Source organism: Pseudoalteromonas obscura, from assembly GCF_030135505.1.
GTDB classification, from domain to species: domain Bacteria; phylum Pseudomonadota; class Gammaproteobacteria; order Enterobacterales; family Alteromonadaceae; genus Pseudoalteromonas; species Pseudoalteromonas obscura.
In genome coordinates this window covers 1-115343 of sequence record NZ_JASJUT010000013.1, presented here as the reverse complement: position 1 = coordinate 115343, position 115343 = coordinate 1, and the positions used below count along the sequence as shown (strand labels likewise).

The following is a 115343-nucleotide window of genomic DNA, read 5'->3' as shown; positions in this document are numbered from 1 at the left end:
TCCATTTTTTGCTCGATATGAAACCCTTCTTTAGCGGAAATTTGCTTGTGTCTACCATCGTGGTTGACCAATATTATTCGGTCTTTTTTATAAGTAATTAAAACACCTTGGGAGTAGTTTACTCCTTGGTTTAGTTCATTATTGCCTGAAACATTTCCGATCATAGTCTGTGCAGCCAGCTCTCTACAATTAAAGTGCTTATCAAGCAAAGTCACTAAAATATCGGTCCCTTGCATCAGGCCTTTATGATTTGCGAAATAAGGCAAGTTAGTATGCAGTGCTGTTTGTGTCACAATATCGCTACCGACAGGGTGCTCGACAATGATATACGCGTTTTTGTCGTCCAGTACTGGTACTTCGGAAGTAAAGTAAAAATTCACTTTAGCGTCGGTAGTATGCTCATCGAGGTACTTAAAAGGGTTACCTTGGGCGATGGCAAGTACATTTTGCGTATTCCAAATAGGTGACAAGTGATTTTCAGTTATGGTGTTTCGATAATATGCTGGTAGTCCGTACACTAAATTAAAGTAGTGGTCGCTCGTATTTGTGGGCACCAGTACCTGTGAATGAGTTAGAAAATCGCCGTTGAGGGTTTGCTGTTTATCAGACGCCAATGAACTATTGAGGACAATAATATCGACAGGCGCAGCATTGAACTCGCATTGTGGCAAGCTGCTGGGAATTTGGAAGTGAGTGGTGGCGTTTTCTAAACGTACCGTTCTCGCTTGTTGATATTCGTTTAAATCTAATAACTCATGTCTTGCAAGTAGAGTTTTAGCTGTAGTTGGGTATGACAGCGGTAAAACATTATCCTGCTTTGTAATATCAAAATAGTTATTCGCGTCGGCCCAAACATGCATTAAATGGCTAGTGGCAAAGCAGGTTACTAGCAATGCGGTTGCATATTTTGGAAATCGATACGATTTTAGCTTATCCAAATGACGCCAAGCATGATTACCGACAATTAGCTCAAAGCTTAATATTGCAATAAAGCCGAGTAGGATTATCGCCGTTGTAAGCACAGAGAGTCCATTGATCATGCCAATCAGAAGAGAAATGATCTCTGGTAAAGATTGAACGCTAAGGTGATAGCCATGTTGATAGTACACAAACGCATCAAGACACAGCACTGATATGCCGAATGTTGCAATGATTGCCGCCATCCCTCGTATATGACGGGGGTAAGGGAATATCAAACTGAGAGGAAAAACGGTTAAGACAAAAGCACAAAATGTTATAAAGCTGGTATGACTGATCCAAGTTACAAACATGTATACCCAGCCAATCATACTGCTTGGTGCTGCGTCTGCTGCCAAGTAAGCCAGTGCTATAACAAGCACTAGCCCAATATTGGCAAAGGTAAACCAGTGTCCCCAACTTAGCAGTTGACTCGCTTTTGAAGAAAAAGGACTATGTGGTGTTAAATTCATTCCGTTATTTTACCGATTGAGTAAGCGCCTTAGCAAAATTGTCAGCGACATCTTGTCTTTTACTCTCTGGCACATGCTCTTTTAGAATGTGCGTGATAGAATTTCCTAAACACATTAAACTTAAGTCGACAGGTGCTTTGTGCTCTTGGAGTACATTGATTAAACTATCAACAATTTGTTCTACTTGTTCATTGGAATATTTAGACTGAATTGGCATCGGTTGGTTCAAATTAATAGAGTTACAATTCTTCATATTCTAACACCAGAGGCGTTAAAAACAAAGATGAGCATTGAGGTGAAAAAGCTTGTTGTACATTATGTAGACAAGCAAGACGAAGAAACGCAAATCCATTTACGCGAAGATGAAATGATCATTAATGATCGGGTCAATGTTTTTATTGAACAGTTGCACCACGCATATAATGGAAAGCCAGGCAAAGGTTTCTGTGCATTTGATGGAGACAAAAACAGCACGGTAGCATCTGCCATGCAGAGCTATCGTAATAATGAGCTTGGTTTTTGGCACCTGACGCAACAGGCAACGGAAGTTTTAAAAGAAGAACTAAATAAATATGCGTTTCATGAAACGGGCTATTTAGTTTTTTGTCATTATCAATATGTCGGTTGTGATTATATGCTAATTGCACAAATTAGTATAAAAGAACATTATTCGATCACGTCTGAATTAGATTTGGCCAGTTCGAGGCACTTGGATATTGCTCGTATGCAATTGGCAGCTCGAATCGATCTAACAGCATGGGATACTCAGGCAGACGAAAATCGTTATATATCCTTTATTAAAGGACGGGCAGGCCGCAAGGTCGCTGACTTTTTCTTAGATTTCTTAGGGTGTGCAGAAGGAGTAGATCCCAAACAGCAATCTCAAACTATGCTGCATGCTGTAGAAGATTACTTGGCTGAACAGCAGTTTGAAAAGGCAGAAAAAGATGTGATCAGAAAGGAAGTGTTTGATTATTGTAATGACTGTATCAATAGTGGTGAAGATGCTGATATTGAAGGTTTATCAGATACTCTGTCGAAATCATCCGATGTGCAATTTGAAGACTTTTATAAAGAGCAAGGGTATGAATTAGAAGAATCATTCCCGCTTGATAAAAAAACCGTGACGGCCATGGTGAAGTTTTCAGGCATGGGTGGTGGTGTAAGCGTCGGTTTTGAACGAAAGCACCTAGGTGAGCGCGTGGTTTATGACCCAGTAAACGATACACTGACAATTAAAGGTGTGCCGCCAAACTTAAAAGATCAGTTAGAAAAGTATTCACAAGAAAATTAAAAAAGGCCTTTGGGCCTTTTTTAATTTTTGACAAGTATCACTGATGAACTTAAGACTTACCGGTAACAACAAACTTGGCCAGTTGCTGGCCTAATTTGTCTGCCAATTTGCCCATCGCGTTGCTTTTTGCCGTGTCTTCAAAACTTGAAGCTGCTTTTACTTTGGCATTAAAGTGGGCTTTTTCTTCGCCTTGTTCAGTTATTACCAAATAGCTCTCAGCTAGACTGTAATATGTACCAGCCTTTTTCATGTCTTGCCAATCGACCCTAAATTTCAAAGTAAAGTCGGCATTCTTATCGGTGACCTTGATACCTTGACTAGAAAGGGCTTGAGCAAGCATGTCTCTGACTTTTTGATGCTTTTGACTATCGGCACTTATACTGAAGCTGACGTTGTTAAGCAAAGCATCCGCTGCATTTAGCTTTGCACGTACCGCGCTGGGTATGGCTACGTGAGCAGCTTGTAGCATTTGCAAGTAATTATTGTACTTGTCACGTTTAACACCGAGCTGCTTTAAAGCCACGGCATTTTTTAGTGCAAGGCTCTTGCTCTGAGTGCGGGCAAACTGGAAGTGGCTAATCTCATCGTCAATTGCACTAATCGATAATTCAGTTTGCATTACGGCTTCGGTACGGTTAAATGCAGCTAGTGCGTAGGCCGTTTTACTGTCGACACTGATATATTCATCTTCAATCTTGACGCCTTGCAACTGTATGTTGGGCACTTTTGACTGAATGTATTCATCGATATGAAAAGTCATCGACTTATTATCAGCTTGCTGCTTTATCGTTGTATTTGCAGAAATCGTGACGTTTAATTGCTTGGCAAGCGCTAACCGAGCAGACTCCTGCGCAGCAAGCTTGGCTTGTTGCATATCACCTGTGTTCTGAGCGTTACCAACACCATATATCATATAACTTGAAGTCGGAGTCACAGTTATCCACTGTGGCGTTGTATTTTCCTTTACTTGCTTTGCCGAGTTGCTCTGACAGCCAGCAATCAGAGCGACACTAAACAGTGTCGCTACAAGGGGTTTAGAAGCCAAAACGCGAACGCTCCTGCAACTTTTGAATTTTCTTTTGTCCATTCCATACCTCACGGTTTGTAGTCATGTCTATCAATCGTAAGTCAACTTGATAGAAGGTCACGCGATCGCCGCCTTGCTCGTCAACAAATGAGTTGATAGTTCCTGAAAGAGCGTAATCAGCACCGTACTCTTGTCCCATTTCATTTTGAGTTTCTAAACTAGAGTTAAGCTCTTGATCTTTGCGTTCTTCACGTATTTCACGTCGAACGTCTTTATTGGCGACAAAGTCAGCCTGACCGCTACGCAATATTGACCGTTTTAGATCATTTAAAAAAGTATCAACAGCGATGTGTTGGTGTGATTTATTGCGTACCGATTGGATGATAATAGCAGGTTTAGATCCTTCTCTTTGTAAGTGATCGTTAACCCATGGGAAGCTCAGCATATCGTTTATCATGGCTTCAGCAACTAATTGAGAGTCCTTTGCATTCCATTTGTCAGATAATGCAACCTCTTGATTTGCATCTACTCTCTGTACTTTGGTTGATGAACAACCAGAAACAGCAAGTGTACAAGCCACGAAAAGCGGAGTGAGTTTTAGTAAGGTTTTATTACATTTCATAACAATTTTCCATTATAAAAAAGTTGATTCTGGTGTGGCTACACGCGTTTGCTCTAAAAAAGTGCGGGTATGCCAAAGCGTTATTTCATCCAAGACTTGGATCGTTTCTGACTGTTCGATCACCTGCCCAGATGTTAAATGTGTTTTTAATGTGATCACGTGCTTGCCCTTTGAAATTGGAAGTTGCACGTAATTAACTTGTGCTGGCAAAGATTGCCATTGTCTTAGATCAGCGGACGCAGTGACCGCATTGACAACGGATGTGGCAAATTTAGCAAAGCCGGAAAACTGAGAGTTTAATCCTGTTGCTGAAATCGCTTTTTGTGCAGTGAGTGCTTTGACCAGTTCTCTTGCAAGCGCAATTTGAATTTCAGAGTTCGCATTATTCAGTGCATCTTGCAGCGTCAGAAGGCTTACGGAGTAAATTTTATCCAAGTCGGCAATTTTTTTATTATTAACCCACACTTCTGAGCGCTTAATTTGTTGTTTCAGCGGTTCTAGGTAAGTTACAGAAATTCGGCTGCCGTATTCCAAAGCGCTGATTAAACCAATATCGACCGCATCATCCCAGATTGGTCCGAGTGGAATTCGTTTGGTTAAGGCACCCATTGCGACATCACCAATATCGCCAGTTGCATAGTTTTGCATTAAATCAAATAAGCTGGTGTCAGCATAGAGCATTTGAAACCATCGCATTTGCGCTTGTTGTTCGTGCTGCGTGCCCCACAGTATGGGCGTCATGACTAACGCTTTTGCTTCCTTATCTGCGCGTAAAAGCAAGTTAAACTGCTTTCTTTGAGGGCCAATTCCAATATTTTGAAATATGTTTAACACAGGTTGAGGTTGTGTGCTTTTGGTTATGTTTAGCGTTTTTCGCAATGCGAAAACTTCACTGTCGTAGCCACCTGCTTGCTCCATAACGCGCAGTAGATCGCGCTTAATTTGTAAGACGATACTATCGCTAATAGCATACTGTTTGGCGAATCCTCCTTCAAATGCCTGTATCGCTCTTTGATATTGAATTCTTGCCGAGTCTAGCTCTTCACTGCGCTCAAATAAAATGCCACTGACATAGTGGGCAAATGCGTCATCTTTATATTCAATATCTTTGAGTAAATCGTTTGGCGCGAACAGTGGTCTTGTGATGTTATTAATTTGCTCAGTTAAGCTGTCTAAACCGGATGGTTGATCTTGGTCATCATAACCACCAGTTCTATCTTTCAACCCACTTAAGTAAGTATCAAGTTGGCGCATTTCAACGAGTGCAGAGTCCAAATAGGCTTGCCGGTCAATGTCACTCTGGTTGGCAAGTGCATTGTAATTGAGCGCTTTGTAAAAGTTGATCAGTGGTCGATGATATATTTTACCTGCATATGTTGTATAAGTGGGACCACTCACAAGTGCTAAAGCTCTCTCAGATACGCTGATTGTGTACTGATCCTCTATGATTTGCTGGGCTTCATTTAGCAGCTCGTTGCTGCGTTGATAATTACCTTGTAAGTGATTTAACATGCCAAGCTCTAGGTAATGTAACAATTTACTTTTACCTACAGGTGAATAATCTGTTCGAATAGCTTGCTTCGCCGATTCAAACTCCCCTTGCTGAGCGAGTAGGATAGCGCTTTTGTTTGCTGGTGTACTTTGGCATCCACTTAGCAGAAGTACATAAACTACTGTTAAGAAAGAAAAGTGCGACTTGAAATAAGTATTAACTTGCACGTTGACATCCATGACTTGTAAAAAACATGACAGTGACTATACCAATTAATTCAGTTATATTGTCAGCAAGTTTAAGATTTTTTTAGATTTTTTAAAGAATAAAGTTGTAAAAAATCGTTCTTACAATTTATTACTGTAATTAGCCCAGCCTTTTGTTAAATTTAAATCATCGCTTTAGGCAATTAATCTTACGAAGGAAAATACCATGAAACTTAAATCGCTACTTACAACTGTGCTTGTTACAGGGATCTTGGCAGGTTGTAGCTCAACACAAGATAAGTCTGCTTCTCAGTCAAAAGTGAATATCCCTGATTGGGTATTAAACCCAACGATTGAAAATGGTATCGCTGCTGCTGATTGTGTTAAATTCTCTGGTAATATTTCAATTGACCAAAAACATTCTGTGGCGAATGCTCGCTTAGCGTTAGCACAGCAAATCGAAACTCGAATTGAAGGTTTAGATAAGACATTTGCAAATCGCACAGATGCGAATGATGATACGACAGTAGGTTCGACATTTAGTTCAGTATCAAAACAATTAACTAAGCAAACGCTCAATGGTTCTCGTGTAAATAAAGCTGACGTTGTGGAAATTGGCGGTAAAGACTATTACTGCTCACTCGTGGTTTTATCACCGCAGCTTACTCACTCTCTATTTAAAGACGTAATTAAAGAGAGCAAAAAAGAGATCAATCCACAAGACGAAAAATTCTTGTATCAAGAGTTCAAAGCATATAAAGCAGAAAAAGATTTAGAAAAAGAAATTGCTAGATTGACCAACTAATAAAACGCGCCCACGGCGCGTTTTTGGCTTGTAAGGATTTTAAAGTGAAGAAAGTACTAGCATTGACAATCGCTTCTCAGTTTGTAGTAAGTACTGCTTTTGCAAGTACAGCAACACTTTTTGGTGAATTGTCGAAAGAGATGCAGGACTATGATAGCAAGAAGCAGTCAGGTCCTGAAACAACCTCAGAACAGTCTGAGTTTGAACAATTTAAAGCTCAGCACTTAGGTGAATACGAAGAGTTTGTTGAACAGCACTTAGCTGAATATGATGCGTTTAGAGATACGTTGATCAAAGAGTGGGGTGAGGCTAAAATTGCGTCACAAAGTGAGTATGTTTCCTATTCTGAAGACAATCGTGCACGACTTGAAGTTGATTTTGAACGCAATGAAATTGTGTTGAGTATTCGTCATGAAGGAGAGGGCGCACCATCAAAGGCAGATGTAAAGCGTGAATTTGAACGCTTTAGGCAATCGGAAAATGCACTCATACAGAGCTTTTTTAGCGGAGAACAATCTTCTCTAGAAGAGGCAACTTATCAAGATTATGAAATTGATAGAAACTTGAAAGTAAGTGCCATTATCGACGCAAAAGCCAAGATAAAACAACAGACGGTTGAACAAAAGCAATTGCTGGAAAAGAAGGCTGATGAAAAGCTCGCTTTGCCACAAACGAGCACTTCAGAGGTTTCAGATAAGCTTGCTGAAGATAAAGCAAAATTAGAGCAATTAGAAGTTAAGCGCATTCAAAACTTGGCGCAGTCAGTCAGACAGATAGCTGGTCAAAATGATGAAAAGGTAACTAAAGTTACCATCAAGCTTCCTCAGGGGAGTTTAGCTAAAAAAAGAGCCTCATCATACACAGACAATATTGCCAAGCACAGTGAGCGCTTTGAAGTGGATGCTAGTTTGGTATTAGCGGTGATGCATACTGAAAGTCACTTCAATCCACTGGCAAAGTCACATATCCCGGCCTATGGCTTGATGCAAGTTGTACCGACAAGTGCAGGGGTCGATGTAAATCGTTTTTTGTTTAAAATTGATGAACCGATGAGCGCACCATATTTGTATGTCGTGAATAACAATATTGAAGCGGGTACAGCTTATCTTCATCTGTTAAACGATAGATATTTAAGTAATATCAAAGATCCGTTAAGCAGAAAGTACTGCATGATAGCCGCGTACAATACGGGAGCAGGAAATGTTGCTAGAGTGTTCAATTCAAATAAATCTAGGAATATTCGAGATGCAGCGAAGATCATTAACTCTATGTCTCCACAGCGCGTACTCGAAGCGTTGCAGACTGGCTTGCCTTACGATGAGACAAAGCACTATCTAAAAAAAGTACTAACGGCAGAAAAGCTTTATATATAGCAAATCTAAGAGTCGCATAGACTTTGCGACTCAACTCCACCTCTACCTCTACCTCTACCTCAGTTCCATCTCTATCTCAACGAGAAACAAGTTCTCTCATATCATAAGGGCGAATACGCTAATCACATAGATATCTAGCGTAAATGAGTAGCCATCAATTGTGACAACGGGCTGCATGTTGAAGTAGTAGATAACGATATGAATAACAAACGAATTGCGGCCAAATTTATATCGCTTTTGCGTATATACGTAATAGATTGCCAACAACATCATACTGCGGGCAAGCGGGCAAGCGGGCAAGCGGGCAAGCGGGCAAGCGGGCAAGCGGGCAAGCGGGCAAGCGGGCAATAAAAAACCAGTCAATCATGACTGGTTTTTTTGTGGTTATTACCAAATTAGATTAGTTATTCAACTGGCTGTGGAGAGGCCATTTGAGCACTTGCCCTAGCTGTAGGCGATTTTGAGCCTACACCTAATCCACTAGATTGGATAGTCGCTCTCAATTCATTTGGCATAGCACTAGGAACAACTGCATCAGATACTTCTTCTGAAGAGCTGGCTTTTGTCATTGGTGATGCTGATGTATTGGTATAGCGTACACGACCTGACTTTGTTGGCTTAGCAACAGGCGCTGATTCAACCACAGGTGCAGGTTCAGCCACAGGTGCAGGTTCAACAACAGGTGCAGGTTCAACAACAGGTGCAGGTTCAACAACAGGTGCTGATTCAACAACAGGTGCAGGTTCAGCGACAGGTGCAGGTTCAACAGCAGGTGCAAGTTCAACAGCAGGTGCAGGTTCAGCCTCAGGTGCTGGTTCAACAGCAGGTGCAGGTTCAACAACAGGTGCAGGTTCAGCCACAGGTGCTTGTTCAGCCACAGGTGCTGGTTCAGCCACAGGTGCTGGTTCAGCCACAGGTGCTGATTCAACAACAGTTGCAGGCTCAGCCACAGGTGCTTGTTCAGCGACAGGTGCTTGTTCAGCCTCAGGTGCTTGCTCAGCCACAGGTGCTGGTTCAACAGCAGGTGCAGGTTCAGCCACAGGTGCTTGTTCTGCGACAGGTGCTTGTTCTGCGACAGGTGCTTGTTCAACAACAGGTGCTTGTTCTGCAGCTGACGCCTCCTCAGCAGTAACGGCTTCTCCTGAGCGTAGCTGAGCTTCAAACTCTGCGGCAGCTTGGTCAGCAACAGGAACAAAAGCTGGAGCTGATTGACGGTTTGTTGACTCGCCACGTTTACGTCTTTGACCTGCTGCTCTTAAATGACGAGGTGAACGTCTTGAGCGCGTTTTTGCTTCGCGCTTTTCACCATCGGCTTCGTCATCTTGCTCATCACTGACTGCTGGTGTCTCAGTGTTCTCGGTCGTATCTAGTTCAACGATAGCTTCATTTTGAACACTTACTTCAGCGCTTTCTACCGTGTCCTCTACGGTATTTTTTTCCTCTGCAATGATTGGCTCTTCTACTGGAGCATGTACTTTTTCCTGCTTTTCTGGTTCGACAGGAACTGGTGACATATCAGTCTGTGAAGACTCTTGTGTTGCTTCAGTCTGCTTTTCAATACGTACTTTCTTACGCAGGTTTCTTCGTTGACGGCGCTGTTTTACAGGCTTTTCTCGCTGCTCTTGCTGAGATTCCTGTTTTTGATTTTCGTTGTCCGTATTGGTGTTCTTCGTTTTATCTGAATCAGTACGTTTACGATTGTTTTGACGACGACGCTTGTTACGGTTTTCCGAACGTTCCTGATTATCAGTGCGTTCTTTGTCTTCACCTTTAGCTACAGTATCGTTAGAAGTTGCTACATCTTTTTGTGCATCACCACGACCGCGGCCTTTACGTCGTTGATTACGGCGACGGTTGTCTTGTTTTCCTCGGCGTTTCGGCTGTTGCTTTTTCTCTTCTTCTTTCGGTTGTTCTTCCTCAGAAGAGAATAGGCTCTTAAGCCAATTGCCAACACGCGCTAATAGACCAGGTTTTTGTGCTTGGGTCTGCTCTGTCGCTGTTGTTGGCGCTTGTGGAGCGGTAGGTTGCGACGTAGGTGCTGGCGAAGAAGGCATTACCACACCTTTCAAGACAGGCTCTTCTTTTGGCGTAGCCTGAGTCATCTGCACTTCGACGATATCAGCTTCAGGCTCTGCAACTTGCTCATAACTTGCTAACTCTGGCACATCGTCTTTACGCAAACGAACTACTTCATAATGAGGCGTTTCAAGGTGCTGATTAGGAATAATGACAACGTGACAGTTATGTCTCTTTTCAATTCGTTGTACCGCACGGCGCTTTTCATTTAATAAGAAAGAGCCGACCTTTACAGGCACTTGAGCATTCACTTGAGCGGTGTTTTCTTTAATCGCTTCTTCTTCAATCAATCGTAAAATAGACAGTGCAATTGATTCATTTGAGCGGATTGTGCCTTGTCCGTTACAACGTGGGCAAGAATGCTGGCTCGCTTCGCCCAGAGAAGGACGTAAACGTTGACGAGACATTTCTAAAAGGCCAAACCTTGAAATTTTGCCAATTTGGACGCGAGCTCTATCTGCTCTCACAGCTTCTTTTAGGCGGTTTTCAACTTCACGCTGATGGCGTGGAGGAGTCATATCGATAAAGTCGATAACGATTAGACCACCTAAGTCGCGAAGTCTTAGCTGCCTTGCGATTTCATCAGCTGCTTCTAAATTGGTATTGAGTGCTGTCTCTTCAATATCGCCGCCTTTGGTTGCTTTAGACGAGTTGATATCAATAGAGGTAAGCGCTTCAGTCGGATCGATGACAATCGAGCCTCCAGATGGCAGTCTTACTTCGCGCTGGAAAGCAGATTCAATTTGGCTCTCAATCTGATAGTGAGTGAACAGAGGCACATCATTCTTGTATAGTTTCACACGATTGATAAAGTCAGGTCTGAAACGTTCAATATGAGCTCTTGCTTCATCAAAAACTTTTTGTTTATCAATCAATATCTCACCGATATCACGACGAAGATAGTCGCGGATCGCTCGGAAGATAACGTTACTTTCTTGATGGATCAAAAACGGTGCTTTGCGGCTATCGGCAGCTTCTTGAATTGCTTGCCAGTGCACAAGAAGAGCTTTCAAGTCATATTCAAGTTCTTCGAAAGATTTACCTACACCAGCCGTACGAACGATAAGCCCCATGCCTTTTGGCAATTTAAGACGGCTTAAGGCCTCTTTCAGCTCAATACGCTCATCGCCTTCGATACGACGTGAAATACCGCCAGCACGAGGGTTATTTGGCATTAAAACTAAATAGCTACCAGCAACACTGATAAAAGTTGTCAGTGCAGCGCCTTTTTGTCCACGCTCTTCTTTGTCAACCTGAACAATTACTTCCTGGCCTTCTTTGATAACATCTTTGATGTTAGGGCGGCCATTAAATGTATAGCCTTCAGGGAAGTATGTTTTGGCAATTTCTTTGAGAGGGAGGAAGCCGTGACGCTCTGCGCCATAATCGACAAATGCAGCTTCAAGTGAGGGTTCTATACGGGTTATTTTGCCTTTGTATATATTGGCTTTCTTTTGTTCGTGACCTGGGCTTTCTATATCTAAATCATATAGACGCTGGCCATCAACCAGTGCAACGCGCATTTCTTCTTGCTGCGTCGCATTGATTAGCATGCGTTTCATATTCTTATGTACTCTATTTACTTTTTTACCTTCCCGCATTTACTTTGCATCGGGTGGTAAAACTCTACTTATACTATTCTTGTGCGCCCTTGCAGGCAGTTTAAATGTTCCTGTTACTGATGCAGTCTCACGACTGGGGAGAAGGGAACTTAGTCTGTTTTAACACTTATGCCTGATTCATATTGTCGACGGGTTAAAAAATAGCTTTTACTTTTTGCTACAGAACTCGCTCGGGTTAAACACACCCACAAATTTACACAAGACACGATAATTTTGCTTTTATTTACTCGTATGTCATGTCTGGCGATAAAAAGATGAACTGTTACGCGCTTCATCTTATGCCAATTACACGTAATAATTGTCTTGGGTCGGAGATAAAAGCTTTGGAAATATTAGCTCTGATCTGTATGATCCTCCACCCAAGATGTGCATCACGACAGTTTATTTGCGATAAAAAGCAATGCTCGCAAAATTTGCGAGTCGATTATCCCACTAATAACTGTGTGATAGCAACTAAATTATTACTCAAATCAGTGATTAGGCAATGTCAGAAAAGAATGGTTTACAAGTTACCTTTGTAACTATCACCGAAGATCAGTTAGGGCAGCGTATTGATAACTTTTTAGTTACACATTTAAAAGGTGTACCAAAAAGTGCTGTTTATAAAATTTTGAGAAAGGGTGAAGTTCGCGTCAATAAAAAGCGTGTCAAGCCAGTATATAAGCTACAAATTGACGATGTAGTGCGGATCCCGCCAGTTAAAACAGCAGAAAAAACAGAATTTGTCCCTAAAAACTTGGACCGGGTAGCAAGTTTAGAAGATTGCATAATATATGAAGATAAGTATCTGATTGTTATAAATAAGCCTTCTGGAATGGCAGTGCATGGTGGCAGCGGTCTTAGTTATGGTTTGATAGAGGCGATCCGCGCCCTTAGACCGCAAGAAAAATCACTTGAGTTGGTTCATCGACTAGATAGAGATACTTCAGGTTGCTTGCTTATTTCTAAACGCCGAGCGGTTTTAAAAGGCTTGCACGAGCAACTAAGAGAGAAAACCATGGAGAAAAATTACTGGGCACTGGTTGCTGGTGAGTGGTCTTCGAAGCACAAAAATGTAACTGAGCCGCTGAGAAAGAACACGCTAAAATCAGGCGAGCGTGTAGTGCGAGTCGATCCGGAAGAGGGTAAAGCATCACATACGCGCTTTCGTGTGCTAGAGCGTTTCAATGGCGCGACTTTGGTGCAAGCATCTCCTGTTACAGGTCGTACACACCAAATTCGAGTGCATACTCAGTGTAAAGGGCACCCTATCGCGTGTGACGATAAATATGGCGACCAAGCTTTTGATGCGCAAATGCGTAAAAAAGGCCTAGGGCGTTTATTCTTGCATGCTAGAGAGCTTCGCTTTTTGCACCCTAAAACAGAAACCACTTTGCATGTAGAAGCACCTTTGGACGACGCTTTGACGGCATGTATAAAAACATTACGAGAAGATAATGGGCTATAAACTGGTCATATTTGATTGGGACGGCACGGTTATGGATACCGTCCCCAAGATTGTTAACACCATTAATTTGGTTGCCGATCAATACGGGATCCCTAGAGAGTCAGAACAAAAAACTAAAAGCATTATTGGTTTATCGCTTGAAAAGGCTTTAGCTACTTTGTTTCCTGCACAGGCCTATCGCAGTGCTGACTTGGCTGATGCTTATAAAGTTATATACCGAGATGTCGATACAACACCCACGGAATTATTTCGTGGTGTAGAGGCCGTTCTTAAACAACTGGCGGAACGAGGAACTAAAATAGCAATTGCAACGGGGAAGAGTCGCCAAGGTCTGAATAGGCTGTTGAGTGAATCAGGGTTGCACAAATATTTTCAAGCAACTAGAACTGCTGATGAGGCACACTCCAAGCCGCATCCAGATATGTTGCATCAACTGCTGGATGAATTAGACGTTATGGCTAAAGATGCGGTGATGATAGGAGACACAACAATCGATATGGAAATGGCATCTAAAGCCGGTATAGATGCCATCGGGGTGACTTTTGGCGTTGCCTCACGAGGAGAGCTTGAGCCATTCTCACCGGTTCATGTAGTAGATGAATTTGAACAGTTATTGACGTACTTGACCTAATACATCTAAACCAAAACTCGCGAATGTTTTTGTCAGCTCTATAAGCGGAAGGCCCACTAATGTATTTGGGTCTTCACCTTCAAGCTTGTCAAATAGGCATATACCTAGCCCTTCACTTTTAAAGCTGCCAGCGCAGTTGTATGGCTGTTCTATCTCTAAATAATTTGAAATTTGTGTTGAAGTTAGCGCTCTAAAATAAACGTTAAACGGTACAACTTTAGTGATACATTTATCTTCTTCAATAGAATAGACACTCAGTCCTGTATAAAAGGTAACACATTGACCGCTAAATAATGTGAGCTGTTTAATTGCATTTTCTTTGTTATGGGGTTTACCAAGAACTTGGCCATCGAACACCGCGACTTGGTCAGAGCCGATGACTAGCCCTTTTTGATAGTGTTGTATCGCTACTTTGGCTTTGTTTTCGCTTAAGCGCTGCACGAGATCTTGCGGTGTTTCACCGGATATTGGCGACTCATTAATCTCTGGAGAAAAAGTTGTAAAAGAAAGGCCAATTTTTTTCAAAATTTGCTGCCTAAATGGCGAGCTTGAGGCTAATATAATAGGTGTTTTCATGAGTCTATTGGTGTTTAAATTGAGGATTTGACACAAGGATAAGCGTTAGTAGGCGAAAAACAATAGGAAAGTTTATTTTTACTTTGACTAAACCACTAACAATCTATATGATGCAGCCCCTATGCAAAAGGTGAAAATTCCCATCACTCTTGATCCAGGCAGGGCAGCGCAACGTCGAGCTACTTATGACGGCATTGTGTCGCTTGAAGAACTTTCTCGACTGCAGCAAGTTGTGCAGGATCAGGTAGGTGAAATAGCGGTAACTATTCATTGCGATATTGATCAGCAAGGTTTAGTTGTGATTCGGGGCTCAGCTCGAGCACAAGTAACATTGTTGTGTCAGCGTTGTAATGATGAATTAGGGTTGGATTTGGCTCAAGACTTTGCGTATTCGCCAGTCGGATTAGGTGCAGAGTCGGATGATCTTCCTGAAAGCTACGATGTGGTGGAGTTAGATGAAGAAGGTGAAATCAATCTTCGACAAATTATCGAAGATGAATTGATTTTAGCGATTCCTATAGTTCCTATGCATGATGAAGCTTCATGTTCGTTTTCAAATAAGCCAGTGAGCTTTGGCGAAATCGAAGCAGAAGAAAGTAAACCAAATCCATTTGAAATTTTAAAACAACTTAAGAAAGATTCTTAGGAGAAGGCTAATGGCGGTACAAAAAAGCAAAGTGACTCGTTCACGTCGTGGCATGCGTCGTTCACACGATGCTATCAGCGGACCAGCTTTAACTGTAGACCAAGTTTCAGGTGAGACTCATCGTCGTCACCACGTAACTGCAGATGGTTACTACAAAGGCGTTAAAGTAATTTCTAAGTAAGAGATTACTTTATGCTGACTAATCTAACCATTGCGTTAGATATGATGGGGGGCGATTACGGCCCCCGTTCATCTATTCCAGCTGCTATCCTAGCAGTTGAAAAATATCCAAATTTAACTTTGTTACTTTGTGGTAATGAAGCAGTCTTGCGACAAGCTCTCAGTAAAGAAAACCAACTCGATCACCCCAGACTGGTTATAAAGCATAGCGAACAAGTTGTTACAAATAATTGTGAGCCAGCTCATGCGCTTAGAAATAAACGTAAATCTTCAATGCGTATTGCTCTTGATCTAGTTAAAACAGGTCAAGCTCAAGCATGTGTCAGTTCAGGCAATACTGGCGCTTTACTATCGATGGCCCACTACGTATTGAAAATGCTGCCAGGTATTAAGCGTCCAGCACTCATTACTTCGATGCCTACAGAAAAAAAACAGCCTGTCTATTTGCTCGATTTAGGTGCCAATGTGCTATGTGATCCGGAAACCTTGTTTCAATTTGCAATTATGGGATCAATCGTTGCCGGAGAGTCTCTAGATAAAGAAAGCCCCAAAGTGAGCCTTTTGAATATTGGTGCAGAAGACATCAAAGGGCATGAAGGAATAAAGCAAGCGGCCAAGTTGATGTGTGAGTGTGAGCATCTAAACTACCAAGGTTACTGTGAAGGTAGTGATATTTTTTCAGGAAAGTCGGATGTTATTGTGTGCGAAGGCTTTGTGGGTAATATAGCTTTGAAAACTTGTGAAGGAATTGCCAAGTTGATCATGCTAAAATTCACGAAAGCACTAAAAAAACACTTTTTTTACAAGGCTCTCGCATTTTTACTACGCCCGGTGATAAAAAAACTCTATAAAAAGGTGAACCCCGACCAGTATAACGGAGCAAGTCTGGTAGGATTGCGTGGTATTGTCGTAAAAAGTCACGGAAATGCATCGAATAAGGCATTTTTAGCAGCGATCGATGAAGCTGTTAGAGAGGTTAATCGACGCATTCCCGAAAAAATACAATCAGCTTTTGAAAAAATGACTGACGTGGAAGAAACCTCTATTAGTTAGCACAAACACCACTTTTCGTGCATACTTCGCGTCTGTTCAAGCAAAGTTGCTTGTATATAGATATTTTTAGTCATACTTCATCAGTTAGCGCTATAGAACAAGTTGGTCGCGCTAATTGTGGGTGTACGAATTTAAAGACGAGTAAAAGAGCATCTTATGTCACAAAAAATTGCTTTACTTTTCCCAGGCCAAGGCTCTCAGAGTGTTGGTATGTTGTCAGAGCTAATCGAATCATCTGACATTGTAAAAAAAACCTTTGCCGAAGCATCAGAAGCGCTTGGATATGATCTGCAAGCCTTGGTGTTAAATGGTCCTGAAGAAGAGCTAAATCAAACTCATAAAACTCAGCCAGCATTATTGACGTCTAGCGTAGCTATTTTTCGTCACTGGCAAGCAAAAAATGTTGATGCTGAACTTGTATTAGCCGGTCACAGCTTGGGTGAGTATTCAGCGCTTGTATGTGCAGGTGTTATCTCGTTGTCAGAAGCTGTAAAGCTAGTTGAAAAACGTGGTTTGTATATGCAAGAAGCCGTGCCAGCTGGAACAGGGTCTATGGCTGCAATTATCGGCTTAGAAGATGAGGCAATTGTCAAAGCATGTGCTGAGTCTGCGCAAGGGCAGGTTGTGTCTCCGGTAAATTACAATTCGCCTGGTCAAGTTGTAATTGCAGGGCATAAAGAAGCCGTAGATAGAGCGAGTGAAGCATGTAAAGAAGCAGGTGCAAAGCGCGCTCTTCCTTTATCAGTAAGCGTCCCTTCACATTGTGAGTTAATGAAACCAGCGGCAGAGCGCCTGGCAGCTGATCTTGAAGGCTTAACATTTGCAGAGCCTAAATATCCGGTTATCAACAACGTCGATGTTGCAGTAGCTAAAAGTGCTACAGAAATAAAAGATGCGCTTATAAGGCAGCTATTTAGTCCTGTACGCTGGACTGAAACAGTTCAACAGCTTGCCGCGCAAGAGATTACTCAGGCTTATGAGTTTGGCCCAGGAAAAGTTCTTACAGGCTTGGCAAAACGAATTGATAAATCAGTTAAATGTGCTGCTGCTAACGATGTAGCATCAATTGAAAGTGCAGAATAATAGAGAAGAAAAATGTCCAATATATTTGATCTTAAAGATAAAATCGTATTAGTCACAGGTGCAAGTCGCGGTATAGGTAAATCAGTCGCGCAGACATTGGTCGCACAGGGCGCAACGGTACTTGGTACAGCAACAAGTGACTCAGGCGCGGAAAAAATCAGCGAGTATTTAGGTGAAAACGGTAAAGGTTATAAACTTAATGTCACTGACGTTGAGTCTATTGATGCTGTTTTGAAGCAGATTAAAGCTGATTTTGGTGATGTTGACGTGTTGGTAAATAATGCGGGTATTACTCGCGATAATTTGCTTATGCGTATGAAAGATGACGAGTGGACAGATATTATTGACACTAACTTAAGTGCAATTTATCGTTTATCCAAAGCTGTACTTCGCCCGATGATGAAGAAAAAGTCAGGCCGTATTATTAACATTGGTTCTGTAGTTGGCACCATGGGTAATGCCGGTCAAGCAAACTATGCAGCAGCGAAAGCTGGTGTTATCGGTTTCTCTAAATCACTTGCACGTGAAGTCGCTTCTCGTGGTATTACAGTGAATGTAATTGCACCTGGTTTTATCAAAACTGATATGACTGATGAATTAACTGACGAGCAAAAAGCGGCAACACTGGCAAACGTACCTGCAGGTCGTTTAGGTCAGCCTGAAGAAATTGCTGCAGCTGTAGCGTACCTAGCTTCTGATGCAGCTGCATATATCTCCGGAGAAACGTTGCACGTGAACGGTGCGATGTATATGGTGTAAAGATTACAAAATAATTTAAATTTTTGTGATCTTGCCGCAAACTAGCTTGATATTGCCCTGAAAATAGGCGATAAAGAGTAAAAATATTTAGTAACAGGTTTGACCAGACAAAAAAGTCTAAGTCAATCCTTGAATCAATACATGATGCGCCGTAAACTACGCCGCAATCTGAAATTAACGCAAAAAGCGTTTTAATAAAGGAAAGAAGAATGAGCGACATCCAAGAACGCGTAAAAAAAATCATCGTTGAGCAACTAGGTGTTAAAGAGGAAGAAGTAAAATCAGAAGCTTCTTTCGTTGATGACCTAGGCGCGGACTCTCTTGACACTGTTGAGCTAGTAATGGCTCTAGAAGAAGAGTTTGACACTGAGATCCCTGATGAAGAAGCTGAGAAAATCACTACTGTTCAGGCTGCGATCGACTACGTTACTGCTCACGCTGAGTAATTAACGGATCTGAAGGGCAGCACTCGCTGCCCTCATTCATTCTACCCCCGCAAAATTTCAAATCCCTTTTTGGAGGAAACCGTGGCTAAACGTCGAGTCGTAGTAACTGGCTTAGGTATGTTGACGCCGCTAGGTAATGATGTTCAGTCAACCTGGCAAGGCCTATTAGAAGGTCGTAGTGGCATTTCAAATATCACGCATTTTGATACATCGAGTTTTGGAACTAAGTTTGCTGGCTTAGTTAACGACTTTGATGCGACAGAATACATGTCCAAAAAAGACACAAAAAAAATGGACTTGTTTATTCAGTATGGTATTGCAGCTGGTGTCCAAGCATTAAAGGATTCAGGATTAGAAATCACTGAACAAAATGCTGCACGTGTTGGTGTGGCAGTTGGTTCAGGGATTGGTGGATTGACTCTTATTGAAGAAAACCACCACAAGCTTATCGCGAGTGGTCCGCGAAAGTTATCACCTTTCTATGTACCTTCAACCATTATAAATATGATCTCAGGACATTTGTCTATCATGCATGGTTTGAGAGGTCCTAATATTTCGATTGTTACAGCTTGTACAACCGGTCTTCACAACATTGGTCATGCTGCACGTATGATTGCATATGGTGATGCAGACGCGATGGTTGCCGGTGGTGCTGAAAAGGCTTCTACACCTATTGGTATGGGTGGTTTTAGCGCTGCGCGTGCCTTGTCGACTCGAAATGATGATCCTCAAGCGGCCTCTCGTCCTTGGGATAAAGATAGAGACGGTTTTGTACTTGCAGATGGTGCCGGTGTTATCGTACTAGAAGAATACGAGCACGCAAAAGCACGTGGCGCTAAAATCTATGCTGAACTAGTTGGTTTCGGTATGAGTGGCGACGCATATCATATGACATCACCACCAGAAGACGGTTCGGGTGCTGCACTTGCTATGGAAAATGCACTAAACGATGCAGGTGTGAATGCGGAGCAAATTGGTTATATCAACGCACATGGTACATCAACTCCAGCAGGCGACATTGCTGAAACATCAGCAGTTAAGTCAATTTTTGGCAGCGCGGCGAATGATGTGATGGTGAGTTCTTCCAAATCAATGATGGGACATTTATTAGGTGCCGCGGGCTCTGTTGAGTCAATTATAAGCATCTTGTCTTTGGTCGACCAGAAAGTATCGCCTACTATCAATTTGGATAACCCTGATGAAGGGTGTGACCTAGACTATGTTCCGCACACAGCCCGTGATGCAAAGTTAGATTATGCGCTTTGTAACTCGTTTGGTTTTGGCGGTACTAACGGCTCGTTGCTGTTCAAAAAGATTTAAATTTATCTTTAGTTTGATAAAGCCTGGCAATGCCAGGCTTTTTTATTTTCGGAAGGTTTATGGAAATCAGTTATAAAGATCGTGGCTTAAATTATGGCGATGGCTTTTTCACAACTATTAAAATTGAAAGTGGCCAACCACAGCTTTGGCAATATCATTTAGCAAGGCTCAGGCAGTGTCAGCAAGTCTTGTGTTTTCCAGAGCTAGACGAGCAAGCAATTACAAACGCGTGTTTGGAAGCCGCAAAAGGGTGTGGTTTAGGCGTGATCAAGGTTTTAATCACCAGGGGGGTTGGTGGACGAGGTTATGGCTTACCAGAGCACCCAGAGCCCAAGATTATAATTACACAAAGTGATTTTCCTGCGCACTATTTTAAGTGGCAAGAACAAGGTGTTTGTTTGAGCGTCAGTGATATTAAGCTTGGTCACCAGCCTCTGTTTGCTGGTCTGAAAACGCTCAACCGTCTAGAGCAAGTATTGATAAAAGCGCAAGCCAGCCAACAAGTGGCTGATGATGTATTGGTTTTAGATATTGATGACAACGTCATAGAGTGCTCTGCTAGCAACCTCATCATTGTGAAAAATAACCAGCTGTTTACACCTAGCTTGAAGCTGTGTGGTATTAAAGGTGTGTATCTATCACTGCTGTCTGATCATACTCAAATAAAGTCTAAATCATTGTGTTTGCATGATGTATTGGAGGCAGACGCGGTATTTATGTGTAATAGTTTGATGGGACTTGTACCCGTAAAATCATTAGACAAACAGGTGTTTAACCTGCAAACTGCCCTTGATTTGAAGTCAAAGATAGAAGCCACTCTATGATCCGTTTTTTATTATGGGCCGTCTCAGTTCCTGTACTTATCATCTTATATTATGGGTATAACTTACAGGGTTTGATGCGAAGTGAAACCCTAGACTTACCAGAGCAATATACGCAAGTGTCGCAGGGGGAGACTTTTCATAGCTTATGTGCAAAATGGCAGTCTCAGCAGGCATTGGAAAGCTGCTTTCCTTATAAACTTTATAGTAAGTTGCAGCCGCAGAAATTCACTCTAAAAGCCGGGGTTTATGAGTTGAGGGGCCTTACTGTATTGACGGCCATTGAAAAAGTTCACCGCGGTGACAAGGCTGATTTTACCTTCACTATTATTGAAGGTGACACTTATAAAACGATCATTGAGAATCTAAAGAAGAGTGCGTTTTTAATATTCGATATTCCAGATGAGCCTTCAGAAGGTTTTATACAATTTGGCAATGGACACCCAGAAGGGTGGTTATACCCCGATACATATCATTATGAAGGTTTGACCGATGCGTCAGCACTGTTGCAGCGTGCGCATACAAAGATGCAAAGCGTTTTAAGCGAAGCTTGGGAAAAACGAGGCGACAATGTACCGTTAAAAAGTGATTATGAAGCGCTTATTCTTGCTTCTATAATTGAAAAGGAGTCAGGGCAAGCTGCTGAGAGAGATATTATTTCTTCGGTATTTCATAATAGATTGAACAAGGGGATGAGATTACAGACAGATCCAACTGTTATTTATGGGCTCGGAGAACGGTTCCGTGGTGATATTAAAAAGTCTCATTTGCGTGAATATACGCCATATAACACCTACCGAATTGATAGACTTCCACCAACACCAATTGCAATGCCCTCCAAAGATGCATTGTTTGCAGCTGTGCAACCAGCTAATACAGACTTTTTATATTTTGTTTCAAAAGGAAATGGCGCACATTATTTCTCTAAATCACTGAAAGAACACAATAGAGCTGTGCGAAAGTACATTTTAAATGAGCAGTGAGTTTGCCGTTAAGATATCAAGCCATAAAAAGGCTGTACTTAGGTACAGCCTTAATCATTTGATCTATTACTTTTTACTAAATTCAACAGTCAAAACTTGGTTAGCTGTCAAATTACTGAACGTATACTGCTCTAGAGGACCTAGGTTAACGCCGTTGAGCGTGACGCTTTTAACTTGAGCGCCAGCAGCGGCATTGAAGAAGAAGGTTTGATCTTTGTTCGGTGCTATCAAGATGTCACCAAATGTATCGCCAGTCGGTGTAACACTGCCTAAGTGAGAAACCTTGCTCGCTTGTTCTCTGGTGATAAGTTTCCAAGGGTCGTAGTCAGGAGCAAGCGCACCAGGCATTGAATCTGCGTACCACTTAGCTTCATAGTACTTGCCGTCATGATAAACTTGGTCACCCTTTTGGTAGATGTTGCCTTGTGCATACGTCGGGCTTGCCCCAATGCTTTTAACTGTTACAACTTTACCATCAGTCAGAGGCGCAGGGTTACGCATCCACTCAACGATATCTTTAAATGGCACGATACGGACTACAGGTTGACCGTTAACTTTCAAACTGAGCGCATATTGAATGAATTCTTCAATTGCTTGTTGACGCTCTAAGTAAGTAGTCGCACGCCCACCTGTATCATACTCTGGCGCGTAAATATTGGCATGTGCACCGTATAATAAAGGAGAGCGGTTGCCTTCGAGTCTCAAATGCAAGTTGTGCTTTAAGATAGCTAGCACGTCATTTTTACTCATTGCGCTACCAACCCACATATTTGTGTCAAATGCGACCATTTTACCGCCTTGTGGCTTTTCAAATACGTTTGAAGGGAGCTGCCATAGGCCAGGGAAGTGACCAACGTCTGGTTTTCCAACCCGCGTTGTAGGCGTACCATTGTTCATGGTATAAGGCCATGGGTTGTTGGTGCCATTATATTGGCTGCCCCAACCCTCTTCTACACTGGTATCGTAGACAAAATTACCTTTGATAAGAGCTGAAAACAACGCATTATTGTGATTTAAATAAGGGGTCCTAAAGCCAATAATCTCACTAACTGGGATCCCAGGGCCCGCAGCATCATTTGCACCGTGCATGATCTCTGTAGCGTCAAACGGTTTACTTAACCATGTTTGAGTAATACCCAGCTCCTGTGCCCACTGTGCTTCACTGAAGTTGCCCGTATCTGGCCCGCCATCTTTGTGGCTCCACGTGTGATTGCCAATCTCGTGGCCATCTAGCCAAGCATTTCTCCAAGCATGTTTGACACCCACAGCATCGTTAGCGGCAGCTTCTATATAAGAGGGCGTATTGAAGAAAGTAAACCTGACTGGTGAGCCATCAAATGTCGCCGTATTATGTGAGCCATTGTCGTTTTGTAATTGACGAGTAAAGTTAACTATCCAGTCCATGCCTGCCTTAGAACCATTGTCATCGAAACCAATCGAAATAAACAATGGCACCTGAACTGGTCTCAGTTGAGCAGGAGGCATTTGGCTCCAAGGCTGATTATCTGAATAATCATAGTTATTGGTTTGTGCTGTCGTTAATTTAGCATCAGCAGGTAACTCAACTGATTTAATTCCAGAGTCGTATACGCTTGCTTGTGCAACTGAAGATATACCGATGAATACACCTAGTGACAGCGCTGACATTTTAAACTTCATGATCAATCCTTACTTAAAGTTTTTCATATTGGGATGGGGGGTATTGTACATAAAAAAGCGCTAATTAAAGGCGGCGAAATAAAGAGGGATTCAGCATAAATAGCGAGCGGGGTTGATGGTTTATAAATTAATAAGTAAAAAATACAGTGGTTTATGTTTTTTATTTTTTTGTAAGGTACATTGGATAAGCTTTCGTACATGTTGTGATTATTCATTATTATTGAATATGGTTGTGTGGCAAAAAACAAATACAGATGAGTATGATTCAAGTGATGTAACGACAGCGAGTGAATCGTCTTAAATTGTCTGGTTGTAATGATAATAATTGAATTGTTAGCTTACCCAGCTCTTCGAATAAAAATAGAAAAAGCGTTTATATAAGTGACTTATAAACGCGATTTATGTAGATTACTGTTGAATTTGAAATTACACAGAATACAAGCAAATACGGCTAAGTATTCCTACACACTGCGATGACAACATTTGGGGATAAATAATGAAAAAGGTTAACGTGCTGGCAGCGGCTATACTTTTTGCCATTACTGGATGTGCGACAGAGTCCACATCGAATCAAGTTAATAGTGAAAACCTAGCTAAAGCGAAAAAAACAATAAGTAGAGCTGAGGTTGACACCGTAGTCGATAAATATACCAAAACGTTTATTTCTCACCAGCCAGCTTTGGCAACATCTTTGAAGCTTGAAAGTGAAGATTATGGCCGCTATGAAAATAGACTACCCGACTACTCAGTTGCTGGCATGCAAGCGTTGCAGATAGACATGACACATGCTGCCGAGCAGCTCAAGCAGTTGCAATCTGCGCAGCTCAGTGACAAAGACAGATTACATGTGCAAGTTAATGAGGTTATAGCACGGTATTATGCAGGTGACAGTGTATTTTCTGCCGGATACATTGATACTTGGGGTGGACATTTACCTTATATCGTAAACCAGATATCAGGGCCTCTGATGGACGTGCCAAGTATATTGCAAAACCAGCATGAAATTAGCAATATATCTGATGCAAAAGCGTATGTGGAACGTTTAGCTGCGTTTGCGACTATGGTGGACCAAGTCAATGAGAAAGTCGTCAGTGATGCAAAGCGTGGGATCATACTGCCTAAGCCACTATTTCCCAATACTTTATCTTATCTTACTGCGTACACTGAACCAAAAGCAAATGAACATGTACTTGTGACGTCTTTCGCTACAAAGCTAGAAAACCTTGAAGGCGTTAGTGACAGAGCAAAAGCGAGTTTAGTTGAAAGTGCTGCATCAGTGATGGCAATGCAGATATATCCTGCATTTGGTCGTATCACCGCCAAAATGACAGAATTGGAAAAACAGGCCTCAGATAAAGTCGGTATTTGGGCACAGCCTAATGGAGAAGCGTTTTATCAACATGCTATCACGTATTTAGCAGACTCAGACATGACGGCACAACAGATCCATGAAGTGGGCCAAGCGGAAGTGAAGCGTATCACAAAGCGCATGGATGAGATCTTAAAGTCGAATGGCTACACCAAGGGCTCAGTGAGCGAGCGTATGAAGCAATTAAACGAAGAGCCACGCTTTTTGTTTGCTGATAGCGATCAGGGTCGACAGGAACTGTTGGACTTCTTAAAGGGCGAGATTGAAGTCATCAATGAAAAAGCCCCCCAGTACTTTTCGACTCTGCCACCACAAAAAGTAGAAGTAAAACGTATTCCAGTTGAGGTTGAAGCTGGCGCACCTGGTGGTTATTACTATGGCCCTTCTTTAGATGGCAGCCGCCCTGGGGTGTTTGCGATAAATCTCAAAGATATGAAGGCTGTACCAAGCTTTGGTTTGAAAACACTGACATATCATGAAGCGGTACCAGGGCATCACTTCCAAATTGCACTCAATATGTTACAAACCGACATTGGCTTAATGCGCCAAAATGCGTCGTTTAACGGCTATATCGAAGGGTGGGCACTTTACTCCGAGTTACTTGCTTACGAAATGGGCATGTACGAAGGCGACCCATTCGGTGATCTAGGTCGATTGCAAGCGGAGGCATACCGAGCAGCCCGCCTTGTTGTAGATACAGGCCTACACTATAAAAAGTGGACTCGACAAGAGGCAATTGAATATTTTGCTGAGGCGACAGGCTCGGCTATGAGCGATGTCGTCCCTGCAATAGATCGCTATATTGCATGGCCGGGGCAAGCTCTAGGCTATAAGTTGGGTATGCTGAAGTTTGAAGAGCTAAGAAAAGGTGCGCAGAAAGCTTTGGGCAACAAGTTTGATATGACATCGTTTCATGACGAAATTTTACTAAAAGGCGCACGTCCACTGGCGCTGGTTGAACAAGACATTGCTCGCTGGGTTGAAAAACGCAAAGCAATGTAAATTTGTCATGGCTTATGAATGATAACAAGGGGCAATTCGCCCCTTTTTTATGCTTTAAAAGAGAAGCTTGATGTACAACTTGGTACATTTTTAAAAAAAGTAATACGCAATTTTGTGTGCAGGTTCCATATGCTTTAAAAACAATAACAATATGGGTACCAATTCAATGATTTGTAGATTAAGAGAAAGTTTCACCATAGCGATTGCGATATTTAGCTTAAGCGCTTGTGGTGGAGATAACAGTTCAAACACACAAAAAAATGTATCAATACCAGCTCAACAACCGGCACTTAACTCTGTGCACAAAGTTGAGGGCGAGTTTAACTATCAAAAATTAATTGATGACCTCGTTTCTGATCAAGTACACGGTATTATCTTGCATGTTTCTACGCCAAATCGTACTTTTACAGGAAGTAGTGGTACTGCTAATTTAACGACACAAGCGCCATTGCAGCCCGATGCTGTTTATCACCTAGCAAGCACAGGAAAAGTTTTTACTGCACTATTGGCCGTTCAATTGCACCAAGCGGGGCTTTTAGACCTGGATGCGACAATAGATACGTGGTTATCACCGGGGATCATCGAACAAATAGAGCATGGCACGGATATCACTCTGCGACAGTTATTAAATCATAGCAGTGGAATTTACAACTACTCTGATCCGCGAAGCAACGACGCGTATGTCGAGTTTGTTTTGGCAAACTATAAAAAAGGGATCACAAATCAAGATCTCGTTCAATTTGCATTAGGCCAACCAGCCTACTTTAAGCCAGGCAGTGGGGCCGAATACTCTAATAGTAATTATGCTTTGGCAGGCATTATTTTAGATAGAGTATTAGGACACCCAAATGCGCATGCGATGCGAGATCTAATTATCGATAGGTTAGAGTTGGTTAATACTTTTTCGGTTGGCATTGAAAATCAATTTGCTGAGATTACCCCAGGATATGAAAAGCAAAACGGCGAATATATTAATACGTGGCCTATCTTAAGTCATGTAACCTCTTCAGCAACGCCAATAGCGTCAACTGTTACCGAGTTATCGCTATTAATGGAAAATATCTTTAATAATGAGCAGTGGTTGTCGAATCAAGCTCGTGAAGAGCTCATTGGCGCTAAAAGTCGTGCTTCGGTATCTCCGGGCCTTGAATATGTTCTAGGCTTATGGAAAGAGGATATACAAGGGTATACTGTCTATCACCACAATGGTGGGAATCATGGCTATGTGTCTAATAATTTATACATTCCGGAGCTCAATACCAGTGTGGTTTATTTTCTCAACTGTGGACTCAATGATAAATGTTTGGATGCGTTTCAAACGATCGAGCGTGCGGTAATGGAAAGTATTTTGGTAAAGCTTAAGGTGTGATGAGATGCGCGGCGAGCAAGCCGCGCAGCCTCAGCCTGTATCAGTCTTCAATACCTCTGAACTTTAAAAACTCACTATAGGTGCCTTTAAAGTCAGTGATCTTATTGTCTTTAATTTCAAGAATACGCGTTGCTAGAGAGTCAACGAAAACTCGATCGTGAGAAACGAAAAATAGCGTGCCTTTGTACTGTTCAAGGGCTGTATTTAACGATTCAATCGACTCCATATCCATGTGGTTAGTCGGCTCATCCATCAACAATATGTTTGGTTTGTGCATCATTAACTTGCCGAGCAACATACGACCTTGCTCACCACCAGAGAGGACTTTAACCGACTTCTTGATGCTATCTTGAGAGAAAAGCATGCGCCCTAAGAAGCTACGTAATACTTGCTCATCATCACCTTCTTGTCGCCATTGGCCCATCCATTCCATCAGGTCCATATCTTTTTCAAAGTCTTCTGCGTGATCTTGAGCGTAATAGCCAATGTTACTGTTTTCTGACCACTTGAATGCGCCGTTTCTAGGAGCCAATTGACTGGCAAGGGTGTTCAATAAAGTGGTTTTACCTACACCATTTTCACCGATTATCGCGACTCTTTCGCCCACTTCAAAAATACCACTGAAGTCACTAAACAAATCTGCCTCAAAGCCTTGTGATAAGCCTTCAACTTCCAGTGCATTTCTGAACAACTCTTTTGACTGCTCAAAGCGAATGAAGGGGTTTTGACGGCTTGATGCTTTGACTTGTTCCAATTGAATTTTGTCAATTTGTTTTGCTCGTGATGTCGCTTGTTTCGCTTTTGAGGCGTTGGCAGAGAATCGTGCAACGAAAGTTTGCAGTTCAGCAATTTGCGCTTTCTTTTTCGCATTATCAGCGAGTAATCGCTCTCTTGCTTGCGAGGCAGCAGTCATGTATTCGTCGTAGTTACCCGGATAAAGACGTAGTTCACCATAGTCTAAGTCTGCCATATGAGTACAAACACTGTTCAAAAAGTGTCTGTCGTGAGAAATGATGATCATAGTGCAGTTGCGCTCGTTTAAGGTATGCTCAAGCCAGCGAATGGTGTCGATGTCCAAGTTGTTGGTTGGCTCATCTAGAAGCATGATGTGTGGGTCAGCAAAGAGTACTTGAGCGAGAAGTACACGCAGTTTCCAGCCCGGAGCAACTTCGCTCATCAAGCCAAAGTGTTGTTCAGTGGGAATACCTACAGCAAGGAGTAATTCGCCCGCTTTGGACTCTGCCATATAGCCATCCATTTCGGCAAACTTGACTTCAAGATCCGCAACAATCATACCTTCTTCTTCGCTCATTTCTGGCAATGAGTAAATACGATCACGTTCTTGTTTTACTTCCCACAGCTCTTTGTAGCCCATGATAACCGTATCAATTACCGTATATTCTTCGTAAGCGAATTGATCCTGATTAAGTTTAGCAACACGTTCTTGTGGATCATAGCTGACATTACCACCAGTTGGTTCTAACTCACCACTGAGGATTTTCATAAAAGTTGATTTACCACAGCCATTCGCCCCGATTAGGCCATAGCGATTACCTTCGCCAAATTTGACTGAGATATTTTCAAAAAGCGGCTTAGAGCCAAACTGTTGGGTGATATTCGCTGTAGAAATCAAAATTTAATACCTTAATAAATTAGAATCGGCGCAACGTTACCCGCTGCAGCGCTCAACTGCAAGTATTGATATGCAGAAAAATGAGAATTTAGTATATCAAATTACGTCAACCCTTGTGCTTGTTCGAACTAAGACAATATTACAGTCAAATTCGCCATTCTGCTGATTGTTGACTATAAGTTTAACTACATAGACACAAAATGATTAACATCACATGCAATTAACCGTTTCGGCTCGTGTAATGAGTGGGTTTACGGCAGTTGTAGTTTTAGCTTGCATTATTTACATCGTAGCGCTAACAGGGAACATAACTATCGGTGGATCTGTTCAAAAGGTTTCTAATCAAAGTGTTCCAACATTAATATCGGGCAATAATATGCTCCAGTCAGTCTTACTGTCGAGGTTATCTTTGACGCAGCTAGAGCAAGCGCCAACACTCAGTGCGATTAGCGCCATCCGCAATCAATACAATTTACAAAAACAAGACAACGATAAAGCATTAATGCAGTTATCAGAGCTTACTGAATCTGAACCTGAGCTCAGCAGGCCTTTTGACAACTCCAAAAAACTTAACACAGTATTTTTTCAGCGCGCCGATAGTGCCTTCAACAAAGCGGTACTAGCGTTCAAACTAAAAGAGCGTACGGCTGAGGCTGCCAGTGAGTTCACCGATATGGGGGATGAAACACTCAGCTTGGCATATGACCTTGAAGGCATTTCGAATGACCAAAAAATATCTGATGTGGTTAACGCACTGATTGAAAATGTTGAAAATTTAGTAGATGAGGTCAGTGGTGGCCTCACTTCTAATATTACGTTCGAAATCATGAATGTAACGAGTGTTGCCAAAGAATCAATCTCTGACATGGAGCAACAACTGACTGCGCTGAAAAACTCTCCGGAACTCGCGAATTCTGATGCGTTAGGTTTAATGGAAGAGAACTTCTCTCAATTCAAACAGGCAGTTGTCGGTTCAGACAACGCATTACAGTCAAGAATCAACACGCTAAACGAAAAAAAGCAGCTCAGTAACCTCGTTACAGAGGCTTCTGGCTCAGCAGAAGAGTTACAGCTACAGCTAAGGGAGCTGAATGAGAAAATAGGTGGGCTGACGGAGGATGCCCAGCAGGCTGCTGAAGAGGCGATTGAAGAGAGTTTACAGGTGACATCGGCATTGACCGTTGTCACTATCATATTGTCCATCGTGATAGCATATTTTGTGATTAACAGTGTGCGCACGCCATTACATCAGATTATCGATTCAATTAATCGCGCCGCGCAGGGAGACTTAACCGTTCAGCTCGATAACTTTAAACAGGATGAGTTTGGTCGTTTGGCCAGTAATATCCAAAAACTCATTGACACTTTAGCAGGTACACTGAGAGAGGTAACAAGTAACACGCAATTACTCTCTTCAACGGCTGAACAGACCAATATGATTGCGGAACAAAGTTGTAGCAGTGCGTCGCAGCAGAGTGAGCAAATGAGCGCAATGAGTAGCTCAATTTCAGAAATGAAAGAAACAGTGCGTTCGGTAACAGACAGTATTCACAGCACATTAGAACAGGTCCAGCAAGCAAGTAGTGAAGCTGCATCTGGCGAAGAGTTGTTAGTAACCAACGTACAAAATATTAAGGGGCTCGAATCTTCGATAGAAACCTCAGCAAATGCGATTAATCAGTTGAGCAACGAGCTGGAAAACATTAACACTGTGCTGGCGGTGATCCGGAGTATTGCAGAGCAAACCAACCTGCTCGCTTTAAATGCAGCCATCGAAGCGGCTCGAGCGGGGGAACAAGGGCGCGGATTTGCAGTGGTTGCAGACGAAGTCCGGACGCTCGCTAGCCGCTCTCAAGATGCAACCGAAGAAATAGAAAAAGCCATAACCGGATTACAAGATGGTGCAAAAGGTGCAGTCAATACCATGTCTAATTCTCAGCGAGAAACACACAATTGTGTAAGTGGTATAGAAGCTGTTCAAGGCACTTTAAGTGCAATTGTAAACAGTGTTGAAACCATCAAAGATATGAGCCAACAAATTGCTGCGGCATCTGAGCAGCAGAGCCTTGCTGCGGTGAGCCAATACGATAATGTCCAACATATGCATGAAATTACAAACCTTAACTCAAATCATGCGCAGGAAAATAAACAGGCTAGTCAGCAGTTGGCTGAAATGGCAGAGACACTCAGGTTAATGATGAGCCAATTTAAAACTTAGGAGATGACGATGAAACTACTATTAGCAATTGGGGCCGTATCACTGGTACTTAGTGCAATGCCCACTAAAGTCAAAGCTGGCACATGTGAAATCAAATATGTTAGAACGGCATGTCCGGGTAAGGAGAAAATTAGCTATAAAAAGTGCAAAGGAAAGCAGCGCTGCTCTAAATTTAAAGAGGCGACAAGTGCAGCTGAATGTGGGGAAATGGCGGTTAAGTCATGTCGAAACAAGCGCCTGACAATTACCAAATCAAAAGTTATCAATGCGTTATTCGATGGACAGCAGTTAAAGGCCAGTAATGGCAGCGAAGACTTTTGTACTGTGTATGCTAAAGCGTCAGAAGAGTTTAATAAGTGCGGCGGGTAGCGGGGTGTTTTGTTAGTTATAAAGGTTGCTTTTAGGTATTTAACTGCGTAAATGCCTAAAGTGCCATTTTTATCTTAATTGATGAGAGTTTGATGCACAGCAGTCAATGCTTGTTGTAGCCATCAATATATTGCTTAATTAAGAATTCCTTGCCAATTAAGCCGAGTAGCAGATTGTTTCGCAGTAAAAAATTAGCCATAATCGACCTAGTTTGATTTTTTATTTAAGAGCAACCACATATTTGATTTAGTGGCTATGTACTGTCATAGCCAAACATGTTGTTGAATGTTAGCTCATAAATATTTTTAAAAAAGGCCAGAGAATGTGTGAGCTACTCGGGATGTATCGCAAATCTGTTTTATGTTGTCTCATAGTGTTGAAAATCCCCGAAAATAGTCAATTTTAAGATTTAAAACTGTGGATGTTGTCGCATAGAGTGTATATTATCGTTGTCTAACCTGTGACCCAATATGTGACCTATGTGTGGGTCACAGTTTTGGAGGGACAATGAAGTTTACAGACAAACAAATCCAATCACTTAAGCCAAAAGATAAACGCTATATACTCACTGAAACAACGAGTGGCTATGGGGAGGGGCGTTTACAAGTTAGAGTACAAACCACTGGCGCGAAATCTTGGCGCGTGCAATACCACTTTGACGACAAGCGCAAAACGATATCAATCGGCACTTACCCCAATGTAGACCTAAAATCCGCAAGAGCCAAACACGCAAAAATCACAGAGCTGTTATTAGATGGTATTGACCCACAAGCTGATAAAGTTAAAAAACAAAAAATAAAAGAGGCTATTGAAGCAGAGCGAACGTTTTTACAAATGCTTGATGACTTCGACGACTTCATTGCACAAAATTGGGCTGAATCAACGATACGCAGAACACGACTGCTCATCGCACGAAATATTACCCCATTCATTCCTGAAGAATTAGCACCCCATCAATTCACAATTGATGATGCACGGGAGATTATTTATCGCGTTTATAATCGAGGCGCAAAAGAACAAGCGCATTTAACACGCGCTACATTGATGAGTTTACTCAAATTTGCGATTGACTTTGACAACTCACCCGAGCAATACAAAAAGCCAGACATTTACAAAATTAAAATCAATTTCATTCGAGACATTAATTTTGAAACACCCAAAAATGTCGGGGAACGATGGTTAAATGAGCAAGAAATTTACAAAATTTGGCACGCTGAAGACTTACCGCGTAACACACATTTGTATTTAAAACTCGCTATAGCATTAGCGGGCCAGCGTGTATTTGAGGTATATCATTCGATTGAACCTGAATATGATTTTGACGAGATGATTTTCACTATTCCCGTCAACAGAGTAAAAGTGAGATCTCGCGGCGAGCATTTGGTACCGATTGAACCACTTACTGAGTCAATACTCAAAGAGTTACTTTTACAACGAGGGAAACATAAACAATTGTTTCCACATCGTGATCACGAGGATGAGTTTGCACATATTTCAACACTCAGGATGGCGATATTGCGTTGGTGTGATAGACACAAAGTCCCGCGCTTTACTCCCCGCGATATCCGCCGAACGTGCAAAACATTAATGGGCAAAGCAGGCATTAAGCCAGATCACAAGGACTATTTGCAACAGCATCATAAATCGGATGTATCATCGACGCATTACGATAGATACAACTACATGAATGAGAAACGCAGAGCCATGAAAAAATGGCATAGGTTTTTAGCTAAAACGATAGGCGTTAAATAGCTTTTCGAAAGTCGGCCATGTGTACCACTTGGCCGGGTGGCTTTTCTTTTGGTGCGGTGTAATCCATATCAATCAAAGGTAAGCCGCGATCATTGAGCACCAGGTAAACGCGCTCATCAACATGGATACCGACAAAATCCCCCTTTACGTCTATGAACTGATCACCAGTAAACAGCCCATCGCCATTTTTTATCCCTGTAATGCCGTGCATAGTCACGCACTCAAATTGGCGTGTTCTAAAAATGGATGTGAATCCGCGAAATCGGATTGATTTAACAGTGCCGTCAGGCAGTGTGCAGCGAACACTGTCGCCTGTAATACATTTTGTCGGCTCAGCTAAACCGCCACTGGTTAAATACACATGGCCGTAGTTGTGTTGAAATCGAATTACAGGCATAAGTGATACTGGTTAAATGTACAGTTGTTGTATTTTCTGAAATGATGACCGAAAGGTCAAGGTACAGGGCAAAATTGACCTATCAATGTTTGTTTTCTATAGCTGAAAAGTCTTAGTTAGCTACTCAGGTTTTACACTAATTTGCCTGTTGAAAGTTAGATAACTGCTATTTTGAATTCATATTTACGTTCATATTTATTGCAAGTTCTACTTGTGTGAATTAGTATTATCTTACTAAGAGGGAGTTGTTCATAGCGTCTTATGGTGTCGTATGATGTCGTGAAGTGTCAGTAAATCCCGCTAGAAAAGGGCGGAATTGACCTAGTGGGCAGGTATTAAAATGAACAAAATGGACTCTTCTATTAAGGGGAGAAATGGCGATGAATTTATTAAGTTTGTTTAAAAGTAAGCCTGAATCAACTCAGGAAGTTAAAGATAGTGAGCCTGCATTTAAGGTGAGTGCTAGAGGCACAGACTATTTTGTTACTGATGTAGAGTCGCTTTTCAACAGCAAGCAAGTGCAAAAGCAAGCTAAGCTTGCAAGTCAGCATGTTGCAAGACAAAAATCAGCAAGCTAGGACCTAGCTAAAAATAAGACAAAAAGGCGCTTTCAAGCGCCTTTTTTGATAAGGAAATTATGATAAAACCAACTGTAATTTTAATACTATTGTTTACTGTTGCTGGCAGTATCTTCCTAAAAAGGTATCCAAGAACTACTGTAAAATATACAACCTCAGAGGGCTATCATACGTTTATAATGGCTTCATTTGCTGGAATAGTGCTCTATTCTGTAGCCTATATTCTTGTTACAGCTTTTACCCTCGTTTGGCCAGTAGGTGCTTTCTACATTGGGTCATTGTTTAAAAGTTTTGTTTCTGTGCTTATGCCTTCAGTATCTGACGAAGTGCTGAACTTAGCGAGCGTATCAATAATTGCATTTTTGTTGGCTCGCTTCATACCAAGGTGGCAAATAAAGCGAGAATTGAAAAAGGGTAAAGATCCGTTTGTTGATGCTTGGATTGATGATGCGTATGGTGATAAAACACCTGAATTTACATCCCTTGCATTTAAGTCATCTAGATTAGGGTTACCAATAGCCTTTACTCTTTCCAATAAAAAAGTATATATCGGTTTTCCGCTTGAGTTTGGCATGGTCTGTAACGATATTCATGTGCTGCCTCTGATTAGCGGGTATCGGTGCGAGGACAAATTAGATTTGCATTATGTAATTGACTACAAGCCTGTAATACAAAAAATACATGAACAAGAGTATGGCGATATGTCACCAAGGGAGGGGGCTAAGCTTGTTGCTGAAAAATTCAGTATTGTGATCCCGCACAGAGAAATAGTTCATGCAAATTTGCATGATATGGAGTACAGAGATCATTTTAATGAAACTCGTTTCGATAGAGATGAAGTGAAAGCTTCAAATGTTCACTTTGAAACAGATATAACAAAATCTAAAACCACGTTTGGTTCAAGAGCATACACATATTTAAAAAGCTGGTTCAAATAAAAACCACAAACTCATGAAAAGGATATTCTCATGGTTAGTCAAGCATATAGAGAGGGGCAGGGCGCAAGCTCATACAGCGATAACCCCTATGATAAATATTCACAAGAGTACAATGATTTTGAGCGAGGTTATACCCAAAAGCTAAAGCGTAGACCTGATAGCGCTTATAGATGTGAATCAGGCCCTTTGCATGAGGGCTGTGAATTTTCAGAACTAAAAGGCAGTAAGTTTGTAGAAGATAAGCCAAGATGGAATGTTAATTCATATGCTGAAGCACGTAAAAAGTAACACAATTGAGGTAAGGATGAATGAAAATAGACCTAGACTATTACCAGAAAATACTAGAAGTATTTGTTGAATCAGAATATGCAGTTATTGAGCTTGGAGAAGTAATAGAGGCGGTCGGCTGTTTCGACGAAAAATTCCTTTATCACTATATGCGGCTCGCAGAAAATGGGCTAGTTTCAAGCAGCGAAATGACATCTGGTACGTTAGGAGATGTGGGACTGATACAAGATTGTGGAGACTTTTTTCCAGTTAGAAGCAAGTTGATCAGACTTACACAAGCAGGAGATGATTTTGCAAACTCTTTGAACAACAAAGAGGTTTTGGAGAAATTAAAGGCTGAATTCAAAGATGCTCCTTTCAAAGCAATTTTTGATGGAGGCCAAAAAATACTACATCATATTATCAAGAAGAAAGTGGATACGTTGCTACAAGATAGTGGCGAAACTAATTCGTAAGATCACTAACCTTCCCAAGCAACCTGTTTAAATGTACAGTGGTGTTATTCCAAAAGCACGGAGCAACGCCACTTTGACCACCATTGCTTATTCAAAAGACCACGCCCAAATTGCGTGTGATTCACAAACGACTGACGGCAGTGTAATCGTAAGCAATACAACCAAAAAGTGGTTTAACACCCGTTGTGGCTCGCGTGTGTTTTCCTCGGGCGGTACGCTCGACATATATGCATTTGAGCAACACTATAAAAAGGGTGCTGTACTACCTGCAACTATGAGCCTGGTTAAATACATTCGAATTACGCCAGGTCGCGTTTTTTATGGTGAGGTAAAAGGCGGAGTACTCAAAGAGGAGGCGCTAACCACTTCCCATGCAATCGGCAGCGGTGACAAATATGCAATTGCAGGCTTTAAGTTAGGCATAGACGCACAGGCCGCTGTGCAATTGTCGTCAGAGCTAGACCCGCAAACCAATGACAACATTAATACATTTTGTACCAAGTGTGCTAGAACAATTGAAAACTGTTGTTGCAAGTAGGGCGGATACTGTACAAATCAACAAGTTGACCAAGTTTAACGCATAGTTAACATGTTCTTTCAAACTGTCAAGGAGAGAGCATGGATTACGACTTTTTTAAAACTAGCTCAGGCAAATATAGCGCTAAGAAAATGCCTGCACCCAAAACCTCAATTGTAAAAATAAAAGATGAAACTGATCAGGATGAGTTCAGAGAAGATCTCAGAGATTACAAGCCAAGAACTGAGCAAGAGTTTATTCAATGTTATGAAAACTTTTATGATAGTGAACTTGCGTACGATATAGAAATAGAAACCCTTGAAGAAGTGCTATTGGCAAATCGCAAAAATTGGCTTGGCAAACATAAGTGGTTAAGTACCTACTGGGAAGAATTAATAAATACCATTGAGGGGCTTGAAGACTTCAAGCCAAAATTGAATAAGGGCTACGTTCTCTACGATAAGTATGAAGCCGAAGAACTTTTAGAGACAGGAGTGTTTGAATCTAGTAGTGAACTTTCTTTAGAGCAATGGCAGATTAGCTTTAAGAAGCACAAAGTTGGTCCTTTACGTGAATTTGCTGAGGAAGCAGGCATAGAGCCTAAACAAAAAAAGGCAGAGCTTGTTGAACAACTGGCGCAAAAGCAGTTTGATAAGGAAATCCAACTAGACATTGATCACTCGTTGTTACTTAAACCGAAAGTACAATTCTATGAATCAATAGATTTTGTAATTAATGCCTATTTGCAAGATATAAAATCGGGTCTAGATAGTTTTGATTATCCAGAGTATTTCAAAGCCAGTGTTTGGTCGGAGGTTGCGTTAAATCACACCGTTATTGACATCGAAAGCTTTGCTAAAGCACAAATGTTAGAAGCTGGTTGTGATTTCGATGAACCTCTTTCTGGAATTGAATTATCAGCTACTTCTTCACCACAGTTTGAAATAAGCATAACGTCTACGGTCACTGAGCAATCTTCCCAGCGATTGAGCAAACCTCAAAAAATAGCATTCGAATATAAAGATTCTAAAGGCAATATCACATTCAGAGAAATAAGGCTGGATGAGGTAGAAAGCGGTGATAGCGTTAACTTGAAAGGGTTCTGTTACTTAAGGAACACAGCTAGGACTTTTAGAGCAGATAGAATTGAAGGAGGTATAACAGTAGTTGAAACGGGTGAGTACATACCTCTAAATGAGTTTTTACTCAAACATGATATTAATTTGCTAAGCACAGTTTCAAATTCTGCAAAAAGCAAACCTGAAGAAACTATAGCTTATGTTGGCAAACCAAAAGAAATAATTACGTCAGAGCAAATGGAAGTGAGCTTGAAAAAAGTTGGCACATTTATCTGGAGTCTAATTAATTGGGGTTTAGGTGTTTTTGCAGGTCTAGGGGCAGTTGCTGCATTGTTCGTTGACGGTAATCTATTTGGAGCTTTTTGGCTTATGCTGGCTTGCAGCGCAGTGTTACCCCCGTTGAAAGAGAAGATTAGTAATACGTACATTATTTCAAACTGGAAAGGGGTGATGTTGTGGTTTATTGGGTTCTCTCTATTTGGAGCTACTTTATAATGGGTTCTACCTTTCAAAACCGCAATACCTTATTATTGAGATCACTGGCTTAATAACCGCTGTGTTTTTAACCAGTGTTTTCTTGTCACTTATTCCTTAAATGCGCTAAGATACTAAAGCACTTGTTACAAACAACCAATTAAGTTAACATTTGTGCAATATAGGGAATAGGGACATTTCAAAATAATGAATAAGGAATAAATGATGAATCTAAGCCTACGTAAAAAAAACCTTAAAAAGTTAACTAAACAAGACCTCAAAAAAGTTGCAGGTGGGACTACACATGATTCTAGTGAGCCACCTCAGGCTAGGGCATTTGTATTTGACGATGAAGTAATCAGAGAAAAGACCAAGGTTAGTGGATAGGTAAGGCTTAAACTTAAGGAAAAGCATGAATGAGATTTTAGGCGGTATCGGATGGCTTATAAGGGGAGTGGAATTGCTCCTTTTTGTGTTCATGCTTATTCAATTCAAAAAGCATAGATGGAATTTATTCTTCGGTGGTAAGACGTCATGCTTGTCAACTGACGAAAGCGAGATGCATTCGTCATTTATTTGTATAACCTGCGTTCTCTTCTTTTATACCACAGGGCAAGGTTTAGCCAGTAGTATGCTGGAGCTACAGGAACTAGGGAAGTTTGAACTAAGAAGACTATTCTATTTTTCACTAAACGTTAATGCAGCTCTGATGGCCGGAACAATCTATTTTCTTCATCGCATTAGAGGATGTAGGTTTTCAACTACCGCGAAAAGGTGTTTACATTTAACCGTATTGATTGTGTTGATTAATACGATTCAGCTTATTGCTAGAGGGTACTTCGACTTTAATGGATTACAGTCGATCTATAGAGTGCTAACTGTTGGGTGCAATTTACTAGCTTTATATTTTGTAGCTGTGTATCCAGTAACAACTAAATTGAATAAAATGAAAAAAGAGAAGGAAGCTTAATGGAGATCTTGATTTTATCAATAGCCATTTTTGTTATAGTGGTTACATTTGCAATTTTAGCGATGCTAGATTGTGAGAAGGTTAATAGGCTTGAGGCGTATGTATTACTAAAGCTTAAGTTTAGATCAGTTTATGAAAAAATTAGTGAAAAAGATACGGTTACTGCTAGCAGTTCAATAGGCAATGACAATATTTCTTCCCACAATATTTGTGTTGAAATAGGTCAAGCGATGACGGGTGCATCAGATGATCCCACGGAAAAGTTCGACCAACTTAATGCTAGCATTAACAAAGCTAAAGAATACTGTATTCGAATGCAGAGCATCCCAATCAAACTAGAGCCAAAAGAACAACCAAAGCTTAGTGTTGTGAAAAATGGTTAGATTAGCAACTATTTGGGAGGATCGGAATGCCTCCCGGAAGTTCTAAATACTGCTTTTAACCCACGTTTGATTTGCGTTTGGTTCTAGCTGTTTGGAACGTGTATCTAGATTCAATGATAGGGGTCACTTTATTGAGTACGTACTCTGATGCTTTATCAAAATCCATCTTTTCTGTATCCACTTTAATCCATTGAAAAAAACCAAATGTCATAATGCAGTCAGTGACTACTTCTACAAACTGCGCTTTATATCTTTGTTCAGAAATTGCTGATGATGAACTCACATGTTCGTCATTTATACTCTGTCCAGGCATGATTTGACCTGCTGCGGGGCTGGTCTCTCCATTGATGAGCCACAAAGCGTACTGTTTAAAGTCTGTATGGTTAGCAATTGCCAGTAATGGAGGGGCTCCCACTTCAGAGTCACCAGCCTCATACTTTTTGTATGAACTTAATGGAATACCTACCTTTTCAGCAAACTTATTGGCACTCAGGCCTGTTGTTTGTCTGATCATCTTAAATTTTTCACCCAAAGAATTTGACATTGGCTCACTCATGGATCTATATTTGTCACATGGCTCATGTATTGTAATTATTTAGCTCATTGGTGAGCTGGTTGGCCATGTTATTAATGTTTACGCACATAAAACTTAGACTAGCACATGCGGTGTCAAAAGTGGAACCGTCAATGGTGCTGATTATTCTGACACGAGGTTAATATGGATAACTATAGACGTAATTTAGCAGGGGATGTTGTTGGTAATGATGAAAAGTTCCTTCGAGTGGCTGATGTAGTTGAGAAATGCTCTATTTCGAGACCGATGATTTACAAACTTATGGCCCAGAACAAGTTTCCGCCAAGCCACAAAATCAGCAGCAAGCATGTTATTTGGCTGGGTAGTGATGTTGATTTGTGGCGATCTATGGATATCGATGCTTTTCATAAAGAGTATGGAATACAGCTTGAGCTTCAGCAAAAGGAGCAAGCAGCATGAGCGCAGAGTCACTTTATAAGACAAACTTACGCGGTGAAGTAATCACCATTGAAGATCGCTATATGGCAATTAAAGAAGTTGTAGCCAAAACAACTTTAGACAGGTCAACACTGTACGCGTATGAACAAAATTGCGCATTCCCTCAAATGCACAGGCTATCTAAAACGCGCGTAGTATTCTTAGCGTCAGACGTTGAAGAATTCTTGCGACTTGGGTATGAGAACTTTGTAAAGGTCTACGGTGAAACGCTAAGAGCCCGCAAAGGCATGGAGGCAGCATGATTGCTCAACAACTTAAAGAAGTACAAGAAAGTACACCACAGCTGCAAGCAAAGCTAAAAGCACATCTTAAAGCACAGCTAAAAGTCATCAAAGGTTACAAGCGCCCAACCCCACAAGGTTTAAAGGACATTCATAAGCTATTAGGCGACGAACGACACACACCTGGTTATGTTTACACGAACATACTTAACGACAAAGAACGTCAACTACTCACCTTCGTAGCTGGATTTAATCGCATTGAGCAGGGTAAACCGTGGGACCAAATGACACACGACCAACGCGCTGAACTGCGCAAAGCGTTAATGTTCATGAATAACATAGTTATCGGGTTTATAGATGCTAACGCCATGGCCCCACACAAGTTTTACACCAACGTTGCACCGGACGAAGTAGAGCAGCCTCAATACAACTCAGCATACTAAGGATTAGACCATGCGATTATTCAATATCATTGCTGCAATACTGCGCAAAGTACCTGAGTCACCGCAATACACTAAGCGCCGGTTAAACTCTGGGTATCCCGAAGTCTTTGACAATTACTTAGGCGCTTGGGTACTGCAAAAGGTATCAAAAGTAACCCCGGAGCAATACGCAGAGCTACCAGAGTGTAAAAACGTATATCAACACATAATCGGTGTTGATTTAGCTAAAACTCCAGATCGCACCGTTGTTATGCAACCACGTAGCGCTGGCAAGTCTACAAAGCATAAAGCGATGTTAGAAGGGGCCAAGCCATGAGCTCTACAAATAGAGGTACCGAACGCAACAAAGAAGATTACTACGTAACACCACACTGGATGATACGTGAATTTTTAGAAGCGACTGAACTTGGTAGCCCGAACTGTAAAACGGTTTTAGATTTGGGAGAGCGACTTTTAGACCCAGCCGCAGGCGGTTGCGAAAAGTACGAAATGAGTTACCCCACTGTGTTAAATCAATTCAATTTTGAGGTTGATGCATGGGACATTCGCGAAGACAGTCGCGCTGCACTAACTGGCGTAGACTTCCTGAAAACAGAGGGTAAGGGGAGTTACGACACAGTGATAACAAACCCGCCCTTTAAAGACTCAACAGAGTTTGTTGTAAAAGCAATGGAGCATGTGCGCGAGCGTGGACTTATTATTATGTTACAGCGTTTAAATTGGCTAGGCTCAGTCAAACGTTTCCAATTCTGGGGTACGCAACCGCTGCATTCTGTTTTTGTTCACCACAAACGCGCTGGTTTTAACCCAGAAAAGCCAAATGATAAAGACTCAATCGAGTACGCCCACTTTGTATTTCGCAAAGGCTACAACAATCTCTTTGCCCCTAACCTCTACATAATCTAAGGACCGAAAATGACACATATCAAAGACCAAGATCTATCCAAAATACAGCAATTACCTGAAGAAATAAGCAATTACATAGTAAAGCAAATTCAATCTTCACTTAGTTGCTTAAAAAACAACCCAAGTACTTCCAGAAGAAATCTACTTGAAGATTCACTGATTGAGCTAACTCCAATAATGGATTTGCTCGTATTAGCTGATCCATCTGTCATAAACAAATCTACCAAGTTACATGTTTTGCACGCAAAGCTGAACGATGGTTGCTCGCTATTGGATTTTGAGCTTTAGACACTTTAGAAGGGTATCAAAATGTGTAATTCAAACAATGATGTATTTGCTCAGTGTGACTTGTGTACCAAGGACATTCGAGTAGGTGATAAATATCTTTCACTGAATTTAGAGCTATCAAAAGTCGAAGATATTTCCACTACCCAACCTTTAAAAGTGGACCCTGTGAATGTGTGGTGTATTGAGTGCTGCACACCTGCAACGGTTAATGCAATTAAGCGGCAACTAGTCCAATACCGAAATGGAGCAATAGACAGGGTTTCATACGCCTATGAGCTAGGAAAGAAAAACTTTCGCGCTGGCTATTGTCTTAAAGATAATCTATATCCCCCAGGAACACGTGATTTCAGTCACTGGTACATAGGCTTTAAGACCGCTCAAATGCACAAGCTACTTGCAGATGAACAGGTAACAGAAGGGGCCGAGCATGCTACTGCCCAATGAAATCATCGTTGATAACTTTGCGGGTGGCGGTGGTGCCTCAACGGGGATTGAACAGGCGCTAAACCGCCATGTTGATATTGCAATCAACCATGACCCTGACGCTATTGACATGCACAAACTGAATCATCCAAAAACAAAGCATTATTGCGAGTCAGTATGGGATGTTGACCCCGTTGAAGCTTGCGCAGGTCGCCCCGTAGGGCTTGGTTGGTTTTCTCCTGATTGTCGTCACTTTTCAATTGCCAAAGGCGGTCAACCCGTTGATAAAAACATTCGTGGCTTGGCTTGGGTTGTTGTGCGTTGGGCTGCGTTGGTACCAATGCGAGTGTTTAAATTGGAGAACGTCCAAGAGTTTTTAACTTGGGGGCCACTTGTCGAAGTGTCGCCAGGTAACTTTAAGCCTGACAGTGAAAGACAGGGTGAAACGTTTGACGCATTCATAAAATGCATGACCACCGGCTTAAACAAAGTCCACCGCGCTTGGACAGAAATTAAAGAGGCACTTGGCGACAATTTCCCTTACGACAAGCTTGAAAAGGGTTTAGGGTACAAAATAGAGCATCGCACTTTATCTGCATGTGATTACGGTGTACCAACAACTAGAAAGCGTTTGTTTATGGTTGGCCGAAATGATGGCAAAGCAATTGTTTGGCCCAAACCTACACATGGACCAAAAGGCAGCGGTTTACAGCCATACAAGACTGCCGCTGATATCATTGATTGGTCTATTCCTGTTCGCTCTATATTTGGCCGAAAACGACCATTAGTTGAAGCAACGCTAAATAGAATAGCGAAAGGGATCCAGAAATTTGTAGAGTGTGAAGACCCATATCTGGTGCCTGAAGAAAATGTACTCCCATTTATTAATGAGCATGCGAACGCGTCAAATCAGCGAGTAATGAACGCTAACGAGCCATTGCGTACAATATGCGCACAAGTTAAGGGTGGGCATTTTTCTATTGTTACAAGCCACGTTATTAAGCTACGAGGTGATAACCTTGGTCACAGAACTGATGAACCTTTGCATACTATTTCTGCGGGAGGAAATCACCTTGGTGCCGTTCAAGCGTTTTTAATTAAATACTATGGAACAGGTGCACCAAAAGCTGCAAACGAACCGTTGGGAACGATAACGACAAAAGACCGTTTTGGTGTTGTTGTTATCAAAGGTGAAAAGTATCAGATAGTTGATATCGGCTTGCGCATGCTTGAGCCGCATGAATTGTTTGCTGCAATGGGATTCCCTAAAGATTATATGATTGCATATAACTCTAATGGGAAGAAAAACAGTAAACGCATTCAAGTTGCAAGGTGCGGTAATGCTGTATGTCCATTGGTCGCAAAAGTTTTAGTAGAAGCGAACTTTATTACTGACGATAGCAGAATTGCGGCGTAAATAATGACTGATTTACCCACACAGCAATTCAATGTATCCCCGCCAGTTGTAGCACTAGCACAGGTTATTGAGAACCAAGAGCATAGGCAGTATTTGCTCTCTGGGCTCAGCCGTTTTTTACCATTCACTCAATATAAATTAGCTAAAAAATATATTAGTAAAATTGATAACACACCTAGTCGATTTGAAGACAAACCTATATGCCCATCTAACCCCGCTCATGATTGGCTGTATGATTTTTTAGACACATCGCCAGCACGCTACGAGCTAGAAGGAACTCAAGTAAAGCGCGCTGCTAGAAAGCTGTTAGAAAAAGTTGAGGACAACTTTCAGCACAATTTTATAGCTGAAGAAATCATACAAACAAACATGAAATCGAGCCTTCAGCCGATTTTTGTTCGTCGAACACTACAGACTTTTAAGTCTCATAAAAAAGTTACGCAAGTATACAAAGAGCGCCAAAATAACGCGGAACATGATAAAAATGTTGCCACTCTTAAAAAGCTCTCGCCTAATAACATTTCAAGTGCCGTTGAGCAGCTTTTGGAGATCATAACAGACAAGCAAGACCGGGATTTTGTTCAGCGTTGCATGACATATGTACCAAGACCTTTGCAAATGCGCTTTGCAAAACGTTACTTAGATAAATACGACCATAGCAGCGCTAAAAATCAATATTTTGCAAATGATTGGTTTAGACGCAGTGTGACTAGGCTAAAACCGAGATTGAAGATCCTTGAGCAAATCATTGATGATATGCCTTTGCCTTGGCACATTATTAAAAGTGTTGAACGGACCAAAAAGCATAGCGGTGATTTAGCGCAAACAGTCACACAAATGATGGCCGATTTGCGAGAAGAAAACCCCACGTGGGACGTAATTGATATTTACATTGCTGTGCAAGATTTTTCCGAGCCGCTAGGCGTTAATCTTGACTATTCAAACAAGCTAGAAAAGCACTACTTACAAGCTGAAGAGGCTGAATGTGCTTTGCTCAAAGCTCAGTGCCAAAGGTTTTGGTGGCGCAAGCTAAAGCTCATTAGGGCGCGGTATTTAGAGTATTTGGAAATTGCGACAGGTGAAGTCGGCAAAGACATTTTTAGTCATGCCAACAAAAAAGGCAATCAAAAGTGGGGCCGTCGAGGTGTTAGTGCTTATTGCTCGAAACAAGCAGTTAAAGAGCACAAAATAAGCCGAGAAAAGGGCCGCAGATTTTTAGAAAGCTTGGAATTAGTTAATGAATGCAGTGATGTGATCAAGCTAATGACAGCGGTTGAAAAGGGTATGGGAAACCCTGAAAACATGCGTAATGAACTAATGTTACGACTACGCGAGACCGAAGAGTTAGCAATGGAAATGGGCTACCAGGGCGGCTTTTTTAATATCACTGCGCCTAGTCGGTTTCATGCAAATAGCGCTAGCTGGGACGGCTCAACACCGAAAGAAGCTAGCCAATATCTCTGCAAAGTATTTGCCCAAGCCCGAGCGAAACTAGACCGCTTGGGCATACCTTATTTTGGTGTACGGGTAGCAGAGCCTCACGTAGATGGTTGCCCACATTGGCATATGTTGTACTGGGTACCAGAGCGTTACTATAACAAGTTCAGCCATGTTTTACGGCGCTACTTTTGTAAAGATGACCGAGAGGTGTTTTTTGAGCGTTTTAGAAATCGTAAAAAGCTAAAAGCGCAGTATACCAAAGCTCGCAGAATATGGGGTTTGAATAAAAAGCGTAAGAGATTTACACAAGAACCAAAAAAAGACTATTTCCCAAGTTCCCCTAGGTTTTTAGCGATTAAAATGGACCCGCCAACACTTGACGAAAACGGCAGGTTACAAGGCGGTGCGACCGCTTATATTTCAAAGTACATTTCCAAGAATATCGACGGCTTTTCTCTTGCTAATGAATACGATGCGGAGTCGGGCGAACTGCTGCAAGAGTCGATTAACCCGGTTAAAGCATGGGCCAGCACGTGGGCTATTCGTCAATTTCAATTCCAAAAGTCACCACCTATTACAATCTGGCGCGAACTGCGTCGGATACGCGATGAGATAGAGGGTAATGATGAAATGGAAGCAATTCGCGCAGCGGCCAGCGGTAGCGACTTTAAAACTTACGTAAAGCTAATGGGCGGTATGGGGATTGGCCGAGATGCGCGTTTTAAAGTGACCTATGAATATACTGAATACGGGAACAACTACGGTGAGCTAACCAAGCGCCTCAAGGGCGTTTTGGACACTCATGGTCTTTATTGCTTGGTCACACGTGTTCACACGTGGGAAAAGCAGCCTATTGGCACCGCAGCCGCCAACAACACAGTTGATGAGGCATGGCAGGATGCCAATATCGTCGGCGCAGCCGACCAGTCTTGGACTAGTGGAAATAACTGTACGCTAAGCACGACGGGGCATAGCGATGAGTTGATCTTAGATATGCAGGGTTTTTCATTAGATGAGATCAGAGATATGAAAAAGGATCTGCTAGAAGGGAAACGAGTACGTCGAAACGACCATGTTTACTTCATAAAAGACGGTAAATTGGAAATTTGGGACGTTGAAAAGTGCAAAAACGAACAGCGGCGGAGTGAGATTGAAGCTGTTGCTCAAAATGAGGCCTATAAATCATCAGTAATAGGTGGTGGTGTGTCTGCTACATGCTGCAATCATATGTGGGCCAAGCTAACACTTGATCAGGTAAGAAAGCTGCGGGCCGGTGATTGCATTGACTTTGATGGAGCAGTCTATTTTGTTGACGGTTCAGACCTGTTTTTGTTCTCAACCATGAAAGTGGGGCGTGTAAAACATGACGTGTGGCCGCTATTCCCAACACAATTAGGGTTCCAGCTTAACAAGCCTATTTTTGAACCATCGTTAGGTACCGACGGTGTTGGCGCCGCGTGGGAAAATGAAATCAATAATGCAGGTAATAATAAGGAAATGTATACCTCAACCGCAGGTTATGACGGTGAGGCAGTAGTGTTTGAAGACCATGTTTATTATGTGCAAAACGGTGAGCTGTTCTCGTTCGCCAAAGGGGTGAGCACAGAAATGTTAGACATAGAGCCAGGTGCAAAACATTGGGATTACGCGCGCGAGGTAGTGGCATTGGCTTATACATACGCAGAAGTTGCTAACCGAGACACGCTGGTTGATTCACGTGGTAACAAGCATCGAGTAATTGGTGATCTGGATTTAGCTCGACTGGTGTTGAGCGGTGAAGTGTCCGCAATCAGCGACAATGATTGGTGGGCGAATGGGTTTAAGATGGCATAAGGAAAAGATATGAAAGTACTAAACTGGAATGAGTTAGCGGAACTAGGCGTATTAGCAAAGATTAATAAAGAAATGCTACACCCTTTGGGGCTTGCAGTGATGCGAGATACTAAAACGGGTAAAAGCGCGGGGGCATTAGTGTCAGATGACGGGATTTGGGAATACGACCCTAAACTTGAGTTACCAGAGTTTGATGAAGAAAAAATTCGTGAAATAGTTTTAAATCAAGGTTAGATAATTTTTACAACTCTATAAGAGAAGAGTCTTTCTTAAAAATGCTATAGCTTTAATTATCTTCTAATAATTCAATCTGCATTGGCTTCGGTATATTCTTCAACACACCCGCAGCCAATCTTGCAACATCTCCACGCGGCGGGTTCAAATCATGTTTATATGCAACTACATAGACAAAAGTTGCACCGCACTCTTTGACGTTTGTGCAAGAGCAATATATATCAAAAACACTTGTTGATAGCTTTTGCCTTGATGTGATTACAGCTTTGCTTTCGCAATGGGGACAATAGACTCTCATATATAACCTACATAAAGCACTGTTTGTATATACAGTTTAATACTTCTGGCGTTTTTTGTGAATAGGTTTTATATTTTAATAATTATGACTTAACACATAATTATTTATGAAATATCTTTTTAAAGGAATGCAAAGTAATAGCCGCTTTGAACTACTCATTATGCTAACTAAAATTGACAGCGAGCAAATGATAGACGCTTTACGCGACTTTCTAGTGAGAGGCATGGATAAAAAAAGTGCAGCAATTTTAAACGGTGTAAAGCAATCTAACTTTTCAGCAGCTTTAAAGGCATTAAACGAAAAAGCTGCAATTGTTGAGCAAATCAAAGAACTGGATGGCATAAGTTAGTTATTTGGTTTTAGATCAAATTGTAATTCAAGTTTATTGTGAGTCTCTATGTCTCTTGCTACTGCATCTACTAGGTTATTAATCAACGGCTTAGTCTCATTTTTAAAATACATTGCATCGTATTTTGTAGGGTCGCCAAGTCCCGCATTATTTGCGGGTATAATGCCAGCTAGACCCGGTGGGAACCTATGCGCGTTTAGTACATCTTGCGCTGATACATTCTTAACATTGATGAACTCGTCTTTACTTTCAAAGTTACCTACAGGGATGATTTGCAAGCCTTTTTCTTTTCCGTTTGGAATATTTACAAACAACGAGCGAAAGTTACCAACGCCCTTAGAGTCTTGAATTTTCTCTTTTAGCTCGTCTTCTACATCAGCATCTAAATTAGGGTCAGTAGCGTAAAGAATAAATCCCATGTGGGCACCATTTATAAAGTATTTACGTCTAAATAGTGTTGCATCTTCATTGAGTAACGCAGCTTGTAAACCGCCCAAATAATCTGGGCAGCCATAAACTTGTTGTACTGGGTCATACTGGCGAACCCAGATAATATCGCTAGATTTGTATTTACGATATTGGTTGTTACGTTCTAGTACTATAGCGCCACCGTCACCTGCTACACGAGTTCGGTAGCTGGGCAACGGAAAGAGCCTTACAATCTGTTTAAACCCGTTGCGAATTTTTAACAGTGCCACATCACCAAATTGCACCAGGTTTAAAATGGCTGCTTGCACTTCTTGTGCACTCATACCGCCAGAGATAAAACGACCAGCGGCCATGTTAGCGCGGCTGACCACAATGCCCCCGTGTTGAGGGTTTCTGCGTGTGAGTGTTGCAAGTAGGTTACGGTCAATCGGTGGTTCCCAATAACCGTCACTATCGTTATAAGATAGCGAGTCATAATCAGTTAACCACATATCTGGCATAACTTGCTCTGGTAAGCTGAAAACAACAGGGGCTGATTTTTGTTCTTCAGATGAAATGTTGGCTAATTTTGCATCGCCCATGATGATTTCCCTTTGTGTGCGTGGTTAAGTGGTTCGTTAATTACAGCATGGCTCAATGCAAAAAATACGTCTGCATGGCCTGTTGTATTTGTGCGGCTGGCTTTGAATGTAATAGCGCCACCTGTGTCGGTTGTTGTTCGGGTGATTGATAGGCAACTCATGGCAATGTCTTTGTGTGATGCGTCCCAGTGCAAGCGATTGCCCTCAATGAGTTCAACCATTTTTAAAACCAATCGTGTTTTGCTATTTACGCTGTAATGTATTGCTGTCGCTTCACGTGGGTAAAGCGTGCTAAGTGAATCGAATACACCTGCACCGATGCCAGTTGTATCAACTCCGATATAAGTAACGCGGTATTTGCTATAAATTTTTTGAATTTCGCTCACATGATGCGCAAAATTGAGCCCTCGCCAATAGTGTTTTTCAAGCACTCTAAATCGCTCGCCTTGCTTTTCTGGTGGAGCAACCACAACCAGAGTTGCATTGTCTCGGGTACGTGATGGATCATACCCAAGCCACACCTCACGGTTTCCAAATGGACGCGCTTCATTGGGTTTATGGTCTTGCCATGTTTTGCAATCGACCAAGCACTTTTCGAGATCACTGAATTTAAATACGCTGTCTGCGTCATCAACAAAGATGCACATAAACAGGTTGTTAAACTCGTCGGCGTTATATTCGTCGCGTAGTTCATCAATATCAAATAAATCACAGCCGCCTTTTTCCGCATCGAGAAGAGTAACAACGAAACGCCATTGCTTGTCAGGGCAGAGTCTACCTTTGTCGCGTAATTCGTCAAAGCTTGGGAATTCAATATTTTCTCGTTCTGGACGACCTTCACGCCAATGATCACCAGTCCAAAATGTATAAGCGGGGTGCGCTTTGGTAGATGGTGTTGAAAAGTATGTTTTGCGCCATTTTTTATGCGCGGCCATGGCAGAGGCAAGCTTGTTTAGCTCGTCAAATTTACCTATCCAAAAGTATTCATCTATATATACATGCCCATGGTAACTTTGCGCAGTCTTGCTGTTAGTACTTAAGAATCTTAACTCAGCTTCGCCATGTGCAGTGTTTAGTACGATTGGGTTGCCCGTTAGCTCTATTTCAAAAAATTCTTGGGCTATTGCAACAATATAGCTTCGAAAAACCTCAGCTTGTGAGCGGCTAGCAGATAAAAATATTTGTGGGTCGCCAGTTAATACTGCGTTTTCAAATGCTTCACCAGCAAAGTAATAAGTTGCGCCAATTTGACGGCTCTTTAAAATATTACGAATACGACGATGCAAATTTCCATGCATCGTTTTTTGGTATTCAAATAGTGAGTCATACCAGGTCGCGAAATCGTCTTTAGTTAAGTGACTAACATCATTTTTCTTTTTACGGCCTTTACGATTTGGGTTTTTTCCATTGCTACTAGCAGGTGCATTAAACTCGCTTTTGGGTTGAGGGATTTTGGCAGCTTCGGCTTGAGCACGTTGCTTTTTGAGCTTCACATGCTTTTCGATTAGCATATCAAGCTCTTTTATTTGATTTCCCGTTTTGTCGCTTATGTCTGCGAGCGTAACAATACGACGGGCAATTGCTTCGTCTACTTCTTCTTCTCTAAGTAAATCACGCCAGTTGTATTTGTCTGCCCAGTAATACACAACGCGGGTGTTGGGCAAGTCGAGTTCTAGCCGTATCTCTTGCGGTGTGCAATGACGTAAATAAAGCCGTTTTGCTGCTTCGCGAATCTCAGGAGAGTAAGCCATCCTAGCCACTGTGTTAATTGATGATGCAAAACAGTGTATTTATTTAAACTAGCCTAATAACTATCTAATAAACCTAACTTTTCCTAAAAGTCGAATATAGGAATTTTTCAAAAGCAAACTAAGTGAATGGCGCTTACTTTGTGGCTATTCTCTGCTGCAATTACTTAGTTTATTGGCAACAGCATGAGCAGCAAACAAACAGGTTGGGTTATTGCAGCAACGGAAGGTGCAACCGTAGATGGACGCATAATTACAAAGCAATGGATTGAAGACATGGCAGAGCTGTATTCAGTGGATGAATACACAGCGCTAATTTGGCCTGAACACTTTCGCTCATCATGGGGTCCGTTTGAGGGCAAAAACTGGGGCACAGTAGACGAAGTAAAAGCAGCGAAGCAGGGAGGCAAGCTGCGCCTATTTGTAAAACTGACCGGGAACAAATATTTGCTGGATGCCAACAAAGATGGGCAAAAATTGTTTATGTCCATCGAACCGGACCCGGATTACAAAAAAGAAGGGCGTTGCTACCTTATGGGGTTGGCGGTCACAGATACCCCGGCCACAACGGGCAGTAGCAGGCTCAAGTTCTCAATAGGGGATGTGGAAAAAAATCATGAATACAGTGAGTTGGAACCACTTTCACCTGAGGATTTTATTGCAGCTAACTCGGTTGAAGACAGCCAGATAATGACTAAGGCCGCAAGTCTTTTTACACAACTGTTTAGCCTGTTTGCCACAGGTGAGCAAGAAACCAACCCCAATCCAAACCCCGACGAGGAAGAAGAAATGACAAAGGAACAGCACGAGACCCTGATGCAGAAGTTCAGTGAATTAGGCAACAAAGTGGGCGAACTGGAAAGTAAGTTTACCCAACAGGGAGAGCAAACTCCGCCAGAAGAGACACTGCCAGAAGGTGGCAAGGACACGGGCGGCCAAACCGGGGTAACAGCAGAGCAGTTTAATAGCCTGATGGAGGCGTTGAAAGGAGTGTCCAAACAGGTCACGGCGATGGAAACCAAATTTAACGCACTCAGTCAGGAAACGGGCGAACAGGAACCGGATCCGGTCGGCGGCAGCGACAGCGTTAACCTGGTTTAATCGGCACTCATAAAAGGACATAACAATGCAACTCAATCAGCAAGCACAACAGTTTTTACAGACCTATGCGGCAGATCTGGGCAAGTCGTTCGGCGTATCGAATGTGAGCCAGCAATTTTCGATTTCTGCGCCGCAGGAGACCAAATTGCGCGCGGCGCTGCTGGAATCAGTCGAATTTCTCAAAATGATCACCACCATGCCAGTGGATCAGCTTAAAGGGCAGGTGGTCAAGGTTGGTAATTATGGCATTGCCACGGGCCGTAAAAAAGGCGGGCGATTTGTCAGCACTCAGGATGTTGGCGGACACACCTATGAACTGACGGAAACAGACTCCTGCTCTGCCATCACCTGGGCGATGCTGAGTGTCTGGGCGAATGCGGGCAACAAAAATGAGTTTATGAAACTCATTAATCAAAATGCCACGCTGCGCTTTGCACTAGATATGCTGCGCGTTGGGTTTAACGGGATCAGTGTGGCCGAAACATCGGACCCGACAGCGAACCCACTGGGCGAAGATGTGAATAAGGGCTGGCACCAGATAGTCAAAGAAAAAGCCCCCACGCAAATCGTGACCACGGACATTTATTTTGACCCGGATGGCGGGGGAGATTATAAAACGCTCGATGCGATTGTAACTGAACTGAAAAACTCACTCATTCACCCGAGTCTCAGAAGCGATCCGCGTCTGGTGGTTCTGGTGGGCAGTGATCTGACGGCTACGGCCCAGACCCATATGATGAACCAGGCTGATAGGCCATCCGAAAAGGTGGCGGCGCAAAAAATGGATAAAAACATTGGTGGTTTATCTGCCTTTACCCCGCCATTTTTTCCGGGTAAACGCATCGTGGTGACGACGCTCAAAAATTTGCATATCTACACCCAAAAGGGGACGTCACAGCGCAAATCAGAAAACGTCGAAGACCGCAAGCAGCTGGAGGACAAATACTGGCGTAACGAAGGGTATGCCATAGAAGAGTTCGAAGTATATGCGGCGGTGGATGAAGCAAATATGCACATTGGCGCTCGCCCTGTACAGCAGTAGTAATCACGGTTGGGCAGCCATGCCTAACCCTTTTTAGGTAGGAACAAAAAATGGGTTTGATTTCCGTGGTTGCTAAGAAACAGCAACAACAAGTAAGTACAAAGCAGACGGCGGCTGAGCAACAAAGTACAGCGCTAAAGTTACTTGCAAAAGTATTGAACTGTAGCGAAGACGATGCAATTAAAACCGCCGAGCAGTTTATTGAAAACGATTGCCAGTTAATGGTTAAAAACACGGATGACTCGCAGCAAGCTGAAGTAGTTGAGCAGCTTGAAACGAGTTTGCACCAAGCGGCCAGTGAAGCAGAAGACAGCGCAGAAGCTGTAACGGACGCTGCTAGAAGTATTGAGCAAAGTGCAGTAGAAATTGAAAGTGCTACATGCGATCTGAAAGACACGGTTGAAGCCATAAAAAAGTAACGGGCGGTGCGCATATTCTGGCATTTAAAGAGCAAAACCTAGCTCAAGCGCAACTAAACAAAGTAAGCGCGACAGGCCGTGGAGAGTATGCGCCCAGTTTGCATTTACAACTCGTTGAACTTGATACGGATTTAAAGCGGCTCAAAGGCTTTGCCCGGATTGCAGACAAGGTGATCCATAAACGCGATGTGCTATTGCCCAAGTGGGTCCCCATCGTAGACGAGTATTTGAGTAAAAAGGAGTACGCCAGTGACAATCCCATTTTTGCTTACTGTGTTGTGTGGTTGTTTGATATTGGCAATTTTGAGCGGGCCATTGAGCTGGCCTTGCGGGCCATCGAACTGGACCAGCCAACGCCACCGAAAATCAAACGCGGGTGGCCGGGGTTTTTGTCTGACACGGTGTTTGACTGGTGTCAGGACCAAAGCGAAAAAGGCCGCAGCGTGGAGCCCTATTTTAGCCAGGTGTTTGAACTGGTTGTGCATCGCTGGAAACTGCCTGAAAAAGTCACGGCAAAATATTACAAATTTGCCGGGCTGGCGCTGCTCAGGGACAAAAACGGCGACGTTAAACCGTCGCACATTGGCGACCTTCAGGCGCTTCAGCAGGCGGATGCCTACCTGGCCAAAGCGGCAGAGCTGCATAAGCACGCCCAGGTCAAGACGATAAGAAACAAAATTGAAATGAGAATTCGGGCCCTGGCTGACCTTCAGGCGCAGTAGGGGCACACAGGCTCTCAACCCTCCAGTGCATTAGCTGAGTGTTTTAAAGGGTGACTTTTAAAAAAATCACGGTGACGCTAACAGCACTGACCCCAGATTAAGGACGATGCGATGGCATTTAGCTTCAGTGGCGTAGAGCAAAACAGCGTGGCAATAGACACAGACAGTGGCTGGCCACCATTGAGCACCGGAGAGTGCAGGGAACACCGGCGCATCCCGGAGTTTTACGACGAAACGGTGATCGGGGATGCGCTGAATCGCAGCGTGATGGAAGTGCAGCAGCAGATCATCCGCGCCGTATTAACGCGCCGCTTACCGTTTGAGTTCGCAGGGGATGCCCCGGCGTTTTCGGTGGCTCAGACCAGTGTTTACCGGACAGCGGTGTACAGCCGGACACATGCGGAGTTAGTCAGCTATTTTAGCGCGGTGGACCAAAAAGACGCCGGGAACGACACCGAGCAGGTCACAGCATTGCAGGCACACTCGAACCAAAGCATGCGGCTGTTGCTGGGGCTGGGCCGCGCCGGAGTGCATGCGCTATGACACAGACGGTCTCAAAGCTGGATCAGGTGTGTTTGCACTTGATGAACAACATGAAACCGTTCATCAAAAATAATGACTTGGACGGCTGGCAAAGCGGCGGCACGCTGATGCTATGCGGGGATGACCTTGGGACCGGGTTTTTGCTGGCGAAATGGCGATATGGTGCAGTCATTCAGATTGAGCGTTTTCCGCATAAGCGGCTAAACCCCTACACCTTGCTGGGCCTGCTGGCCACCTGGGTGGCAGAGCACGACCCGCAGCGCCATGATCTGGCACTCGATGACCCGGAGCTGGATATTGAGGTGGTAAGCGATGACCACGCACAGGTGACCATTGAACTGGAGCTGGTAGATGACATCGAGTTATTACCCGATGAAAACGGTCCCCTGGTATATCAGGGCCAGCGCTACCGGGTGGCACTGGTCCCGGTGAATACGGCAGAAGAAGCCGAGCTGCACACACAAGGCCCTGAACAGTGAGCCTGAAAATCACCGCCAGCGGCCTGGACAGCGCACAGCTTCAACTAGCCATAGTGTGTATGCCCGCCAAAAAACGGCAACGCCTGATGTGGCGGGTGGCCAATGAGGTACGAAAGCGTGCCCGGGCCAATGCCAAAAAACAACAGTCCCCGGACGGGACGCCCTGGCAAGCGCGCAAAGGTAAAAAGCGCGGTAAAAAAATGCTGCGTCAGTTGCCGCAAGCACTGGTCATTAGCAGCAACCCAAATGGGGCCCGTGTGTATTTTCAGCGCGCTCACCGGGGCAAAAGCAAATATCACACCGGGGTGATAGCGGGCACGCATGAGGCAGGTAAAAACCTGACCATCAGCGCAGCCAGGCACAAAGCTGGGCTTATGCGCCATCAGGCACGCAAAGGGCTGAAGGCAGACAGTCCGGCGACACCCGGGCAGGCTAAATACATCGTTCGGCTGCGGGGCATGCGTTTGCTCTCCAAAGCCGAGCAGGCGCAAAAGAAACGGCATAAGCCCGGCACCTGGGTGCGGATCACCAAACAGTGGGCGCTGGATAACCTGACCTTTGCACAGGCCGGGGTCATTATCTCAGCGTTGCAGGGCGAGGACACACAACCTAAAAAAGCCAGTTGGCAGGTCAAATTACCTGAGCGGAGCTTTTTAGGGACAACAGCGCAGGAACAACAACAGATATTTGAGCAAGCCATGCAGGGTATTAATTATGGCTGGCAGGTCAAAAAACAGGACATGAAAGGATAAGACCATGGCACTAGGACGGGTAGCGGTACACAACTTAAATCAGGGGCAGGGCGACATTAAAGCCATTGAGCGGCACGTGCTGTTTGTCGGACGGGCCGCAGGCGAGGGTGAACAAAGCCAGCTGTTCAGCGTCGGCGCACAGACCGATTTAAATGCGGTGTTGCAAGACAGTACACTGCGCCAGCAAGTCAAAGCCGCGCAGCTGAACGCCGGACAGAACTGGACAGCGGCAGTGTACCCCATGGCCGCAGACGAAACGCTGGCAGAGGCCATTGAACACGCCAACGCTGCGCAGAGCTTTGAAATGGTGGTGGTATGTATTGAAATGACGCAACCCACTGAGCTGAACGATATCCATGCCCTCATGGTGTCACAACAGGCCAGTCGGGGGCGCTTTATGTGTGCCTTGGTTGCGGTGCCGGGCATTGATGAGCAGACCCAAAGCTGGCCCGAGTACGAGGCCGCATGTACCACGTTGCAAAATAACCTGGCCGCGCACCTAGTGGTGGCTGTGCCGCAGTTGCATGGGAATAATCTGGGCGTGCTGGCCGGTCGGCTGTGTGACCATAGTGTCAGCATCGCAGATAGCCCGATGCGAGTGGAGACCGGCAGCGTACGGGGGCTGGGTGAGCCGCCCAAAGACAAAAATGGGGCGGTGCTGTCACTGGCCACCCTCAATACCCTGGCCACAAGCCGCTTTAGTGTGCCGCAGACCTACGCAGATTTTGAGGGGACATACTGGAGCAATGCCCAAACACTGGATGCTATCGGTGGTGATTATCAATACCTTGAGCACCTGCGTGCAGTCCATAAAGCCAGCCGCGAAGTGCGCGTACTGGCCATCCGGCGGGTGGCAAATAGGGCGCTGAACTCGACCCCGGCGAGCATTGAAATGAACAAAACGTATTTTATGCGACCGCTTAGAGCCATGAGCAAGTCCGTCAAAATCAATGGTGTCGTGTTCCCGGGAGACATCACCCCGCCCAAAGAGGGGGACATTAGCATTACCTGGCCGACAAATAAAAAAGTCGCCATTTACATGGTCGTTCGACCCTACAACAGCCCCAAAGACATCAGCGTGAACATCATGCTGGACCTGAGCAACGAATAAGGAGAACAGCATGAGATTATCAGGCATGAATTTTAGTGTGATGGTAGGCGACCAGATGATTAACGTCATGACGGCCAGCCTGACTATTACCGACAACAGTGCAGTGAGCCAGACCGCAGGGGTGCCAGATGGGTACGTCGACGGCGATGTCGCAGCCAGTGGCGAACTGGTGGTCAACGCCAGTAATTTTGAATTGTTTGTGGCAGAGGCCAGACGCGCCGGTTCTTGGCGTGCGGTTGAGCCAATAGACATCCTGTATTACGCCAAGACGGGGCAAGATGAACTGAAGGTGGAGGCGTTCGGGTGTCGGTACAAGCTCAGCGACTTACTGGACATTGACACCAAGGGCGGACAGGCCAGCACGTTTAAAATTCCGTTTGATGTGACCAGTCCGGATTTCGTGCGCATTGACGGAGTGCCCTATCTGCGCCCCGATGAAACCAGCGGCATAGCGCAGTAACGGGAGTTAGTACATGGATGATCTAGATTTTGTGGTTAACCAGCAGGCCCGTGCAGAGCAACAGTTTATTGACGCACAGGCATTAACCCGGGCACGTATGGTGCCCAGCGCAACCCATTGCGTTGAATGCGGGTGTGCGATCCCCCCTGCCCGGCGCGAGTGTGTGCCGGGTGTACGGCACTGCGTGCGCTGCCAAAGTGAAAGGGAGTAATCATGGCACTCAATATCAATTATGCGTTTATTGCGGGCCTGGAAGGCGGGCAGCACTTGACGGGGTATGTGCCGGATGCGGCGGGGTCTCGTTCAGGCGTGACCATTGCGACCGGCTTTGACATTGGTCAGCGCTCCAAAATGGATTTGAGCTGGCTGTTACCTGGTTACATTGCCAGTCTGTTGAGCCCCTATTGCGGGCTGACGGGCGAGGCGGCAACCCGGGCCGTGGCTGACTCGCCGCTGGTTATCAACGCCAGCGATGCGCAGGTGATTGATCTGTGCACCAAAGCGCGGACCACGGAATTGCTGATCCAGCGCTTTGACCGGGCGGCGATAACGCCTTTTGAGCAGCTGCCCGAGCCTGCGCAGACCGTGATTGCGTCGGTGGCCTATCAGTATGGGGATTTGGCCAGCCGGTGCCCGCGATTTTGGCACTTTGCCACGACGTTGTGTTACGCGGACATGGTGCGAGAGCTGCGCAATTTTGGTGACCGGTATCCGTCGCGACGTCGTCAGGAAGCCGATTACCTGGAGCGTGGCTATGGCTGATGCATCAAAAACCCCAAACTGGATCATGGCCATTGCGGCTGTTGCCTCGCTGGTGCTGATGGTCACCGTACCGGTGGTGGTTCATCTGTTTAACAGTGGTGCGGAGACCCGCCGGGCACTGTCCGACTACAAGACCCATGTGGCAGAGCAGTATGCCACCAAAGGTGATGTCCGGGAGCTGGGCGACCGCATGGAGCGCCAGCTTGAACAGGGCTTTAAACAAATTGAAATGTTAATTAACAGCAGGAAAGAAAAATGAAAGACAGCGACAACAATATTGTAGTGACCGTGGCAGGCACAGACTTTGCCTTTGCCCCAACGCTCAGCGATCACAATGATTACCTCAATAGCGTGATGCCAAACGATAAGGTCGGCCCCGCCCGAACCATGCTACTGCGTACCATTGATAAGGCGCAAAAAGAGGCGCTGGTAGCGGTGCTTGATACGGTGCCGGGCGCCGTGGTGCAAATTCACGCGGCGCTGAGTTCAGCGTATGCCCCGACCATTGAGATCAGCGTAAAAAAATAGCAGCGCTGGCTAAGGCCATGGAGAGCAACGGCCTGGAACAGTTACTGACCATTCGGCGGCACCTGTTGCCGCACGAGGATGACAGCGAACTGAGCCTCGCGCGTGCTTCCTGGCTGTATGAGCGCCAGCGTGAAGACGCCCTGAACTTGATAGCAAACGGTGTGAACAAGGCCTTTGGAGGTTAATCGTGTTACCTAAGCCGCTCATGTTTACCATTGGGTTGATTGATCAGATCACCAAACCCGTGGCCCATATCGGGCAACAGCTCAATGTGCTGACCGCTGATTATGAGGCGGGTACCATGAAAATGGCCACCGGGGTGGCAGGTATCGCGGCCAGCGGGTTTGCCTTATATGAGGCGCTGGAACCTGCGCTGGAAATTGACAAAGCCCTGGGGCAGGCCAAAGGGGTGGGGCTGACAGACTCGGCATTGCAGGCCGTGACCGACACCGCCATGGACTTTGCCTTGCAATACGGCAAATCGGCGGTGGATGTGATAGGTCATGCGCAGCAGATGCGCCGGGTACTGGGGGAAACCTCTGAAGGGGCGATTGCCTCAATCACACAGAGTTCGGCGACGCTGGCCATGGTCATGACCACCGATGCTGACACCACCGCCCGCTATTTTAAAAACATTGTGGGCAACTATGGCGAGCTGGCCAGTGCGCAGGGGTATGATCAGTTTATTGCCCGCATTGCCGGAATGACCGCGTTTGCTAAAACCGAGTTCGGTGCCCAGATGGATGACATCGAGGGCATGATAGATGGCATGCACTCACTGCCCGCAACACTGGGCGTGCCGCTGGAAGAGCAATTTGCCGTACTGACCATGCTCAACCAGCAGATGGGCCAGGGCGATGCAGTCACCCAGTACACTAATTACCTTGAAAACATCGTCGCCGCGCAGGACAAGTTAGGCGTCAAACTGACCGACAGCCACGGGCAGATGCTGCCCATGGTGGATGTGTTAAACACCCTCAAACCGATGTTGGACGGCCTGTCTGGCGACCAGGCCTGGAAACTGTTAGATGATGCCGGACTGGGTGATGGCTCATTGCTGATCATTAACGCCATTAAACAGCTGGACCAACTGAAGGGGCGCATTGACGGGTTTAAAAATGTTGACGGGTTGGACCCGGCGACACAGGCGGCCATGGATATGACCGTGCAGAGCGAGCGCCTGGCGCAGAGCTGGTTTGTGGTGCGTGCGGCGTTTGGTGCGGCGTTGTTGCCCGCATTTAATGATTTAATGGGCATGTTGGCGGATGCCGGACAGAGCATGATCGGGTTTACGGAGCAGTACCCGACACTGACCCGCTGGCTGGGGTATGCCGCCCTGGGTGTGACCGGGTTGGTGATGGTTGGTGGCCTGCTCAATGTTGTGATGGGGGCCAGTGCCATGGCTATGACCGCCTGGTCAATGGGGGCAATGGTATGGGGCGGCGCGACCGCTGGCCTGAGCGCCACCCTGGCAACGCTGCGCTCGGTGATGCTGGCGGTCAATATTGCCATGTATGCCAACCCCATTGGTCTGATTGTATTGGGGGTGACGGCGGCGGTCGCAGCCGTCGGGGGCTTGATTTATTACTGGGATGACCTCAAAGCCACCATGAGCGAATGGGGCTGGGTGCAGGCGTTGTCTGGTATTTTTGCTGCCACCTGGGAAGGCGTTAAAACGGTCTTTACCAGTACCCTGGATTGGATAATTGACAAGCTCAACCTGATCCCCGGCGTAGACATTGACGTCACCAGGGCGTCCCCGGCGTTGCCCAGTGTGAAGGCCGTTGAACCGGTCAAAAGCACAGTGACACCCGGGGGCATTACGCAACAAATAGCACAGGCCAATAACCAAAAATCCACCCATGTCGGGGCCGTCAATGTCTACCCACAAAAAGGCGACACCAGTTACCTCAATTTTGTGGAGATGCACGCGTGAGCCTGTTTCGTGATTTACACATCAAAAACGGGGATGTGGTGCTGGATGCAGGCGCAAACCCGACCTATCTGGCTGATCGAGACGTGATTGCACAGGATGTGGTCCATGCGATTTTAGACAGCGGATTGGCGCACTTGCTGATCGGAGACCGCCAGAGCAGCGTGACCCGAGATACACACACCCGCATCACCCTGTTGGTAGAGGATGACCCGCGTATCAAACCCGGCACTGTTCGGGTGGAGCAGGGCACAGACGGGCACTGGTGGGTGTTTGCCCGGACGCTGGATTTTGGCGACATACACACCAAATTTACAGGGGGTGCCCATGACGGAAATTGATTTTAAACGCATTGTAGAGCAAGCCGGGATCCCGACCACCGAGGCGGGCTGGCTGGCGCTGTTTAAACAGGATGTACAAAAAGAAGGCGGGGTGATTAATGATTCTCCGTACTCGCCATTCTGGCGTTTGGTAGGGGCGCTGGTCGCCAAACCTTTAACCTGGATTGTGAACACCCTACTGGTTGAAAAAGTGCTGCCCAATCTGTTTTTAAAAACCGCCACCGATGATGCATTCATCGAGGCCAAAGCCTGGGAGCATGGTTTGACGCGTAAAAGCGAGGCCAGGACACAGGGCACGGTGCGATTTTTTCGCGCAGCCAGCACTGGCCCGAGCCTGCTCATTAGTGCAGGCACCCTTGTTCAGACTGATCTAATCAACGGCACGGTTTACCGCGTTATTACCCAGGATGACGCGATTTTGCCCGAAGGCGATGCCAGCATACTGGTGCCGGTAGTCGCTGAGCAGGCGGGGGCGGCCTATAACCTGGGCGAGGGGTATTACCATATTTTACCCGCTGCGGTTACGGGCATAAGCCAGGTGCGCAATGATGAGGACTGGATTGATGTACCCGGGGCCGACCCTGAGCGTAATGACGAGTTAAAACAGCGCACCCGCAATGCCTACACCGCAGCGACCCCCTGGCACATTGACGCGGTATACCGGGCCATGCTGACAGCGCGCAGCGGACTGGACGCGGACAATATATATTTTGAGCATGATGCGCCGCGTGGACCCGGCACCGCCAACGCCCTGATTTTGCTCGATACCGGCACACCGAGCCAGACACTGATTGACGAATTAAACGAGTATGTGGGGGCCAAAGGGTTCCACGGCCACGGTGATGATCTTCAGGTGATGGCCATGCCGGGCGTGGATGTGGATGTGGCGGTGACCATCTACCCACATACCTATTTGCTTGACGACGAGGTGGCGTCCTTGCTGGCCGATGTCGCGGACTTTATCCGCTGTGCATTTCGTGAGAATACCAACTATCAGGCCACCCGGACGCGCCCGCAGAGCCGCTTTAGCTTCAGCCGACTGGGGCAGGAGCTGCACCACCAGTTTGAGGGCATTAACTCGCTGAGCTGGGCACAGGGGGACATCAGCAGCGCAATCAACGTGCCACGAATAGGCGCGCTGACTGTCACCAATGGCAACACGGGGGCGCTATGAATTGGGAGACCATGACCCGTTTACCGTACTGGCTGGCCCGCCCGGCCAGTGAGCTGGATAAGCTGCGCAAAGGCACCGTCCGGTTCTGGTCGCGTGTCAGTGATTTGCTGGCATGGCCTGCCAGACAATTGGACCCCATGACCGCCGAACTGGCACTGGTCCATTTGCTGGCGTGGGAGCGGGATATTACGCCGCTTGCCAACGAGTCAGAACAAACCTATCGGATCCGGGTTAAATACGCGTTGCAGTTTGCCAAAGGTGCGGGCAGCACCGCAGGCTGGCATTTTATGTTCGAAAAGTTGGGCACACCTTGGATAACCATTGATGAGCGGTTAGGCGAGGTGGACTGGGATGTGGTGAGTTTGCAGTTGCTCGATTCCGATCTGGCTGAGCGGCACCAGCTGATAGGCAACCTGTGCAGACAATACGGGCGGACGACGCGTCGTTATCAGTATGTGACCATTGCCAGCATGCCGCTGGTTGCACCACCAACCGAATTTGAACATGAGTCGTTAACTGGCATTGCGAGGTTGTCGGATAATTTAATACCCAAGCTGGGACTGGCAACCATGGACCACGAATCGCACTTTAGTATTGCGAACAGGAATTAAAAAAGGATGTATTATGGCATCAGTTATAACCACTGCGGGCGAAAAATTATTTACATTAAAGGCGCAGGCTAATGAGCAGTTGGATATCGACACATTTATTTTTGCGAATATACCTGGGCAGGATGTGACTGCGCCGATCAGTCGTGACGAGGCAATCCCTTCGGAACATGTAGTGCATCAGCAAATTGTTCAGCAGGTTGGTCGGATCAATGACAATGTGGTTGTGTATTCAACGGTGCTGGATAGCCTCACTGGCCCATTTGAATTTAATTGGGTGGGTTTATATTCGTCAGTCAATGATGTGCTGGTTGCAATTAACCATGTGCCAACCACCCCAAAGACATCGACTACCGCTGGGGCGGCAGGGAATACGCTAAACAGGAATTTCGGCATTGAATATTCGGGTATTGCGGAGCTAACTGGGATTGATGTTGCGCCAGAGACTTGGCAGTTAGATTTTACCGCCCGTTTGGCGGGGATGGATGAGCTTACACGTAATCTAGCAAAAGACTTGAATGGTGTAGATTCATTCATTGATGATGGTTTTAAAGTATCAATGAGTGGGGCAGCAAATACGTTTGCTGTACTACCGGGCGTAGGCTACGCCAATGGTTTGCGCATCGAATTGACTGAAACACACATGCTCATTGCAGATGCTTATCCCAAGTTTGTTTATGTTGATGCCTGCTTTGATGCGGATGCTTCGAGTGTCTGGTCGCCGAAAGTTCAGCTGAGAATTACCAGTGAAGAGTTAACAGACAATGAAGATGCAAGCGGGAAAATGCACTATCTGGTTAAGCTGGCCAGTATTACGGCGGAAAATCAGGTGGAAGATTTGCGAGAATTATTTGATTTTCGGGATGATCGTTACGGTATCGCCTTTAATACAATCAATGATGCCTTATCCGCTTTAGGGCAGAAGTCTGAGTCATACCTTAATAAAATGGAAGCCAGAAAAGCCGTGTTGCACACTGCTGTTCATGACCAAAATAACGGCGGCGCAAAATTTTACATTAAATCTGGTTTGATTGCAGATAATAAAAACGTGTATGAGATTGCGGGAACTAATAGATGTTTAGTTCTGCATGATGATTATTATTTCAGTGAGCAACTCGGGGTTCCCGTTCCCATCAAGTCAAAGGTTTCTGATATTGCAGAACGCAATACTACTGAAAGCAATTTTAGAGTTTTGGGAGCTGATTTTGTTTCCCAAATTAATCCAACTTGGTTTGTTGTAGATGATGACTATGTTTACTCAATTTCAAAAGGCTCGTATGACTCAAGTAACTCGCATTTATCAAAATTAGATATTTTTGATATTTCAGATCCTTCAAATGTGAAGAGGGTAAGTAGTCAAAATATAGGTATCGCAGGGGTGGGAGTGAGAGGAATTGCTAAACATGGTCATATATTATATTTAGGTTCATTTAGCACAAAAATATATGTTTGGAATGTAGCAAATCCTGAGAACCCTTTTCAAATAAGAAGTTTTGACCGTGCAACAGCTTCAACCTTGCAAATGTTACATGTTTTTAATGGGGTACTATGTTGTCCTGGCTGGGATGGCCGGATAGATTTTTATAATCTTAATTCACCTGAAACCCCTGTATTGATGAAAAGTTTTGATCTGAGCAGTAATGGTGTCTCTTTGGTTCAGATGATTAAAAATGGCAACAAAGTATGGTGTATAGGCTCGACCACAGACAGTCCTGAATATAGCCTAACTTGTTTTGATTTGTCAGATCATAGTAATCCGAAAATATTGAGCAAAACAGCGATACCAGAGATTAAATATGCTAGATATGGAGTAATTGAAAATAATGTTTTGTATGTCGGTGGGTATGCTCATACCTCACGAGTTTGTGCAGTTGATGTTTCGACGAAAACACCGAGCCTAATTAAAGTTTTTGATTTCAATTTATCATCGTTTACAAAACGTGGAAATTACCTTATCGGATGCAATGGCACGGACCTTAATGATCCAGACAACGATGAAACTGTATCTTGGGATATATCAGATATTGATAACCCCGTTAAGAAGACCTTGCTTTCAAGACGAATATCCTACCCTCAAGATTTAGGTAGCTATATTGTTTGTTTTTTAAATGGTTTGGGCACACGGCTAAATAATAGCGCACCAAATGATGATAACCCTGGCGCAGAGTTAGCTATTATAGATTTTAATCCGTTAAAAATTGATGGGTTAAAAGCTAACAGCATTAAAGCGAAAAGATTAAACGTTGAGCAGGTGAGAAGTAAAGAAATACATTCTGATTCGGGAACATTTGGGGCCGGTGGTGTAAGGTCGAGTGGTGCAATGAGCGCCCCAAGTATGTCAGTATCAAATTTTTTAGGTTGTGGCATTCTTGGCAAAGGTGAGAAAGGGAAAAGTTTAACATTTGGTCAAGTAACAGGTGATATAACAAGTGGTATAGACTTGTTCTCAATATCTGTGAGGGGCGAAAATGCTGAAATGGTATCGCTTTTTTTAGCAAATTTAAAATTATACGGAATTGTTGATCAGGCAATCGGAGCAAGTTCAAAGATCACATATGAAGAGTTTATCTTTAGTGGTGTGATGAATGGGTTTTCTGGTTCATTTACTGCACATTTACAGCCGTCATCAATAACAAAGCATGAGGTGAGTTCGCCTGGTAATCCCGTTTTTAATGTTGGTTTAAATGTTAAGGATGGCGTACTGGTTGTTTCAGTCTCTTCAAGTGAAATGAATCAAACTGAATCCACGTTATTTGCTGAACTTGAAACAATAGACCATATGGGGCGTGGCGGGAAGAATTATTTAAATGTGGATTATGCGTGATGTCGTTATCGCTGAATTCGACAGAGATAACCCTGAAGTCTCTGCGTATCACGGCCAGCCAGATGCTGGCCAGTGAGGACGTCAGCGGACTGACGTCTAATACCGACGAGGCGGAAACGGGGATCAAGGCCAAGCGCCTGACCGTGAGTGGCTTATTGCACTTTGAACAAAGTGCGGCGCTGTCTGAGTTGTTTTCGTTGGCTGAAGCTGCGGACAATGGGGCGCGGGTGATATACAGGATAAGCAATCCTACCGCCAGTGCCCTGGGCATTAAGCAGGTGCGATTCAGCGGCAAAATTGAAGCGGTAGAGCAGGAAAGCACCCGCCAGTGGGCTGTCAGCTTTGGGCTAGCGGAATACCGCTCTGTGCCACAGAAAATCGAAGAGCGGCAGGCAAAAACTGATCCCCAGGAGCAAAGCGGGCATGACATTAAGTATGGAAATATTCAGGCGCACCTGACGGCGCACCTGAGCCAGTTCAGGGAGGGGGAGCATGACGGCTAATGCCCGGTTTATCATGCGTGCGACGATAAACCATACCCAGACCCGGGCGCGTGACCACTGGATTGTGCTGAATGCGGGCGCACCAGGCACCTGCCAAATCACCGTCAATGCACCGGTTGAGCCACTGGCCCCGGTGCGCATTGATCTGGGCTGGGGCAGTGAGCTTGACCGGGTGTTCAGCGGATTTGTTGAACGGGTGATCCCCGCCGAGTCGGGCTGGTTTGTCCTGTTTTGTCGTGAGTGGTCAGATGCGCTGACGTATAACCTCAGTGTGATGCTCAGGCACCCCTCCATGAGACAGGTGACGGATACCATCACCGAACAAACAGGCATCGAGTTTGTGCTACCTGACAAAAAGTATACCCAAACGGCGATAGCCTGCTTTTACTCAGATGGTGCCGGGCTTGCCATGCTCGAAAATATTGGCCGCGCTTTCGCTGTGCCTGAGTTTGTCTGGTATCAGCAAGGCAATGGCAAAGTATATGTGGGCAGCTATCAGGACAGCTTCTGGGCCGACAAAGCCGGGTTTATCCCGGCAGGGTTGATGACCGACCAGCAGGCCGGGAACAGCGCCAAAATGGTGGCCGCGCCAATGCTCAGACCGCACGCGGTGGTTGATGGACGCCGACTCACGGGGGTTGAGTTTCAGGGCACACAGATGACGTTGAGGTGGTAATGCAAAGTATCATTAAGCGGGTGATCCGCAGGCTCTACCCTGAGCTGACTAATCAGCTGCACTTGCCACGATGGGGGCGAGTGCTGGCGCTGCCAGAGCTGCCCACCGAAGACGGCGAGCGCGGCAGTGACCCTTTTTATCCACGCTATGCGGTTGATGTGCAGCTCATTGATGAGCATGGCACGGATACGGCATCACGGCCATTGCAGGCAGTGCCCTTGCCTTTGCCAGGCGCAGGCGATAAAGCTGGACGACTCGACCCGCCCGCACTAGGTAGCATAGTTGAAATTGGCTTTGCATATGGCCGCCCGGATAAACCATTTATTCGCACTGTGTTGCCGTTCGGCTGGGACTTACCCGCCATCAAAGTGGGTGAGGTACGCACCCAGGTGCGCGAGGGAGTATCCCAGCACATTGACGAAGTGGGCAATTTTATCAATACCACGGACAAATCCCTGTCAGACATCATCGGCGAGATCGCTAAACTGGAGTGCCAGACACGCCAGGTGATTGCTCGAGCAGAGCAGGACTTCCGCAGTCCGAAAACTTGGATAGGCAGTGACAGTGAGAATGTGCTGACGCTACTCTCTGCGCTGATGGCCACCGTCAGTGCTCTGGCCTCTGCGTGCGCCAGCCATACGCACAGCGGTGTTAAAGCGGGACCTGACAAAACCCCGGCACCTGATCAGGCGGGTGATTTTAATGACCATGCATCACAGGCGGATGACCAAAAAGCCAGACTAGACCCCATCACCAAGTAACTTACCACAGTAGCTTATGCCCGGCCCTGTGTCGGGCTTTTTGTTGTCAGCAGTACAGTCAACCGCGTCTATACTTGCCAGCGCCATTCACGCCACGGAATCCTGCACCACAGAGAAACCGTGTCACGAAATCCGCACTCTTCCTCACCCTCCTGCGCACTTTGTGGTGCAATTTTATTTCAGTTTTTAAATTGTGTAGTTTTTACCGCCAGACCCCGCAGAATCTACGCATCATAATTGATCAAAGATCTGAAAAGATCGCGGTTTTTTGCAGTGTTTTACAGTTATCGCAGCGAGAGCAGCAATGTAAATTTTTAATAAACATAGATAAAACATAGGGTTAAACGAATTTCGTGAGGTGATGAAACTTTAAGGGGATATTTTAAGAGGAGAGAATACCTGTTAATTCAAAGAGTAACAAAAATTAGAGCTGAAAAAGTAACACACAGTCTTTTAGGCTATTACGTAGTTATTTTGGGTGCTAATAAAAATGTCCATTGGCAATTGCACCAAAAACAGATTTTTGCAGTTGTGTTACTTGTTGAACTAGAAGACAATAGTTACCTCGTTGCAGTTTTTGAGTCCCAAGAGTTAAAAGTGTGACCCAAAGTGTGACCAAGTAGGTAATTTAAAAAATAAAAATTCCGTAATTCATTGTTATATAAGTGATATATAAATTATGTGTGAACTCCTCGGGATGTCTGCTAACGTGCCGACAGATATTTGTTTTAGTTTTTCAGGGTTATTAGAGCGTGGTGGGAATACAGGGCCTCATAAAGATGGTTGGGGGATAACTTTTTACGAAGGTAAAGGGTGTCGCACATTCAAAGATCCTGAACCAAGTTGTCAGTCTGAAATCGCTAAGTTGGTCAAAGCCTACCCAATTAAGAGTGTTTCTGTGATAAGTCACATTCGTCAAGGCAATCGGGGCCGAACATGTTTGGAGAATACACATCCCTTTACACGAGAGCTATGGGGAAGAGAGATCTCTTATGCACACAATGGGCAACTATCGAATTATAAAGATTTGAAAACGCAGTACTATAAGCCGGTTGGCAATACCGATAGCGAGCTTGCGTTTTGCTGGATTTTAGACAAAATCCGTGAAAAATACCCTAAGAAGCCCTCCAACATGGCAGCTGTATTTCGCTATGCCGCCAAATTAGCTGATCAGCTAAGAGAAAAAGGCGTGTTTAATATGTTGCTGACGGACGGTGTGTTTGTGTTGGCATACTGCAGCAATAACTTACATTGGATCACGCGTAAAGCGCCTTTTGGCAAAGCAACGTTAATCGATGCAGATATGGTTGTTGATTTTCAAAAAGAAACCACGCCCAATGACGTTGTAACTGTGATTGCTACTCGACCACTGACCAATGATGAAGAGTGGACGAAAATGGAACCTGGGCAGTCAGTGTTGTTCAAATTGGGTGAGAAAGTATAAAACAGGTGCTTTTGCACCTGCTTTAATGCCTGTTTTAATTATTGCTTAATAGTTTGAGCTGTCATTTGAATTTGAAACTGCTCAACGCCGTCTTTTCCTTTTAGCATTTGCACCAACATGTAGTCATATTGTGGCGCAAACCAAGCGATTGCATGGCGCTTGTTGCTGTCATAAAGACGTTTTACCTTGATGGTTTTAACATTGCCAATCGGTAGTGTGATGGTTTCTTCTCCCACTACTTTAAAGTTATACATACGAACGTTGCCATTCTTATCTATGATTGGGTAGCTAAATTGGGTTTTGCCAGATTTCAGCTCATTACGGAGCTGATTTTGGTAGGAGAGAACGTCTTGTCGTGATTCATCCCATTCGACCTTGAGTGGGTAATCCTGCTCTTTTGAAAACAGTTGTTTGTTCTCTCTATCAAATTTAATTTTGAAGCTCTTGTCAGGACGTGTGCCTTCTCGATTAAGGCTATAATGGAGTGGTTTAGTTTGGCCGTTTTCAAATTTGAACAAGCTTTGTTCTGTACGTTTTTCTGTGAATATCATCCACTTCACATCGGTCTCATAACTCAGCGCATAAGTATTGTCGGCAACCTGTATAAACTCTCTGGTTGCTTTGCCATGAATTTTTCCTTTTCGTAGCACATTATACTCGGCTGTGTATTCGGTGAGCGTAGAGGCATGAAGGGAAGAAGATAAAACAGCGCTTAAGCCAAATAGCAAAGCGCTGTGGATTTTTATTTTAGCTGTAATCGACGCCTTGCACTGGAAGGGGTTGTTTATCAAAAACTGCATAGTCTGCTTCCATTGTTAGTCTGTGTTCACTGAACCACTTGACCACCAAAGGATAAATGACATGTTCTTGTTCGTGTACCCGCTTAGCTAGTGTCTCCGCTGTGTCGTCAGGCAAAATGGCAACTTTTGCTTGAACAACAACAGGACCTCCGTCTAATTCTTCTGTTACGAAGTGAACACTAGCGCCATGGTACGCATCATTTGCGTCAATTGCTCTTTGGTGGGTGTTCAGCCCTTGGTACTTAGGCAACAAAGATGGGTGAATGTTCAACATTTTCCCTTTAAATTTTTGCACTAAGCCAGAGGTTAGAATACGCATAAATCCAGCCAATACAACTAAATCTGGATTACAAGAGTCAATTAATTTTGCCAGCTGTTCATCATAAGCCTCGCGACTATCGAAGTCTTTATGGCTTAAAACGTGAGTGTTTATATTTGCTTTGTCAGCTCTTACAAGCCCATAAGCATCGCCTTTGTTACTAATGACGGAAACAATTTCACCATTAATGTTACCAGCTTGGCAGTGGTCAATAATTGCTTGTAAATTAGAGCCACTACCAGAGATCAATACAACGATCCGAGTGGGTGCCATTACTCGGCACCACCAAGGATTTCAACTTGCTCTTCGCCTTCAACTGCATCTTGGATTTCACCAATGTGCCATGCATTTTCGCCTTGTGCTGTTAAGATCTCTAGGCTTTGTGCTAACTTTTCAGCAGGTACTACTAAGATCATACCAACACCGCAGTTGAATGTACGGTACATTTCGTGAGTGCTGATGTTACCGTTTTCTTGTAGCCAGTTGAAAATGGCAGGCCACTCCCAGCTATCACCTTTAACCACTGCTTTTGCAGATTCAGGTAGTACGCGAGGAATATTCTCCCAGAAACCACCACCTGTGATATGTGAAAGGGCATGAACGTCAACGTCTTTTAAAAGCTCTAGAATTGGCTTAACGTAAATGCGAGTAGGCTCAAGTAAATGTTCGCCTAGGGGTTTACCCGCATATTCTTCATTTGTATCAGCACCAGATACTTCCAATACTTTACGGATTAATGAGTAGCCGTTTGAGTGAGGACCGCTTGAAGCAAGAGCGATTAATTGGTCACCTGCTTTAACTTTAGTCCCGTCGATGATCTTAGATTTTTCAACAACACCAGTACAGAAACCAGCCATGTCATAATCATCACCTTCATACATGCCAGGCATTTCAGCTGTTTCACCACCGATTAGAGCACAGCCAGAAAGCTCGCAGCCCTTACCAATACCGCTAACTACGTCAGCAGCAGTATCTACATCCAGCTTGCCTGTCGCGTAGTAATCTAGGAAGAAAAGCGGTTCAGCGCCCTGTACAATAAGATCGTTAACACACATTGCGACAAGATCGATACCAACCGTGTCGTGTTTTTTCAGATCAATGGCTAAACGAAGCTTAGTACCAACCCCGTCAGTACCGGCAACTAGCACAGGCTCTTTGTAACCTGTTGGAAGTTCACATAGTGCACCAAAACCACCAATGCCACCCATAACTTCTGGACGACGAGTTTTTTTCACTACGCCTTTAATGCGCTCAACCAATGCGTTACCCGCATCAATATCAACGCCTGCGTCTTTGTAGCTCAGAGACTGTTTTTGTTCGCTCACAGGTTTTCCTCAAAATAACAGTATAGATTTGCTTAGAAACGCGCACATTTTACAACAATTGCGCCCAAGCGGCTAGTTGAAATAAGAGGTCAGAGCAACACAGATTGCAATACGGCTTAAAGCACTCTGTTTAATCATGATTTTCAGTATGTTGAGAAGCGTGCAATTTGCGTTAGATCAAGACTCTAAATGGATATCTGCTTAGTATTTGAATTGTCGGGATTGGACTTTACCAAGCTGAACGCAACACCATAAATAATTAGTGACTGATTAGGTAAGGGCATATTGATTCAAATAGTGCTGTGTGATTTCAAGTCAGCACCTTCAATATTTCAATAAAGCAGGAACTCAATATGTGTAAGAAAAGTTGTAATTTAATCAAAGAACTCCCTGAATTTAGGCACAAAATTGCTGAATTGGCGCTAACAGACAACGAATTTGCCAAACTACTGGCTGATTACAGTGTACTTGAGCAGCAAATTACCGCGATGGAACAAAATGCTGTCGCCGATTTTGAGCTGCATATAAAAGATTTAAAAACACGCTGTATAACGATCAAAGACCGACTCTACATTCGTCTCAAGCACGCGCCATGAGCTAAGTCGTTGTGCCAGTGTAAGTGTCCGGCAGAGTATGAATATTAAACTATACTAAAGTCAGGTTTTGTTTATAGGCGCTCTTTTTGGAAACTATTAGCCTTTGCTTAATACTGATGGGGCTGTCTTTTTTGTTGCTTTCAGTAAAGCCCGCAATAGAAATATGTCGCATTGCACAGTCTAAAGGATGGTGGTTGCTGCTTGCACTTATTTGTTTTTTTACTTTGGGTTATACAAGCTTTGCAGCCTACGTTTACTTGAGCGTAGACAGTTCGCGAGTGGTTTTAGCCTTGTCTTTGATACTTGCTCTGGGTGGACTGTTTGTCATTGTGGTCGTCAATTTGGGCAAGGTAAGTTTAATGCGACTACAAGCAGCCCTTGATCTCGAAAAGTATAACGCCCAACATGACCACCTCACCAAACTACAAAACCGCGCACAATGCTTTAAATGTATAGAGCTGAGAAAAAAACAATGTGATGGTTTTGCTGTTGTGATCTTCGATTTGTATAACTTGAAACAGATCAACGAGGCGATGGGGCATTACTTTGGTGACCAATTGCTAGTGGCATTTTCACAAGCTATCTCAAGTAGTCTGTTACCTGGCAGTGAGCTGTTTCGCATTGGTGGCGATGAATTCGCCGTTGTCAGTGAAGCGCGCAATGAGCCTGCGCTTTTTGCCCAAAACAACGCCATATTAAGTGCGTTACACAATGGGCTAGTCGTAGAGCATACCGCGGTAGATGTAACATATAGCTCAGGTGCAATCTTGAACATTGTGAGTGAGGACATATCTTCTTCTGAGCTTTTAAAGCGAGCAGATATCGCAATGTATGCAGCTAAAAGAAGCAAGCAAAGCTTAGTCCTATTTGATAAAACCCTGCATCAAGGAGTAGTTTCTGAATTTCATATGCTCAACGACTTTAAAGGGGCTCTAGCACGAGGGGACCTAACAGTTTTTTATCAACCAATTGTTGATGCGCAAAACTCTAAAGTGCATGGTGTAGAGGCTTTAGTTCGATGGCCATCTGAGGATGGCGAGTATATTTTGCCAGAGCGTTTTATTCCAATAGCTGAAAAGAACAACATGATAAAGTATCTCAGTGCATATGTGATAAACACTGTATTTAGTGATATCGAGTTGCTTCTAAAGTTAAATGATAAGTTGACGGTACATATAAATTTATCGTGTCAGGATCTACTAGGTAAAAACCTTATTAATGTCTTGAACACACAGCTGAGTAGTAAAAATGTAGATCCGCAAAGGATTATATTTGAGTTAACTGAAAGTATGGTGATGACAGACGTTGAACAAACCAAAACATTGATCGAGCATCTCATTGATATGGGGTTTTCGGTGAGTATTGATGATTTTGGAACTGGCTTTTCATCATTTTCAATTCTTAAAGAGCTGCCCATTTCACAGATAAAAATAGATAAATCTTTTGTCACTCAATGTCTTTCTCAGGATAAAGATCGTGCCATCATTGAAACAACACTTTTTTTAGCGAAGCGACTGGGCTGTTCAGTGGTTGCTGAAGGAGTTGAAAATGATGAAACATCTGAGTATCTGGCCAACCAAGGGTGTAAGTATATTCAAGGTTACAATATCAGTGAGCCGCTATCACTCGGTGAGATTCAGCGATGGATTTCCAGTAATGGTTTGGTGCAGACTGCGTTAAGGAAGTATTAAGGTTAGTCGCTGTATCCTCTCGCCCCTTTTTTGCGTGTTGAAATATTTCAAAATATTGCAAGCGTAACAATTGTTTTTGCAACCGGTATATCAAGTTTTTAGTCAATAAAATCAGTGTACTAAATTTTTGTTGTAGAACTTTTGGCGCATTAAGCAGTGGTCGTGAACGTAAAACAGGCGTTGAGCGGTCCATTCTGCTGGGAAGAATGTATCATTCTGTAAAATCCCATACAATTTTTGACAACTTTTGAGATCATAAAACCGTAATATACACACTAGGTTATTCAGGCCAATAGACGCGGTAATTGAATTAATAAACCAGCTCTCACATTTGAGCCGTGTGAAGCGTAAATTTTTTAGAGGAATTAAAATTGAAAAAAGTCATCAGCTTTTTATTTCTACTTGTTTGCTCAACGATGGCTGTAGCCAATGAGACACCTTATCAGCTAATCAATCAAGTAGGTGAGGGGCTCTTTGCTGACATAAAAAAAGTCAATGCAGGAGGAAAGGCAACATCAAAGGAAATGCGTAGTATTGTTAAAGAACGATTAATGCCACATATCGACACACGATTTGTGTCGAGAAAGTTATTAGGAAAGCATATTAAAGGGCTTAAACGTCAAGAAGCCATTGAATTTATCAATGCGGTAACACATTACCTCGAAGTTACGTACGCTAGTGCCCTTATGCAATATAAAGGGCAAGAGGTCGTCTTTGAGCAAGCTCCAGCACCAAAAGATAGTAAATATGCTACGGTGAAAGCGGTGATCAAAGAAAGTGCGGGGCCTGATATTGATTTGCACTTTAAATTTCGTAAAGGAAAAGATGGTAAATGGAAGGTGTATGACCTTGTTGCAGAGGGGATATCTCTTCTGAGCGCGAAACAAAAAGAGATCGTTACGCGCATTTCTCAAGTTGGCCTTGCACAGGTCACATCCGAACTAAATAAGAAAGCTTAAAACCTTTATTTAGTTAGCCACGAGGAGATAGAAACCTGCCTGTTTCTATTTCTTCTCGGGTCTTAAGCGCCAGCTGCTCCAATACGCCGATACTCTTACCCCTTGAAGTCAGTTCATGCTCTATATCAATAATGTCAATCTCTTCAAATCCGGAGAGTTGAGCGATTCTTGCAAATGTATAAGCGTGCTTATATTTCTTTTGTTTATAGAAAATACTAACCAGCGCTTTGTACACTTCTAAGTCTGGCGTCTGGCCAGCTTGATTTAGTTCCAAAACTCGATACAGAAAGTCGATTGTTTTGTCGTCATCAAACTTTGCGTAATAGGTTGCTAAGAACATTTGAATCTCTTGGCTTTCTCGCACATACGGCTCATCTTCTTGGCGCAACAGTTTATTCATAGCAAATTGGCTATTGTTTCTTGACCAATGATAGTAAAGCAGCCCAGGGTGAGAAGTTTGCTTTGTATCCTGATAGATGCGATTCATTTCTTTAAGACTGGTTAAGTGACCTTCAACACGAGACGTTGTTTTCTCTTTTAGTTTGATGTGCTCGATTTGGGCTGCCAGCGATACACATGCATTATATGCTTCTAGCTGTTTTAAAAGTTGATACTTGTTTTCATCTGTTGGGTCTTTGTACTCTATGTAGCGGCCTATGATTAAAGATGCTCTTTCTTCTTTACAGTGACTGTCTTTATTTAAGTCATTGCAAAAACCTGGAGTTTCTTCACATACCTTTGCTAATGTCAACGGTTCTTCACACCCACTAAGAAAGGTCAGAAAAGAAGCGCCAGCAACAGCAAGCATCCACCTATTAGCCATTGTTTATCCTACGTAATCTTCAATCTGGCACAACATAACACTTTTGCACCTTACGAAACAGCTTAAACGAGTTGAAGTGCAGCAAGTTAAGTTCTATAGCCGCATTACTTACTACTAATTACTTAGTTTAGTCGCATGTCAAAAATAATAAATACGCATATTTTCTCCAATATAAAGAAAAAATAAGACATTTTTCCGTGTATTGGGCGTTCCTTTTACGAAAACAAACGGAAATATATGGGTAAGAGTGGAGAATAATTGCAGATTAAATTAGAATGGCGGTGCCCATTAGGGCTATCCGTTCAAAAAAATTGTTTATTAGGCAGAAAAAATGACCTTATCTCACGAGCAAGAATATCAAAATAGCTGGCAAGAGCGCCAAGATTACGCTGAAAACATGCAACCGATCATTGGTCGATTGTACCGTAACTTGGGTGTTGAAATTGCTGTTTATGGTCGTCCACTTGTAAACACAAGTACTATTGACGTTATCAAAGCACATAAAACAGTAGCACGTTTTGAAGAGACTAAATTGCGTCTTCGTGAAAGCTTCCCTTTCCTAGAAGCTATCAGCAAAATGGAGCTTGCACCTGGTCGTATCGATTTAGGTAAGTTAGCTTATGCATATATCTATAAAAATGCAGGTGAAGGCCGCTCTATCGAAGAGTACTTAAATAGCGAGCTTGCTGACTTATTAAATAAAGGTACAGGTCCTGAACCTCGCGATGTTGTACTTTATGGTTTTGGTCGTATTGGACGTTTATTAGCGCGCCTGCTTATCGAGCGCGGCGGCTCTCACGCTGATTTACGTTTACGTGCAATCGTTGTTCGTGGTGGCCGTGATGGTGACCTTGAAAAGCGTGCAAGTTTACTACGTCGTGATTCTATCCATGGTCCATTCGATGGTTCAATTACTGTTGACCATGAAAAGGGTGCGATTAAAGCAAATGGTAACTACATCCAAGTTATCTATGCAAATTCACCAGAAGAAGTAGATTACACTAAGTACGGCATCGAAAATGCACTTGTTGTTGATAACACAGGTGTATGGAAAGATGAAGATGGTTTGGGTAAACACCTTGCTTCAAAAGGTGCTTCAAAAGTATTACTTACAGCACCAGCAAAAGGCGACATCAAAAACATCGTATATGGTGTTAACAATGTTGATATTCTTAATGAAGATAAGATTGTTTCTGCGGCAAGTTGTACAACCAACGCGATCACACCTGTTCTAAAGGCACTGAATGACAAGTTTGGTATTAAGAATGGTCACGTTGAAACTGTACACTCATACACAAATGACCAAAACTTAATTGATAACTACCACAAAGCTGAGCGCCGTGGTCGCAGTGCAGCACTGAACATGGTTATCACTTCAACTGGTGCAGCGAAAGCGGTTGCGAAAGCACTACCAGAGCTTGCAGGCAAACTAACAGGTAACGCAATCCGTGTTCCTACGCCAAATGTATCTATGGCGATTTTAAATCTGAATCTAAATGCAGAGACTACAGCGGAAGAACTGAATGAATTCTTACGCGAAACATCTCTGTACTCAGACCTTCGTGACCAAATCGACTACACTGCGTCTACAGAAATCGTATCAACTGACTTAGTTGGTAGCCGCTATGCGGGTGTTGTTGATTCTCAAGCAACAATTGTAGATGGCGATCGTGTTGTACTATACGTATGGTACGATAACGAGTTTGGCTATAGCTGTCAGGTAGTACGTGTAATGCGTGACATGGCGGAAGTAGCTTTCCCAAGTCTGCCATAATTTCGCTTTGACGATGAAAAAAGCCAGCAATTGCTGGCTTTTTTAGTTTTTGATTGGCGTTATGTATGATAGGCTTTTCCATGTTTTTAGCTACATCTGGCTAACATGGATAACAATTCATTCTTTAGCAAAGAAAACGCAATATTACGGCAAGAATGATTGCCAATAAATTTAGGGTATATATGAGAATCTCCAGTAATTTTGACAGCGGAAATATCAAGGTCATTTCGGCGCAGCAGCCTCGTGATATTCAGCTTGAAATCAACAAAGACAATAACTCAGACTTTTTTCAATGGTTTCATTTCCGTCTAGAGTCAACTCCTTTTGTAGAACATAAATTACACATCAATAATTTAAAGGCATCTGCTTACCCTGAAGGATGGGATGACTACCATGCTGTCGCTTCATACGATAGACAAAATTGGTTCCGAGTGCCTTCAGAGTACAAAGATGGTCAGTTGGTTATCGACTTTGAACCTGAATATAGTCATACATTTTTTGCTTATTTCGCGCCATACAGTTATGAACGCCATTTAGATTTACTTTATTGGGCACAAAGCCATGATGCATGCCAAATAGAAACGTTGGGTGAAACTATCGACGGTAGAGACATCAGCTTACTTGTAATTGGTGAGCCAAGTGAAACCAAAAAGAAAATTTGGATCACGGCGCGTCAACATCCAGGTGAAACGATGGCGGAATGGTTTGTTGAAGGTTTACTGCATAAATTGCTCGATGATGAAGACCCTCATGCGGCTGCGTTGTTATCTAAGGCGGTTTTTTACATTGTGCCAAATATGAATCCGGACGGCAGTGTTCGTGGTCATTTGAGAACAAATGCCAATGGCGTTAACCTAAACCGAGAATGGCAGACTCCAAGTATTGAAAATTCTCCTGAAGTTTATTACGTGCTAGAGAAAATGCGTGCGGTTGGTTTAGACATGTATTTGGATATTCACGGCGATGAAGCACTTCCATACAACTTTGTGGCGGGAAGTGAAGGCATTCCAAGTTATGATGCACGTCTTGAAAGCCTAGAAACTCAGTTTAAAGATGCGCTATTAACCATCACTCCTGATTTTCAAGATGTCTACGGTTATCCTAAAGATGAGCCGGGGCAAGCAAATTTAACCGTTGCTTCGTGTGCAGTAGGGGAAGAATTTAAAGCACTTTCATACACCATTGAAATGCCATTTAAAGACAATGCGGATCTGCCCGATCCACATTACGGCTGGTCAGACAAACGCTCTTACCAGTTTGGACAGGATACGTTATCAGCAATCGTAAAAGTTGTAGATAACTTACGATAATAAGTAATTAAGGCAGCCTTTGAGGTTGCCTTTTTTTATATAACAACAATTAGAAGAGGATAAGTCGTGGACGCATTAGGAAGTTTTCTTGATAGCTTAGATGCCATGCTAGGAGGCTCGTGGTGGTTTCCTTATGTATTGCTTGGGGTGGGGTTCTTTTTTACAGTTTATTTGAAGTTCCCGCAAATTCGCTATTTCAAACATGCTTGCCGAGTTGTAACAGGTAAATATGACAAAAAGTCTCTTGAAGGTGACACGACACACTTCCAAGCATTATCTACAGCACTGTCAGGTACCGTTGGTACCGGTAACATAGGCGGTGTAGCCTTGGCGATATCAATCGGTGGACCAGCAGCACTATTTTGGATGTGGATGACCGCTTTTTTTGGTATGACAACCAAGTTTGTAGAGGTGACGCTCTCGCACAAATACCGTGTTAAAACAGAAGATGGCACAATGGCGGGTGGTCCTATGTACTATATGGACAGACGCTTAAACATGAAATGGTTAGCGGTGCTTTTTGCTATCGCAACTGTTATCAGTTCTTTTGGCACTGGTAGTTTGCCTCAAATCAACAACATTGCCCAAGGTATGGAAGCGACATTTGGATTTGAAAGAATGGCAACTGGTGCTGTGCTTTCAATTCTTTTGGCATTGGTTATCTTAGGTGGTATCAAACGTATTGCTGCGATTACTTCAAAAGTAGTACCTGTCATGGCGGCAGTTTATATCCTAGGTGCGTTTGCGGTTATTTTTTACAATATTGAAAATATTGCACCATCATTTGCTGCTGTATTTACAAATGCATTTTCCGGCTCAGCAGCTGCGGGCGGTTTCTTGGGCGCTTCATTCGCTTATGCATTTAACCGAGGTGTAAACCGAGGTCTATTTTCTAACGAAGCAGGTCAAGGTTCAGCACCAATCGCGCACGCATCAGCAAAAGCAGATGAACCTGTGTCAGAAGGTATGGTATCTATCTTAGAGCCTTTCATTGATACCATTATTATTTGTACATTAACTGGGTTGGTTATTTTATCTTCTGGGGTATGGACAGAAAAATTCGAAACAGAATTTGAACGATCGTCGATGACTTTTATAAAAGGCAATTATGATGAGAGTAATGACGCAGATAGATCTGAACTGTATAAATATCTGAATGGGTATTCTGATCATAAAGTTGAAGAATACAGTGGAACAATTCAGGTCGTACAAGGCATAGCAGTAAACAAAGATTTTACCGTGCTGCATTCTCGTTCGATTGGTGAAGATATTCGCTTTGGCATTTCCGATTCGCATCAATACACCGGAGTCGTTGAAATAGAAAGTGGTATGCCCGTTGACCCGAGTATTTCTATTCAAGGTAAATCACTTGTTCACTCAGCAGAATTAACAACAAAAGCGTTTACACGTGGGTACTTTGGCGACAGTGGTAAGTATATTGTTTCAATTGGCCTGCTATTATTTGCATTTTCAACAGCGATTGCATGGTCTTACTACGGTGACCGAGCAATGACATACCTACTCGGCCCACGCTCCGTGATGCCGTATCGCGTCTTTTATGTTGCGGGCTTCTTTTGGGCATCCTTTGCAGATACCACGTTAATCTGGAAGTTGGCTGCGGTAGGCATTGTTGTGATGACCTTACCGAACTTATTCGGCATCATGGTTTTGAGAAAAGAAATGAAAGAAACCGTGGATGATTATTGGGAAAAGTTTGAAAATGGAAAAGATCAAGCTTCAGATAGCGATAAAATCGAAAAATCTCGCGATTTCCAATAAGACAAACTAACTCAAACCAAGTAGAATAGGGCGCCATATGGCGCCTTATTTTTTATTCGGAGTAGCGAAAGTATGGCAATTGCCCAATGCCCGAGTTGTAGTAAATCGATTTCTTCAAAACACACTGAGTGTCCTCATTGTGGCGTAGAGATTGGGAAAATAAGTGATGACGAATTACGTCGAATTACGGCTAGAAACCGGATTAAGAAACAACAGAGTATTATGAATTACTCATTTCTAGCTCTGATTTTATTTTTGGGTGGTTTTTTATATTTGTATTGGCACCACCCAGTTGAAGGCAGTATTGAAATGTATGCAGCCAAATCCGCAATTGGGATAGGTATGGTTTGGTACCTAATTAATCGCGTGATCTTGGTAATTTTGAAAAAGAAAAAGTGACGATGAATGTAGATAATTTGGTAAGTAGCATTACCCCAGAAGTATTTGAACGCTTACAGTATGGTGCTTCTACAGGGCGTTGGCCCGATGGCACGGAATTAACGGAAGCACAAAAAGAACAAACTGTTCAACTCGTCATGTTATATCAGGCAAAAATCGCAAAATCGAACGAGCAATTTACGATTAATGAAAGTGGTGAGATGGTTCAAAAATCGAAACGCGAATTGCAAAAAGAATTTAAAGCAGAAAACGAAATAGCTAGGTTCACTGAAAATGATCTTTAAACACTTATTTACACCTAAATGGAAGCACCCTAAGGCGCAAGTGCGCTTAGCGGCGGTGGATAAATTAGATACAACCAAGGACGTCGAAGCACTAACGACTCTGGCACTTGAGGACGACTCAATTCAAATAAGAAAAAAAGTCCTCAATAAAATTGACGATTTAGGTCTGTGGTGGAAAGTCTACAAACAAGACCAAGAGCTCAAAGAAATTGCAGAGCAGCACATTAATCAAGCAGTGTTGTCTGGCTCACAAATGTTAAGCAACGATATCCGTGAAGAATATATTGACAGATATGCTCCGCAGAAGACCTTAGAAAAGCTTGCTTTCTCAGATATTGCACAAACACAGCGTGTCAAGTTACTTAAGCGTATAGCTAATGCTCGTTTGATTGAGAAAGCTTTTAAAGAAGGTGAAGAGTCAATTCAACTTGCTTTGTTAGACTTGATTTTTCAATATGAACTAGCAAAAACAGTATCTAAAAGTGCTCAAGGTGAAGCCAAAGCTCAGATTGATGCGCATATAGAGCAGGCTCGTCTGGCGAAAGTTATGCCTAAGCAAGTGGCTGAGCAGGTAAAGCTGATTTTGGCTAAGTTTAATGCATTGCGAGAAAAGGCTGATTATGAAACGGTTAGTGCCCAGTTCAATGAATTGAGTCAACAGTGGCAAAACCTTGAGTTAAAGTGGCTAGATGAAGAAACGCTTGGTGTACAGTCTGAAAAGTATCAAAAGCTAACAGACAAACTGACAGTACATATAGAAAAACTAAAAGCACAATTTGAAGCAGAAGCCGCAGCTCAGAAAGCGCAAGAAGAAAAGCAGCAAACTATTGAAAAATACACCTCTCAGATCGGTGCTTTTGAAGTAGTACTGAATGAGGCAATAAGTAAGCTGGATGTTGAGTCACAAGTGTCATTACAAAATCAGTTTGACCAACTCAACAGCACATTGACTGGTTCTGCATATAATGAAACGGCAGAAGTTAAAGGTTTAATTCAAAAACTTAAGCAATTAAACGACTTACTGACGACCTTGCCAGAAATGGTTGCAGCAACGAAAGAGTTTCAAACTGCATTGGATGCATTGAAGCGAATCGAGGCAAGCGAAGATATCGAGCGCCTTGATGCGTTACTTGGTGAGCAAAAGCACGCATATCAAGCATGTAATGTGGCGTTAAAATCTTTGCCAGGTGAGTTAAAACAGAACGCAAAAAGTGAGCTGAATCACGTATCTAAATCCTTTTTAGATGGGATGAAGCCACTTGTAGAGCAGCAACAAAAATTACTCAAAGAATCGCGTAAAAAAGCGCGTGATGTACAGAGGTTGATCGAACAAGGCCGCTTTAATATTGCGTTTGGTGTATTCAATGGTTTGTCTGAAAGTTATGAGCAACTTACGGATACGCACAAAGAGCAAGTGAGCAAGCAGTACGAGACTCTACAAGCACAACTTGCTGAGTTTAAAGACTGGCAAAAATACGCATCTGCACCAAAACGTACAGAGCTTCTTACTCAGTTAGATGAAAAACTAGCAGAAACAGAGGTTGATCCTAAAGTTCGAGCAGCAGATGTGAAAATGCTGCGAATTCGCTGGAATGAACTTGGTCGTATCGAAAGTGAAGAAGAGAAACAACAAGCAAAAGTGTTCGACGAAAAAATAGAATTGTTGTTCGCGCCGTGTCGTGCATATTTTGCTGAACAAGAAGAGGCGCGCAAACAAGTTGTTGTTGATCGTGAAAAGCTCATTGCAGAAATGCAAGAACTGGAAAGCTTTTCAGTCGAAGAAGAAGGCAATTGGCGTAAGCTTGAGAGTCAGTTTAACCGTATCAATAAACTTTGGCGCGGCGCAGGTAGTTTGGATGCCCAAACTTACCAATCATTGAATGGTCAGTATCGCGATGCATATGCAAAAGTAAACGCGCGCTTGAAGGCGCATCACCAACACAATGCACAGCAAAAACAAGCATTGGTTGATGACGCATTAGCACAAGTTGACAATGAGAATGTTGCAGAGGCTTGTGATGTACTAAAAACATTGCAAAAGCAGTGGCAGGGTATTGGGTTTGCTGGCAGTAAGAATGAGCATGTTTTGTGGCAATCGTTTAGAAAGCACAACGATGCAGTGTTTGCTAAACGTGAAGAGATGGTTGCACAGCAAAAACGTGAGAACGCGGCCCTTGAAACGCAACAGCGCCAGGAGCTTGCAAATCTGGACAGCTTGGTGATCGATGCCAAGACGCAGTCTGAATTAACTCAGTTGCAGGCTCAGATTAGTAGTTTAGAAGTGTTAGGCGGGTTGAATAAGATTAAAAAATCACTGCTTGAACAAGTTGAAGTTAAGTTGAATGAATTGTTTTCAACATTGAATCGCGAGAAGTTTTCAGAACTGGTGAGCGCTGTTGAAAATAATCAAGATATTCCAACTTGTTGGCAGGGTAAAAACAGCTTGGATTTGAGTGCTGCAAGATTGTTGTTAAGACTTGAAATCTTGACCAATGTTGATTCGCCTGAGGGTGAGCAGCAAGCCAGAATGGCAGAACAGGTTGCTTTGCTTGACGAAAAGCTGCAAGGTGATTCCCATAAGTTGGACTTTTACTTAGTCAGCTATTTTGCCCAAGCGAAAATTGAAGGGATTGAGTTAAACTCAACTCGAGTTTTAAGCGTGTTAAATGCATAGATACGAAAGGCCCTACTCAGGGCCTTTTTAATGGCCGCTTTTTATATCTTTTTCAACTACATAAAAGCCAATTGAGTGCTTTTAGACCCCCACTACATGGTGCCCAAATTAGGCAAGTCCAATATTTAAATGTGCTTTTGTGAGTGTTGCTCAAGGCCCCATTCAATACATGTCGTTCATGCTCATCAAGGGTATAGGTGTTCTTCGTTTGATGAATGACCATATCATTGATTTTTTCCAAATCAATATCAAATGGTTACGTTACTTTTGGGGTTTTATTTATTCGCGTAATGAGTTTGATATTGGTGAGTTACTCATCTATTTTTGTGTAGGAAAGTGACAAATATTTATCTCGGAAATAATAATCATTATCACATAATTCTTATTTATACCGCGCATTAACTTTATAAATTAGCGTAACCTAGTGAATTTAGTGTATTTTGCGGCGCAAACTAAAACTAAAATCGCTTTTTAGTTAAATGATTACTAGCGCACTAAATTAGGGTAAAATAACCCTGTTTTATCTATGCGTATTACTGCCTGACGAGGTTCATATGAGTTTGTATACTGAGTACTTGGAAGAGATCCAAACCCGTAAAACGGAACAAGGATTAAATCCAAAACCAATTGATAGCGCAGAGCTATTATCTGAAATTATTGCCCAAATCAAAGACGCTGGGCATGAGCACCGCGAAGATTCGCTTAAATTCTTCATCTACAACACACTTCCAGGCACAACTAGCGCTGCTGGTGTTAAAGCACAATTCCTAAAAGAAATTATCTTAGGTGAAGAAACTGTCGCTGAAATCACAGCTGACTTTGCATTTGAACTTCTTTCTCACATGAAAGGTGGCCCTTCAATTGCTGTACTTCTTGATCTTGCACTTGGCAATGACGAAGCGATTGCTAAGCAAGCTGCTGATGTACTTAAAACACAAGTATTCTTATACGATGCGGACACTGCTCGTCTACAAGACGCGTTCAAAGCAGGCAACGTAGTTGCTAAAGAGATCCTAGAAAGCTACGCGAAAGCTGAGTTCTTTACAAAACTTCCTGACGTGGCAGAAAAAATTGAAGTAGTTACTTTCATCGCGGGTGAAGGTGATATTTCTACTGACTTACTTTCTCCAGGTCATCAAGCGCACTCACGTGCTGACCGTGAACTTCACGGTCAATGTATGATCACACCTGAAGCACAACAAGAAATCGTTGCGCTAAAAGAAAAGCACCCGAACGCGAAAGTAATGCTTATCGCGGAAAAAGGTACGATGGGTGTAGGTTCTTCACGTATGTCTGGTGTGAATAACGTAGCGCTTTGGGCTGGTACTCAAGCAAGTCCATACGTTCCATTTATCAATATCGCGCCAGTGGTTGCGGGTACTAATGGTATCGCACCTATCTTCCTTACTACTGTTGATGTAACCGGCGGTATTGGTCTTGACCTTAAAAACTGGGTTAAGAAAGTAGATGCTGATGGCAATACAGTGACTGACGAAAATGGCGACCCAGTATTAGAAGAAGCATACTCAGTAGCAACTGGCACAGTGCTTACTATCGATACTAAAGCGAAAAAGCTATTTAATGGTGAAGAAGAGCTAGCTGATATTTCATCTGCATTCACACCTCAAAAAGTTGAGTTCATGAAAGCGGGCGGTTCTTACGCGGTTGTATTCGGTAAGAAACTTCAAACGCTAGCGGCAGAAACACTAGGTGTTGTTGCGCCGACTGTTTACGCACCTTCAAAAGAAATCTCACACGAAGGTCAAGGTCTAACAGCTGTAGAGAAAATCTTTAACCGTAATGCAGTAGGTGTAGCTTCAGACGCGCCACTACACGCAGGTTCTAACGTTCGTGTTAAAGTGAATATTGTTGGTTCGCAAGATACAACGGGTCCTATGACGTCACAGGAACTTGAAGCGATGGCTGCTTCAACGATTTCGCCACTTGTTGACGGTGCATATCAGTCTGGTTGTCACACAGCGTCTGTATGGGATAAAAAAGCGCAAGCGAATATTCCTAAACTAATGGCGTTCATGAACAAGTTCGGTCTTATCACTGCGCGTGATCCGAAAGGCATCTACCATTCAATGACTGACGTTATCCACAAAGTACTGAATGACATTACAGTGGATGACCGTGCTATTATCATCGGTGGTGACTCGCATACACGTATGTCTAAAGGCGTAGCGTTCGGGGCTGACTCTGGTACTGTTGCACTTGCACTGGCAACGGGTGAGTCTGCAATGCCAATTCCTGATTCTGTTAAAGTAACCTTCAAAGGTAAAATGGCAGAGCACATGGACTTCCGTGACGTTGTACACGCAACTCAAGCGCAAATGCTTAAGCAATTTGGTGGCGAGAACGTATTCCAAGGTCGTATCATTGAAGTACACATTGGCACACTAATGGCTGACCAAGCGTTCACCTTCACAGACTGGACTGCAGAAATGAAGGCGAAAGCGTCAATCTGTATTTCAAACGATGAAACGCTTATCAAGTCAATTGAACTTGCTAAGAGCCGTATCCAGATCATGATCAACAAGGGTATGGAAAACGAAGCGAAGACACTACAAGGTCTTATCGATCTTGCTGATGAGCGTATTGCAGGTATCAAGTCTGGTGAGCAGCCAGCGCTAGCGCCAGATGACAACGCGAAGTACTACGCAGAAGTTGTGGTTGATCTTGACGAAATCGTTGAGCCAATGATTGCTGACCCTGATGTGAATAACGAAGACGTATCTAAGCGTTATACGCACGATGTAATCCGTCCAGTTTCATTCTACAACGACAAGCCAGTAGATCTTGGTTTCGTTGGTTCTTGTATGGTTCACAAAGGTGACATGCAGATCATTGCACAGATGCTACGTAACCTTGAGAAGCAAAATGGTTCAATTGCGTTCAAAGCACCTCTAGTTGTTGCGCCACCAACATATAACATTGTTGATGAGCTTAAAGAAGAAGGTGATTGGGAGATTCTAGCTAAGTATGCTGGTTTCGAGTTTGATGATGAGAAACCAAAAACAGCTGCACGTACTAAGTATGAAAACATCCTTTACCTAGAGCGCCCTGGATGTAACCTATGTATGGGTAACCAAGAGAAAGCTGAGCCAGGTGATACGGTAATCGCAACTTCTACACGTCTATTCCAAGGCCGTGTTGTAGCTGATACATCAGAGAAGAAAGGTGAGTCATTACTTGGTTCAACACCATTAGTAGTACTTTCAACTGTATTAGGTCGCTTCCCAACGATGGACGAGTACAAAGCTGCGGTTGAAGGTATCGACCTAACAGCATTTACGCCACTTGAAGAAGAGCTAACAACTAAGTTCGGTTCTGAGCAAGCAGTGCCTGTTAAAGTAGTTTAATCTTTACAGACTGAGTACGAAAAAGCGCGTTTTAAAACGCGCTTTTTTTATGGCTTGGTTTCGACCTTTTGAGCCCAAACATTCAATATCTAGTACTTATTTTTCGCCACAATTATATTTCCCTTCAACTTCTTGCCACACATGACACATTAGCCGGGATAACAGTTGTTCTGTCGAGTTGCCGCTAGCTACTAATTCTTAAAAAATAGACTTGGTTATTTTGTACTGGAGGCGCAAATATGGCGCGTATTTTTACATGCTAGTCTAAACTTTACCTCTGTCGAATCGTTATATAGTAACATAAGTGAGTGCTCTACTGTTCCCAAGGTACAGCTTAGTACTCTACACAACGCGCTAATATACACGCTTAAACAGAGGGACTCAGGCATTATGAATGAGCACAGTAGTTTTTATTTTCAAAGTTATGAACAGTGGCGTCATGCGATTACAGTGCGTTGCAATATCAATTTAACACCTGAATACGCGCGAGCCCGTATCCATGCGTTGAGTGATCCAAATGATCTTCACACACAAGAGTTTGCCGCTAAGTATGGAGATGCTTACTTAAAGCAGGTAGTGGCGTGGTTTACTCGTGCAGAGCAAAGTACATAGCCGCGATATATTCTATTAACGTCTTCAGTACAGTTTTCTCGATCTCGGGTATTGTTTATATACTGCTTTGGGATTGTCTTTTAGAGATAGTCTAGCTGTCATACTTGAGATGGGTTATTGTTTGAAATGGTCGAACTGGCTAGGTTCGATCATTATTATTTTTGATAGTACTCTTATAACTCACCTGTTCAAGTTTTGTTAAAATGGGCTCGGCAACCATCCACTGTATTTGTGTATCAAATTGATTAGCCTAAGCGATTATTCAGATGTTATAAGGTTGAAACTCAAAGGCCAATCTTCCCCCAAGAGTTTGCGCGTCCAATGATTTTTATACTGGTATTAAGAGCGTTTATCGATTGAAATATAACTGAGTAGTTGTTCTTTCTTCTGTATCAACCAATATCTTTTTTAGCCATTCTATTTCATAACGAACAAACTTTTTTTGAGCTATTTAAAGTAAAGTTGTTTCAGGTGAGGTGGAAAACTTAGTGCCTGAATTACTTTTATACTTGCAACGGGAAAATTGGCGAGTTGCCTATAATATTTTAGAATTGGCAATAAATTAACTCGATACCGCGTTTGTTTTTGTAATTTTATATTTTTTCAATAAATATTTATTTTTATATTCGTGGCTTATGGTTGCGTTACTTTTTTTGTTATTAAAGTAGGGTTTTTTATTGCGATTATTGGAATTGAAAGAATGTTTGATTGAATTAACTTTCTGAATCTAAGTGTTATGTAAGTATAGAGTAATCAAGCTTTTAATAAATTTTGAATTTTTATTGTTTTCTGATGTTGATCTGTGGTTTTTGTTTGTTTATATTTTTTAGCGGTACTTAACAAATATAAAGGAAATATAATGAAAAAACATATCGCAGCAGTACTACTTTTAGCTCCACTTTTCGCATCAGCTTCTCCTCAAGAGGTTAAAGAGGATCAAGTAACTTCGAGTGCTTATGGCAAGATCACGATATGCCAATATGAGAATGTTGGTTCGTCGTTCCCTGAATCTGGTTCGTTCCCTGGAACTATGGTTTCGTTTACACATCAAGGGCATATTCAGTGTCGAGGACCCGTGTATGTAAGTGGTTTTAGATATATATTAGACAGCCAAACACATACATACGGCCGTTATCGTTAATTGGAACTGATAAGATAAACCTTGCGACTTAATGTTGTAAGGTTTTGCTTTATGTCACGATTTTTTATAAATCTCCCTTCCTCAAAAGCGCCACCCTCCATTTAAAAGATCCAGTTTGGTTTTATCTAAGTTACATGACTTTTGATGTAACTAATTGTAATAAATGAAATTTAACCTTGTACTAGGCTTTAATAGTAATTATTGCCTAACAAGGAGTGAAAATGCGTCTTGAATATATATTTATGTTGGTTTTTGCTTATTTACAGTGGCTTTTCTTTGACGAGTGAGAAAAACCTGGATATCCACGAAAATAGCGCATTGTCTGATGTCACCACGCAAGTGTCTAAATTCTTTGTTATGTTAGGCAAAGGAACCCAGTGGCACGTTGCGCACGATGGCGGTCGTCGCTTGGTAATTAATATTCTGAGTGCACTGAGAGGTTCGGGCGATCGAAGTGTAGAAATGTTTGAGTGTTTGGACGTAGTTGGTAAGAGGAGACACCCATACATGGTCGTGTATAGACACGCCGATATCGACGGTCCAGTAGCGTGTGGAAAATATGGCATGTGGAACACTTATGCGACGGGTTTTTACTATCAAGATGAAGGCGACGATCGCATTATATATATGAAGTGCAGTTTGCTAATAGCTTGATCAAAATCATAAAAGATAAGGTCATCAGATCTTATTTTTATTGGCGCAGAGTATGGTGTTTCATCATCAGTTAATTGATTTTTTACCTTGGTAAAAACGCGTATTCGCGATACTTCACATAGCTAGGGCTTAGTGGTTAAACCTCTATATATCACGGTTGTAAAAGTACAGAGATGCAAGCATACAAATGTTGTTGCCCAATTATCAAATATAAATTCTAAGACTGAAAAGTTCTTAAAGTTTCCTTCTATGGTTTATGATCTAGTGCGATTTTTATCAAGTCGACTGTAGGATACTTACACTCTGCGCAACAACCCACCATGTGCACTAAGAAGGCATATCAAGGTGCTTAGGATTTATTCGAATTAAATTGAGTTGTAAATTTAATAATCTCTTGTTTTGGTAGTGCCTTTTGGTAATACCACCCCTGTACAGTTTCAACTTGTAGTGCCCGAACAAACTCCAACTGATACCGCGTTTCTACGCCTTCTGCGATTAAATGTTTGTCCATTTTGTGGAGCAGTTCGACGACATATGTATAGAAATCTGCGCCGGATTCTTCTTGTGCATTATCCAGAAGTGATTTGTCTAATTTTATGATATCAATAGGCAAGTCAGCCAACATAGACAAGCTTGAATACCCAGTGCCAAAATCATCTATGACAGTGGTGATATTAAATGTCCGAAGTTTTTGGATATTGCGTATGACTTTATTTTTATCGCTTAAATAGCCTGATTCAACTACTTCTATTTTTAGCTGATTTGGGAATTTTTGAAACTTATCACAAATGTAATTAATGAGGGTATGGTCAATCATCACTTTAGGATTGACATTGATGCTGACAATTGGCGTAAACCCCTTTTTATGAAAGTAGTCTAAATCTCGCTGTGCCTGCTCGATTACCCATTTGTCTATGATATCTGTTTGGTCATGTTTGATTAAAGCGTCTAAAAAGTAGGGTCCTACTAGCGATCCATTTGGCTTTTGAAGCCTCAGCAGTGCTTCGAATCCGTTTATAGTCTCTGAAATTTGACAAACTTGAGGCTGATAAAATAGCTTGAGTTTTCCTGCACTGATGTCAGTAAGAACTTGATTGAGCTCTTTGCTTGCAAACTCTATATCTCTTTGATGTGAGATAAATGCCAGTTCACCCGAAGAGCGCAGCTGCTCCGAAATATTCAGTTTGTCACTGAGCTTATTTATGGCGTTTTCAAAATTGATTTGTCGATTGTGCCATCTTAAAAAAGGGTAATAAATGATAGCGCTAAGGACAATTAAACAAGCCTGTAAGAATGCGCCATCAAGTCCCCCTGATACTCTGTAGCCACTAATAATGGCTGGAGTCATCCAGCTTATATCAATGTTGCTTACGTCAACCCAGCCCTGACTTAAAACAACGTAAGACACGGCAAAGTTTAAGCATGGAACGAACATGAAAGGTAACAACATGATGGGGTTCAAAAAAATAGGTAAGGCAAAGACGATTATTTCGCAAAAGTTAAATGCGGTAAATGGAATAGAAAGTTTGGCAATGTTGCGCTCATGGCCACTGCGTCGTAAAAAAAGGGCAGCAAGAATTAATCCAGCAAAGCAACCAGTTCCACTCACCAGTACAAAGGTGTCGTAAAATGTTTTTGCTGAGATTCCGGGTAGAATGGGTTGTGCTAAAAACTCAGAGCTCAGTAACATATCAAATGTGTTATCACCATGGATACCGAGAAACCATAACCCATGGGTAATAAGCATTCTTTGGAAAGTTAACCAAGCTACGGAGTTGTCGGCCATTTCAGGTGTGAGCCAATACGCGATTTCTTCACCAGCTGTATACAGCAGTGGCATAAATAAATAGAAACTAAAAAATACAGCAGAAAAAGGCACAATTGTCCGTAATTTTTCACTTAAAAAATGGCTGACTTGATACAGATAACGCTCAAAACTGGGCTGTAACTCCATACATACAATTAACAATAAGCTACTGATACTAGGGATAATGATGGCAAAAGGGGTCGCGCCTGTTGGATTTAATTCATAGGCATCATTGTTATAGACAATGTACTGACCATGCACAGCGAAGCAAAGTAGTGCCAGCATTGCACCAATAATACCGCTATGACCATAATTTTTGCTGATAAAAAAGCCAATGGAAGTGGCTACAAATACAGGGAAAAGCCCTAGTATTAAAGACGCACCATTGAACAAGATATGGTATAGGGTATGTGTAGGGGTGATTAGGTTGAAGTACATTGCACTGTTGAGAACCAAAAGAGCCAAAGCGCTGCTGACAAAGTAGGGGAGCAAAGAAATAAAAGCTTCGCGCAGCGAGAGCAAGTACTTGCTGTGCATGATGGTTTTTAGAGTGTGTGAGAACTGGGTGTAAAACAATCAAAAAGCTCTTAGTTTGATGTAGATTTAAGTATAACCACGCTGGCTGAATCTGCATCTATGATCAGAAAATTGCTTAGTCGTGAAACTAGGGTTTTGTCTCATAGAATGTTTTAAATTTTTTATGGACATAACCAATGACCAACTGTTTCTATTCTTAGACCAGTTGGCAGGGCTTTCGCTGCTCATTGTGCAATAGCATAATCCATCTCTATAACGACTCGGGCTTTAAAAAGCCCATATGTTTTGGCCAATGACTTTACACTAGTGCATTATTTGTTTGAGGGCTTCTTCAAGAGATTGATATCTAAATCGATAATTGGCATCTAAGGCTTTTTTGGGAATAACCTTTTGACCATATATTAAAATATCAGACATTTCACCGAACGCCCATTTCAAAAAGCTTTCAGGTAACCAAAAAAAAGCGGGACGATTGAGTACCGTTGCAAGGCAATCTGAAAATTCTTTGTTTGAAACTGGATTGGGAGCGGTAGCATTAAATGCGCCTTCAAGTTCATCATGGCGAATAAGAAACAATATAAGCTGTATCATATCGTCAATATGTATCCATGACATCATTTGCTCTCCTGAAGCCATAGGGCCACCCATCCCCCATGAAAATGCGGGCAACATCTTTTTTAGTGCGCCGCCACGGCGAGACAGCACAACACCAGTTCGAAGCAAACATACTCGCGTCTGTTCACTTTTAGTTTTCAAGGCTGCTTGTTCCCAATCGCGACAGAGCTGATGGCTAAATTCGTTATAGGGGTTATCATACGACTCGTCAACCGCGACATCAGCAGGTTGTCTACCGTAGAATCCAATGGCGCTGCCTGAGATAAACGTATGAGGGCGGTTGTGAGCGGCATTAACGTAGGCTGCGATTTGCTCAGTGATGCCAACTCTGCTTTGAATTATTGCCTGTTTTTGCTTATCACTCCAGCGTTTATCGGCAATAGGTTCTCCCGCCAAATTGATAATAATATCGATGTCATTAAAATCGACCTCAGACAAACATGCAACAAATCGAGAGTTTTGTCCTATTTGTCCTAATAGATGCCTTGCTTTTAGTTCATTTCTAGTCAGTATGACTAAGTTATACTTATTAACTAAAAATTTGCAGAGCTCCTGCCCAATTAGTCCGGTTCCACCCGTGATCAGTATATTCATTCCGCGCTCAATTAGTCTCTGGTTTATATATGTTTTTTAATTTGCCCTAGTGCTTTGAATTTAAATTCAATTACAATAGTAGCAGAAACATTCGAAAGTTATGTGTTAACTTTATCTTCAACGTTGCGACTGCGCATAAGGATCAACAGTGTCATCATTGACTGGAATAAACAAGAGCCTAGTTGTTATGGCTTCATTATTCATTGTATTGGCAGGAATAAAACTGGCAAACGATATTTTAGTGCCGTTTATCTTGGCTGCATTTATCGCGATTATCTGTAATCCATTATTAAAGTTCTTTGCCAGCTACCGGATCCCCAAAGGCGCTGCCATTGTCATTATTATTGCGCTTGTGGCGTTATTAGGTATGAGTCTAGCCGGATTGGTTGGACAGTCACTAAATGACTTTTCGCAGCAGCTGCCAAGCTATCGAGAGGCCTTGCAGGGGAAATTTATTTGGCTAGTTGATACGGCGGCGCAGTATAATATATTAATTGATAAGCAGCAGTTAATATCTCTGTTCGATCCCGGTAAAATGATCGACGTTGCGACCAATATGCTTGCAGGGTTTGGCGGTGTGATGGCAAATATTTTTCTAATTTTGTTAACCGTTGTATTTATGCTTTTTGAAGCACCTATGCTAAGCAAAAAAGTGCATATTGCATTAGATGACCCGCAAATGAAAATGCAGCAAATTGACCGTTTTTTAAATTCAATTAATAGCTATCTGGCAATAAAAACAGTAGTGTCTTTGGCGACAGGCACGCTGGCAAGTTTGTTATTATGGCTCCTTGATGTGGACTACTTTGTCTTGTGGGGCGTATTGGCTTTTTTATTGAATTATATTCCCAATATTGGCTCCATTATAGCTGCTGTTCCACCGGTATTACTGGCACTTGTTACACATGGACCTGTCGTCAGCGGCCTTGTTGCGGCGGGCTATTTGTCTATTAACACTATCATGGGCAATATCATTGAACCAAAATATATGGGTAAAGGTGTGGGTCTCTCGACGCTAGTGGTGTTTGTGTCACTGATATTTTGGGGGTGGTTATTGGGGACTGTCGGTATGTTGCTATCAGTACCGTTGACTATGGTTGTAAAAATCGGACTGGAAAATAGTGAAGATGGCCGCTGGTTGGCGACCATGCTTGGCAGTTATGAAGACTCTAAAAATTAGCCTGTAACTCTTGCGCATGCTGCTGTAAGAAGGAGATCTTACAGCGCTTAAACACTTTAGCTGCTCTTGTTGAGTTAGGGAGTTCTTTTAGATAACGCCACTTACAAGAGTCTTCCATATACCGACTCTGACTAAGCAGGCTACGCTTAATAATTGGCATCAATTGCGTATTACCAGTATTCTTCTCGAGTTCTTCAGTATCCATGAGCAACTTGGTGATCCACGTTTGACGGCTGCGTTCCAGTAGTTCGATATTGCCATCTAAGCACATTAGGTATCTTTTTGCTTTTTGTGGGTGGTCTGACTCTAAGTGACTACAATCCGTCAGCGCTTCTGAACGAGCCAGCGATTCATAACTAAATACTATTGTGAAAAATAGAAAAATATTAATGGTTTTGATCATAGCTAAACTCTATTGTAAATTCGGCGCCACCAAGTTCACTGTAATCAATAATGATTTGCCCGTGATAAGAAGCAACTAAATCAGAAACAATTGCCATACCTACACCGTGTCCTGCTTCATAGGTATCTAGTCTCGAACCTCTTTGCAACAGCTCATCTCGTTTGTTTTCTGGAATGCCTGGACCATCATCACCAATAACAAATGCGATTCCCTTTTTAGCGTTTGTTTTAACAGTAATATCAACTTTGTGAGTACATGCTTTACAAGCATTATCGATTATATTGCCCAATATTTCCATCAAATCGGTTTTATCGCCAAGAAAAGCGGCATCTTGCTCACAGTCAGTTGTAAATGCGATCCCCTTGTCTAAGTATACTTTACTCATTGCATTGAGAATTGAATCTAAAACGGGTTTTACCTTCGTTTGCTTTTTCCACGTATCAGATGCGCCTGTGGCCGCTCGTTTCAACTGGTGTTCTATCATGGCATTTATGCGATCTAGTTGTTCTTGTGCTTCTGTATCGGCTGCCAATGGGCTCGATTTAAGCACTGCGAGAGGTGTTTTTAAGGCATGGGCCAGATCACTTAACGATGCTCTGTAGCGTTCTTTTTGACGCCTTTGTGAATCAAGCAGTAAATTAAGGTCTGCCTTTATGGTGTTGAGCTCAACAGGGTAAAGGCCGGATATTTTATCGCGTTCACCGGATTCCACTTCTTTGATTTCTTTGTCCAGTCGTTGCAGAGGACGTGCATTCCAGACAAAACCAAATGCCATTAGTGCAGCAATAACGATGCCCATGATGAGCATCCAGTTGACCAAGGTGTTTCTAAACTCTGACATTAATGCAAGCAGGGCCGAATTTTTCTTGAGTAAGATAAATTTAGCTTGTTGTGATTGCTCTGCATTACCTAGAATGACGGTTAAACTTAATTGCCAAAAATCTTCACCACTGTATCGTACTTTTTTAAATTCAGATGCACCAGCTTGGGTTTGTGACACATCTGGTGTAACGGTAAGGCTGACAGCAGATTCTGAATACCAAACAAGGGTGTTTTCTTGGTATACCAACGCATACGTATCAGAATTTAAGCGATTTAACTCTGGAGCGAGTATGGTTCTAGGCATAGAGATGCCATCGGAGACAAACTCTACTTCAGAGATTAAAGAATAAAGGTGTGCTTCCAACGTTTTTTCTGTGGCGTCGACTAATGTGGCGTAATAGGCACGTCCAATTGAGAAAAATAAAGCGGGCAGCGCGACTATTAAGACAAAGACAAGGATAAATCCTTGCCTTATTTTGAGAGAAACTTGTGCGCTGCTTACCACTGGGTTTTAAACCTATAACCTCTACCACGTAAGGTTTCTACAGGGTTTAATGTTCCATCAGGGTCAAGCTTTTTACGCAGACGTAAGACAAAAACTTCAATCACGTTGGAATCTAAATCAAAATCTTGATCATAAATATGTTCCGTCAGCTCTGATTTAGAAATGACCTTGTGTGGATTCACCATTAAATACTCAAGTACTTTATATTCATAAGCGGTCAGTGATAATTCTCTATCATTGACAAACACTTGTTGAGAGCGCGTATGTAAAGTGATTGGCCCTATGCTAATTTCAGGGTTAGCCTGTCCCGCACTGCGTCTAATTAAAGCGTTGCAGCGAGCTATAAGCTCTTCTACATGAAACGGTTTAGTGAGGTAGTCATCAGCACCCGCATCTAAGCCTTCGACTTTTTCTTGCCAACGATCTCGTGCGGTCAAAATCAAAATTGGAATTTTGATATCTTGTGCACGTGCACGTCTTATTAACTCAATACCATCTAATTTAGGTAAACCCAAATCGACAACTGCCAAGTCAAGCGGATACTCTGTCAGGTGAAAAAGGCCGTTTTCGCCATCATGACACAGGTCAACACTGTATTTCTCTTTCTCCAACACATTGCGGAGGTTTTCGGCTAGCTGAATGTCATCTTCAATTACTAAAATTCGCATCGTCAATCCTTCTTCACTTCACCCGTTACTTTGTGAACTTTTACATCAATTATTCTGCCGTCGCTTTGAAGTATACGTACAACAAAGTAATCACCTTCGAGAGAAATCTTTAGCGTTTTCCCAGGCTGTTTGGTGGTTGCCAATTGTACGGCTTCTTTTTTACTTATTGTGTCTTGCGGTGTTGCATGCGCCTGAGTAAAAATCAGGGAACAAACAAAAATGAACATTGCAAAACATAAGGGCAACTGCATTTTAAGCTCCACGTCGGGGTTGCTTAACTTCTTGGACAGCAGGGTAAAGTGATTTGTCTTAACCCGTGCTGAACTTTTGTTAAGGGAGTACTTTCTTGTATGGCTTGACTACGCTGCTTGCGTACACACCAGCTTCAATATAAGGGTCAGCATTGGCCCAAGATTGAGCTTCTTCTAAAGAGGGAAACTCAGCAATAACCAATGAACCTGTAAATCCGGCTTCTCCTGGGTTCTCATCATCTACAGCAGGTAGTGGGCCAGCAGCAAACAATCTATTTTGTTCTTTTAATTCGGTTAAGCGTTCAAGATGAGCTGGTCGCGCATTCATACGCTTTTCGAGAGAGTTTTCTACGTCCGTTGAGTAAATCATGTAAAGCATAATAATCAGAAATAATGCGTAATTAATTTTGTGTTTCGTATCATAGACTGGATTGTCCCCAAATGTAAATGAAATGACGTTATCTGATCAGAATCTAGATTTATACTTGAAATCCTCTGGCTATGGCTGGTACAGTCCTTCGACTATCGTGAAAAAATAATAATAAGGTTGTTTTAATGAGTGCGAATCGCGAGCAGTTTAGCTCTCGGCTGGGTTTCATTTTAGCAGCGGCAGGGTCCGCTGTGGGGATCGGAAATCTGGTAGGGTTCCCAGTATCTGCTGCAAAAAATGGTGGCGGCGCGTTTTTAATTGTTTACGCTCTATTTGTTATATTTATCTGTTTGCCTGTCATGATCGCTGAAATGGCCCTTGGTCGAAAAGCGCAAAAAGACCCCTATGGTGCTTACCACTCTTTAACTGGAGGGGATAAAAAATGGTCACTTGCCGGGGCATTGGCTGTCTTGACGCCATTTATGATCGCCGTTTTTTATATGGTGGTTACTGTATGGATATTTGGGTATTTAGTGCAAACTGTAACTGGTAATTTAGACCAGTTAGCAAACCCTGATAACTTTGGCATATTCATCAATGAATACAGTGTATTTGGCTATATGGCCGGTGTTGTTGTATTGGTTAACTTGATCTTGGTAGGTGGCGTTAAAGAGGGTATTGAAAAGGCAGCTAAGCTGATGATGCCAGCGTTATTTGTACTCCTTATTGGTTTAGTTGGTTATGTGCTAACACTCGATAATGCGATGGCAGGTGTGCGTTACTACATTGTTCCAGATTTCTCAAAAATGGATGCCAGCGTTTTAAATGGTGCCTTGTCACAAGCGTTTTTCTCGCTGTCTTTGGGTATGGGTATCTTGATCACATACGCATCCTATATTTCCAAAAAAGAAGATATTGTCGGCAGTTCTAAGATGGTTGCGGTGACAGACTCATTGGTTGCGTTTATCGCAGGTCTAATGGTGCTACCAGCCATTTTCAGCTTTAACCCGAGTGTTAACCCTGAAGAGTTATCAGATTCGTCGGTTTCTATGATTTTTGTGTACTTGCCTCAGCTATTTCTTACTATGCAAGCAGATATCGGGTATGCAGGCGCATCAATTGTTGCAGGCATTTTCTTCTTATTGGTTTTCTTCGCAGCGATTACATCTTTGGTATCGATTGTAGAAGTTCCGACTGCGAGCTTAATGGAAGCAAAAGGTTACAGCCGTAAGAAGTCTCTTACAGTGTTAGCGGTATCAACGGGTGTTTTAACCATTATGTGCACAATGTCATTCGGCATGGTTGAATGGCTTACAAAGTTTACCCAGTACGGTGGGGTGGATAAGAGCTTCTTTGACATTGTATCAGACGTATTCTACGACACCATCTTACCGTTTAACGGCTTGTTACTCTGTTTGTTTGTTACATATCGCTGGAGAAAAGCAAATCTGTCAGACGAATTGTCTCAGGGCTGCGAAAACTATAAAGGGAGCTTTATGGAGAAGTATGTGAATTTCTCGCTGTCGACCTTTATTCCGGTGATCTTGTTAGTTATATTTATCAATACGGTTGCGACTAAGTACTTTGCTGTGAGTTTATTCGGCTTCTAATTGATGTGTAACTGTGGGGCGGCAGCCTCACAGTTACGTAAAAGTGACCCCTGCATCCAAATATTTTCCTGCCCCAATTGTAAATATCCACAACCCCCATAAACTGTGTTCTAACACGCACACTGCTAATGAGCGGCTATGGGCATAGGTATACGAAAACAACAGACCACCTAAAAAAGACAATACAATGGCCATCCAATTATCATAGACACAGTGTGCGAACGCAAATAGGCTAGCACTGAGGACTACCCTGACAGTTTTGCTTGGCAAGATACGTTTATAGCGATGGAAAAAATAACTTCTGAAAATGAGCTCCTGAGGTAGTACTGATAGAACTGGGTAGGCAATAAGCAACACCAACCAATCCAGAGTGGAATTGATCGGAAAGTCAAACCAACTCTCTTGGCTAATTAAGCCATACAGCATACCAGAGAAGAGTGCACCAATAAAAAACATCGAAAATAATCGCTTTTTTATAGCCGAAAATTGCCCCAGACTGGTTAACCGAAAGCGTTTAAAGTGTGGATCAGCAAGTAATAGGTAGGTACATACGACCATTAACGTAATAAGGGCTGGAAACAGCCAGTTTGCTAGCTCAGCGCGAAAAAAGTAGGCAATACAGGGAAGTAGAATAAAGACCGAAAATAACTCAAACCAACGGTATTGATGTGCGTTCAAAAGATCACCCAAATGCAAAAACACTGTTGAGTAAAATATAGCAAGGGCTATCGTATTGGTTGAAAATTTTTAGTGGCCTAAGTTGGGACTGACCATTAGCAGCATGTTCGGTGCAGCTCCAATTGCTCTAATCACTCATCTTCAGGTAGGTACTTTGAAACTGTCGCAATTGTCAGCATGACTGCGACGAAAGTAATTGCCATTAACCCAAATACCTTAAAATTCACCCAAAAGTCTAGTGGAAAATAATAAGCGATGACCAGATTCAAAACTGCAATAAAGAAAAATAATATCGACCATGCTAAGTTAAGCTGCTCATACAGTGCTGTAGGGATAGGGAGGTCTTCTGCTTTTTGCCTACTGGGTTGAGAGTCGGTATCTTCGCTCGTTTGATGCATTTGCTTTATTGCGCTATCGAGGATCCCAAGCAAAGCTTTTTTTGTCAGATTTTTTCCTAGTAGGTAGTGGGATATCAGGAGGGAAGCGCCAAGTGATGCATATATAATTGTGGCCTTCCACATAATGAACTTTTCATCCTGAAACAGGATAGTCATTCCACCTAGTAATAAGGCTATGGCAAAAAATATCCAGTGCCGTTGAGATACCTTACCGTGTTTAAAGTACTGCCACGTCATTTGGATCAGCGATGCAAAGATCAATACACCTGTCGCCCAAAAGATGTCCAAAAGCTTAAAGACTGCAAAAAATAAAATTAAGGGTAAATACTCTAGGATAAATGCCATTTAATCACTCTTATTAAGATGCCTCTATTGCGTTGTAGCAAGTTATGGAATTAAGTTCAAGATTGACTTTTTGGTGCTAAACTTCTAGCCTCCGCACACATTAAAAATTATTTGAGAACTCAATGAATAAGAGTGAATTAGTTTCAGCGATGTCTGCGCGCAATGAGCTGACTAAAAAGGATTCAAAAGCTGCTTTAGAGAGTATTTTAAATGCCATTACGAAACGTTTGTCAGAAGGCGATCCTGTTGCTTTGTCTGGTTTTGGTACGTTGACACTAAGTTATCATCCTGCCAAACCAGGAAGAAACCCTAAGACGGGGGAAGAGATTATAATCGAAGGTCAAAATAAAGTGTTATTTAAACCAGCTAAGGCTTTTAAAGATGCCTTAGCTGATTAATCACGATTACTTCGCTGTTGCAGCCTTCATGGTTGCAACAAACTCACGTAAACGTTCGCACATCAGTGCTGGCTCATTTAAGTTATCTTCAATTATTTTCACAACCGCAGAGCCTGAAATCGCGCCTGCCGCACCAGATTTAACAGCTGCTTGAACGTGCTCAGGGGCAGAGATACCAAAACCTAACAATGCAGGTGCTGCATTGTAATCATGGAGTTTATTGATCATAGTATCTGCTGGCATTTCTGCTTTTGTTTCTGTACCAGTTACACCAGAGCGAGAAAGCAAATATGTATAGCCGCGACCATAGCTTGCACATTGACGTAAAGTGTCGTCGCTGGCATTTGGTGTTGCTATAAATATCGGCTCGATATCAGCTTGCTGAGCAGCCTGTCTAAACATTTTAGATTCATGCAACGGCACGTCAGCCACTAGGATAGAGTCAACGCCCGCTTCTTTAGCTTGCTGATAAAAGTGCTCAAGTCCTTGCGCAAAAATCAAGTTTGAATAAAGCAGCAATCCAATTGGAATATCGGCATTATACGCTCTTATCTCTCGAATAATGTCAAAGCAATCTTGGGTATTAATTTTACTTTCAAGTGCACGAATGTTTGCCGCCTGAATAACTGGACCGTCCGCAATGGGGTCAGAAAAAGGAATACCTAGCTCCAATGCATCGGCGCCACCATCAATTAAGCTCTTTACGATATCTACGCTGATTTCTTTAGTAGGGTCGCCGAGTGTTACAAACGGTACAAATGCACCTTGTCTTGCATCGTTCAAGCGTGTAAATAAGTTGCTGTAGCGGCTCATAGTGCACCTCGCTCATTTAATACGTTGTGTACATGGGCAAGATCTTTGTCTCCACGGCCACTTAGGTTTACGACAATTACGGTTTCTTCAGTTTGCTGTTCTGCATATTTTAGTGCATAAGCAAGGGCGTGGCTGGATTCAAGTGCCGGAATAATACCTTCATTTTTCGCTAGTGCTTGGAACGCATCTAATGCTTCGGTATCTGTGATCCCAACGTATTCGGCACGACCAGTTTCATGTAAGTAGGCGTGTTGTGGCCCCACAGCAGGGTAGTCAAGGCCTGCTGATACAGAGTAAGACTCTTCAATTTGACCGTCGCTATCTTGCATAATATACGTATATGCTCCGTGAAGAATACCTTTGCTGCCTTTACACAGTGCCGCACCGTGCTCATCGCTGTCTAGACCTTTACCAGCAGGCTCTATCCCTACAAGTTTGACGCCTTTTTCATCGATAAAGTCTGCAAACATACCAATCGCATTTGAACCACCGCCAACACAAGCCATTACGATATCCGGCAGACGACCTTCAGCTTCGATAACTTGTTGCTTAGCCTCTTCACCGATCATGCGTTGGAAGTCTCGCACAATAGTCGGGAATGGGTGTGGGCCTGCGGCAGTACCTAATAGGTAATGTGCGGTTTTGTAATTAGCAGACCAGTCACGTAGCGCTTCATTGACGGCATCTTTTAAGGTACCTGATCCCGCTGTCACTGGAATGACTTCAGCACCCATTAAGCGCATTCTAAATACGTTTGGTTGTTGACGCTCGACGTCTTTGGCACCCATATAAACACGGCATTTTAATCCCAGCAGTGCACATGCTAGGGCTGTGGCAACACCGTGCTGACCTGCGCCAGTTTCAGCAATCACTTCTTGTTTGCCCATGCGCTTGGTCAAAAGCGCTTGACCTAATACTTGGTTGGTCTTGTGTGCACCGCCATGCAATAAGTCTTCACGCTTTAAATAAAGCTTAACTTTTGGATTTTTAATTAAGTTGCGAGACAGCGTTAGTGGCGTCGGGCGACCTGCATATTCATTTAATAGTGCATAGAACTCTTCTTTAAAGCTCTCATCTTGCTGCGCTTTTTCAAACTCTTTTTCCAGTTGTTTTAGTGCTGGTACGAGTAACTCTGGGACGTACATGCCGCCAAAATCACCAAAATATCCTGTATTCATTCTATCCACCTCAGTATTTTCGAATATTGTTAAAAGCGTCGCGTAATTTCTCTGGACACTTTTTACCGGGGCTCGTTTCTACCCCTGAATTAAGATCAAATCCTGCTGCACCTAAATAAGATGCGTCGTTAACATTGTCGGCATTGAGGCCACCTGCAAGCATAAATGGCTTTTTGGCACTCTTAAGTAACTGCCAATTGAAAACTTTACCGGTACCGCCAAAAGCGGAGGCAGTTTTGGTGTCGTAAAGGTGCTTATCGACTTCGTCAAACGGTGCTGGAAACTCGTCTACAATTCCCTGAGCTTTCCAGATTTGACAATTGACAGGTAATTGTTTGCGCAGCGCACTTATAAACGCTTGCGATTCGTGACCGTGTAGTTGTACAACACTTAGTCTCAAACTTTGTGCATAGTCAACAATTTGCTCGATTGGCGCATCGACAAAGACACCGACATATTTCAGAGGAGCACTATCAACAACTGCTTTTGCACAATCGAAATCTACGAATCTCGGTGATTTAGGATAGAAAATTAAACCACCATATACAGCGCCTGCTTGATAAGCGGCTAAGGCGTCATCAATGCGAGTCAAGCCACAGACTTTGTTCTCACCCAAGATCAGCTTACGGCATGCACCTTCTAGGTCATCTTCAGCCATTAAAGAACTTCCGACTAAAAAACCATTGCAGTGCGAAGTAAGTCGCTTAACGTCGCTATGGGTATAGATCCCTGACTCAGAGATAACGGTTTTATCATTTGGGATCAGTGTTCTTAATTGCTCAGTGGTTGCCAAGTCAGTGCTGAGATCTCTAAGGTTACGGTTGTTGATACCGATAAGCTTTGCATCCAGCTTCAGTGCTCTGTGTACTTCTTCTTCGTTACTGACTTCTGTCAATACTGCCATATTCAGAGAGTGTGCAAGCGCTGCGAGCTTTTCATAAGTCTCGTCATCTAGAACGGACAACATGAGTAAAATCGCATCGCCACCTTTTAAACGCGCTAAATAAACTTGATATTCATCTATGAAAAAGTCTTTACAGATGAGTGGCTGTTCAACTTTACTGCGCACATAGCTTAGATAATCAAAGCTGCCTTGGAAATACTTAGTGTCGGTTAGCACACTGATACAAGTTGCGTATTTGGCATAGACAGAGGTGATTTCATCTAGGTCAAAGTTATCTCTGATAAGCCCTTTTGAAGGAGAGGCTTTTTTACACTCTAAAATAAACTGAATGCCCGGCTTAGACATTTGACCATAAAAGTCTCGCTCGCTTGGCTCTACCAAGGATTGAAACTCACTGAGTGGCAGAGTTTTCTTGCGTTCTACCAACTCAACCTTTTTGTCCGCAACAATTTTTTCTAATACATTAGCCATGACTAACCTCCGCGATGGCTTTTAGCGTTTGCGCGCACTTTCCAGAAGCTAATACGTCTAGTACGTACCTAGTACCTTCTTTTAAGTTGTCTACTTTACCGGACATCACTAAAAGTGCGCTTACATTAGCAGCGATGGCTGCATTGTGTGCTGTTTTACCCTTGCCATCTAAAATATCACGAGTTGCTTGGGCGTTGTATTCCGGTGTATCGCCGGCAATTTCTTCCAAAGAATAATTATCTAAACCAAAATCCGCTGGTGTCAGGGTATATTCGGAGATTTCGCCATTGTTTAGCTCTGTGACTATAGTAGTGCCATGTAATGCAATTTCATCACACCCAGCGCCATGCACCACCATTGCACGTTCAGTGCCGAGCATTTTTAGCGTTTCAGCCATTGGGCGGCACAAACTAGGGTCATAGACGCCGAGTAATTGAAGTTGCGGTTTAGCTGGGTTTGCCAGCGGGCCTAAAATATTGAACAAGGTGCGTGTTTTTAACTTAGTACGTACAGGCATCGCGTGTTTTACGCCGCTGTGATAGAGCGGTGCAAATAAAAAAGCGAAGTTGGTCTTTTCAAGGCAGTTTGCTCCTTGTTCAGGACTCATCTCTAGGTTAATACCCAAAGTGCGCAGTAAGTCAGCTGATCCAGACTTGCTGGATACACTGCGGTTACCGTGTTTTACCATCGGGATACCGCATGCAGCCGCAACAATAGCTGCTGTTGTACTTACATTGATGGTATTAGTTCCATCGCCACCCGTACCGCAGCTATCTGCGCAGTAAAGGCCTCGATTATCAAAAGCAACAGCGTGGTCGCGCATCGCTTTTGCCGCACCTGCTATTTCAGATGCCGTTTCGCCTTTTATCTTTAGCGCAATAAGTGCAGCAGTTAATTCAATTTCAGATAACTGTCCTTGCATTACTTGGCCAAAAAGCTCAGTAGCTTGTTCAAAACTTAATGAGTGCTGGTCAATGAGTTGATTTAAACTTTCCATGTTGCCTCCTAACAGGTCAAGTAATCGATGCTTTGCTTTAATAGCTTTGCACCATCTGGCGTTAAAATTGATTCTGGGTGGAATTGGTAACCAATCACCTTGTCTGTTTCATGGTATACGGCCATTGGGATATCTTGGTATTTTGCGATGGTCTTCAGGCAATCAGGTACGCTCGTAGCCATTAAAGAGTGGTATCGAGCCACTGGGAATCGTCTACCTAGCCCTGCAAAAACAGGATGTTCTTCCACGTCTATTTGAGAAGATTTTCCATGTACTGTTTCGCCAGCATGACCTACTGTACCGCCATAGCTTTGTGTCAACGCTTGCTGACCAAGACAAATGCCAAGCATTGGGAATTTGCCTTTACACAATTCAATCAGTTCAAGTAAACAACCAGCTTCGGTTGGTTTACCTGGCCCTGGCGATAATACCAACACTACAGGTGCAGTTTCATTACACATTTTGTCGTAGATGGTACGTGCATCGATATGGTTACGATACACCACGAGCTCACTGCCAAGCTGAGATAGTTCATCAACTAAGTTGTAGCTAAACGAGTCAAAGTTATCCAAAAAATATACTTTAGGCGTCATGACCCACTCCTTGATAGCTAGATTGTATGGCTTTGATCACGGCGCTCGCTTTTGCTTTAGTTTCGTCAGCTTCAGATTGCGGATCAGAATCATAAACAACCCCAGCACCAGCTTGAACATATGCTGTGTTATTTTTCACAAATGCAGAACGTATCACGATACACGTGTCCATAGCACCGTCACCAGTTAGGTAACCTACGGCGCCACCATAACTTCCTCGGCGCTGCTGCTCGGTATCACGAACCAGCTGTGCCGCTTTTACTTTAGGCGCACCGACTAAGGTGCCCATGTTCATGCAAGCTTGATATGCATGAAGCGCGTCGAGATCAGGTTTTAATTGACCAACAACACGAGATACCAAATGCATAACTTGCGAGTAGCGGTCAACTTTCAGTAATTCTTTCGCATGACGAGTGCCAGGAACACTAATACGAGCGACATCGTTGCGAGCCAAATCAACCAGCATTAGGTGTTCGGCACGTTCTTTTTTGTCGTCGCGTAACTCTAGTTCGATACGGCTATCTAAATCAGGGTTAATAGAACCATCGGCAAATTTACCGCGAGGTCGCGTGCCGGCAATTGGGTATACTTCAACTTGATTGCTATCTTGGCAATATTTCAGTGCAGATTCCGGAGACGCGCCAAACAGAACAAATTTCTCATCGCGCATATAGAACATATATGGGCTTGGGTTTTGCTTTTTTAGGTGTTTATACGCAGCTAACGGCTTTTCGCAAGGCAAAGAGAAAGTGCGTGATGGAACAACTTGGAAAATATCACCATCAACAATGTTCTTCTTAAGTTGTGTCACTTGAGCTTTAAATACATCATCTGAGATGTCGACATTCACATCATGTGATATGTGTTCTGGGTCTTCTTTGTAAGACTCATATGCATCACACTGGCGATTGAGCTCTTCTAGCTGTTTGCCAACTTCGAAACAGTTTGCATGGACATCTGGACCATTAAAGACATTGCCAATTAACTCTGTTGTCTGGGCTTGATGGTCAATCATGACCAAGGTTTCAGCCAGATAAAATACGTAATCGGGACAGTCGTTTTTACCATCAGGTACAGCTGGCAAAGTTTCGAAGTTTGCAACCATATCATAGGCAAAGACACCACCCAGAAAAACAGAAAATGGCGTATCTGAGTTACTTTTTATTGAATTGATACAAGTACGTAAAGCACTAAACGCGTTGTCGGCCTTCAGTTTACTGTACTCATCTAAAGATAAGTCTTGGGCATTATATGTCAGTGTCAGTACTGCGTACTCTTTCACAACAGTGCAGTTGGTTACTTGGTCTGCCAAGTAGTTCAACAGCTGCTCACCGTTATTTGAGAGTGCGCGTACTTTCACTTCAAGGCCGTTGCACTCAATGCGCAGTGCGGCATCGGCCAATATAATACTTTTGACATTGTCCTTGGAATCTATCTCTGCCGACTCCAACAACAGTGAATTGGGCTTATTAAGGGCCGCATACAAAGACAGGGGGCTTGCGATGTAATCGCGCCGCTGCCTTATACTCGTCACCTCACCCGGTGTTGTAGTTATATGACTAAAAATCAAACCTCATTCCTCTTTAGTACAAAAAACCCCCCGAAGTATTTTAACTTGCGGGGGGTGTAATTAGTTACAACAATGCCTTCCCGCTAATTCAGGCACCACCACCAAGATTTTGTAGATGAATTGTTGCAAAAATTGTTAATCACTATAAAAATTCCATAAAAAAACCCGCGTACTCAGCGCGGGTTTAAAGTTGTTAGACACAACGAATCACACCCGCAGTTACGAGTGCCACCACCAAACGATTTTTGTTTTTTGTGTTAGATTCATTTGTAAAGATTTCGTTATGTCAATTTAAGTACCTACAGTAAACCCTACTCAGGTGCAGACTGTCAAGCACTATTATTAAAAAATAACCAATAGCATGGCTTACTCATAAATATTAAGCATTTTGACCTAGTAAATGAGTCCCAGCAATTAGACCTGTCTGTGTATCTGGGTAAATAAAACCGTACTTGGATAAGTTTGCCATGGTATACTCCGGGTGTTTGTTTTTAAGGGGAAAACTTTGATTAAGTATGACTTACACAGTCATAGCACTTTTTCTGATGGGCGTTTAACGGTACCAGAGCTGCTTGAGCGGGCAACAGAAAAGGGCGTTGATGTACTGGCTTTAACTGATCACGATACCATAGCTGGAATACCTGTCGCGCTAGACTATATTTCCCAGCAAAACCTTGATTTGAAAATAGTTACCGGCGTTGAAATCTCGACCAAATGGGAAAGTTTTGAGATCCACATTGTTGGTCTTAATATTGAGATTGACCACCCACAATTGCAAGGGCTTTTGACTTCACAGCAGCAAAAGCGTCGAGAACGAGCAAAAGAAATTGGTGCAAGGCTAGAAAAGCGAGGCTATGAAGGTATATATGCGCAAGCGTTAGAGTTGGCTAACGGAGCTGAAATTACCCGTGCGCACTTTGCAAAAGCGTTGGTGGAGCGCGGAGTGGCGAAAAATATTCAAGGCGTATTCAAAAAGTTTTTAGCGCGCAATAAAACAGGATATGTACCCAGCAGTTGGTGTTCAATGAAAGAGGCCATTGATGCGATACAAGGGGCTGGTGGTATTGCTGTATTAGCACACCCTGGGCGTTATCAAATGTCTAACAAATGGCTACGTAAGCTGTTAGATGAATTCACTATGGCAGGTGGTAAAGCGATGGAAGTTGCACAACCTCAACAAGCGCCTAGTGAAAGACAATTTCTCGGCCAGTTGTCTCAAGAATATAATTTACTGGCCAGTCAAGGATCTGATTTTCATTATCCAACTAGCTGGTTAGATCTAGGAAGAAACCTATACTTACCAAAAGATTGCCAAGGTGTATGGCAGTTTTGGGGAGCCACAGAGGAATGTTAGTATGAGTCAATTTTTTCATATACACCCAGATAACCCGCAACCTAGATTGGTCCGTCAAGCTGTAGAGATTATCCAAAAAGGAGGGGTAATCGTTTATCCGACCGATTCAGGGTATGCCATTGGGTGTGGTTTGGGTAACAAACAGGCAAAAGAGCGAATTGAGCGCATTCGAGGCATCGAAAAGCACCACAATTTTACGTTAATGTGCCGTGATTTGTCTGAGCTATCTACTTATGCTCGTGTTGACAATCAAATGTTCCGCCTAATTAAGAACAACACTCCTGGTCCGTATACCTTTATTTTAAAAGGTACCAAAGAGGTGCCAAAACGACTGATTAACGATAAGAAAAAAACCATCGGAATTCGCGTAACAGAGCACCCGATTACGAGTGCGCTGTTAGAAGAGTTGGATGAACCGCTCATGTCATGCTCTTTGATTTTACCTGGAGAGCAGTTTACGGAATCTGATCCGGATGATATTCGCATGCAGCTTGAAAAGCATGTTGATCTCATAGTTCATGGTGGTTATTTAATAGAGCAAGCAACAACGGTGATTGATATGTCAGAGGATAGTGTAGAGATATTGCGCTATGGCTGTGGCGATGTTGCGCCTTTTGAATAGATATGACTGATGTAACTTCGCAAACACCACCGCTGGCTTTTTTAAATGGTGAAGCCGTATTAGAAAAGCCAGAAGACCTCTATATACCCCCTGATGCGCTTCAGGTGATCCTCGAGAGTTTTGAGGGTCCACTGGATCTTTTGTTGTACTTAATAAAGCGCCATAAACTAGATATTTTAGAATTACCAATCTTGAGTATCACGCAGCAATACGTTAGCTATGTTGAGATGATGCAAGAATTGCAGTTAGAACTGGCTGGCGAATACTTGGTGATGGCAGCGCTGTTGGCACAAATTAAGTCAAGGCTTCTCTTACCTACCCACGAAGAGCTTGAAGAAGAAGAAGACCCACGTGCGGAGTTAGTGAGACGGTTACAAGAATATGAGCAGTTTAAAGTGGCTGCTGAAAACCTAGATAAAATCCCTCGTGTGGAGCGTGACATCTTTGTTGCTCGTGCATTGATTGAAGATACCGAGCAAAGTGACGAATCTTTACCCGATGTAGCGCTTAAAGAGCTGCTGTTGGCGATGACAGAGGTGATGGCCAGAGCGAAGCAGTTTGAGCACCATCAAGTCAGCGCCGAAGCTCTGTCAACGCGAGAACGCATGTCGATGATTTTGCAATATTTAGGAGAGCATACCAACCCGGTCGAATTTAGTCGATTATTCAGTTTACAAGAGGGGCGAAGCGGTGTAGTTGTGACATTTATCGCTATGCTTGAATTGCTTAAAGAGCAATTAATCTCAATTGTGCAGGTCAATTTAGGCAGTGCAATTTATTTGTCATTAAAGCTACAAGAGTCGTCCTAGCTCTGTCATAATACCGCGCTTTCGACTAGCCTTATGAAGTTAAAGTGACATGAAACGCCGAGTCAGTGATGAACAACTTGTCGAGTTGGTTGAGGCTGCAATATTTGTGGCAGATAAGCCGCTATCTAAAAAGCACATGAAAGAAACGGTGCTGCAAGATATCCATGTATCTGACCAACGAATAAATCAAGCGATCGAGACGATTTTTGAGCACTATCAGACGCGTGGTATCAGGTTAGTTGAAGTTGGGACAGGATACCGTTTTCAAGCTTGCCCAAGCTTAAGCCCTTGGCTCAATATGCTATGGCAAGAAAAAGCGCCGAAGTACTCTCGTGCTACCCTAGAAACACTTGCACTGATTGCATACCGCCAACCGATCACTCGGGGGGAAATAGAGCAGGTACGAGGCGTAACTGTCAGCTCCAACATTATGAAGAGTTTGTTGGAGCGGCAGTGGATAAAAGTTGTTGGTCATAAAGAAGTGCCTGGGAAACCGGCGCTGTATGCGACGACAAAATTATTTTTAGATTACTTTTCGCTGTCGGGTCTGGATGGGTTACCAAAACTACCAGAGCTACAGAGTGAGAAGCTAGATCAGATGTTAAATGATCCTTCTGTGAGAGAACCATCAGAATGAGTGAAAAGCTACAAAAAGTATTAGCGCGCGCGGGTGTAGGTTCGCGTCGTGAAATGGAAAAATATATCGATTCAAACCGTGTCAGTGTCAATGGTAAAGTTGCCACGTTGGGTGATAGAGTTGAAGAAAACGCGGTGATCAGAGTTGATGGTCACGTTGTTAAAATTGAGCAAAAAGAAGAACGCATCTGTCGTGTGTTAATGTATCATAAGCCAGAGGGTGAACTTTGTACACGCAAAGACCCTGAGGGGCGTCGCACGGTATTTGACAGGCTACCACGCCTTGAGGGAGATCGCTGGATTGCCATCGGTCGCCTCGATATTAATACTTCTGGCTTACTACTGTTTACCAATGACGGTGAGTTAGCAAATCGTTTGATGCACCCAAAATACGAAGTTGAGCGTGAATACTCGGTGCGTGTGTTTGGTGAAGTGAGCAACCAAACTTTAAAAACACTTTGCGACGGTGTTGAATTAGAGGATGGCCCAGCTAAGTTTTTATCAATTAAACCTCGTGGTGGAGAAGGCATTAATAAGTGGTTTAATGTCACCCTTACAGAAGGGCGTAATCGCGAAGTCCGCCGCTTGTGGCAATCACAAGAAGTTGACGTATCTCGACTGATCCGTGTGCGTTACGGCAAACTTGAACTAAATAAACGTTTGCCACAAGGTGGTTGGGAAGAGCTCAAGCTGGAAGATGTCAATTACTTACGCAAATCTGTGAGCTTGAGACCTGAAACGCAGACCAAGTTGTCAGTTATGCCTGAAAAGCGTAAAGATAAGCGCGCAAAAGTTAATCGTATCAGAAAAGCAGTGCATAAGCACAATCAGCGTTTGAAGCAAAACAAGCGTCGATAATAGTAAGCACATTAAAAAAGGGCCTTTAGGCCCTTTTTTGTTTTTAGTTTTTTATCAAATATAAATGTCTATTTTGGCTGTGCATCGATAGATTGGCCATTCACCTCTAGTGAATCATCAGACATCAAATATAAATAAGTTGGCATAAGGTCTTCTGCTGTTTTTAACTTGTCTCTATCTTCACCTGGAAAAGCGGCTTCACGCATGCTAGTGCGGGTTGCGCCAGGGTTAATACAGTTGACACGAATGTTTGTTTTTCCCACTTCACAGGCCCAAGTTTGCATCATGCCTTCAGTGGCAAATTTCGAAATTGCGTAGGCGCCCCAAAACTCACGGCCTTGGCGACCAACACCAGAAGATGTGAAAATAATGGATGCACTGGGGGCTTTGCGCATGACAGGGAAAAGAAAACGCGTGATCATAGCTTGTGCAGTGACATTCACCTTCATCACATTTTCAAAAGTCGATACACAGAAATGTTCTAGAGGGCCCATTGTGCCTAAAATTGCTGCATTATTAAGCAAGCCATCTAGCTTTCCAAACTGCTGTTCTATAGTAGAAGCTAAGTCTCTGTAGTGTTGTTTTGTCGCGCCTTTTAAGTCCAAAGGTACAATTGCGGGTTGTGGGTAACCTGCGTTAATGATCTCGTCGTATACAGCCTCTAATTTGCTGGTAGTTTTCCCTAACAAAATCACAGTGGCGCCATGTTTCGCATAATTAATTGCGGCAATACGGCCGATACCATCACCCGCACCTGTGACCAAAATCACTTTATTTTCTAACGCGTTGTTAGCTGCATTATATGTTTGCATATTGGACCTCGAACAAATACATTTGCTATATTTTATCATAGTCATGGCGCAAGTTATCGAATTTATTGCAAATAGGAGTGGCGAAAGGCTACACTTTGCGTTAAGTTAAACTGGTCTAATGTCTTATTAAAAGCAAAATTACATAGTTTTAACGAATTATTCTCGGCGGCTTATTTGTGCTTACAACATAGAGGCAAATGTAGGCGCTGACCGAGAAACAATAATAATAAAATTATGTCGGAGCCAAAACAATGAAGAAACTGTTACTACCACTTGCTGTCTCAGCCGCCCTCGCAGGCTGTGGTGGCGGTGAAACGCTAGAAGATGTAAAGCAAGACACCAAACCTGTAACACCGGTTGCATCGGTTAAATTTGATCCCTCAAATGGTGTTATTTCCGTCCCTAATGATATTCTGTTTAGCGGGACACAAGATGGCACACTTAACATACCAGGGGAGCTAGATGGTGATTCAAAGCCTCAGGTATCACGTGCGAGTTACGCAGACCCTTCTCTAGCGCTCGGTGGTTTAGACGGTTGGTCTACACAAATGCCATATCAAATTGGCTTGAATACCCCCTCAGGCGTGACAATTGACGCCGCGACGGTTGCAGCACCAGGCGCTGTAAGGATTTTTGAAGTTGCGATGGGTAATGATGGTCAAACTGAAGCGTGTGCTCAGTTGACGCCTGCACTTGCCTGTCGTGTCGTCAGTGAGTTGACGTTTGGTCCAACTGGGGATTTCGTATCTCAATTAAGTAGCGATGGCCAGAACATTAATATTATACCTGTTAAGCCATTTAAGACGAATACCACGTACATTACTGTCTTGACGACAAATATTAAAGATGGCATCGACGGTGGACGTAGTCTAACTCCTTCATCGACCTATACATTGCTAAGACAAGAAGCGCCACTGGTGACCGACGCTCAGCAGTCGCTTCAAGCTGTCATTCGCAGCTATGAACGAGCATTGGTTGCGAGTGAATCAATTAGCGCTGAAGAGATTGTGTATACAGCGGCAATGACAACTCAGTCTACAGGTGCTGTTGTTGGTTCCATCAAGCAGTTACTTGCCGCAACGATTAATACAGAGCGCCAACCTATGGTTACGGTAGCCGAACAGGACTTTGTTTCGGTTGCAGACAAATTTGAAGAGTTTGGTCTTGCTGCAACATTGCCACCTGAGTTGCTTCAAGCGGCTGGTGGCATTAGGTACCTGAAAGGTAACATCCAGTTGCCACAATACCTTTCTAGACCGAAAAATGGTGAAAGCGCTGCATTGGCTGATACCTATTGGCAAGCGAAATGTGACAATGGTGTCGCTGTTATGGCTGCAACGGCTGCAGCGGGTGGCCAGCTTCCAGAGCCGGCAGCTGGGTCGTTAGATGAACAGTGTCAACAACTGTCTGGTGGTCAACTTCGTGATCTTGGTTTGGATGCACAAAAATTTGTCACCAAATACAATCCTATTCCTGAAGAGCAGTGGGTTGCGAATGCGCCTGTGCAAATCACGTTCCCGTTATCACCAGCACCTGAAACTGGCTTCCCTGTTGTGATTATGCAGCACGGCATTACCAGTAAAAAAGAAGATATGCTTGGCTTAACACTAGCGTTGTCACAAGCGGGCTTTGCAACGGTTGCTATTGACCACCCATTACACGGTGAGCGCGGTATCGATGTTGATGGTGATGGCAACGACGAGTTCAATGCGTCGACAAAAAGTGTATTGCATTACATGAACCTGCAGTCATTGTTAGTCGCGCGTGATAACTTACGTCAGTCCACGGCAGATTTATTAGCATTGAGACTAGGCTTGCATGCTATCAATGCGGCATCTCAAGTACCACTTAACTTCAATACTCATGACGTGAGCTTTGTTGGTCAGTCACTGGGCTCAATTGTTGCGCCAAGCTTTATTGCACATGCGAATTTACCATTTACTGATGAACGTTTAAAACAAGCTGAGCCGTTGTTTAAGGTAGGGCCTGCTGCATTGTCTAGCGGTGGCGCGGGCATTGCAAACTTCCTAGTTGAATCTGGTTCTTTTGGCCCAGTTGTTAAAACCGCAGTGCTTCAAGGTGCGTCAGATTTAGCTGTGTCTAAAAAGTTCGGCAGTTACCTTCAAGAAGGTGCAGTGGCTGATTGTAGCGCGTTTGCAGGCAGTGCAAGTGCATTTGCTTCATGTGCATACAATACCTTTGTGGCTAATTTAGAGGCGGAAGGCGATCTGGCGTCAATCGGTGCGATTAATGCGACAGTCGATCAATTTGCCTACGCATCACAAACCGTGTTGGACAGCGCAGATCCTCTCAATTACGCGCCGCTTGTACGCGCAGTAAATACGCCTATGTATATGAGCGTAGTGGTTGGCGGTGAAGGTGAGAATAAGGGTGACCAAGTTATTCCTGCGACAACATTACCGCGCAATCCGCTTGGCGGTAGTACACCATTGGCTGCAATGATGGGATTAGAAACGGTCACGGAGTCACAGCAGTCAACTGACGGCACTGCTGGACGATATGTGGTTAACTTCTCACAAGGCCATCATAGTTCGCTGCTAACTCCTTCATTTGATAAGCAAACTGGTGGAACTGCTCAAGGTCATGCACAAGCAACTGCTGAGATGCAGAAGCAAGTTGCGACTTACCTAGCTTCTAAAGGGCTGCTGTTACCAATTACTGATGCAAGTGTAATTGCGAAGTAACATGAAACATTAAAAAAGCCGCTAAGTAGCGGCTTTTTTTATGCCTGTGTCCCGTCCTAAATAAGGTTGACACTTTTCCAACTTAAATTTGGAGAATGTCATGACATCAATATCTAAGAGAACTCAAAAAGATTATTCGCTTGCCTTTAAATTATCCGTTGTTGATA

At 43.3% G+C, this 115343-nt stretch carries 120 protein-coding genes (1 of these 120 running past the window's edge); 85 read left to right on the top strand and 35 right to left on the bottom strand.

The features are described from left to right. Positions 1-1430: the 5' portion of a DUF3413 domain-containing protein gene (locus QNM18_RS23225; RefSeq protein WP_284138579.1), read on the bottom strand. Its footprint begins 67 nt before the window's first position; the window shows 1430 of its 1497 coding nt (coding positions 1-1430); it begins with the start codon at positions 1428-1430; the stop codon falls past the left edge of the window. A gap of 4 nt (positions 1431-1434) precedes the next feature. Then, positions 1435-1647 carry a YejL family protein gene (locus QNM18_RS23220; protein WP_023402177.1) on the bottom strand — a complete coding sequence of 71 codons (213 nt, stop codon included), beginning with the start codon at positions 1645-1647 and terminating at the stop codon, positions 1435-1437. A gap of 66 nt (positions 1648-1713) precedes the next feature. On the opposite strand from QNM18_RS23220, the gene yejK reads away from it, so the two are divergent. Continuing rightward, the gene (yejK, locus tag QNM18_RS23215; protein ID WP_211008958.1) at positions 1714-2724 is read left to right on the top strand and encodes a nucleoid-associated protein YejK; all 1011 of its coding nucleotides are present in this window, start codon (positions 1714-1716) and stop codon (positions 2722-2724) included. 49 nt (positions 2725-2773) lie between these two features. Here yejK and QNM18_RS23210 read toward each other — a convergent pair whose 3' ends face one another. The 3 genes from QNM18_RS23210 to QNM18_RS23200 are packed head-to-tail and all read right to left on the bottom strand — an operon-like array spanning position 2774 to position 6092. Beyond that, positions 2774-3769: an LPP20 family lipoprotein gene (locus QNM18_RS23210; RefSeq protein ID WP_211008959.1), complete on the bottom strand. Its 996-nt coding sequence runs from the start codon at positions 3767-3769 to the stop codon at positions 2774-2776. Beyond that, positions 3759-4373, bottom strand: a complete 615-nt coding sequence (locus QNM18_RS23205) for a penicillin-binding protein activator LpoB (protein WP_211008960.1) — start codon at positions 4371-4373, stop codon at positions 3759-3761. The genes QNM18_RS23210 and QNM18_RS23205 overlap by 11 nt, the downstream gene beginning before the upstream one ends. Before the next feature lie 12 nt (positions 4374-4385). Then, complete coding sequence (locus tag QNM18_RS23200) at positions 4386-6092, bottom strand: COG3014 family protein (RefSeq protein WP_284138578.1); 1707 nt, start codon at positions 6090-6092, stop codon at positions 4386-4388. Positions 6093-6297: 205 nt separating this feature from the next. Between QNM18_RS23200 and QNM18_RS23195 the strand changes: the two genes are divergently transcribed. The 3 genes from QNM18_RS23195 to QNM18_RS23185 all read left to right on the top strand — a co-directional run bounded on the left by QNM18_RS23195 (position 6298) and on the right by QNM18_RS23185 (position 8600). Next, on the top strand, positions 6298-6876 hold the full coding sequence (locus tag QNM18_RS23195; protein WP_023402172.1) for an LPP20 family lipoprotein: 579 nt from the start codon (positions 6298-6300) through the stop codon (positions 6874-6876). A gap of 44 nt (positions 6877-6920) precedes the next feature. Next, positions 6921-8249: a murein transglycosylase domain-containing protein gene (locus tag QNM18_RS23190; RefSeq protein ID WP_284138577.1), complete on the top strand. Its 1329-nt coding sequence runs from the start codon at positions 6921-6923 to the stop codon at positions 8247-8249. A gap of 198 nt (positions 8250-8447) precedes the next feature. Further along, the gene (locus QNM18_RS23185) at positions 8448-8600 is read left to right on the top strand and encodes a hypothetical protein (RefSeq protein ID WP_284138576.1); all 153 of its coding nucleotides are present in this window, start codon (positions 8448-8450) and stop codon (positions 8598-8600) included. Between the two features lie 53 nt (positions 8601-8653). Here the strand turns inward: QNM18_RS23185 and rne are convergent, their stop codons facing one another. Further along, positions 8654-11887, bottom strand: coding sequence for a ribonuclease E (rne, locus tag QNM18_RS23180; RefSeq protein WP_284138575.1), 3234 nt, complete (start codon positions 11885-11887; stop codon positions 8654-8656). 544 nt (positions 11888-12431) lie between these two features. Between rne and rluC the strand changes: the two genes are divergently transcribed. After that, positions 12432-13394 carry a 23S rRNA pseudouridine(955/2504/2580) synthase RluC gene (gene rluC, locus QNM18_RS23175; protein WP_023400285.1) on the top strand — a complete coding sequence of 321 codons (963 nt, stop codon included), beginning with the start codon at positions 12432-12434 and terminating at the stop codon, positions 13392-13394. Beyond that, positions 13384-14025, top strand: coding sequence for an HAD-IA family hydrolase (locus tag QNM18_RS23170; protein WP_284138574.1), 642 nt, complete (start codon positions 13384-13386; stop codon positions 14023-14025). The genes rluC and QNM18_RS23170 overlap by 11 nt, the downstream gene beginning before the upstream one ends. Here QNM18_RS23170 and QNM18_RS23165 read toward each other — a convergent pair. Then, on the bottom strand, positions 14005-14601 hold the full coding sequence (locus QNM18_RS23165; RefSeq protein ID WP_211008966.1) for a Maf family protein: 597 nt from the start codon (positions 14599-14601) through the stop codon (positions 14005-14007). The two genes, QNM18_RS23170 and QNM18_RS23165, sit on opposite strands and share 21 nt — an antisense overlap. A gap of 121 nt (positions 14602-14722) precedes the next feature. On the opposite strand from QNM18_RS23165, the gene yceD reads away from it, so the two are divergent. The 9 genes from yceD to mltG all read left to right on the top strand — a co-directional run bounded on the left by yceD (position 14723) and on the right by mltG (position 21892). Beyond that, positions 14723-15247 carry a 23S rRNA accumulation protein YceD gene (gene yceD, locus QNM18_RS23160; RefSeq protein WP_211008967.1) on the top strand — a complete coding sequence of 175 codons (525 nt, stop codon included), beginning with the start codon at positions 14723-14725 and terminating at the stop codon, positions 15245-15247. 10 nt (positions 15248-15257) lie between these two features. Then, complete coding sequence (gene rpmF / locus QNM18_RS23155) at positions 15258-15428, top strand: 50S ribosomal protein L32 (RefSeq protein ID WP_023400289.1); 171 nt, start codon at positions 15258-15260, stop codon at positions 15426-15428. 11 nt (positions 15429-15439) lie between these two features. Then, on the top strand, positions 15440-16480 hold the full coding sequence (gene plsX, locus QNM18_RS23150) for a phosphate acyltransferase PlsX (RefSeq protein WP_211008968.1): 1041 nt from the start codon (positions 15440-15442) through the stop codon (positions 16478-16480). A gap of 156 nt (positions 16481-16636) precedes the next feature. Beyond that, positions 16637-17563, top strand: coding sequence for an ACP S-malonyltransferase (gene fabD / locus QNM18_RS23145; protein ID WP_211008969.1), 927 nt, complete (start codon positions 16637-16639; stop codon positions 17561-17563). 12 nt (positions 17564-17575) lie between these two features. Continuing rightward, on the top strand, positions 17576-18322 hold the full coding sequence (gene fabG / locus QNM18_RS23140) for a 3-oxoacyl-ACP reductase FabG (RefSeq protein ID WP_284138573.1): 747 nt from the start codon (positions 17576-17578) through the stop codon (positions 18320-18322). A 209-nt stretch (positions 18323-18531) separates the two neighbouring features. Beyond that, positions 18532-18768 carry an acyl carrier protein gene (acpP, locus tag QNM18_RS23135; protein ID WP_010374019.1) on the top strand — a complete coding sequence of 79 codons (237 nt, stop codon included), beginning with the start codon at positions 18532-18534 and terminating at the stop codon, positions 18766-18768. A gap of 81 nt (positions 18769-18849) precedes the next feature. Beyond that, entirely contained in the window at positions 18850-20088 is a 1239-nt protein-coding gene (gene fabF, locus QNM18_RS23130; RefSeq protein ID WP_211008970.1) for a beta-ketoacyl-ACP synthase II, read from the top strand. A 59-nt stretch (positions 20089-20147) separates the two neighbouring features. After that, positions 20148-20912: an aminodeoxychorismate lyase gene (gene pabC, locus QNM18_RS23125; RefSeq protein WP_247687214.1), complete on the top strand. Its 765-nt coding sequence runs from the start codon at positions 20148-20150 to the stop codon at positions 20910-20912. After that, a complete protein-coding gene (gene mltG, locus QNM18_RS23120) occupies positions 20909-21892 on the top strand; it encodes an endolytic transglycosylase MltG (protein WP_211008972.1) in 984 nt (327 codons plus the stop codon). Before pabC ends, mltG begins: the two co-directional genes overlap by 4 nt. A gap of 66 nt (positions 21893-21958) precedes the next feature. On the opposite strand, the gene QNM18_RS23115 is transcribed toward mltG, so the two are convergent. Further along, positions 21959-23551, bottom strand: a complete 1593-nt coding sequence (locus QNM18_RS23115) for a polysaccharide deacetylase family protein (RefSeq protein WP_284138572.1) — start codon at positions 23549-23551, stop codon at positions 21959-21961. Positions 23552-24047: 496 nt separating this feature from the next. On the opposite strand from QNM18_RS23115, the gene QNM18_RS23110 reads away from it, so the two are divergent. Then, entirely contained in the window at positions 24048-25922 is a 1875-nt protein-coding gene (locus tag QNM18_RS23110) for a DUF885 domain-containing protein (RefSeq protein WP_284138571.1), read from the top strand. 166 nt (positions 25923-26088) lie between these two features. After that, positions 26089-27291, top strand: coding sequence for a serine hydrolase domain-containing protein (locus QNM18_RS23105; RefSeq protein ID WP_284138570.1), 1203 nt, complete (start codon positions 26089-26091; stop codon positions 27289-27291). Positions 27292-27331: 40 nt separating this feature from the next. Here QNM18_RS23105 and QNM18_RS23100 read toward each other — a convergent pair whose 3' ends face one another. Further along, positions 27332-28924, bottom strand: coding sequence for an ABC-F family ATPase (locus tag QNM18_RS23100; protein ID WP_211008976.1), 1593 nt, complete (start codon positions 28922-28924; stop codon positions 27332-27334). 376 nt (positions 28925-29300) lie between these two features. Between QNM18_RS23100 and QNM18_RS23095 the strand changes: the two genes are divergently transcribed. The 3 genes from QNM18_RS23095 to QNM18_RS23085 all read left to right on the top strand — a co-directional run bounded on the left by QNM18_RS23095 (position 29301) and on the right by QNM18_RS23085 (position 33263). Continuing rightward, positions 29301-31142 (top strand): methyl-accepting chemotaxis protein, encoded by a 1842-nt coding sequence (locus QNM18_RS23095; RefSeq protein WP_284138569.1) that lies wholly within the window; start codon positions 29301-29303, stop codon positions 31140-31142. A gap of 9 nt (positions 31143-31151) precedes the next feature. Then, positions 31152-31511, top strand: a complete 360-nt coding sequence (locus QNM18_RS23090; RefSeq protein ID WP_284138568.1) for a hypothetical protein — start codon at positions 31152-31154, stop codon at positions 31509-31511. A gap of 507 nt (positions 31512-32018) precedes the next feature. Further along, complete coding sequence (locus QNM18_RS23085; RefSeq protein ID WP_284138567.1) at positions 32019-33263, top strand: tyrosine-type recombinase/integrase; 1245 nt, start codon at positions 32019-32021, stop codon at positions 33261-33263. Here the strand turns inward: QNM18_RS23085 and QNM18_RS23080 are convergent. Then, positions 33256-33660: a hypothetical protein gene (locus QNM18_RS23080; RefSeq protein ID WP_284138566.1), complete on the bottom strand. Its 405-nt coding sequence runs from the start codon at positions 33658-33660 to the stop codon at positions 33256-33258. The genes QNM18_RS23085 and QNM18_RS23080 overlap by 8 nt on opposite strands. A 380-nt stretch (positions 33661-34040) precedes the next feature. Here QNM18_RS23080 and QNM18_RS23075 point away from each other — a divergent pair, with 380 nt between their 5' ends. The 9 genes from QNM18_RS23075 (at position 34041) to QNM18_RS23035 (ending at position 39342) form a co-directional block, all read left to right on the top strand. After that, on the top strand, positions 34041-34238 hold the full coding sequence (locus QNM18_RS23075) for a hypothetical protein (protein ID WP_284138565.1): 198 nt from the start codon (positions 34041-34043) through the stop codon (positions 34236-34238). A gap of 59 nt (positions 34239-34297) precedes the next feature. Further along, a complete protein-coding gene (locus QNM18_RS23070) occupies positions 34298-35176 on the top strand; it encodes a hypothetical protein (protein ID WP_284138564.1) in 879 nt (292 codons plus the stop codon). A 30-nt stretch (positions 35177-35206) separates the two neighbouring features. Further along, positions 35207-35464 carry a hypothetical protein gene (locus tag QNM18_RS23065; RefSeq protein ID WP_284138563.1) on the top strand — a complete coding sequence of 86 codons (258 nt, stop codon included), beginning with the start codon at positions 35207-35209 and terminating at the stop codon, positions 35462-35464. Between the two features lie 20 nt (positions 35465-35484). After that, positions 35485-35919 (top strand): DUF2513 domain-containing protein, encoded by a 435-nt coding sequence (locus QNM18_RS23060; RefSeq protein ID WP_284138562.1) that lies wholly within the window; start codon positions 35485-35487, stop codon positions 35917-35919. Between the two features lie 31 nt (positions 35920-35950). Continuing rightward, the gene (locus QNM18_RS23055; RefSeq protein WP_284138561.1) at positions 35951-36457 is read left to right on the top strand and encodes a hypothetical protein; all 507 of its coding nucleotides are present in this window, start codon (positions 35951-35953) and stop codon (positions 36455-36457) included. Between the two features lie 80 nt (positions 36458-36537). Beyond that, positions 36538-38010 carry a hypothetical protein gene (locus tag QNM18_RS23050; RefSeq protein WP_284138560.1) on the top strand — a complete coding sequence of 491 codons (1473 nt, stop codon included), beginning with the start codon at positions 36538-36540 and terminating at the stop codon, positions 38008-38010. A gap of 201 nt (positions 38011-38211) precedes the next feature. Beyond that, the gene (locus QNM18_RS23045; RefSeq protein WP_284138559.1) at positions 38212-38376 is read left to right on the top strand and encodes a bacteriocin-like protein; all 165 of its coding nucleotides are present in this window, start codon (positions 38212-38214) and stop codon (positions 38374-38376) included. A 25-nt stretch (positions 38377-38401) separates the two neighbouring features. Then, a complete protein-coding gene (locus QNM18_RS23040) occupies positions 38402-38959 on the top strand; it encodes a hypothetical protein (RefSeq protein ID WP_284138558.1) in 558 nt (185 codons plus the stop codon). Then, complete coding sequence (locus tag QNM18_RS23035; protein ID WP_284138557.1) at positions 38959-39342, top strand: hypothetical protein; 384 nt, start codon at positions 38959-38961, stop codon at positions 39340-39342. Before QNM18_RS23040 ends, QNM18_RS23035 begins: the two co-directional genes overlap by 1 nt. A gap of 55 nt (positions 39343-39397) precedes the next feature. On the opposite strand, the gene QNM18_RS23030 is transcribed toward QNM18_RS23035, so the two are convergent. After that, positions 39398-39886: a helix-turn-helix domain-containing protein gene (locus QNM18_RS23030; RefSeq protein ID WP_284138556.1), complete on the bottom strand. Its 489-nt coding sequence runs from the start codon at positions 39884-39886 to the stop codon at positions 39398-39400. Between the two features lie 174 nt (positions 39887-40060). Between QNM18_RS23030 and QNM18_RS23025 the strand changes: the two genes are divergently transcribed. The 10 genes from QNM18_RS23025 to QNM18_RS22980 are packed head-to-tail and all read left to right on the top strand — an operon-like array spanning position 40061 to position 47580. After that, on the top strand, positions 40061-40336 hold the full coding sequence (locus QNM18_RS23025) for a helix-turn-helix transcriptional regulator (protein WP_284138555.1): 276 nt from the start codon (positions 40061-40063) through the stop codon (positions 40334-40336). Beyond that, a complete protein-coding gene (locus QNM18_RS23020) occupies positions 40333-40617 on the top strand; it encodes a helix-turn-helix transcriptional regulator (protein ID WP_284138554.1) in 285 nt (94 codons plus the stop codon). Before QNM18_RS23025 ends, QNM18_RS23020 begins: the two co-directional genes overlap by 4 nt. Further along, a complete protein-coding gene (locus QNM18_RS23015) occupies positions 40614-41039 on the top strand; it encodes a hypothetical protein (protein ID WP_284138553.1) in 426 nt (141 codons plus the stop codon). Before QNM18_RS23020 ends, QNM18_RS23015 begins: the two co-directional genes overlap by 4 nt. Positions 41040-41049: 10 nt before the next feature. Next, on the top strand, positions 41050-41355 hold the full coding sequence (locus QNM18_RS23010; protein ID WP_284138552.1) for a hypothetical protein: 306 nt from the start codon (positions 41050-41052) through the stop codon (positions 41353-41355). Then, positions 41352-41945: an SAM-dependent methyltransferase gene (locus QNM18_RS23005; protein WP_284138551.1), complete on the top strand. Its 594-nt coding sequence runs from the start codon at positions 41352-41354 to the stop codon at positions 41943-41945. Before QNM18_RS23010 ends, QNM18_RS23005 begins: the two co-directional genes overlap by 4 nt. Positions 41946-41954: 9 nt before the next feature. Further along, a complete protein-coding gene (locus tag QNM18_RS23000) occupies positions 41955-42233 on the top strand; it encodes a hypothetical protein (RefSeq protein WP_284138550.1) in 279 nt (92 codons plus the stop codon). A gap of 21 nt (positions 42234-42254) precedes the next feature. Further along, entirely contained in the window at positions 42255-42677 is a 423-nt protein-coding gene (locus QNM18_RS22995) for a hypothetical protein (protein ID WP_284138549.1), read from the top strand. Continuing rightward, positions 42661-44073, top strand: a complete 1413-nt coding sequence (locus QNM18_RS22990) for a DNA cytosine methyltransferase (protein WP_284138548.1) — start codon at positions 42661-42663, stop codon at positions 44071-44073. The genes QNM18_RS22995 and QNM18_RS22990 overlap by 17 nt, the downstream gene beginning before the upstream one ends. 3 nt (positions 44074-44076) lie before the next feature. Then, positions 44077-47346 carry a replication endonuclease gene (locus tag QNM18_RS22985; RefSeq protein ID WP_284138547.1) on the top strand — a complete coding sequence of 1090 codons (3270 nt, stop codon included), beginning with the start codon at positions 44077-44079 and terminating at the stop codon, positions 47344-47346. A gap of 9 nt (positions 47347-47355) precedes the next feature. Next, on the top strand, positions 47356-47580 hold the full coding sequence (locus QNM18_RS22980; protein ID WP_284138546.1) for a DUF7415 domain-containing protein: 225 nt from the start codon (positions 47356-47358) through the stop codon (positions 47578-47580). Between the two features lie 52 nt (positions 47581-47632). Here QNM18_RS22980 and QNM18_RS22975 read toward each other — a convergent pair whose 3' ends face one another. Continuing rightward, the gene (locus QNM18_RS22975; protein WP_284138545.1) at positions 47633-47878 is read right to left on the bottom strand and encodes an Ogr/Delta-like zinc finger protein; all 246 of its coding nucleotides are present in this window, start codon (positions 47876-47878) and stop codon (positions 47633-47635) included. A 106-nt stretch (positions 47879-47984) separates the two neighbouring features. Here QNM18_RS22975 and QNM18_RS22970 point away from each other — a divergent pair, with 106 nt between their 5' ends. Then, positions 47985-48227, top strand: coding sequence for a PapB/FocB family fimbrial expression transcriptional regulator (locus tag QNM18_RS22970; RefSeq protein ID WP_284138544.1), 243 nt, complete (start codon positions 47985-47987; stop codon positions 48225-48227). Here the strand turns inward: QNM18_RS22970 and QNM18_RS22965 are convergent. Both QNM18_RS22965 and QNM18_RS22960 read right to left on the bottom strand, forming a co-directional pair. Beyond that, positions 48224-49237 (bottom strand): phage portal protein, encoded by a 1014-nt coding sequence (locus QNM18_RS22965; protein ID WP_284138543.1) that lies wholly within the window; start codon positions 49235-49237, stop codon positions 48224-48226. The genes QNM18_RS22970 and QNM18_RS22965 overlap by 4 nt on opposite strands. Next, positions 49219-50988 carry a terminase large subunit domain-containing protein gene (locus QNM18_RS22960; protein ID WP_284138542.1) on the bottom strand — a complete coding sequence of 590 codons (1770 nt, stop codon included), beginning with the start codon at positions 50986-50988 and terminating at the stop codon, positions 49219-49221. Before QNM18_RS22960 ends, QNM18_RS22965 begins: the two co-directional genes overlap by 19 nt. Positions 50989-51171: 183 nt before the next feature. Between QNM18_RS22960 and QNM18_RS22955 the strand changes: the two genes are divergently transcribed. The 21 genes from QNM18_RS22955 (at position 51172) to QNM18_RS22855 (ending at position 66963) form a co-directional block, all read left to right on the top strand. Continuing rightward, on the top strand, positions 51172-52086 hold the full coding sequence (locus tag QNM18_RS22955; protein WP_284138541.1) for a GPO family capsid scaffolding protein: 915 nt from the start codon (positions 51172-51174) through the stop codon (positions 52084-52086). A gap of 25 nt (positions 52087-52111) precedes the next feature. Next, positions 52112-53128 carry a phage major capsid protein, P2 family gene (locus tag QNM18_RS22950; protein ID WP_284138540.1) on the top strand — a complete coding sequence of 339 codons (1017 nt, stop codon included), beginning with the start codon at positions 52112-52114 and terminating at the stop codon, positions 53126-53128. Between the two features lie 50 nt (positions 53129-53178). Further along, positions 53179-53547 (top strand): hypothetical protein, encoded by a 369-nt coding sequence (locus tag QNM18_RS22945; protein WP_284138539.1) that lies wholly within the window; start codon positions 53179-53181, stop codon positions 53545-53547. 98 nt (positions 53548-53645) lie between these two features. After that, entirely contained in the window at positions 53646-54269 is a 624-nt protein-coding gene (gene gpM / locus QNM18_RS22940) for a phage terminase small subunit (RefSeq protein ID WP_284138538.1), read from the top strand. A 111-nt stretch (positions 54270-54380) separates the two neighbouring features. Beyond that, complete coding sequence (locus tag QNM18_RS22935; protein WP_284138537.1) at positions 54381-54812, top strand: head completion/stabilization protein; 432 nt, start codon at positions 54381-54383, stop codon at positions 54810-54812. Beyond that, positions 54809-55291 carry a phage tail protein gene (locus tag QNM18_RS22930; protein ID WP_284138536.1) on the top strand — a complete coding sequence of 161 codons (483 nt, stop codon included), beginning with the start codon at positions 54809-54811 and terminating at the stop codon, positions 55289-55291. The genes QNM18_RS22935 and QNM18_RS22930 overlap by 4 nt, the downstream gene beginning before the upstream one ends. Beyond that, positions 55288-56043, top strand: a complete 756-nt coding sequence (locus QNM18_RS22925; RefSeq protein WP_284138535.1) for a phage virion morphogenesis family protein — start codon at positions 55288-55290, stop codon at positions 56041-56043. The genes QNM18_RS22930 and QNM18_RS22925 overlap by 4 nt, the downstream gene beginning before the upstream one ends. 4 nt (positions 56044-56047) lie before the next feature. Further along, a complete protein-coding gene (locus QNM18_RS22920; protein ID WP_284138534.1) occupies positions 56048-57154 on the top strand; it encodes a DUF2586 domain-containing protein in 1107 nt (368 codons plus the stop codon). Positions 57155-57164: 10 nt separating this feature from the next. Further along, positions 57165-57614: a phage protein gene (locus tag QNM18_RS22915; RefSeq protein WP_284138533.1), complete on the top strand. Its 450-nt coding sequence runs from the start codon at positions 57165-57167 to the stop codon at positions 57612-57614. A gap of 13 nt (positions 57615-57627) precedes the next feature. Then, complete coding sequence (locus QNM18_RS27275; protein WP_349774898.1) at positions 57628-57825, top strand: TraR/DksA C4-type zinc finger protein; 198 nt, start codon at positions 57628-57630, stop codon at positions 57823-57825. Between the two features lie 2 nt (positions 57826-57827). Beyond that, a complete protein-coding gene (locus tag QNM18_RS22905) occupies positions 57828-58376 on the top strand; it encodes a pesticin C-terminus-like muramidase (RefSeq protein WP_284138531.1) in 549 nt (182 codons plus the stop codon). Further along, positions 58369-58635: a hypothetical protein gene (locus QNM18_RS22900; RefSeq protein ID WP_284138530.1), complete on the top strand. Its 267-nt coding sequence runs from the start codon at positions 58369-58371 to the stop codon at positions 58633-58635. Before QNM18_RS22905 ends, QNM18_RS22900 begins: the two co-directional genes overlap by 8 nt. Then, complete coding sequence (locus tag QNM18_RS22895) at positions 58632-58904, top strand: putative phage tail assembly chaperone (RefSeq protein WP_284138529.1); 273 nt, start codon at positions 58632-58634, stop codon at positions 58902-58904. Before QNM18_RS22900 ends, QNM18_RS22895 begins: the two co-directional genes overlap by 4 nt. Positions 58905-58921: 17 nt before the next feature. After that, positions 58922-59089 carry a DUF6890 family protein gene (locus QNM18_RS22890; RefSeq protein ID WP_284138528.1) on the top strand — a complete coding sequence of 56 codons (168 nt, stop codon included), beginning with the start codon at positions 58922-58924 and terminating at the stop codon, positions 59087-59089. 2 nt (positions 59090-59091) lie between these two features. Beyond that, positions 59092-60840, top strand: coding sequence for a phage tail tape measure protein (locus QNM18_RS22885; protein ID WP_284138527.1), 1749 nt, complete (start codon positions 59092-59094; stop codon positions 60838-60840). Next, entirely contained in the window at positions 60837-61178 is a 342-nt protein-coding gene (locus QNM18_RS22880; protein WP_284138526.1) for a DUF2590 family protein, read from the top strand. Before QNM18_RS22885 ends, QNM18_RS22880 begins: the two co-directional genes overlap by 4 nt. After that, positions 61165-62352, top strand: coding sequence for a baseplate J/gp47 family protein (locus QNM18_RS22875; protein ID WP_284138525.1), 1188 nt, complete (start codon positions 61165-61167; stop codon positions 62350-62352). Before QNM18_RS22880 ends, QNM18_RS22875 begins: the two co-directional genes overlap by 14 nt. Next, the gene (locus QNM18_RS22870; protein ID WP_284138524.1) at positions 62349-62963 is read left to right on the top strand and encodes a hypothetical protein; all 615 of its coding nucleotides are present in this window, start codon (positions 62349-62351) and stop codon (positions 62961-62963) included. Before QNM18_RS22875 ends, QNM18_RS22870 begins: the two co-directional genes overlap by 4 nt. 13 nt (positions 62964-62976) lie before the next feature. After that, positions 62977-65784 carry a phage tail-collar fiber domain-containing protein gene (locus QNM18_RS22865; RefSeq protein WP_284138523.1) on the top strand — a complete coding sequence of 936 codons (2808 nt, stop codon included), beginning with the start codon at positions 62977-62979 and terminating at the stop codon, positions 65782-65784. Beyond that, positions 65784-66287 (top strand): baseplate complex protein, encoded by a 504-nt coding sequence (locus QNM18_RS22860; RefSeq protein ID WP_284138522.1) that lies wholly within the window; start codon positions 65784-65786, stop codon positions 66285-66287. Before QNM18_RS22865 ends, QNM18_RS22860 begins: the two co-directional genes overlap by 1 nt. Further along, positions 66277-66963 carry a hypothetical protein gene (locus QNM18_RS22855; RefSeq protein WP_284138521.1) on the top strand — a complete coding sequence of 229 codons (687 nt, stop codon included), beginning with the start codon at positions 66277-66279 and terminating at the stop codon, positions 66961-66963. The genes QNM18_RS22860 and QNM18_RS22855 overlap by 11 nt, the downstream gene beginning before the upstream one ends. 145 nt (positions 66964-67108) lie before the next feature. Here the strand turns inward: QNM18_RS22855 and QNM18_RS22850 are convergent, their stop codons facing one another. Beyond that, the gene (locus tag QNM18_RS22850) at positions 67109-67348 is read right to left on the bottom strand and encodes a hypothetical protein (protein ID WP_284138520.1); all 240 of its coding nucleotides are present in this window, start codon (positions 67346-67348) and stop codon (positions 67109-67111) included. A gap of 4 nt (positions 67349-67352) precedes the next feature. On the opposite strand from QNM18_RS22850, the gene QNM18_RS22845 reads away from it, so the two are divergent. Together QNM18_RS22845 and QNM18_RS22840 are read left to right on the top strand one after the other, a co-directional pair. After that, positions 67353-67724: a hypothetical protein gene (locus QNM18_RS22845; protein WP_284138519.1), complete on the top strand. Its 372-nt coding sequence runs from the start codon at positions 67353-67355 to the stop codon at positions 67722-67724. Between the two features lie 679 nt (positions 67725-68403). Continuing rightward, entirely contained in the window at positions 68404-69168 is a 765-nt protein-coding gene (locus QNM18_RS22840; protein WP_211008979.1) for a class II glutamine amidotransferase, read from the top strand. Between the two features lie 38 nt (positions 69169-69206). On the opposite strand, the gene QNM18_RS22835 is transcribed toward QNM18_RS22840, so the two are convergent. Genes QNM18_RS22835 through purM form a run of 3 tightly spaced genes read right to left on the bottom strand, consistent with a single transcriptional unit; the run spans position 69207 to position 71612 of the window. Continuing rightward, positions 69207-69968 carry a DUF3108 domain-containing protein gene (locus tag QNM18_RS22835; RefSeq protein WP_284138518.1) on the bottom strand — a complete coding sequence of 254 codons (762 nt, stop codon included), beginning with the start codon at positions 69966-69968 and terminating at the stop codon, positions 69207-69209. After that, entirely contained in the window at positions 69916-70560 is a 645-nt protein-coding gene (purN, locus tag QNM18_RS22830; protein ID WP_284138517.1) for a phosphoribosylglycinamide formyltransferase, read from the bottom strand. The genes QNM18_RS22835 and purN overlap by 53 nt, the downstream gene beginning before the upstream one ends. Beyond that, positions 70560-71612 carry a phosphoribosylformylglycinamidine cyclo-ligase gene (gene purM / locus QNM18_RS22825; RefSeq protein ID WP_211008982.1) on the bottom strand — a complete coding sequence of 351 codons (1053 nt, stop codon included), beginning with the start codon at positions 71610-71612 and terminating at the stop codon, positions 70560-70562. Before purM ends, purN begins: the two co-directional genes overlap by 1 nt. A gap of 353 nt (positions 71613-71965) precedes the next feature. Here purM and QNM18_RS22820 point away from each other — a divergent pair, with 353 nt between their 5' ends. From QNM18_RS22820 to QNM18_RS22810, 3 genes are all read left to right on the top strand, one after another. After that, entirely contained in the window at positions 71966-72208 is a 243-nt protein-coding gene (locus QNM18_RS22820; RefSeq protein WP_211008983.1) for a YdcH family protein, read from the top strand. Positions 72209-72294: 86 nt separating this feature from the next. Beyond that, the gene (locus QNM18_RS22815; protein WP_247687215.1) at positions 72295-73899 is read left to right on the top strand and encodes a putative bifunctional diguanylate cyclase/phosphodiesterase; all 1605 of its coding nucleotides are present in this window, start codon (positions 72295-72297) and stop codon (positions 73897-73899) included. A gap of 416 nt (positions 73900-74315) precedes the next feature. Next, positions 74316-74858, top strand: coding sequence for an MlaC/ttg2D family ABC transporter substrate-binding protein (locus QNM18_RS22810; RefSeq protein WP_211009453.1), 543 nt, complete (start codon positions 74316-74318; stop codon positions 74856-74858). Positions 74859-74871: 13 nt separating this feature from the next. On the opposite strand, the gene QNM18_RS22805 is transcribed toward QNM18_RS22810, so the two are convergent. Further along, on the bottom strand, positions 74872-75681 hold the full coding sequence (locus QNM18_RS22805) for a DUF2989 domain-containing protein (protein WP_247687217.1): 810 nt from the start codon (positions 75679-75681) through the stop codon (positions 74872-74874). 331 nt (positions 75682-76012) lie between these two features. On the opposite strand from QNM18_RS22805, the gene QNM18_RS22800 reads away from it, so the two are divergent. From QNM18_RS22800 to QNM18_RS22755, 10 genes are all read left to right on the top strand, one after another. Next, on the top strand, positions 76013-77455 hold the full coding sequence (locus QNM18_RS22800; protein WP_023400310.1) for a glyceraldehyde-3-phosphate dehydrogenase: 1443 nt from the start codon (positions 76013-76015) through the stop codon (positions 77453-77455). 182 nt (positions 77456-77637) lie between these two features. Then, positions 77638-78765, top strand: a complete 1128-nt coding sequence (locus QNM18_RS22795) for a M14 family metallopeptidase (protein WP_211008984.1) — start codon at positions 77638-77640, stop codon at positions 78763-78765. A gap of 66 nt (positions 78766-78831) precedes the next feature. After that, entirely contained in the window at positions 78832-80544 is a 1713-nt protein-coding gene (locus tag QNM18_RS22790) for an alanine/glycine:cation symporter family protein (RefSeq protein WP_211008985.1), read from the top strand. 72 nt (positions 80545-80616) lie between these two features. Further along, positions 80617-80943, top strand: a complete 327-nt coding sequence (locus tag QNM18_RS22785; RefSeq protein ID WP_211008986.1) for a hypothetical protein — start codon at positions 80617-80619, stop codon at positions 80941-80943. Positions 80944-80945: 2 nt separating this feature from the next. Beyond that, complete coding sequence (locus QNM18_RS22780) at positions 80946-81227, top strand: YeaC family protein (RefSeq protein WP_023400314.1); 282 nt, start codon at positions 80946-80948, stop codon at positions 81225-81227. Then, positions 81217-83901 carry a DUF349 domain-containing protein gene (locus QNM18_RS22775; protein WP_284138516.1) on the top strand — a complete coding sequence of 895 codons (2685 nt, stop codon included), beginning with the start codon at positions 81217-81219 and terminating at the stop codon, positions 83899-83901. The genes QNM18_RS22780 and QNM18_RS22775 overlap by 11 nt, the downstream gene beginning before the upstream one ends. 554 nt (positions 83902-84455) lie before the next feature. Then, positions 84456-87266, top strand: a complete 2811-nt coding sequence (locus tag QNM18_RS22770; protein WP_284138515.1) for a bifunctional aconitate hydratase 2/2-methylisocitrate dehydratase — start codon at positions 84456-84458, stop codon at positions 87264-87266. Positions 87267-87656: 390 nt separating this feature from the next. Then, the gene (locus QNM18_RS22765) at positions 87657-87878 is read left to right on the top strand and encodes a hypothetical protein (protein WP_211008989.1); all 222 of its coding nucleotides are present in this window, start codon (positions 87657-87659) and stop codon (positions 87876-87878) included. Between the two features lie 859 nt (positions 87879-88737). Continuing rightward, positions 88738-89019: a hypothetical protein gene (locus QNM18_RS22760; RefSeq protein WP_211008990.1), complete on the top strand. Its 282-nt coding sequence runs from the start codon at positions 88738-88740 to the stop codon at positions 89017-89019. A gap of 228 nt (positions 89020-89247) precedes the next feature. Next, positions 89248-89673 (top strand): hypothetical protein, encoded by a 426-nt coding sequence (locus QNM18_RS22755; RefSeq protein ID WP_284138514.1) that lies wholly within the window; start codon positions 89248-89250, stop codon positions 89671-89673. A gap of 349 nt (positions 89674-90022) precedes the next feature. On the opposite strand, the gene QNM18_RS22750 is transcribed toward QNM18_RS22755, so the two are convergent. Both QNM18_RS22750 and QNM18_RS22745 read right to left on the bottom strand, forming a co-directional pair. Beyond that, positions 90023-92017, bottom strand: coding sequence for an EAL domain-containing protein (locus QNM18_RS22750; protein ID WP_284138513.1), 1995 nt, complete (start codon positions 92015-92017; stop codon positions 90023-90025). A 303-nt stretch (positions 92018-92320) separates the two neighbouring features. Next, positions 92321-93226: a TIGR01777 family oxidoreductase gene (locus tag QNM18_RS22745; protein ID WP_211009003.1), complete on the bottom strand. Its 906-nt coding sequence runs from the start codon at positions 93224-93226 to the stop codon at positions 92321-92323. 148 nt (positions 93227-93374) lie between these two features. On the opposite strand from QNM18_RS22745, the gene QNM18_RS22740 reads away from it, so the two are divergent. After that, positions 93375-94406, top strand: coding sequence for an AI-2E family transporter (locus QNM18_RS22740; protein ID WP_211009004.1), 1032 nt, complete (start codon positions 93375-93377; stop codon positions 94404-94406). Here QNM18_RS22740 and QNM18_RS22735 read toward each other — a convergent pair. The 5 genes from QNM18_RS22735 to QNM18_RS22715 all read right to left on the bottom strand — a co-directional run bounded on the left by QNM18_RS22735 (position 94396) and on the right by QNM18_RS22715 (position 97434). Then, complete coding sequence (locus QNM18_RS22735) at positions 94396-94809, bottom strand: hypothetical protein (protein ID WP_211009005.1); 414 nt, start codon at positions 94807-94809, stop codon at positions 94396-94398. The two genes, QNM18_RS22740 and QNM18_RS22735, sit on opposite strands and share 11 nt — an antisense overlap. Continuing rightward, the gene (locus QNM18_RS22730; RefSeq protein ID WP_211009006.1) at positions 94793-96136 is read right to left on the bottom strand and encodes an ATP-binding protein; all 1344 of its coding nucleotides are present in this window, start codon (positions 96134-96136) and stop codon (positions 94793-94795) included. The genes QNM18_RS22735 and QNM18_RS22730 overlap by 17 nt, the downstream gene beginning before the upstream one ends. Beyond that, positions 96130-96804, bottom strand: coding sequence for a response regulator transcription factor (locus QNM18_RS22725; protein ID WP_023400325.1), 675 nt, complete (start codon positions 96802-96804; stop codon positions 96130-96132). Before QNM18_RS22725 ends, QNM18_RS22730 begins: the two co-directional genes overlap by 7 nt. A 2-nt stretch (positions 96805-96806) precedes the next feature. Next, positions 96807-97055, bottom strand: coding sequence for a PepSY domain-containing protein (locus tag QNM18_RS22720; RefSeq protein ID WP_211009007.1), 249 nt, complete (start codon positions 97053-97055; stop codon positions 96807-96809). Between the two features lie 79 nt (positions 97056-97134). Continuing rightward, on the bottom strand, positions 97135-97434 hold the full coding sequence (locus QNM18_RS22715) for a YciI family protein (RefSeq protein WP_211009008.1): 300 nt from the start codon (positions 97432-97434) through the stop codon (positions 97135-97137). Between the two features lie 176 nt (positions 97435-97610). On the opposite strand from QNM18_RS22715, the gene QNM18_RS22710 reads away from it, so the two are divergent. Beyond that, positions 97611-99035: a sodium-dependent transporter gene (locus QNM18_RS22710; protein WP_211009009.1), complete on the top strand. Its 1425-nt coding sequence runs from the start codon at positions 97611-97613 to the stop codon at positions 99033-99035. A gap of 33 nt (positions 99036-99068) precedes the next feature. On the opposite strand, the gene QNM18_RS22705 is transcribed toward QNM18_RS22710, so the two are convergent. Both QNM18_RS22705 and QNM18_RS22700 read right to left on the bottom strand, forming a co-directional pair. Beyond that, positions 99069-99713: a CPBP family intramembrane glutamic endopeptidase gene (locus tag QNM18_RS22705; RefSeq protein WP_211009010.1), complete on the bottom strand. Its 645-nt coding sequence runs from the start codon at positions 99711-99713 to the stop codon at positions 99069-99071. 131 nt (positions 99714-99844) lie between these two features. Continuing rightward, positions 99845-100456 (bottom strand): inner membrane-spanning protein YciB, encoded by a 612-nt coding sequence (locus QNM18_RS22700; protein WP_284138512.1) that lies wholly within the window; start codon positions 100454-100456, stop codon positions 99845-99847. Positions 100457-100578: 122 nt separating this feature from the next. Here QNM18_RS22700 and QNM18_RS22695 point away from each other — a divergent pair, with 122 nt between their 5' ends. Beyond that, positions 100579-100854, top strand: coding sequence for an HU family DNA-binding protein (locus tag QNM18_RS22695; RefSeq protein ID WP_211009012.1), 276 nt, complete (start codon positions 100579-100581; stop codon positions 100852-100854). Between the two features lie 6 nt (positions 100855-100860). Here QNM18_RS22695 and trpA read toward each other — a convergent pair whose 3' ends face one another. Genes trpA through QNM18_RS22665 form a run of 6 tightly spaced genes read right to left on the bottom strand, consistent with a single transcriptional unit; the run spans position 100861 to position 107380 of the window. Further along, the gene (gene trpA, locus QNM18_RS22690; protein ID WP_211009013.1) at positions 100861-101667 is read right to left on the bottom strand and encodes a tryptophan synthase subunit alpha; all 807 of its coding nucleotides are present in this window, start codon (positions 101665-101667) and stop codon (positions 100861-100863) included. Then, positions 101664-102845 carry a tryptophan synthase subunit beta gene (gene trpB / locus QNM18_RS22685; protein ID WP_284138511.1) on the bottom strand — a complete coding sequence of 394 codons (1182 nt, stop codon included), beginning with the start codon at positions 102843-102845 and terminating at the stop codon, positions 101664-101666. The genes trpA and trpB overlap by 4 nt, the downstream gene beginning before the upstream one ends. A 10-nt stretch (positions 102846-102855) precedes the next feature. Then, the gene (trpCF, locus tag QNM18_RS22680; RefSeq protein ID WP_284138510.1) at positions 102856-104220 is read right to left on the bottom strand and encodes a bifunctional indole-3-glycerol-phosphate synthase TrpC/phosphoribosylanthranilate isomerase TrpF; all 1365 of its coding nucleotides are present in this window, start codon (positions 104218-104220) and stop codon (positions 102856-102858) included. Then, entirely contained in the window at positions 104213-105217 is a 1005-nt protein-coding gene (trpD, locus tag QNM18_RS22675) for an anthranilate phosphoribosyltransferase (protein WP_211009016.1), read from the bottom strand. Before trpD ends, trpCF begins: the two co-directional genes overlap by 8 nt. A gap of 8 nt (positions 105218-105225) precedes the next feature. Then, positions 105226-105810, bottom strand: coding sequence for an aminodeoxychorismate/anthranilate synthase component II (locus QNM18_RS22670; RefSeq protein WP_284138509.1), 585 nt, complete (start codon positions 105808-105810; stop codon positions 105226-105228). Further along, the gene (locus tag QNM18_RS22665) at positions 105800-107380 is read right to left on the bottom strand and encodes an anthranilate synthase component 1 (protein WP_284138508.1); all 1581 of its coding nucleotides are present in this window, start codon (positions 107378-107380) and stop codon (positions 105800-105802) included. The genes QNM18_RS22670 and QNM18_RS22665 overlap by 11 nt, the downstream gene beginning before the upstream one ends. 505 nt (positions 107381-107885) lie before the next feature. Between QNM18_RS22665 and rnm the strand changes: the two genes are divergently transcribed. The 5 genes from rnm to rluB are packed head-to-tail and all read left to right on the top strand — an operon-like array spanning position 107886 to position 111659. After that, complete coding sequence (gene rnm, locus QNM18_RS22660; RefSeq protein ID WP_211009018.1) at positions 107886-108734, top strand: RNase RNM; 849 nt, start codon at positions 107886-107888, stop codon at positions 108732-108734. Position 108735: 1 nt separating this feature from the next. Next, positions 108736-109356: an L-threonylcarbamoyladenylate synthase gene (locus QNM18_RS22655; protein WP_211009019.1), complete on the top strand. Its 621-nt coding sequence runs from the start codon at positions 108736-108738 to the stop codon at positions 109354-109356. 2 nt (positions 109357-109358) lie between these two features. Next, a complete protein-coding gene (locus QNM18_RS22650) occupies positions 109359-110165 on the top strand; it encodes a segregation and condensation protein A (protein WP_211009020.1) in 807 nt (268 codons plus the stop codon). 49 nt (positions 110166-110214) lie between these two features. Then, positions 110215-110802, top strand: coding sequence for an SMC-Scp complex subunit ScpB (gene scpB / locus QNM18_RS22645; protein ID WP_284138507.1), 588 nt, complete (start codon positions 110215-110217; stop codon positions 110800-110802). Then, the gene (gene rluB, locus QNM18_RS22640) at positions 110799-111659 is read left to right on the top strand and encodes a 23S rRNA pseudouridine(2605) synthase RluB (protein WP_211009022.1); all 861 of its coding nucleotides are present in this window, start codon (positions 110799-110801) and stop codon (positions 111657-111659) included. The genes scpB and rluB overlap by 4 nt, the downstream gene beginning before the upstream one ends. Before the next feature lie 68 nt (positions 111660-111727). Here rluB and QNM18_RS22635 read toward each other — a convergent pair whose 3' ends face one another. Next, complete coding sequence (locus tag QNM18_RS22635) at positions 111728-112471, bottom strand: YciK family oxidoreductase (RefSeq protein ID WP_211009023.1); 744 nt, start codon at positions 112469-112471, stop codon at positions 111728-111730. 251 nt (positions 112472-112722) lie between these two features. Between QNM18_RS22635 and QNM18_RS22630 the strand changes: the two genes are divergently transcribed. Next, positions 112723-115176 carry a VolA/Pla-1 family phospholipase gene (locus QNM18_RS22630; RefSeq protein WP_284138506.1) on the top strand — a complete coding sequence of 818 codons (2454 nt, stop codon included), beginning with the start codon at positions 112723-112725 and terminating at the stop codon, positions 115174-115176. The last annotated feature ends 167 nt before the right edge of the window (positions 115177-115343 follow it).

What these genes read in the sequence shown, in the direction of transcription:
- QNM18_RS23220 (WP_023402177.1), bottom strand. Translation starts at nt 1,647, where the DNA reads ATGCCAATTCAGTCTAAATATTCCAATGAACAAGTAGAACAAATTGTT.
- yejK (WP_211008958.1), top strand. Translation starts at nt 1,714, where the DNA reads ATGAGCATTGAGGTGAAAAAGCTTGTTGTACATTATGTAGACAAGCAA.
- QNM18_RS23205 (WP_211008960.1), bottom strand. Translation starts at nt 4,373, where the DNA reads ATGAAATGTAATAAAACCTTACTAAAACTCACTCCGCTTTTCGTGGCT.
- QNM18_RS23195 (WP_023402172.1), top strand. Translation starts at nt 6,298, where the DNA reads ATGAAACTTAAATCGCTACTTACAACTGTGCTTGTTACAGGGATCTTG.
- QNM18_RS23185 (WP_284138576.1), top strand. Translation starts at nt 8,448, where the DNA reads ATGAATAACAAACGAATTGCGGCCAAATTTATATCGCTTTTGCGTATA.
- rne (WP_284138575.1), bottom strand. Translation starts at nt 11,887, where the DNA reads ATGAAACGCATGCTAATCAATGCGACGCAGCAAGAAGAAATGCGCGTT.
- rluC (WP_023400285.1), top strand. Translation starts at nt 12,432, where the DNA reads ATGTCAGAAAAGAATGGTTTACAAGTTACCTTTGTAACTATCACCGAA.
- QNM18_RS23170 (WP_284138574.1), top strand. Translation starts at nt 13,384, where the DNA reads ATGGGCTATAAACTGGTCATATTTGATTGGGACGGCACGGTTATGGAT.
- QNM18_RS23165 (WP_211008966.1), bottom strand. Translation starts at nt 14,601, where the DNA reads ATGAAAACACCTATTATATTAGCCTCAAGCTCGCCATTTAGGCAGCAA.
- yceD (WP_211008967.1), top strand. Translation starts at nt 14,723, where the DNA reads ATGCAAAAGGTGAAAATTCCCATCACTCTTGATCCAGGCAGGGCAGCG.
- rpmF (WP_023400289.1), top strand. Translation starts at nt 15,258, where the DNA reads ATGGCGGTACAAAAAAGCAAAGTGACTCGTTCACGTCGTGGCATGCGT.
- plsX (WP_211008968.1), top strand. Translation starts at nt 15,440, where the DNA reads ATGCTGACTAATCTAACCATTGCGTTAGATATGATGGGGGGCGATTAC.
- fabD (WP_211008969.1), top strand. Translation starts at nt 16,637, where the DNA reads ATGTCACAAAAAATTGCTTTACTTTTCCCAGGCCAAGGCTCTCAGAGT.
- fabG (WP_284138573.1), top strand. Translation starts at nt 17,576, where the DNA reads ATGTCCAATATATTTGATCTTAAAGATAAAATCGTATTAGTCACAGGT.
- acpP (WP_010374019.1), top strand. Translation starts at nt 18,532, where the DNA reads ATGAGCGACATCCAAGAACGCGTAAAAAAAATCATCGTTGAGCAACTA.
- pabC (WP_247687214.1), top strand. Translation starts at nt 20,148, where the DNA reads ATGGAAATCAGTTATAAAGATCGTGGCTTAAATTATGGCGATGGCTTT.
- mltG (WP_211008972.1), top strand. Translation starts at nt 20,909, where the DNA reads ATGATCCGTTTTTTATTATGGGCCGTCTCAGTTCCTGTACTTATCATC.
- QNM18_RS23115 (WP_284138572.1), bottom strand. Translation starts at nt 23,551, where the DNA reads ATGAAGTTTAAAATGTCAGCGCTGTCACTAGGTGTATTCATCGGTATA.
- QNM18_RS23110 (WP_284138571.1), top strand. Translation starts at nt 24,048, where the DNA reads ATGAAAAAGGTTAACGTGCTGGCAGCGGCTATACTTTTTGCCATTACT.
- QNM18_RS23105 (WP_284138570.1), top strand. Translation starts at nt 26,089, where the DNA reads ATGATTTGTAGATTAAGAGAAAGTTTCACCATAGCGATTGCGATATTT.
- QNM18_RS23095 (WP_284138569.1), top strand. Translation starts at nt 29,301, where the DNA reads ATGCTCCAGTCAGTCTTACTGTCGAGGTTATCTTTGACGCAGCTAGAG.
- QNM18_RS23090 (WP_284138568.1), top strand. Translation starts at nt 31,152, where the DNA reads ATGAAACTACTATTAGCAATTGGGGCCGTATCACTGGTACTTAGTGCA.
- QNM18_RS23085 (WP_284138567.1), top strand. Translation starts at nt 32,019, where the DNA reads ATGAAGTTTACAGACAAACAAATCCAATCACTTAAGCCAAAAGATAAA.
- QNM18_RS23080 (WP_284138566.1), bottom strand. Translation starts at nt 33,660, where the DNA reads ATGCCTGTAATTCGATTTCAACACAACTACGGCCATGTGTATTTAACC.
- QNM18_RS23075 (WP_284138565.1), top strand. Translation starts at nt 34,041, where the DNA reads ATGAATTTATTAAGTTTGTTTAAAAGTAAGCCTGAATCAACTCAGGAA.
- QNM18_RS23070 (WP_284138564.1), top strand. Translation starts at nt 34,298, where the DNA reads ATGATAAAACCAACTGTAATTTTAATACTATTGTTTACTGTTGCTGGC.
- QNM18_RS23065 (WP_284138563.1), top strand. Translation starts at nt 35,207, where the DNA reads ATGGTTAGTCAAGCATATAGAGAGGGGCAGGGCGCAAGCTCATACAGC.
- QNM18_RS23060 (WP_284138562.1), top strand. Translation starts at nt 35,485, where the DNA reads ATGAAAATAGACCTAGACTATTACCAGAAAATACTAGAAGTATTTGTT.
- QNM18_RS23055 (WP_284138561.1), top strand. Translation starts at nt 35,951, where the DNA reads ATGTACAGTGGTGTTATTCCAAAAGCACGGAGCAACGCCACTTTGACC.
- QNM18_RS23050 (WP_284138560.1), top strand. Translation starts at nt 36,538, where the DNA reads ATGGATTACGACTTTTTTAAAACTAGCTCAGGCAAATATAGCGCTAAG.
- QNM18_RS23045 (WP_284138559.1), top strand. Translation starts at nt 38,212, where the DNA reads ATGATGAATCTAAGCCTACGTAAAAAAAACCTTAAAAAGTTAACTAAA.
- QNM18_RS23040 (WP_284138558.1), top strand. Translation starts at nt 38,402, where the DNA reads ATGAATGAGATTTTAGGCGGTATCGGATGGCTTATAAGGGGAGTGGAA.
- QNM18_RS23035 (WP_284138557.1), top strand. Translation starts at nt 38,959, where the DNA reads ATGGAGATCTTGATTTTATCAATAGCCATTTTTGTTATAGTGGTTACA.
- QNM18_RS23030 (WP_284138556.1), bottom strand. Translation starts at nt 39,886, where the DNA reads ATGTCAAATTCTTTGGGTGAAAAATTTAAGATGATCAGACAAACAACA.
- QNM18_RS23025 (WP_284138555.1), top strand. Translation starts at nt 40,061, where the DNA reads ATGGATAACTATAGACGTAATTTAGCAGGGGATGTTGTTGGTAATGAT.
- QNM18_RS23020 (WP_284138554.1), top strand. Translation starts at nt 40,333, where the DNA reads ATGAGCGCAGAGTCACTTTATAAGACAAACTTACGCGGTGAAGTAATC.
- QNM18_RS23015 (WP_284138553.1), top strand. Translation starts at nt 40,614, where the DNA reads ATGATTGCTCAACAACTTAAAGAAGTACAAGAAAGTACACCACAGCTG.
- QNM18_RS23010 (WP_284138552.1), top strand. Translation starts at nt 41,050, where the DNA reads ATGCGATTATTCAATATCATTGCTGCAATACTGCGCAAAGTACCTGAG.
- QNM18_RS23005 (WP_284138551.1), top strand. Translation starts at nt 41,352, where the DNA reads ATGAGCTCTACAAATAGAGGTACCGAACGCAACAAAGAAGATTACTAC.
- QNM18_RS23000 (WP_284138550.1), top strand. Translation starts at nt 41,955, where the DNA reads ATGACACATATCAAAGACCAAGATCTATCCAAAATACAGCAATTACCT.
- QNM18_RS22995 (WP_284138549.1), top strand. Translation starts at nt 42,255, where the DNA reads ATGTGTAATTCAAACAATGATGTATTTGCTCAGTGTGACTTGTGTACC.
- QNM18_RS22990 (WP_284138548.1), top strand. Translation starts at nt 42,661, where the DNA reads ATGCTACTGCCCAATGAAATCATCGTTGATAACTTTGCGGGTGGCGGT.
- QNM18_RS22985 (WP_284138547.1), top strand. Translation starts at nt 44,077, where the DNA reads ATGACTGATTTACCCACACAGCAATTCAATGTATCCCCGCCAGTTGTA.
- QNM18_RS22980 (WP_284138546.1), top strand. Translation starts at nt 47,356, where the DNA reads ATGAAAGTACTAAACTGGAATGAGTTAGCGGAACTAGGCGTATTAGCA.
- QNM18_RS22975 (WP_284138545.1), bottom strand. Translation starts at nt 47,878, where the DNA reads ATGAGAGTCTATTGTCCCCATTGCGAAAGCAAAGCTGTAATCACATCA.
- QNM18_RS22970 (WP_284138544.1), top strand. Translation starts at nt 47,985, where the DNA reads ATGAAATATCTTTTTAAAGGAATGCAAAGTAATAGCCGCTTTGAACTA.
- QNM18_RS22965 (WP_284138543.1), bottom strand. Translation starts at nt 49,237, where the DNA reads ATGGGCGATGCAAAATTAGCCAACATTTCATCTGAAGAACAAAAATCA.
- QNM18_RS22960 (WP_284138542.1), bottom strand. Translation starts at nt 50,988, where the DNA reads ATGGCTTACTCTCCTGAGATTCGCGAAGCAGCAAAACGGCTTTATTTA.
- QNM18_RS22955 (WP_284138541.1), top strand. Translation starts at nt 51,172, where the DNA reads ATGAGCAGCAAACAAACAGGTTGGGTTATTGCAGCAACGGAAGGTGCA.
- QNM18_RS22950 (WP_284138540.1), top strand. Translation starts at nt 52,112, where the DNA reads ATGCAACTCAATCAGCAAGCACAACAGTTTTTACAGACCTATGCGGCA.
- QNM18_RS22945 (WP_284138539.1), top strand. Translation starts at nt 53,179, where the DNA reads ATGGGTTTGATTTCCGTGGTTGCTAAGAAACAGCAACAACAAGTAAGT.
- QNM18_RS22935 (WP_284138537.1), top strand. Translation starts at nt 54,381, where the DNA reads ATGGCATTTAGCTTCAGTGGCGTAGAGCAAAACAGCGTGGCAATAGAC.
- QNM18_RS22930 (WP_284138536.1), top strand. Translation starts at nt 54,809, where the DNA reads ATGACACAGACGGTCTCAAAGCTGGATCAGGTGTGTTTGCACTTGATG.
- QNM18_RS22920 (WP_284138534.1), top strand. Translation starts at nt 56,048, where the DNA reads ATGGCACTAGGACGGGTAGCGGTACACAACTTAAATCAGGGGCAGGGC.
- QNM18_RS22915 (WP_284138533.1), top strand. Translation starts at nt 57,165, where the DNA reads ATGAGATTATCAGGCATGAATTTTAGTGTGATGGTAGGCGACCAGATG.
- QNM18_RS27275 (WP_349774898.1), top strand. Translation starts at nt 57,628, where the DNA reads ATGGATGATCTAGATTTTGTGGTTAACCAGCAGGCCCGTGCAGAGCAA.
- QNM18_RS22905 (WP_284138531.1), top strand. Translation starts at nt 57,828, where the DNA reads ATGGCACTCAATATCAATTATGCGTTTATTGCGGGCCTGGAAGGCGGG.
- QNM18_RS22900 (WP_284138530.1), top strand. Translation starts at nt 58,369, where the DNA reads ATGGCTGATGCATCAAAAACCCCAAACTGGATCATGGCCATTGCGGCT.
- QNM18_RS22895 (WP_284138529.1), top strand. Translation starts at nt 58,632, where the DNA reads ATGAAAGACAGCGACAACAATATTGTAGTGACCGTGGCAGGCACAGAC.
- QNM18_RS22890 (WP_284138528.1), top strand. Translation starts at nt 58,922, where the DNA reads ATGGAGAGCAACGGCCTGGAACAGTTACTGACCATTCGGCGGCACCTG.
- QNM18_RS22875 (WP_284138525.1), top strand. Translation starts at nt 61,165, where the DNA reads ATGACGGAAATTGATTTTAAACGCATTGTAGAGCAAGCCGGGATCCCG.
- QNM18_RS22870 (WP_284138524.1), top strand. Translation starts at nt 62,349, where the DNA reads ATGAATTGGGAGACCATGACCCGTTTACCGTACTGGCTGGCCCGCCCG.
- QNM18_RS22865 (WP_284138523.1), top strand. Translation starts at nt 62,977, where the DNA reads ATGGCATCAGTTATAACCACTGCGGGCGAAAAATTATTTACATTAAAG.
- QNM18_RS22860 (WP_284138522.1), top strand. Translation starts at nt 65,784, where the DNA reads ATGTCGTTATCGCTGAATTCGACAGAGATAACCCTGAAGTCTCTGCGT.
- QNM18_RS22855 (WP_284138521.1), top strand. Translation starts at nt 66,277, where the DNA reads ATGACGGCTAATGCCCGGTTTATCATGCGTGCGACGATAAACCATACC.
- QNM18_RS22840 (WP_211008979.1), top strand. Translation starts at nt 68,404, where the DNA reads ATGTGTGAACTCCTCGGGATGTCTGCTAACGTGCCGACAGATATTTGT.
- QNM18_RS22835 (WP_284138518.1), bottom strand. Translation starts at nt 69,968, where the DNA reads ATGCAGTTTTTGATAAACAACCCCTTCCAGTGCAAGGCGTCGATTACA.
- purN (WP_284138517.1), bottom strand. Translation starts at nt 70,560, where the DNA reads ATGGCACCCACTCGGATCGTTGTATTGATCTCTGGTAGTGGCTCTAAT.
- QNM18_RS22820 (WP_211008983.1), top strand. Translation starts at nt 71,966, where the DNA reads ATGTGTAAGAAAAGTTGTAATTTAATCAAAGAACTCCCTGAATTTAGG.
- QNM18_RS22810 (WP_211009453.1), top strand. Translation starts at nt 74,316, where the DNA reads ATGGCTGTAGCCAATGAGACACCTTATCAGCTAATCAATCAAGTAGGT.
- QNM18_RS22805 (WP_247687217.1), bottom strand. Translation starts at nt 75,681, where the DNA reads ATGGCTAATAGGTGGATGCTTGCTGTTGCTGGCGCTTCTTTTCTGACC.
- QNM18_RS22800 (WP_023400310.1), top strand. Translation starts at nt 76,013, where the DNA reads ATGACCTTATCTCACGAGCAAGAATATCAAAATAGCTGGCAAGAGCGC.
- QNM18_RS22795 (WP_211008984.1), top strand. Translation starts at nt 77,638, where the DNA reads ATGAGAATCTCCAGTAATTTTGACAGCGGAAATATCAAGGTCATTTCG.
- QNM18_RS22785 (WP_211008986.1), top strand. Translation starts at nt 80,617, where the DNA reads ATGGCAATTGCCCAATGCCCGAGTTGTAGTAAATCGATTTCTTCAAAA.
- QNM18_RS22780 (WP_023400314.1), top strand. Translation starts at nt 80,946, where the DNA reads ATGAATGTAGATAATTTGGTAAGTAGCATTACCCCAGAAGTATTTGAA.
- QNM18_RS22775 (WP_284138516.1), top strand. Translation starts at nt 81,217, where the DNA reads ATGATCTTTAAACACTTATTTACACCTAAATGGAAGCACCCTAAGGCG.
- QNM18_RS22770 (WP_284138515.1), top strand. Translation starts at nt 84,456, where the DNA reads ATGAGTTTGTATACTGAGTACTTGGAAGAGATCCAAACCCGTAAAACG.
- QNM18_RS22765 (WP_211008989.1), top strand. Translation starts at nt 87,657, where the DNA reads ATGAATGAGCACAGTAGTTTTTATTTTCAAAGTTATGAACAGTGGCGT.
- QNM18_RS22760 (WP_211008990.1), top strand. Translation starts at nt 88,738, where the DNA reads ATGAAAAAACATATCGCAGCAGTACTACTTTTAGCTCCACTTTTCGCA.
- QNM18_RS22750 (WP_284138513.1), bottom strand. Translation starts at nt 92,017, where the DNA reads ATGCACAGCAAGTACTTGCTCTCGCTGCGCGAAGCTTTTATTTCTTTG.
- QNM18_RS22745 (WP_211009003.1), bottom strand. Translation starts at nt 93,226, where the DNA reads ATGAATATACTGATCACGGGTGGAACCGGACTAATTGGGCAGGAGCTC.
- QNM18_RS22735 (WP_211009005.1), bottom strand. Translation starts at nt 94,809, where the DNA reads ATGATCAAAACCATTAATATTTTTCTATTTTTCACAATAGTATTTAGT.
- QNM18_RS22725 (WP_023400325.1), bottom strand. Translation starts at nt 96,804, where the DNA reads ATGCGAATTTTAGTAATTGAAGATGACATTCAGCTAGCCGAAAACCTC.
- QNM18_RS22720 (WP_211009007.1), bottom strand. Translation starts at nt 97,055, where the DNA reads ATGCAGTTGCCCTTATGTTTTGCAATGTTCATTTTTGTTTGTTCCCTG.
- QNM18_RS22715 (WP_211009008.1), bottom strand. Translation starts at nt 97,434, where the DNA reads ATGCTTTACATGATTTACTCAACGGACGTAGAAAACTCTCTCGAAAAG.
- QNM18_RS22710 (WP_211009009.1), top strand. Translation starts at nt 97,611, where the DNA reads ATGAGTGCGAATCGCGAGCAGTTTAGCTCTCGGCTGGGTTTCATTTTA.
- QNM18_RS22700 (WP_284138512.1), bottom strand. Translation starts at nt 100,456, where the DNA reads ATGGCATTTATCCTAGAGTATTTACCCTTAATTTTATTTTTTGCAGTC.
- QNM18_RS22695 (WP_211009012.1), top strand. Translation starts at nt 100,579, where the DNA reads ATGAATAAGAGTGAATTAGTTTCAGCGATGTCTGCGCGCAATGAGCTG.
- trpA (WP_211009013.1), bottom strand. Translation starts at nt 101,667, where the DNA reads ATGAGCCGCTACAGCAACTTATTTACACGCTTGAACGATGCAAGACAA.
- trpB (WP_284138511.1), bottom strand. Translation starts at nt 102,845, where the DNA reads ATGAATACAGGATATTTTGGTGATTTTGGCGGCATGTACGTCCCAGAG.
- trpCF (WP_284138510.1), bottom strand. Translation starts at nt 104,220, where the DNA reads ATGGCTAATGTATTAGAAAAAATTGTTGCGGACAAAAAGGTTGAGTTG.
- trpD (WP_211009016.1), bottom strand. Translation starts at nt 105,217, where the DNA reads ATGGAAAGTTTAAATCAACTCATTGACCAGCACTCATTAAGTTTTGAA.
- QNM18_RS22670 (WP_284138509.1), bottom strand. Translation starts at nt 105,810, where the DNA reads ATGACGCCTAAAGTATATTTTTTGGATAACTTTGACTCGTTTAGCTAC.
- QNM18_RS22655 (WP_211009019.1), top strand. Translation starts at nt 108,736, where the DNA reads ATGAGTCAATTTTTTCATATACACCCAGATAACCCGCAACCTAGATTG.
- QNM18_RS22650 (WP_211009020.1), top strand. Translation starts at nt 109,359, where the DNA reads ATGACTGATGTAACTTCGCAAACACCACCGCTGGCTTTTTTAAATGGT.
- scpB (WP_284138507.1), top strand. Translation starts at nt 110,215, where the DNA reads ATGAAACGCCGAGTCAGTGATGAACAACTTGTCGAGTTGGTTGAGGCT.
- rluB (WP_211009022.1), top strand. Translation starts at nt 110,799, where the DNA reads ATGAGTGAAAAGCTACAAAAAGTATTAGCGCGCGCGGGTGTAGGTTCG.
- QNM18_RS22635 (WP_211009023.1), bottom strand. Translation starts at nt 112,471, where the DNA reads ATGCAAACATATAATGCAGCTAACAACGCGTTAGAAAATAAAGTGATT.
- QNM18_RS22630 (WP_284138506.1), top strand. Translation starts at nt 112,723, where the DNA reads ATGAAGAAACTGTTACTACCACTTGCTGTCTCAGCCGCCCTCGCAGGC.